Origin of the sequence: Sphingomonas sp., from assembly GCF_017744835.1 — a bacterium.
Lineage (GTDB): Bacteria > Pseudomonadota > Alphaproteobacteria > Sphingomonadales > Sphingomonadaceae > Sphingomonas.
Map to the genome: position 1 here is coordinate 1 of NZ_JAGIAM010000002.1, position 115,343 is coordinate 115,343.

At 68.4% G+C, this 115,343-nt stretch carries 94 protein-coding genes, 4 tRNA genes and 1 pseudogene (1 of these 99 running past the window's edge); 37 read left to right on the top strand and 62 right to left on the bottom strand.

The genetic code is table 11. The features are described 5' to 3' along the window. Window positions 1–373: 373 nt before the first annotated feature. Window positions 374–988 (bottom strand): alpha/beta hydrolase, encoded by a 615-nt coding sequence (locus tag J7500_RS06105; protein ID WP_294060710.1) that lies wholly within the window; start codon window positions 986–988, stop codon window positions 374–376. Between the two features lie 373 nt (window positions 989–1,361). Between J7500_RS06105 and J7500_RS06110 the strand changes: the two genes are divergently transcribed. Then, window positions 1,362–1,919: a glycine zipper domain-containing protein gene (locus J7500_RS06110; protein WP_294060711.1), complete on the top strand. Its 558-nt coding sequence runs from the start codon at window positions 1,362–1,364 to the stop codon at window positions 1,917–1,919. 146 nt (window positions 1,920–2,065) lie between these two features. Here J7500_RS06110 and J7500_RS06115 read toward each other — a convergent pair whose 3' ends face one another. Further along, a complete protein-coding gene (locus J7500_RS06115) occupies window positions 2,066–3,463 on the bottom strand; it encodes a L,D-transpeptidase family protein (RefSeq protein WP_294060713.1) in 1,398 nt (465 codons plus the stop codon). A 161-nt stretch (window positions 3,464–3,624) separates the two neighbouring features. Here J7500_RS06115 and J7500_RS06120 point away from each other — a divergent pair, with 161 nt between their 5' ends. Continuing rightward, the gene (locus J7500_RS06120) at window positions 3,625–4,323 is read left to right on the top strand and encodes a hypothetical protein (RefSeq protein ID WP_294060715.1); all 699 of its coding nucleotides are present in this window, start codon (window positions 3,625–3,627) and stop codon (window positions 4,321–4,323) included. A 138-nt stretch (window positions 4,324–4,461) separates the two neighbouring features. Next, entirely contained in the window at window positions 4,462–6,792 is a 2,331-nt protein-coding gene (locus tag J7500_RS06125; protein ID WP_367112971.1) for an MHYT domain-containing protein, read from the top strand. 3 nt (window positions 6,793–6,795) lie between these two features. On the opposite strand, the gene putA is transcribed toward J7500_RS06125, so the two are convergent. Next, a complete protein-coding gene (gene putA / locus J7500_RS06130; RefSeq protein ID WP_294060718.1) occupies window positions 6,796–10,422 on the bottom strand; it encodes a trifunctional transcriptional regulator/proline dehydrogenase/L-glutamate gamma-semialdehyde dehydrogenase in 3,627 nt (1,208 codons plus the stop codon). Window positions 10,423–10,516: 94 nt separating this feature from the next. Here putA and J7500_RS06135 point away from each other — a divergent pair, with 94 nt between their 5' ends. Together J7500_RS06135 and J7500_RS06140 are read left to right on the top strand one after the other, a co-directional pair. Beyond that, window positions 10,517–10,987, top strand: a complete 471-nt coding sequence (locus J7500_RS06135; RefSeq protein WP_294060720.1) for an Lrp/AsnC ligand binding domain-containing protein — start codon at window positions 10,517–10,519, stop codon at window positions 10,985–10,987. Between the two features lie 98 nt (window positions 10,988–11,085). Continuing rightward, the gene (locus J7500_RS06140) at window positions 11,086–11,877 is read left to right on the top strand and encodes a hypothetical protein (protein WP_294060721.1); all 792 of its coding nucleotides are present in this window, start codon (window positions 11,086–11,088) and stop codon (window positions 11,875–11,877) included. A 67-nt stretch (window positions 11,878–11,944) separates the two neighbouring features. Here the strand turns inward: J7500_RS06140 and J7500_RS06145 are convergent, their stop codons facing one another. The 7 genes from J7500_RS06145 to J7500_RS06175 form a co-directional block, all read right to left on the bottom strand. Beyond that, window positions 11,945–13,309: an HlyD family type I secretion periplasmic adaptor subunit gene (locus tag J7500_RS06145; RefSeq protein WP_294060722.1), complete on the bottom strand. Its 1,365-nt coding sequence runs from the start codon at window positions 13,307–13,309 to the stop codon at window positions 11,945–11,947. After that, the gene (locus J7500_RS06150) at window positions 13,306–15,042 is read right to left on the bottom strand and encodes a type I secretion system permease/ATPase (protein WP_294060723.1); all 1,737 of its coding nucleotides are present in this window, start codon (window positions 15,040–15,042) and stop codon (window positions 13,306–13,308) included. Before J7500_RS06150 ends, J7500_RS06145 begins: the two co-directional genes overlap by 4 nt. Window positions 15,043–15,123: 81 nt before the next feature. Then, window positions 15,124–19,752: a cadherin domain-containing protein gene (locus J7500_RS06155; protein ID WP_294060724.1), complete on the bottom strand. Its 4,629-nt coding sequence runs from the start codon at window positions 19,750–19,752 to the stop codon at window positions 15,124–15,126. A 227-nt stretch (window positions 19,753–19,979) separates the two neighbouring features. Further along, on the bottom strand, window positions 19,980–20,270 hold the full coding sequence (locus J7500_RS06160) for a hypothetical protein (protein ID WP_294060725.1): 291 nt from the start codon (window positions 20,268–20,270) through the stop codon (window positions 19,980–19,982). A gap of 31 nt (window positions 20,271–20,301) precedes the next feature. Continuing rightward, the gene (locus J7500_RS06165; RefSeq protein ID WP_294060726.1) at window positions 20,302–20,502 is read right to left on the bottom strand and encodes a hypothetical protein; all 201 of its coding nucleotides are present in this window, start codon (window positions 20,500–20,502) and stop codon (window positions 20,302–20,304) included. 184 nt (window positions 20,503–20,686) lie between these two features. Beyond that, a complete protein-coding gene (gene mscL / locus J7500_RS06170; RefSeq protein ID WP_294060727.1) occupies window positions 20,687–21,103 on the bottom strand; it encodes a large conductance mechanosensitive channel protein MscL in 417 nt (138 codons plus the stop codon). A gap of 94 nt (window positions 21,104–21,197) precedes the next feature. Continuing rightward, complete coding sequence (locus J7500_RS06175; protein WP_294060728.1) at window positions 21,198–21,368, bottom strand: DUF1508 domain-containing protein; 171 nt, start codon at window positions 21,366–21,368, stop codon at window positions 21,198–21,200. A 110-nt stretch (window positions 21,369–21,478) separates the two neighbouring features. On the opposite strand from J7500_RS06175, the gene J7500_RS06180 reads away from it, so the two are divergent. Beyond that, the gene (locus tag J7500_RS06180; RefSeq protein ID WP_294060729.1) at window positions 21,479–21,997 is read left to right on the top strand and encodes a DUF4136 domain-containing protein; all 519 of its coding nucleotides are present in this window, start codon (window positions 21,479–21,481) and stop codon (window positions 21,995–21,997) included. On the opposite strand, the gene J7500_RS06185 is transcribed toward J7500_RS06180, so the two are convergent. From J7500_RS06185 to pcaF, 4 genes are all read right to left on the bottom strand, one after another. Then, entirely contained in the window at window positions 21,930–24,230 is a 2,301-nt protein-coding gene (locus tag J7500_RS06185; protein ID WP_294060730.1) for a CHASE2 domain-containing protein, read from the bottom strand. The genes J7500_RS06180 and J7500_RS06185 overlap by 68 nt on opposite strands. A 10-nt stretch (window positions 24,231–24,240) precedes the next feature. After that, complete coding sequence (locus J7500_RS06190) at window positions 24,241–25,548, bottom strand: FecR domain-containing protein (RefSeq protein WP_294060731.1); 1,308 nt, start codon at window positions 25,546–25,548, stop codon at window positions 24,241–24,243. Then, entirely contained in the window at window positions 25,548–26,261 is a 714-nt protein-coding gene (locus J7500_RS06195; RefSeq protein WP_294060733.1) for a response regulator transcription factor, read from the bottom strand. The genes J7500_RS06190 and J7500_RS06195 overlap by 1 nt, the downstream gene beginning before the upstream one ends. A gap of 327 nt (window positions 26,262–26,588) precedes the next feature. Continuing rightward, window positions 26,589–27,791, bottom strand: coding sequence for a 3-oxoadipyl-CoA thiolase (gene pcaF, locus J7500_RS06200; protein ID WP_294060734.1), 1,203 nt, complete (start codon window positions 27,789–27,791; stop codon window positions 26,589–26,591). Between the two features lie 93 nt (window positions 27,792–27,884). Here pcaF and J7500_RS06205 point away from each other — a divergent pair, with 93 nt between their 5' ends. Continuing rightward, a complete protein-coding gene (locus J7500_RS06205; RefSeq protein ID WP_294060735.1) occupies window positions 27,885–32,954 on the top strand; it encodes an autotransporter domain-containing protein in 5,070 nt (1,689 codons plus the stop codon). A 56-nt stretch (window positions 32,955–33,010) separates the two neighbouring features. Here the strand turns inward: J7500_RS06205 and J7500_RS06210 are convergent. Then, window positions 33,011–33,100, bottom strand: a tRNA-Ser gene (locus J7500_RS06210). Between the two features lie 179 nt (window positions 33,101–33,279). On the opposite strand from J7500_RS06210, the gene hspQ reads away from it, so the two are divergent. Next, window positions 33,280–33,612, top strand: coding sequence for a heat shock protein HspQ (hspQ, locus tag J7500_RS06215; protein WP_294060737.1), 333 nt, complete (start codon window positions 33,280–33,282; stop codon window positions 33,610–33,612). Window positions 33,613–33,648: 36 nt separating this feature from the next. Here the strand turns inward: hspQ and J7500_RS06220 are convergent, their stop codons facing one another. Continuing rightward, a complete protein-coding gene (locus J7500_RS06220; RefSeq protein ID WP_294060739.1) occupies window positions 33,649–36,414 on the bottom strand; it encodes a TonB-dependent receptor in 2,766 nt (921 codons plus the stop codon). Between the two features lie 247 nt (window positions 36,415–36,661). On the opposite strand from J7500_RS06220, the gene rplU reads away from it, so the two are divergent. From rplU to J7500_RS06240, 4 genes are all read left to right on the top strand, one after another. Then, window positions 36,662–37,042, top strand: coding sequence for a 50S ribosomal protein L21 (gene rplU / locus J7500_RS06225; protein ID WP_294060741.1), 381 nt, complete (start codon window positions 36,662–36,664; stop codon window positions 37,040–37,042). Window positions 37,043–37,066: 24 nt separating this feature from the next. Continuing rightward, window positions 37,067–37,336 carry a 50S ribosomal protein L27 gene (gene rpmA, locus J7500_RS06230; RefSeq protein ID WP_294060742.1) on the top strand — a complete coding sequence of 90 codons (270 nt, stop codon included), beginning with the start codon at window positions 37,067–37,069 and terminating at the stop codon, window positions 37,334–37,336. A gap of 170 nt (window positions 37,337–37,506) precedes the next feature. Then, the gene (locus tag J7500_RS06235; protein ID WP_294060743.1) at window positions 37,507–38,067 is read left to right on the top strand and encodes a GNAT family N-acetyltransferase; all 561 of its coding nucleotides are present in this window, start codon (window positions 37,507–37,509) and stop codon (window positions 38,065–38,067) included. Between the two features lie 112 nt (window positions 38,068–38,179). Further along, window positions 38,180–38,767: a TetR family transcriptional regulator gene (locus J7500_RS06240; RefSeq protein WP_294060744.1), complete on the top strand. Its 588-nt coding sequence runs from the start codon at window positions 38,180–38,182 to the stop codon at window positions 38,765–38,767. A 1-nt stretch (window position 38,768) separates the two neighbouring features. Here J7500_RS06240 and J7500_RS06245 read toward each other — a convergent pair whose 3' ends face one another. The 6 genes from J7500_RS06245 to obgE all read right to left on the bottom strand — a co-directional run bounded on the left by J7500_RS06245 (window position 38,769) and on the right by obgE (window position 45,682). Next, window positions 38,769–40,733, bottom strand: coding sequence for an ATP-binding protein (locus J7500_RS06245; RefSeq protein ID WP_294060745.1), 1,965 nt, complete (start codon window positions 40,731–40,733; stop codon window positions 38,769–38,771). 52 nt (window positions 40,734–40,785) lie between these two features. Beyond that, a complete protein-coding gene (locus tag J7500_RS06250; RefSeq protein ID WP_294060746.1) occupies window positions 40,786–42,048 on the bottom strand; it encodes an aminotransferase class I/II-fold pyridoxal phosphate-dependent enzyme in 1,263 nt (420 codons plus the stop codon). Between the two features lie 6 nt (window positions 42,049–42,054). After that, complete coding sequence (locus tag J7500_RS06255) at window positions 42,055–42,297, bottom strand: acyl carrier protein (RefSeq protein ID WP_294060747.1); 243 nt, start codon at window positions 42,295–42,297, stop codon at window positions 42,055–42,057. A gap of 74 nt (window positions 42,298–42,371) precedes the next feature. Then, the gene (locus J7500_RS06260; protein WP_294060748.1) at window positions 42,372–43,277 is read right to left on the bottom strand and encodes an NAD(P)-dependent oxidoreductase; all 906 of its coding nucleotides are present in this window, start codon (window positions 43,275–43,277) and stop codon (window positions 42,372–42,374) included. A gap of 237 nt (window positions 43,278–43,514) precedes the next feature. Beyond that, complete coding sequence (gene proB / locus J7500_RS06265; RefSeq protein ID WP_294060749.1) at window positions 43,515–44,642, bottom strand: glutamate 5-kinase; 1,128 nt, start codon at window positions 44,640–44,642, stop codon at window positions 43,515–43,517. Then, on the bottom strand, window positions 44,627–45,682 hold the full coding sequence (gene obgE / locus J7500_RS06270; RefSeq protein WP_294060751.1) for a GTPase ObgE: 1,056 nt from the start codon (window positions 45,680–45,682) through the stop codon (window positions 44,627–44,629). The genes proB and obgE overlap by 16 nt, the downstream gene beginning before the upstream one ends. A gap of 162 nt (window positions 45,683–45,844) precedes the next feature. Here obgE and lptF point away from each other — a divergent pair, with 162 nt between their 5' ends. Next, the gene (gene lptF / locus J7500_RS06275; protein ID WP_294060752.1) at window positions 45,845–47,044 is read left to right on the top strand and encodes an LPS export ABC transporter permease LptF; all 1,200 of its coding nucleotides are present in this window, start codon (window positions 45,845–45,847) and stop codon (window positions 47,042–47,044) included. Between the two features lie 29 nt (window positions 47,045–47,073). After that, window positions 47,074–48,138 (top strand): LPS export ABC transporter permease LptG, encoded by a 1,065-nt coding sequence (gene lptG / locus J7500_RS06280; protein ID WP_367112972.1) that lies wholly within the window; start codon window positions 47,074–47,076, stop codon window positions 48,136–48,138. Window positions 48,139–48,159: 21 nt separating this feature from the next. Here the strand turns inward: lptG and J7500_RS06285 are convergent, their stop codons facing one another. The 3 genes from J7500_RS06285 to J7500_RS06295 all read right to left on the bottom strand — a co-directional run bounded on the left by J7500_RS06285 (window position 48,160) and on the right by J7500_RS06295 (window position 49,925). Next, window positions 48,160–48,450 carry a type II toxin-antitoxin system RelE/ParE family toxin gene (locus J7500_RS06285; protein WP_294060754.1) on the bottom strand — a complete coding sequence of 97 codons (291 nt, stop codon included), beginning with the start codon at window positions 48,448–48,450 and terminating at the stop codon, window positions 48,160–48,162. Then, window positions 48,447–48,704: a type II toxin-antitoxin system ParD family antitoxin gene (locus J7500_RS06290; protein ID WP_294060755.1), complete on the bottom strand. Its 258-nt coding sequence runs from the start codon at window positions 48,702–48,704 to the stop codon at window positions 48,447–48,449. The genes J7500_RS06285 and J7500_RS06290 overlap by 4 nt, the downstream gene beginning before the upstream one ends. 129 nt (window positions 48,705–48,833) lie before the next feature. After that, a complete protein-coding gene (locus tag J7500_RS06295; protein WP_294060756.1) occupies window positions 48,834–49,925 on the bottom strand; it encodes a fatty acid desaturase in 1,092 nt (363 codons plus the stop codon). A 179-nt stretch (window positions 49,926–50,104) separates the two neighbouring features. Here J7500_RS06295 and J7500_RS06300 point away from each other — a divergent pair, with 179 nt between their 5' ends. Continuing rightward, entirely contained in the window at window positions 50,105–51,256 is a 1,152-nt protein-coding gene (locus J7500_RS06300; protein ID WP_294060757.1) for an N-acetyltransferase, read from the top strand. Window positions 51,257–51,299: 43 nt separating this feature from the next. Here J7500_RS06300 and J7500_RS06305 read toward each other — a convergent pair whose 3' ends face one another. The 8 genes from J7500_RS06305 to J7500_RS06340 all read right to left on the bottom strand — a co-directional run bounded on the left by J7500_RS06305 (window position 51,300) and on the right by J7500_RS06340 (window position 58,715). Beyond that, on the bottom strand, window positions 51,300–51,581 hold the full coding sequence (locus J7500_RS06305; RefSeq protein WP_294060758.1) for a hypothetical protein: 282 nt from the start codon (window positions 51,579–51,581) through the stop codon (window positions 51,300–51,302). A gap of 243 nt (window positions 51,582–51,824) precedes the next feature. Next, window positions 51,825–52,595, bottom strand: coding sequence for an exodeoxyribonuclease III (xth, locus tag J7500_RS06310; protein ID WP_294060759.1), 771 nt, complete (start codon window positions 52,593–52,595; stop codon window positions 51,825–51,827). Window positions 52,596–52,635: 40 nt separating this feature from the next. Continuing rightward, window positions 52,636–52,977, bottom strand: coding sequence for an iron-sulfur cluster insertion protein ErpA (gene erpA, locus J7500_RS06315; RefSeq protein WP_294061117.1), 342 nt, complete (start codon window positions 52,975–52,977; stop codon window positions 52,636–52,638). 198 nt (window positions 52,978–53,175) lie between these two features. Beyond that, window positions 53,176–54,381, bottom strand: coding sequence for a M23 family metallopeptidase (locus J7500_RS06320; RefSeq protein ID WP_294060760.1), 1,206 nt, complete (start codon window positions 54,379–54,381; stop codon window positions 53,176–53,178). Between the two features lie 122 nt (window positions 54,382–54,503). Continuing rightward, window positions 54,504–55,301 carry a ferritin-like domain-containing protein gene (locus J7500_RS06325; protein WP_294060761.1) on the bottom strand — a complete coding sequence of 266 codons (798 nt, stop codon included), beginning with the start codon at window positions 55,299–55,301 and terminating at the stop codon, window positions 54,504–54,506. Continuing rightward, window positions 55,298–55,771 (bottom strand): peroxiredoxin, encoded by a 474-nt coding sequence (locus J7500_RS06330; RefSeq protein WP_294060763.1) that lies wholly within the window; start codon window positions 55,769–55,771, stop codon window positions 55,298–55,300. Before J7500_RS06330 ends, J7500_RS06325 begins: the two co-directional genes overlap by 4 nt. An 11-nt stretch (window positions 55,772–55,782) precedes the next feature. Next, window positions 55,783–58,470: a bifunctional [glutamine synthetase] adenylyltransferase/[glutamine synthetase]-adenylyl-L-tyrosine phosphorylase gene (locus tag J7500_RS06335; protein ID WP_294060765.1), complete on the bottom strand. Its 2,688-nt coding sequence runs from the start codon at window positions 58,468–58,470 to the stop codon at window positions 55,783–55,785. Window positions 58,471–58,556: 86 nt separating this feature from the next. After that, window positions 58,557–58,715 carry a hypothetical protein gene (locus J7500_RS06340; protein WP_294060766.1) on the bottom strand — a complete coding sequence of 53 codons (159 nt, stop codon included), beginning with the start codon at window positions 58,713–58,715 and terminating at the stop codon, window positions 58,557–58,559. A 99-nt stretch (window positions 58,716–58,814) separates the two neighbouring features. Between J7500_RS06340 and J7500_RS06345 the strand changes: the two genes are divergently transcribed. The 6 genes from J7500_RS06345 (at window position 58,815) to J7500_RS06370 (ending at window position 67,007) form a co-directional block, all read left to right on the top strand. Further along, a complete protein-coding gene (locus J7500_RS06345) occupies window positions 58,815–60,533 on the top strand; it encodes a DEAD/DEAH box helicase (RefSeq protein ID WP_294060767.1) in 1,719 nt (572 codons plus the stop codon). A gap of 296 nt (window positions 60,534–60,829) precedes the next feature. Further along, entirely contained in the window at window positions 60,830–61,288 is a 459-nt protein-coding gene (locus tag J7500_RS06350) for a YaiI/YqxD family protein (protein WP_294061118.1), read from the top strand. A gap of 102 nt (window positions 61,289–61,390) precedes the next feature. Continuing rightward, complete coding sequence (locus tag J7500_RS06355) at window positions 61,391–62,218, top strand: outer membrane beta-barrel protein (protein ID WP_294060768.1); 828 nt, start codon at window positions 61,391–61,393, stop codon at window positions 62,216–62,218. Between the two features lie 169 nt (window positions 62,219–62,387). Beyond that, window positions 62,388–64,079 carry an alpha/beta-hydrolase family protein gene (locus J7500_RS06360; protein ID WP_294060769.1) on the top strand — a complete coding sequence of 564 codons (1,692 nt, stop codon included), beginning with the start codon at window positions 62,388–62,390 and terminating at the stop codon, window positions 64,077–64,079. Window positions 64,080–64,228: 149 nt separating this feature from the next. Then, window positions 64,229–65,236, top strand: a complete 1,008-nt coding sequence (locus tag J7500_RS06365) for a L,D-transpeptidase (RefSeq protein WP_294060770.1) — start codon at window positions 64,229–64,231, stop codon at window positions 65,234–65,236. 418 nt (window positions 65,237–65,654) lie between these two features. Beyond that, complete coding sequence (locus J7500_RS06370) at window positions 65,655–67,007, top strand: M20/M25/M40 family metallo-hydrolase (RefSeq protein WP_294060771.1); 1,353 nt, start codon at window positions 65,655–65,657, stop codon at window positions 67,005–67,007. 9 nt (window positions 67,008–67,016) lie between these two features. Here J7500_RS06370 and paoC read toward each other — a convergent pair whose 3' ends face one another. The 5 genes from paoC to J7500_RS06395 form a co-directional block, all read right to left on the bottom strand. Further along, the gene (paoC, locus tag J7500_RS06375; protein WP_294060772.1) at window positions 67,017–69,203 is read right to left on the bottom strand and encodes an aldehyde oxidoreductase molybdenum-binding subunit PaoC; all 2,187 of its coding nucleotides are present in this window, start codon (window positions 69,201–69,203) and stop codon (window positions 67,017–67,019) included. A gap of 3 nt (window positions 69,204–69,206) precedes the next feature. Then, window positions 69,207–70,157 (bottom strand): xanthine dehydrogenase family protein subunit M, encoded by a 951-nt coding sequence (locus tag J7500_RS06380; protein ID WP_294060773.1) that lies wholly within the window; start codon window positions 70,155–70,157, stop codon window positions 69,207–69,209. Continuing rightward, window positions 70,154–70,795: an aldehyde dehydrogenase iron-sulfur subunit PaoA gene (gene paoA, locus J7500_RS06385; RefSeq protein ID WP_294060774.1), complete on the bottom strand. Its 642-nt coding sequence runs from the start codon at window positions 70,793–70,795 to the stop codon at window positions 70,154–70,156. Before paoA ends, J7500_RS06380 begins: the two co-directional genes overlap by 4 nt. A gap of 69 nt (window positions 70,796–70,864) precedes the next feature. Next, complete coding sequence (locus tag J7500_RS06390) at window positions 70,865–71,725, bottom strand: sigma-70 family RNA polymerase sigma factor (RefSeq protein WP_294060775.1); 861 nt, start codon at window positions 71,723–71,725, stop codon at window positions 70,865–70,867. Then, window positions 71,722–72,192: a carboxymuconolactone decarboxylase family protein gene (locus J7500_RS06395; protein ID WP_294060777.1), complete on the bottom strand. Its 471-nt coding sequence runs from the start codon at window positions 72,190–72,192 to the stop codon at window positions 71,722–71,724. The genes J7500_RS06390 and J7500_RS06395 overlap by 4 nt, the downstream gene beginning before the upstream one ends. A 163-nt stretch (window positions 72,193–72,355) precedes the next feature. Here J7500_RS06395 and J7500_RS06400 point away from each other — a divergent pair, with 163 nt between their 5' ends. Next, window positions 72,356–72,766, top strand: a complete 411-nt coding sequence (locus J7500_RS06400; RefSeq protein WP_294060778.1) for a DoxX family protein — start codon at window positions 72,356–72,358, stop codon at window positions 72,764–72,766. Window positions 72,767–72,769: 3 nt separating this feature from the next. On the opposite strand, the gene J7500_RS06405 is transcribed toward J7500_RS06400, so the two are convergent. The 3 genes from J7500_RS06405 to J7500_RS06415 all read right to left on the bottom strand — a co-directional run bounded on the left by J7500_RS06405 (window position 72,770) and on the right by J7500_RS06415 (window position 74,719). Then, window positions 72,770–73,822 carry a Glu/Leu/Phe/Val dehydrogenase dimerization domain-containing protein gene (locus J7500_RS06405; protein ID WP_294060779.1) on the bottom strand — a complete coding sequence of 351 codons (1,053 nt, stop codon included), beginning with the start codon at window positions 73,820–73,822 and terminating at the stop codon, window positions 72,770–72,772. A gap of 59 nt (window positions 73,823–73,881) precedes the next feature. Continuing rightward, window positions 73,882–73,958: transfer RNA gene (locus J7500_RS06410), tRNA-His, on the bottom strand. Window positions 73,959–74,014: 56 nt separating this feature from the next. Continuing rightward, window positions 74,015–74,719, bottom strand: coding sequence for a hypothetical protein (locus J7500_RS06415; protein WP_294060780.1), 705 nt, complete (start codon window positions 74,717–74,719; stop codon window positions 74,015–74,017). Window positions 74,720–74,837: 118 nt separating this feature from the next. On the opposite strand from J7500_RS06415, the gene J7500_RS06420 reads away from it, so the two are divergent. Then, window positions 74,838–75,518 (top strand): 2OG-Fe(II) oxygenase, encoded by a 681-nt coding sequence (locus J7500_RS06420; RefSeq protein ID WP_294060781.1) that lies wholly within the window; start codon window positions 74,838–74,840, stop codon window positions 75,516–75,518. A gap of 60 nt (window positions 75,519–75,578) precedes the next feature. Here the strand turns inward: J7500_RS06420 and J7500_RS06425 are convergent, their stop codons facing one another. The 7 genes from J7500_RS06425 to lon all read right to left on the bottom strand — a co-directional run bounded on the left by J7500_RS06425 (window position 75,579) and on the right by lon (window position 86,298). Further along, complete coding sequence (locus tag J7500_RS06425) at window positions 75,579–78,371, bottom strand: TonB-dependent receptor (RefSeq protein ID WP_294060782.1); 2,793 nt, start codon at window positions 78,369–78,371, stop codon at window positions 75,579–75,581. 89 nt (window positions 78,372–78,460) lie between these two features. Next, complete coding sequence (locus tag J7500_RS06430) at window positions 78,461–80,065, bottom strand: hypothetical protein (RefSeq protein WP_294060784.1); 1,605 nt, start codon at window positions 80,063–80,065, stop codon at window positions 78,461–78,463. Window positions 80,066–80,265: 200 nt separating this feature from the next. Further along, window positions 80,266–81,156, bottom strand: coding sequence for a DMT family transporter (locus J7500_RS06435; protein WP_294060785.1), 891 nt, complete (start codon window positions 81,154–81,156; stop codon window positions 80,266–80,268). Between the two features lie 251 nt (window positions 81,157–81,407). Beyond that, window positions 81,408–83,129 carry an AIPR family protein gene (locus J7500_RS06440; protein WP_294060786.1) on the bottom strand — a complete coding sequence of 574 codons (1,722 nt, stop codon included), beginning with the start codon at window positions 83,127–83,129 and terminating at the stop codon, window positions 81,408–81,410. A 203-nt stretch (window positions 83,130–83,332) separates the two neighbouring features. Next, window positions 83,333–83,407 (bottom strand) — tRNA-Val (locus J7500_RS06445). 86 nt (window positions 83,408–83,493) lie between these two features. Beyond that, on the bottom strand, window positions 83,494–83,766 hold the full coding sequence (locus J7500_RS06450) for an HU family DNA-binding protein (RefSeq protein WP_294060787.1): 273 nt from the start codon (window positions 83,764–83,766) through the stop codon (window positions 83,494–83,496). Window positions 83,767–83,901: 135 nt separating this feature from the next. Continuing rightward, window positions 83,902–86,298 carry an endopeptidase La gene (lon, locus tag J7500_RS06455; RefSeq protein WP_294060788.1) on the bottom strand — a complete coding sequence of 799 codons (2,397 nt, stop codon included), beginning with the start codon at window positions 86,296–86,298 and terminating at the stop codon, window positions 83,902–83,904. Between lon and J7500_RS06460 the strand changes: the two genes are divergently transcribed. After that, a complete protein-coding gene (locus tag J7500_RS06460; RefSeq protein WP_294060789.1) occupies window positions 86,297–88,117 on the top strand; it encodes a M1 family metallopeptidase in 1,821 nt (606 codons plus the stop codon). The genes lon and J7500_RS06460 overlap by 2 nt on opposite strands. Here the strand turns inward: J7500_RS06460 and J7500_RS06465 are convergent. Next, entirely contained in the window at window positions 88,114–89,535 is a 1,422-nt protein-coding gene (locus tag J7500_RS06465) for a glycoside hydrolase family 28 protein (protein WP_294060790.1), read from the bottom strand. The two genes, J7500_RS06460 and J7500_RS06465, sit on opposite strands and share 4 nt — an antisense overlap. Before the next feature lie 106 nt (window positions 89,536–89,641). Here J7500_RS06465 and J7500_RS06470 point away from each other — a divergent pair, with 106 nt between their 5' ends. Then, the gene (locus J7500_RS06470) at window positions 89,642–90,664 is read left to right on the top strand and encodes a LacI family DNA-binding transcriptional regulator (RefSeq protein ID WP_294060792.1); all 1,023 of its coding nucleotides are present in this window, start codon (window positions 89,642–89,644) and stop codon (window positions 90,662–90,664) included. A gap of 428 nt (window positions 90,665–91,092) precedes the next feature. Here the strand turns inward: J7500_RS06470 and J7500_RS06475 are convergent, their stop codons facing one another. The 7 genes from J7500_RS06475 to J7500_RS06505 all read right to left on the bottom strand — a co-directional run bounded on the left by J7500_RS06475 (window position 91,093) and on the right by J7500_RS06505 (window position 100,499). Then, window positions 91,093–92,457 carry an efflux transporter outer membrane subunit gene (locus tag J7500_RS06475; protein ID WP_294060793.1) on the bottom strand — a complete coding sequence of 455 codons (1,365 nt, stop codon included), beginning with the start codon at window positions 92,455–92,457 and terminating at the stop codon, window positions 91,093–91,095. Then, window positions 92,454–93,644, bottom strand: coding sequence for an HlyD family secretion protein (locus J7500_RS06480; RefSeq protein ID WP_294060795.1), 1,191 nt, complete (start codon window positions 93,642–93,644; stop codon window positions 92,454–92,456). Before J7500_RS06480 ends, J7500_RS06475 begins: the two co-directional genes overlap by 4 nt. After that, on the bottom strand, window positions 93,641–95,302 hold the full coding sequence (locus J7500_RS06485) for an MFS transporter (protein ID WP_294060797.1): 1,662 nt from the start codon (window positions 95,300–95,302) through the stop codon (window positions 93,641–93,643). The genes J7500_RS06480 and J7500_RS06485 overlap by 4 nt, the downstream gene beginning before the upstream one ends. Before the next feature lie 71 nt (window positions 95,303–95,373). Next, window positions 95,374–96,756 (bottom strand): RNB domain-containing ribonuclease, encoded by a 1,383-nt coding sequence (locus J7500_RS06490; RefSeq protein ID WP_294060798.1) that lies wholly within the window; start codon window positions 96,754–96,756, stop codon window positions 95,374–95,376. A 56-nt stretch (window positions 96,757–96,812) separates the two neighbouring features. Continuing rightward, window positions 96,813–98,453, bottom strand: a complete 1,641-nt coding sequence (locus J7500_RS06495; RefSeq protein ID WP_294060799.1) for a tetratricopeptide repeat protein — start codon at window positions 98,451–98,453, stop codon at window positions 96,813–96,815. 120 nt (window positions 98,454–98,573) lie between these two features. Continuing rightward, window positions 98,574–98,658 (bottom strand) — tRNA-Leu (locus J7500_RS06500). A 332-nt stretch (window positions 98,659–98,990) separates the two neighbouring features. After that, a complete protein-coding gene (locus J7500_RS06505) occupies window positions 98,991–100,499 on the bottom strand; it encodes a YifB family Mg chelatase-like AAA ATPase (protein ID WP_294060801.1) in 1,509 nt (502 codons plus the stop codon). A 184-nt stretch (window positions 100,500–100,683) separates the two neighbouring features. Between J7500_RS06505 and J7500_RS06510 the strand changes: the two genes are divergently transcribed. The 7 genes and pseudogenes from J7500_RS06510 (at window position 100,684) to J7500_RS06540 (ending at window position 104,515) form a co-directional block, all read left to right on the top strand. After that, window positions 100,684–100,932, top strand: coding sequence for a hypothetical protein (locus J7500_RS06510; RefSeq protein ID WP_294060802.1), 249 nt, complete (start codon window positions 100,684–100,686; stop codon window positions 100,930–100,932). A gap of 87 nt (window positions 100,933–101,019) precedes the next feature. Further along, entirely contained in the window at window positions 101,020–101,154 is a 135-nt protein-coding gene (rpmH, locus tag J7500_RS06515) for a 50S ribosomal protein L34 (protein ID WP_010545931.1), read from the top strand. A 26-nt stretch (window positions 101,155–101,180) separates the two neighbouring features. Next, window positions 101,181–101,492, top strand: a pseudogene (gene rnpA, locus J7500_RS06520) (ribonuclease P protein component); the annotation flags it as partial. After that, on the top strand, window positions 101,489–101,701 hold the full coding sequence (gene yidD, locus J7500_RS06525; protein ID WP_294060803.1) for a membrane protein insertion efficiency factor YidD: 213 nt from the start codon (window positions 101,489–101,491) through the stop codon (window positions 101,699–101,701). The pseudogene rnpA and the gene yidD, both read left to right, overlap by 4 nt. Before the next feature lie 23 nt (window positions 101,702–101,724). Beyond that, window positions 101,725–103,446 carry a membrane protein insertase YidC gene (gene yidC, locus J7500_RS06530; protein ID WP_294060805.1) on the top strand — a complete coding sequence of 574 codons (1,722 nt, stop codon included), beginning with the start codon at window positions 101,725–101,727 and terminating at the stop codon, window positions 103,444–103,446. Then, window positions 103,443–104,081, top strand: a complete 639-nt coding sequence (gene yihA, locus J7500_RS06535) for a ribosome biogenesis GTP-binding protein YihA/YsxC (RefSeq protein ID WP_294060806.1) — start codon at window positions 103,443–103,445, stop codon at window positions 104,079–104,081. The genes yidC and yihA overlap by 4 nt, the downstream gene beginning before the upstream one ends. An 89-nt stretch (window positions 104,082–104,170) precedes the next feature. Further along, window positions 104,171–104,515: a hypothetical protein gene (locus J7500_RS06540; RefSeq protein WP_294060808.1), complete on the top strand. Its 345-nt coding sequence runs from the start codon at window positions 104,171–104,173 to the stop codon at window positions 104,513–104,515. Between the two features lie 12 nt (window positions 104,516–104,527). Here the strand turns inward: J7500_RS06540 and J7500_RS06545 are convergent, their stop codons facing one another. After that, window positions 104,528–105,283 (bottom strand): S8 family serine peptidase, encoded by a 756-nt coding sequence (locus tag J7500_RS06545; RefSeq protein ID WP_294060809.1) that lies wholly within the window; start codon window positions 105,281–105,283, stop codon window positions 104,528–104,530. Between the two features lie 445 nt (window positions 105,284–105,728). Between J7500_RS06545 and J7500_RS06550 the strand changes: the two genes are divergently transcribed. Continuing rightward, a complete protein-coding gene (locus J7500_RS06550; protein ID WP_294060810.1) occupies window positions 105,729–106,394 on the top strand; it encodes a glutathione S-transferase family protein in 666 nt (221 codons plus the stop codon). Here J7500_RS06550 and J7500_RS06555 read toward each other — a convergent pair. Then, window positions 106,391–106,852, bottom strand: coding sequence for a cupin domain-containing protein (locus J7500_RS06555; RefSeq protein WP_294060811.1), 462 nt, complete (start codon window positions 106,850–106,852; stop codon window positions 106,391–106,393). The genes J7500_RS06550 and J7500_RS06555 overlap by 4 nt on opposite strands. On the opposite strand from J7500_RS06555, the gene dapE reads away from it, so the two are divergent. Next, window positions 106,852–108,003 (top strand): succinyl-diaminopimelate desuccinylase, encoded by a 1,152-nt coding sequence (gene dapE, locus J7500_RS06560; protein WP_294060813.1) that lies wholly within the window; start codon window positions 106,852–106,854, stop codon window positions 108,001–108,003. The genes J7500_RS06555 and dapE overlap by 1 nt on opposite strands. A 117-nt stretch (window positions 108,004–108,120) precedes the next feature. Here the strand turns inward: dapE and J7500_RS06565 are convergent, their stop codons facing one another. From J7500_RS06565 to J7500_RS06580, 4 genes are all read right to left on the bottom strand, one after another. Beyond that, window positions 108,121–109,791, bottom strand: a complete 1,671-nt coding sequence (locus J7500_RS06565) for an EAL domain-containing protein (protein WP_294060814.1) — start codon at window positions 109,789–109,791, stop codon at window positions 108,121–108,123. A gap of 71 nt (window positions 109,792–109,862) precedes the next feature. Further along, window positions 109,863–110,468: a Smr/MutS family protein gene (locus tag J7500_RS06570; protein ID WP_294060815.1), complete on the bottom strand. Its 606-nt coding sequence runs from the start codon at window positions 110,466–110,468 to the stop codon at window positions 109,863–109,865. Next, on the bottom strand, window positions 110,465–111,805 hold the full coding sequence (locus J7500_RS06575) for a murein transglycosylase A (RefSeq protein WP_294060816.1): 1,341 nt from the start codon (window positions 111,803–111,805) through the stop codon (window positions 110,465–110,467). The genes J7500_RS06570 and J7500_RS06575 overlap by 4 nt, the downstream gene beginning before the upstream one ends. 13 nt (window positions 111,806–111,818) lie before the next feature. Then, window positions 111,819–112,463: a Tim44/TimA family putative adaptor protein gene (locus J7500_RS06580; RefSeq protein WP_294060817.1), complete on the bottom strand. Its 645-nt coding sequence runs from the start codon at window positions 112,461–112,463 to the stop codon at window positions 111,819–111,821. Between the two features lie 160 nt (window positions 112,464–112,623). Here J7500_RS06580 and secB point away from each other — a divergent pair, with 160 nt between their 5' ends. The 3 genes from secB to trpS all read left to right on the top strand — a co-directional run. Further along, the gene (secB, locus tag J7500_RS06585; RefSeq protein WP_294060818.1) at window positions 112,624–113,133 is read left to right on the top strand and encodes a protein-export chaperone SecB; all 510 of its coding nucleotides are present in this window, start codon (window positions 112,624–112,626) and stop codon (window positions 113,131–113,133) included. Between the two features lie 70 nt (window positions 113,134–113,203). Then, window positions 113,204–114,775, top strand: a complete 1,572-nt coding sequence (gene murJ / locus J7500_RS06590; protein WP_294060819.1) for a murein biosynthesis integral membrane protein MurJ — start codon at window positions 113,204–113,206, stop codon at window positions 114,773–114,775. A gap of 105 nt (window positions 114,776–114,880) precedes the next feature. Further along, window positions 114,881–115,343, top strand: the 5' end (the start) of a protein-coding gene (gene trpS, locus J7500_RS06595) for a tryptophan--tRNA ligase (RefSeq protein ID WP_294060821.1). Its footprint extends 536 nt past the window's final position; 463 of the gene's 999 nt are visible here — the first part of the coding sequence; its start codon is at window positions 114,881–114,883; its stop codon lies beyond the right edge, outside the window.

Sequence of the window (115,343 nt, forward strand, 5' to 3'; positions counted from 1 at the left end):
GTGTAAAGGACAAGTAGTCGGCTTAAGCTTTAACGATGTACCAGGCGCCCAGAAGCCGCCCAGACACCGAGCCGCCGCCCACATGTCCCTTCATCTAAATCACTATGTCAAAGAGCGCAGTCTTTCGGACCCCGCCGGAGCGGCGTCTGGCGACTTTCGTCGCACAAACCGGCTAGAGCCCCGAAAGGCCTTTCGCCGTGATCGAAAGAGCTGGTGTCTTCAGTGCCGGCGTTCGCCGTTCCGAAGAAGCGACCGACGCTGCCGCGCCGGGAGGCCGCCATCTATGTGGGGCGATCTGAGTCGTCAATCGAAAAAAGCAGCCTTTTCGAAAAAAATGCGCGGCGCCTGCATTTTCCTGCCGCCGCCGCTTGGCCTAGCCGCCGAGCAGCCGAAGCCGCGCGGCGGTGCGCTGCTGGCCGAGCAGCCGGGCCGCCGCATCGACGTCGCGCTCGACCACGCCGGCGGTGAATCGCGCAATCACGCGGCGGGTACGCCTGAAGGCGGTCTGCGCCGGCGAATCGCGCTCGACCACGACTCGGCTACCCCAATTTTCGGCAAGCGCGCGGATCTGGGGGAGCAGCTCGCCCCTGCCCTGCCCGCCGCCCACCACTACCGACGGAAAGGGCAGACGGATCCGCGGCGAGGCGAAGGTCTCGCTGAGTTCGGCTTCGTCGGCCTCCGCGTCCATCGGCTGGAACAGGATCGCCCCGGCGACTCGCGAGACGTAGGAAGCCGGCGACAGCCGCGCCCACCAGGCAGCCGCATGGCAGCCTGCGCCCTGCGCCAGTAACAGCACCGCCCGATCGGCCTGGGTGACGGCGGCGTCGAGCTTGGCGCCGAGCAGGTTTCGCTCCGCACGTGTGCGCGCCAGCAGCGGCACATGCGCATCGCCGCGCTCGGGCCACTGGAGCAGCGAGGCCCAGGGCGCAGCGGCCCCTCCGGCGATCGTCACGAGCGAAAGGTCGTTAGGAAGAGCGAGCGCACCCACGGGCATCTCCTTCGGCAGCAGCGGCAATCTATACTGTGAAAATGGGATATTGAACCGAAAAGTCGCGTTGGGTCGATAGAACGAATTATTGTTGCGTCGGCGCCGATCAACTCCTGAGACGAGCACTGAAGAACGGCCGCTTAATGGATTCAGTGCCAAACAGGAGAAATGGGCCGCTGGTCCGCGCATTTCCCCCGACAACGCTCGAATCTCTGACGAAACGAGCCGCGGCAAAGCTGGGTCGTTGACCTGCCGAACCAATCGCCAACGCCGAATCGGAACGGACCGTGCATTTCCCACGTTTGTCCGACGCGGAAGCGCTTCGCCGCATCCCCGTTTGCGGCGCGCCCGTGGATTTAGAGGAGGAAGCCAGATGAAGAAAAGTTTCGCAGCCGTGCTCATGGCCGGCTCACTCACGCTCGGTGCCTGCGCGAGCACGACCGAAGACAGCACGCTCGCGGCGGCCGGCACCGGCGCGGCGGTGGGTGCCGCCGGCGGCGCTGCGCTCGGCGCAGTCACCGGCTTTTCGCCGATCACCGGCGCCGTGGTCGGTGCGGCAGTCGGCGGCATCGCCGGCGCCGTCTGGGCGGACCGGAACAACGACGGTCAGGCCGACGGCTATATCAGCAACGGCCAATATTATGAGGGAGCCCCCGCAGGCTATACCGCGACCCGCACCTGCCGCAGCGTCGCGGGCAGCGCGGCAGTCGGTGCCGGCATCGGCGCGGCGGCCGGCGCAGGCGTAGGCGCCCTGGCTGGCGGCGTGCTCGAAGGCGCGATCGCGGGTGCCCTGGTCGGCGGCGTCGCCGGCGCGGTGTGGGCCGATCGCAACAACGACGGCTGCGTCGACGGCTACACGCAGAACGGCCAATATTATGAAGGCGCGCCGCCCGCCTATAGCTCGGCGCCCCCGGCAGCCGAACGCGGCTGACCCAAATAGCGCCTGGCGCGATCGTCGCGCCTGGCGCTATTTTTATGCTGCTTGGGCTGGCAAAGAACCGTCCGCCCGATTCATCACGCGAAACGGCCCGAATCGCCCAGGCGATCGGGCCGTTTCGTCTTCCGCTGGAGAGCCGCCTAGCCGCCTGACAGCGCGGCCTGCTGCGTGCCGCCGCTCGCCAGCCCGTCACGGCCATAGCTGTCCTCGCGGATGGCAACGCTGTTCGCTTCCGGGAAGGCCGTGAGATAGGTGACATAGATGGGGACCGGATCGGGCAGGTCCACGCGCAGCTCGGGCTCCTTCGACGTCGCGCGCAGCGGCTTGCCGAAGAGCCAGCGGCCGAGCCGCGGAGCATCCTCCAGCCGGATGCAGCCTGCGCTGAAGTGCCGGACGCCGTTGCGGAACAGGCCCTTGTCGGGCGTGTCGTGCAGATAGATGTCGTGGCCGTTGGGGAACATGAACTTGACCTTCCCCATCCCGTTGGTGACGCCCGGCAGCTGGCGCACGCGCACCACGCGCTGGCCAGTGAGGACCGACTGCCAGTCGACGAGCGAGGGATCGGCGACGGTCGCGTCGGCTGACCAGTCCGACAGCAGTTGATAGCCGTGCTGGCGTAGATAGGCCGGGCCGGTGCCCACCACTTCGGGCGCGATCTTCTCGCGCGCCAGATCGGTGGGGACGTTCCAATAGGGATTGAGCGTCGCATAGCGGATGACGCTCGCCATCATCGGCGTGGGCGTGGACGGCTTGCCGGTGATCACCTTCATGCTGCCGACCAGGCGCCGCCCCTCGAACATGAAGAGGCGCGTGCCCGCGGTGTCGACCACGACATGGCGGCCCTCGTCATCTGCAGGCAGCACGCGCAGCCGCTGGAGATTGACGCGCATGACCTCCGCGCGGGGCGACTGCGGCCCCTCCAGCAGCAAGGCATTGCGGAGCTGGCCGTAGAAGGGATGCATCCATCCCTGCTCGGCCACATATTTGGATAGCGACGGCGCCGACGCCGCAGCCGCGAGCACATCTTCCTTCTCCGGCACGGTGATGCGGAGTTCGGGGTCGGTGAACTCGATCGAGGGATTCTTCACACGGCGCAGCGCGCGGACATAGTTGACGAAGCCGTTCGAGAGCACTGCCTCGACGCGCGCCAGGCGCTCGGGGTTAGGCTTTTCCTGCGCATCGTCGAGCGCGTCGCGGATCGCGCCGACGCGGAACTTGTCGGGATCGAGCCCGTCGAGTTCGGCGGATTCGAGGATCGCCAGCAGCTTCTGCGCCTCGGGCCGCGGGCCCGCGGCAGTGACCCAGATCGGGCGATAGTTGCGCGCGGCGTAGAAAGGCTTGAGCTTCTTATCGAGCCCGGCGCCGTCGCCGAGCTCGGCGCTGATTTCCTCGGCCGAGACCTGGACCGGCCCCTGCGCCGCGGCCACCGTCGGCAGCGCGGTGCCGAGGAGCAGCGCCAGCGACGCAGTGGAGATGCCCTTGGAAAGGCGGCGGGAGATTTCCGAGACGAATCCGCTGCTTGAATGACTGCTCTGCATGGCTCTCCGGGGACGCTCGACAGATTAGGACCGGTTGGAAAACCCCCAAGGAGCCCCCCGGTTCAACCGACGCGCCGAGTTGCAGCAATTTTACACCGGACACCGTGCTCGCCGCCGGCGTTCGGCTCCAGGACAAGATCGCGTACGGAGGGATGCCGGCAATGCGAAACATCGACTTTAGCTCCTGGCAGAACCTGCTCGCCACGCTCGCGGGACTCGCCTTGGTCACGCTGATCGGCATGGGCATCCGCCTGCTGATGATGTTCACCATCCAGCAGCGGCGCGAGCGGCTGAACCGCCAGATCAACGAGCGGCTTCGCACGCTGATTGCAGCCTACAAGACGCTCGGCGGCTCATTCACCGGCGACCTGGCGGTGGACCCGACGCACCTGCGCGACCTGCGCCGACGCAAGGCCGATGCGCCCGAAGAGCCCGTGGACGCACAGACGGGTGCCGATGAAGGATCAGATCGCACCCGGCGCATCCGCGACGCCGTGGAGGCGGCACTCTCCGACATCGTGCTGCTGGGCACCGAGGAGCAGGTGCGGCTGGCCGAGCAGGCGGCGCGCGAGCTGGTGGCGGGCCGGCCGGTGCACACCCACGCGCTGGTGGTTTCGCTGCGCGACTTCATCCGCGAGGCGCTCGACCTCGCCCCCATTCCGGCCGACCTGGCCATTCCGGTGCAGGGACCGGCACGACCCGGCGGGGGCGCCAGCGGGCGCGGCGGCAAGGGCGAAGCCCGCGGCGGCGGTGGTGGTGGTGGTGGTGGTGGAATGGGAATGGGCGGTGGCATGGGGCTCGGCGGTGGCGGCGACGGCACCGCCGCCGCGGATCACACGACCGCGTCGCATCATGGCTGATGCAGACCGGTAACGGTAACATGCCGCGCCTTGGCCGGGGCGGAGGCTGCACGACATTGCAGTTGATCGCACTGCAGTTGCTTAATACCCATACAAGATGGACAATAGTGAAACTACGCAATTTGCCGCTCTGATTGCCTGAACTATCTTCCGCTCCACTTTGGGGGGCTTTGTTCTATGGTAATGGCAGGTACGCACGATTGGACATTGGTGGTCGTTTCGATCGCCATCGCCATCGTCGCCTCCTACACCGCGCTTGACCTCGCCGGGCGGACGCGCGCGTCCGAAGGCTGGCTGCGCTCGATCTGGCTGGGGGCAGCCGCGGCCGCGATGGGCGGCGGCATCTGGTCGATGCATTTCGTCGCCATGCTCGCGTTCAGCGTGCCCGGCATGGAGTTCACCTACGATCCCGGGCTCACGCTGCTTTCGCTGATCGTCGCGATAGGAGCGACCGGAACCAGTTTCGTCGTGACGAACCGCCTGGGCCGCGCCCCCTTCCCGCTGCTCGCGTCCGGGCTGCTCATGGGGCTGGGCGTAGTCGCGATGCACTATATCGGCATGGCGGCGATGCACATGGGGGGCACGCTGAGCTACGACCGGTTGTGGCTCAGCATCTCGGTGCTGATCGCCATCGGCGCCGCGACCACGGCGCTATGGATCGGATCGCGCGACCGGCATCCAGTCACGGCGCTGACGGCCGCGGTGCTGATGGGGTTCGCCATCGCGGGGATGCACTATGCCGGGATGCGCGCGGCGGTCTTCACCATGGCGCCGGGGCTCGACATGGCAAAGGGCGTCGCCGGCCGCAGCCAGACCGATCTCGCCTTCGCCGTCTCTGCGACCACGTTCATCATCCTCTCGTTCGCGTTGATCGCGGCAACCTTCGACCGTCGCTTCGCGCTGCTCGCCGCCCGCGAGGCCGAGGCGCTGCGAGCGAGCGAGGAGCGGTTCCGCTCGCTCTACCGCGGCACGCCGCTGCCGCTCCATTCCCTAGACCATGAAGGGCGGATCGAGCAGGTGAGCAACATCTGGCTCGAGCTGATGGGCTATGCGCGCGAGGAGGTGACCGGCCGATCGCTGGCCAGCTTCCTTACCGAGGCGTCGGCGCGGCAGCTTCGCCAGAAGGACTGGCCCGAGCTCATCGAACGCGGGATCCTGGGTCCGCACGAATATCGTGCCGTGACCAAGGACGGCCGTTTTCTCGACGTGATGGCAGCCGCCAAGGTGGAGCGCGACGGCGAGGGGAATTTCCTCCGCGTGCTCGGCGGGCTCACCGACATCACGGAGCGCAAGCGCGCCGAGGACGCGCTGCGCCAGACGCAGAAGATCGAGGCGATCGGCCAGCTGACCGGCGGAGTCGCGCACGACTTCAACAATCTCCTCGCAGTGATCGTCGGCAACCTCGAGCTGCTGCGCAAGCGCGTGCCCGACGATCCCCAGATCAGCCGGTTGGTCGAGAGCGCCTTCGAAGGCGCGCAGCGTGGTGCCTCGCTCACCCAGCGCCTGCTCGCCTTTGCACGCCGGCAGGATTTGAAGCCGCGGCCGGTGGACGTCGCCGATCTCGTGCGCGGCATGGCCGACCTGCTGCGCCGGTCGCTGGGGCCCCAGATCCGCGTCGAGACGCGATTCCCGCTCGATCTGCCGCGTGCGCGGGTGGATGCGCATCAGCTGGAGATGGCCCTGCTGAACCTGGCCGTAAACGCGCGCGACGCGATGCCGGGGGGCGGAACGCTCGATATCTCGGCCGCCGACGTGAGCGTCGCGGATGGCGACATTCGCGACCTCAGGCCGGGCCATTATGTGCGGCTCGCGCTGGAAGACGGCGGCGAAGGCATGGACGAGGAAACGCTGCGGCGCGCGGTGGACCCCTTCTTCACGACCAAGGGCGTAGGCAAGGGCACCGGGCTGGGGCTGTCGATGATCCAGGGCCTCGCCGCCCAGTCGGGCGGCCATCTCGCGCTGCGCAGCGTCGTTGGCGTGGGTACCGTCGCCGAGCTCTACCTGCCCGTGGCCGACGGCGCCGAGGAGCCGGAGCGCCGCTCGCCCGAAGGGATCGGAGCGGAGATCATCGGCCCGCGGCGATCGATCCTGGTTGTGGACGACGACCCGCTGGTCCTCGCGAACACGATCGCGATGCTCGAGGAACTCGGCCACCGCACCTATGCCGCCGTCTCGGCCGAGGACGCGCTCTACCAGATCGAGCGCTCGTGCGGGTTCGACCTGGTGATGACCGACCAGCTCATGCCGGGAATGACCGGGCTCGAACTGATCAAGCGCGTGCGCCAGCTCCAGCCGGAGCTGCCGACCTTGCTGATGACCGGCTTCGCCGATCTGGAGGACGAGGAGCGCGAACGCGTGCCGACGCTGCGCAAGCCCTTCGACCTGAAGCAGCTCGCCAAGGGCATTCGCGACACCGCCGCGACTGGCTCTCCCTCGGTGATCCCGCTCCGCCGGCGCACAGGCAAATAGGCTTCAAGCGAGTGCCATCAGGCTCGCATTGCCGCCCGCGGCCGTGGTGTTGATCGAGGTCGAAACTTCCTCGACCAGCCACTCGAGCCGATAGTCCTCCCGGCCTGCCTGGACGAGCACGATCGGCCCGGGCAGCGCGGCGATCGACCCGAGCGCCGCCAGCACCTGCTCGCGATCGCCTTCGACCAACGCGGCGGCAAAAGGCCCCTGCCCCGCCCAGTCGTCGGCCCAGCGGATGCGCGCCGCGACGCTCGCCGGCAGCGCAGCGAAGGTTGCGCGCAACCCGGCGGGAGCATGGACTACCAGCGTGTTGCCCCCGGCCAGCCCCGCGGCGAGCTGCGCGATCAAGCCTTCGCGCGTCACCGGCAAGGCCAGCACCGTGCCTCGCGCGTGGAGCGCATAGAGGTTGCGTTCGCCAACCGGCCCGGGAAGCTCGACTTCGCCACCGAGCAGCGAGGCGCTCGCCGCGGCACGGACGCGGGCGGCAGCGGCCGCATCGCCCTGCCCTTCGAGCCACAACGCCAGGTCGCGCGCCGCCGGATCGGCGACGGTGGAGCTGAGCTGCGGCGGAACCGGCGTGCCGTGGACGAGCCGCCCGAGATAGAGGGGTCCGCCGGCCTTGGGACCGGTGCCCGAAAGCCCGCGACCGCCGAAGGGCTGCACGCCCACCACCGCGCCGATGACGTTGCGGTTGATGTAGAGATTGCCCGCCCTAACGCGCGCCGCGACGTGCGCGATCGTCTCGTCGAGCCGCGTGTGCAGGCCGAAGGTGAGGCCGTAGCCGGTGGCGTTGATCTGGTCGATCAGCCGATCGAGCCCCGAGCGGCGGAAGCGGACGACGTGGAGGACGGGGCCGAAGACCTCGCGCTCGAGATCGGCGACGCTCTTCAGCTCGATGATCGTCGGGGGCACGAAGGTGCCGTGCGCGGTCTCGCCGGCGAGCGCGATCTGCTCGACGGGGCGGCCGAGCGACCGCATCTTGTCGATATGCTTCTCGATATTGGCCTTGGCCTCGGCAGTGATGACCGGGCCGATGTCGGTGCTGAGTCGGTCGGTGCGGCCGATCGATAGCTCGTGGAGCGCGCCCTTGAGCATCGCCAGGATTCGATCGGCGACCTCCTCCTGCAGGCAGAGGATGCGGAGGGCCGAGCAGCGCTGGCCCGCGCTGTCGAACGCCGAGGCGATCACGTCGCCGACGACCTGCTCGGCGAGCGCCGAGCTGTCGACGATCATCGCGTTCTGGCCGCCGGTCTCGGCAATGAACGGGATCGGCCGCCCTTCGGGAGACAGGCGCTCGGCCAGCTCGGCCTGGATCAGGCGGGCAACTTCGGTCGAGCCAGTGAACATCACCGCGGCGGTCTCGGGCGCCGCGACCAGCGCCGCGCCGATCGCGCCGTCGCCGGGGACGAGGCGGAGCACGTCGGCGGGCACCCCCGCCTCATGCAGGATCGCGACGCCCTGGGCGGCGATCAGCGGCGTCTCCTCGGCGGGCTTGGCGAGCACGGCGTTGCCGGCGACCAGCGCGGCGGCCACCTGGCCGGTGAAGATCGCGAGCGGGAAGTTCCATGGGCTGATGCACACGACCGCCCCCAGCGGCGCATGGCCGGCACCGAGCGTGCGGCGTGCCTGCTCGGCATAATAGCGCAGGAAATCGATCGCCTCGCGCACCTCGGCGATGGCGTTGGGCAGCGATTTGCCGGCCTCGCGCATGATCAGCCCAAGCAGCGCGGGCATGCGCGCCTGCATCCGGTCGGCGGCGCGTTCGAGGCAGGTGGCGCGCTCGGCGGGCGCAGTCGCAGCCCATGCGGGTGCGGCAGCGGCCGCGGCGGAGACCAGTGCCCTCGCCTGCTCCGGCGATACTTCGAAGACAGTGCCGACGCGATCCCGATGATCGGCCGGGTTCAGGACCGCGCGTGGCGTGCCCTCAGCGCCCGAGGTCCAGCCGCCGTGCGCGCCCTTGCGCATTGCTTCGCCGAGCATCGCCAGCGTGGTTTCGCTCGCGAGGTCGAGCCCTTCGGAGTTGCGGCGGGTGCCGTAGAGGTCGCGCGGCAGCGCGATGCGCGGGTGCTTCTGCCCCACCACGGGCATCGCGCGCACCGTTTCGACGGGATCGGCGACCAGCTCGGCGACCGAGACTTCCTCGTCGCCGATGCGATTGACGAAGGAGGAATTGGCGCCGTTCTCGAGCAGGCGGCGGACGAGATAGGCGAGCAGCGTCTCGTGCGTGCCGACGGGGGCGTAGATGCGGCACGGGCGGTCGAGCTTGTCGGCGCCGACCACCTGCTCGTAGAGCGGCTCGCCCATGCCGTGGAGGCACTGGAACTCGTACTTGCCGATCGCGAAGTCCGGGCCGGCCATTTCGTAGACGGTGGCGAGCGTCTGGGCATTGTGCGTCGCGAACTGCGGGAAGACCGCGTCGGTGGCCGCGAGCAGCTTCCGCGCGCAGGCGATGTAGGCCACGTCTGTGTGGATCTTGCGCGTATAGACCGGGAAGTCCTCCAGCCCGTCGAGCTGGGCGCGCTTGATCTCGGCATCCCAATAGGCGCCCTTGACCAGCCGCGCCATGATCCGACGCCCGGCGCGACGGGCGAGGTCGATGATCCAGTCGATCACGAAGGGGCAGCGCTTGCCATAGGCCTGGACGACGAAGCCGAGGCCGTTCCAGCCGCCGAGGTCCGGGTCGAGCGCGAGGCTTTCGAGCAAGTCGAGCGACAGCTCGAGCCGGTCGGCTTCCTCGGCGTCGATGTTGAGGCCGATGTCATAGCCCTTTGCGAGCATCGCCAGCGCCTTCACGCGCGGCAGCAGCTCGCCCATCACTCGGGCGGCCTGGGCGCGCGAATAGCGGGGATGGAGCGCCGAGAGCTTGATCGAGATGCCCGGCCCGCCATAGACGCCGCGCCCGTTCGAGGCGGCGCCGATCGCGTGGATCGCAGCTTCGTAATCGCGGTAATAGCGGTCCGCGTCGGCGGCGGTGGTCGCGGCCTCGCCGAGCATGTCGTAGCTGTACTGGAAGCCCCGCGCCTCCAGCGCCTTGGAGCGCTTGAGCGCTTCCTCGATCGTCTCGCCGGTGACGAACTGCTCGCCCATCATCCGCATCGCCATGTCGACGCCGCGGCGGATCACCGGCTCGCCCGCGCGCGCGATCAGCCGGGTGAGCGCTGCAGCCAGGCCGGAATCGTTGACGCTGCTGGTGAGCTTGCCGGTGACCACCAGCCCCCAGGTCGCGGCGTTGACGAACAGCGAGCGGCTGTCGCCCAAGTGCGCCTTCCAGTCGCCGCCGGCGATCTTGTCTCGGATCAGCGCGTCGCGCGTGTCATGGTCGGGGATGCGGAGCAGCGCCTCGGCGAGGCACATCAGCGCGACGCCTTCCTGGCTGGACAGCGCATATTCCTGGACCAGCCCCTCGACTCCGCCGCCGCGGCGCGCGGCGCGCAGGCCGGTGACGAGCGCGGTGGCGGTGCGCCGGGCCGCGGCGCGTGTCTCCTCGGGGAGTGTCGCCCGCTCGAACAGGGCCGCGACGCATTCGGGCTCCGGGCGGCGATAGGCTGCGGTGATCGCCTGGCGCAGCGGCGACTGCTCGCGGATCGGAGGCGCGAATTCGGCGAAAAGCGGAGGGAATGCGTCGGTCATGCCGCTCCAATAGCATGACGGCCGATGGCGTTCCGCCTCAACACGCGCTAGAGGCAGGCGGATCGAACTGCATTTCTGTCACGGAGCAGTCCGGATGGACGCCAAACCCACACCACAAAGTGGAATCGACGCCTTCGATCGCAAGATCATCGATGCATTGCGCGAAGACGGGCGCATGTCTGTCACCGAGCTGGCGCGCCGCGTGGGACTGTCCAAGACGCCGTGCCAGGTGCGGCTCAGGCGGCTGATCGACGCAGGTTATATCCTGGGCTTCCGCGCGGTGATCGACCCGGTGAAGCTGGGGCTCGATCATATCGCCTTCACCGAAGTGAAGCTCTCCGACACGCGCGAGGCGGCGCTCGAGGAATTCCGCCGCGCGGTGCTGAAGATCCGCGAAGTCGAGGAATGCCACATGATCGCGAGCAGTTTCGACTATCTGCTCAAGGTGCGCACTTCGGACATCCGCAAATACCGCGAAGTGCTGGGCGAGCGAATCTCGAGCCTGCCGCACGTCGCCAGCACTTCGACCTTCGTGGCGATGGAGACGATTCGCGACGCGATGTGAGGGCCTGCATCTGGCGGGTTGGAGTTTGTGTAGCGGGTATTGGCGTATTGCAGTCATTCGTGATGTAAGGTGTGGCCTGATCCCAAGGGAGCCAGCCATTGATCAACGAAGTGCGCCGAGCGGTGGCGAAGGTCCCCGCGATCACGCTCGGATTCTGGGTCATCAAAATCCTCGCGACCACCCTCGGCGAGACCGGCGGCGACACCGTCTCGATGAGCTGGCTAGGCGAGACGACGCCCGAGGCAGGCGCATCCGGTCTCAACGGCTATTTGATCGGGACGGCGATCTTCGGCCTGATGCTGCTGGTCCTCGTATGGGCTCAAGTGCGCGCGAGCCGCTTCAATCGGTGGCTGTACTGGGCGACGATCGTCGCCTCGACCACTGCAGGCACGACGCTTGCGGACTTTGCGACGCGCTCGATCGGAATCGGCTATCCCGGCGGGTCGCTGATGCTCTTCGCCTGCGTCATCGTTTCACTGGCGCTCTGGCGTGGCGTTACCGGCAGCGTGGCCATCGACACCGTTACCGACAGCCGCAGCGAGATATTCTATTGGCTGACGATCACTTTTTCGCAGACGCTCGGCACGGCGCTGGGCGACTGGGTAGCGGACTCGGGCCTGGGTTATGGCGGCGCGGCGGTCGTGTTCGGAGCAGCGCTAGCGATTACGGCAGCGCTCTATTTCTGGACACGGATATCCCATGTGATGCTGTTCTGGGCGGCATTCATCCTGACCCGCCCCCTGGGGGCGACCGTCGGCGATTTCCTCGACAAGCCGGTGACGAAGGGCGGTCTCGAGCTCAGCCGGCCGCTCGCTACCGGCATATTGCTCGCCGCGATCCTGCTGTTGATCGCCGTCCTGCCGCAGCGACCGGCCGAGCGACCGCACTAGGCGAGGTCCGTCGCCCCGAGATTCGCGGCTGTCCCCTCTTCCAGCTTCGCAGGAGAGGAAGAAAGGTTCAATGCTCGCGGAAGGAGGACCAGAAGCTGCCGAGCAGCGGCTCGAGCGCATAGTCGAGCGCGGTGCGCTTCCGGAGCGGGATCAGCACCTGGACCGGCATGCCCGGGCGGAGCTGGAAGTCCTGCCCGCGCACCTGCTGGATCAGCGCGAGCTGGTCGTGCGGCACGGTGATCTCGCCGGTGAAATAGCTGATCCCGGTCTTCTCGTCGGTGAAGCTGTCGGCGGAGACGCGCGTGAGCTTGCCTTCGAGATTGGGGAGCGTGCGCTCGTGCAGGCCCGAGAATTTGATCAGCGTGCGCTGGCCGACCGACAGATCGTCGGCGTCATCGGGCGCGATCCGCGCCTCGATCCGCAGCCCGGCATGTTCGGGGACGATGTCCATCAGCTTCTGCCCCGGGCCGATCACGCCGCCCGGCGTGAAGACGGTGAGCCCCACCACCGCGCCGGTGACGGGCGCGCGGATCGCGGTGCGCTCCATCTGGTCGCGCGCGGCGATCCACTTGGGCAGGACGTCCCCGAGCCGGGTTTCGACGTCGCGGAGGTCGGCGGCGGTGCGCTCGCGGAAGCTGCGCTCGGCCTCCAGCGCCTGGAGCCGGCTCTCGCGCGCGGCGCCCTGGGTCTGGGCGACTCCGGCGCTGTACTGGCCGCGCTGACCCATCAGCTCGGCACGCGCGCGTTCGAGCTCGCGCATGCGCGTCTGCGAGACGAAACCCTTGTCGGCGACGGGCTTGAGCGCAGCGATCTGCTCCTCGATCAGACGGAGCTGCTCGGCGGCAGAGACCTCCTGCTCGCCATAGCCCCGCCCCTGCTGGCCCGACTGGGCGGCCCGCTCGCCGAGCGCCCCGCGCTGCGCCGCGAGCACGGCCGTGCGCGCGGCGAGTTCGGTCCGCTGGAGCCGCAGCGCCGTCTCGGCCTCGGTGCGGTCCTCGGGCGACAAGGACGCGAATTCGGGGGGCGCGGTCACTTCACTGCGGCCGAGCTGCTCGGCCTCGAGCCGTGCTCGCTGGGCGAGCAGCCGGATCGATTGCGAGGCGAGCGCACGTTCCTGCGCCTGCACTTCCGCGGCGGCGAGCTGCATCAGCAACTGACCGCGTTCGACGCGCTGGCCTTCCTTGACGTAGATCTTGCCGACGACGCCGCCGTCGCGGTGCTGGACCGACTGACGCTGGCCGGAGACGACCACCGTACCCTGCGCATAGGCGGCGGCGTCGAGCCGCGCGAACGCGGCCCAGCCGAGGAACACCAGGAAGAACAGCGCGGCGATGATCACGCCGGTGCGGATGTCGTGGCGCGGATCGGCGGCGGGCGGCGTTGCCGCGTCCACGCCTTCGCCGCGCGGCGGCAGGAGGAAGGGCGCGTTCATGCCGCGTCTCCGGCGCCGGCGCGGGGCACGCGCCGCAAGTTCGGCGGTGCGATCTTGGGCAGCACTTCGTCGCGCGTGCCGAACATCTCGATGCGGCCGTCGCGGAGCACGAGGATCTTGTCGACCACGGGCAGGATGCCGAGCTTGTGCGAGACGATCAGGATCGTCCGGCCCTCGGCCTTGAGCGCGGCGAGCGCAGTGACCAGCGCGGCGTCGCCTTCGGCGTCGAGATGCGCGTTGGGCTCGTCGAGGATCAGCAGCGGCGGATCGGCATAGACCGCGCGGGCGAGCGCGATGCGCTGCGCCTGCCCCGCCGACACCGAGCGCCCGCCGAGCTTGAGCTGGTGGTCATAGCCGTCGGGCAGGCGGCGGATCAGCGGATCGGCGCCGACCTTCTCGGCCGCCGTGACGATCGCCGCGTCCATCGATGCGCGATCGGCGCCGAGCTCGCCGGCGAAGCGCGCGATATTCTCCGCGACGGTGCCGGCGAACAGCACCGAATCCTGCGGGAGATAGCCGATGTGCCGTGCCAGCGCCTCGGGATCCCAGTCGCGCGCGTCGGCGCCGTCGATGCGCACCGTGCCGCGATCAGGGAGCAGCGCGCCGGCGATGCTGCGCGCGAGCGTCGACTTGCCGGCGCCGCTGGGGCCGACGATCGCGACGACCTCGCCCGGCGCGACGCGGAACGAGACCGCGTTCAGGATCGCGCCGTCGCGCGTGTCGTTGAGCACGGTCACGCCCTCGACCGCCAGCGCGCCGCGCGGCGCGGGGAGCTGCGTCGGCGCGGTGCGGCTCACGGCGCCGCCGAGGAGCTGGCCGAGATTGTCGTAGCTCTGCCGCGCCTGGATGATCGTCTTCCACGTGCCGACAAGCTGCTCGATCGGCGCGAGCGCGCGGGCGATCAGGAAGGACGAGGCGAAGATCGCGCCGCCCGAGATCAGATTGTCCACCGCCAGCATCGCGCCGAGCCCCAGCGCGAGCGACTGGAGCGCGAGCCGCGTGAACTTGGTCGCGGTGAGATAGCTGCCCGCGGCGAAGCTCGCCTCGGTCTGCGCGGCGAGCATCGCCTCGCGCTGACGGAGCTGGCGGGCGACCAGCGCACGGCGCATGCCGAGCGCGCGGATGCTGTCGCTCGAGCCGAGCAGCACGTCCTGGCTGGCGTAGGACATGCTGGCGATCGCCTGCGCGCGATCGAGCCGGCTGCGCGTCGCGCGCTCGTTGGCCCAGGCGATCAGCGGCAGGATCGTGCAGCCCAGGATCGCGACGACGCCGATCCACGGGTGCACGAGGAAGCAGACCAGGATGTAGATCGGGACCCAGGGCGCGTCGAACAGCGATAGCACGCCCGCGCCAGTGAGCGTGCCGCGCAGCAGGTCGAATTCGCGCAGCGCCTGGCGCGCGGCGGGAAGCTCGGGCCGGCCGAGCGTCGCGTCGAGGATCAGCGGCGCAAGCGTGGCGTCGAGCTGGACGCCGGCGCGCACCAGCAGCCGCGCGCGTATGCGGTCGAGCAGCGCGAGCGTCGCGAGCGCGAACAGCAGCACCATCGTGAGGAAGAGCAGCGTCTGCAGCCCGCGCGTCGGCACCACGCGGTCGTACACTTGCAGCATGTACAGCGTGGGCACGATGTAGAGCAGGTTGATGAGCGCGCTGAACACCGCCGCCGCGACGAAATGGCGGCGGCAGAGCGCGAGCGCGGCGCGGATCGTGTCCTCGGCCTGCCCCCGGCTCAGCATGCGAGACCCCTGAAACGCCGAACCGCGCGACCGGGGAGGTCGCGCGGCGCGGTTTCGATCATGCTTCGGCAATCGCGCAAATCAGAACCCGTGACCAAGATCCGCCAGCTTCACACCTATGCGATCGAGGAGCGCGTCGACTGCGTCGCCGACGCTGTCGAGCAGACCGCCGAGGCCGGGCTGGTGATCCGAGTAATAGTCGGGGGCCGCATACTTGACCAGCGCCGCGTTCTGCACGCCGAGCAGCGTCACCGAAGTGCCGGGGCTCATCGTCAGCGTGAGGTCGAGCACGCTGTCGTGGTTGACGTCCTGCACCTTGGTCCGCGTGACTGCGATGCCGTCGTCGAGGACGATGCGGTCGAGCGTCGTGTCGAAATCGGCGATGGTGTCGTTGTTGTCGACGCGGCCGAAGTGGAAGACGTCGGCGCCCGCGCCGCCCCACAGATCGTCGTTGCCCTGGCCGCCGAACAGCACATCGTTGCCGGCGCCGCCGCGCAGCGTGTCGTTGCCCAGATCGCCGAACAGCACGTCGTTGCCGTCGCCGCCGTCGAGCGCGTCGTTGCCGATGCCGCCGTCGAGCACGTCATGCCCGCCGAGCCCGCCCAGCGTATCGTTGCCGATCCCGCCCGAGAGGTGATCCTCGCCGCCGGTGCCGGTGAGCGTGTCGGCGCGCACGGTGCCGGTGCGGGTGACGCCATCGGCGACGCCGGTGACAGTCACGTCCACCGTCGCAGTGCTGGTGAGGCCGTTCTGATCGGTGACGCTGTAGGTGAAGTGATCCACCTGGGTCGCGCCGGTCGCCAGCGCATCGAAGGCGTCGGCATCGGCGACGTAGCGCAGCACATGGTTGGCGCTGTCGAAAACCAGGCTGCCGAGCGTGCCCGTGTTGTCCACGCCGCTGATCGAGAGCGTCGTGCCCGCGTCGGGATCGCTATCGTTGCCGAGCAGCACCGACCAGAGATTGTCGCTGGTCGCATCCTCGGCGACCGCGACGGCATCGTGCGCGGCGACCGGCGCCTCGTTGACGTCGCCGACCGTGACGGTGAAGCCCTGCTCGCTGCTGAGCCCGCCGCTGTCGGTGACCTTTGCGATGATAGCGTAGCTCGCCACCGCCTCGTGGTTGAGCACGGCGGTGGTGGTGACCACGCCGGTGGCGGCGTCGACCGCGAACAGGCCGCCGGCGTTGTCGACCAGCGCATAGCTGAGCGTGTCGTTGGCGGTGTCGCTGGCCGAGAGCGTGCCGACGACGGTGCCCGCGGGCAGGTTCTCGTCGACCGAGGCGTGGCTGAGCGCGAGGCCGGTCGGCGCGGCACCGAGCATCAGCAGCGCGACTTGCGGGTCGTGGTCGGTCGGCCGCGTGCCGCCGAACTCGGCGTTGAGGTGGACCGAGTCATATTGCGCGTTGGGGAGCAGACCGCCGGTGACCAGGATATGGTCGATCTCCTGCGCATTGCCTTCGAACATGTAGCTGTAGCGCTCTTCCTCGGGCAGCAGCGTGTTGAGGTTGGTCATCACCCCGCCCTGCGCCGGATCGGTGAGCTGGGTCTGGGCCTGCTCGAAATAGAAGCCGTTCCAGTCGCCGAGCACCGCGATGTTCATCGTCGGATCGTCGGCGAGGTGCGAATTGATATAAGCCTTCACGCCCGCCGCCTGGGCCGTGCGCGCGGCGTCGCCGGCATCGGTGGCGGGCTGGTTGTCGCCCCACATCGGATCGCTGCCGAGGCGCGACGTGAGGTGGACGTTGATCGTGGTGACCGTCTGCCCCGCGAAGGCGAACTGCGCCACCAGCGGGCGGCGGGTGCCGGCATAGGCCGCGCCGTCGATCAGTTCGGCGCTGCCCTCGACGTAATCGACGCGGTCGACGTTGTAGAGATAGCCGTTGCGGATGTTGCCGCCGCCTTCGCCGCCGGTCGAGCCGGCGACGGTGGGCGCGATCTCGACATAGGCATAGTGGAGGCCCGACTGGGCATAGATCGCATCGATCAGGCCCTGCGCCGTGACGGTGCCCGACAGGTCGGGGCCCGAGCCCGCGCCGTCCGCGTCCTGGATCTCCTGCACGGCGATGATGTCGGGCGCGCGCAGATTGTAGACGATGTCGCTCGCGAGCACTTCGAACTTGCCGTCCGAGGCGTCGAGATTCTCGACATTGTAGGTCGCGATCGAGAGATGGTTTGCGTCGCTGTGGAGCGCGGTCTGCTCGCGGGCGAGCGTGGTGTCCTGCGTGACGGTCACCGCCTCGGTGACCACGACTTCATATTGGTCGAAGGCATAGTTGACGATGCCGGTGACGCTGCTGAGCTGGTCGCCGATCGTGTAGCCCGGGGCGAAGCCGGCGAAGACGCCCGAATCGTCGTCGATCTGGATCTTCTCGGGATTGTAGTCGGGAACGCCCGCCTCACCCGGCGAGATGGTGATGCCGCCGCGGTCGTTGACGCCGGTGGCACCCTGCCCGTGCGATGCGACGACGTCGGTCTCGCCGAACTCGTTGGTGTTGGAGACCGCCTGGGGCGCGTCGATCGTGACGCGCATGCCTTCGAGCGATTCCCAGAAGTCGATGCCGTCGTGCGCGGGATCGTAGCTGGTGAGCCCGTCGTCATCGATCGCCTCGGCCGGGGGCAGCACGCCGTGCGCGCCGATCACGACGGCCTCGGGCAGCGCATTGCCGGTGCTGAGCAGAGTCACGACCGGAGCGGTGATCTCGGTCACCGACAGGCTCTGGTCATCTCCGGCGAATTCGGACACTTCGCCGCGCACCGAGAGCCCGTCGCCGACGTGCACCGTGGGCGCGGTGCTGGTGTAGACGAAGACGCCGTCCGACGTGGCGGCATTGCCGTCGCCCTGGGCCGACTGGAGATAGAAGCCGTTGCTATCGACCGCGGTGACGATGCCGGTGGTGATCACCACCTGGCCCGCATAGGTCGAGACATGGCCCTCGCCCTGGATCGCGCTGATCGACAGCTCGATCGGATCGTCGTTGACGATCGTGCCGACCGCGGCGGCGTCGTCGATCACGACATTGCCCGTAGCCGCGCCGAGCTGGACCGAGAAGGTCTCGTTACCCTCGCCCACCGTGTCGCCGGCAACCGGCACGACGATCTGCTTGCTGAACTCGCCCGCGGCGAAGCTGATCGTGCCGGCGAGCGCCGCGCCAGGCGCGAGATCGGCGCTGTCAGCGGAGCCGTTCAGCTGGACCGCATAGTCGACGCTCACGGCGCCGGCCTGGCCGCCCGCGCGGTGCACGGTGAAGACCAGGTTGCTCGTGCCGCTGTCGCCCTCCGCCACGCGCGCGTCGTCGATGCGCAAGTGGCTGGGGCCGTCGGCGGGGAGCACGCCCTGGCCGGCGTTGAGGCTGCCGAAGCTTGAGGCCGAGGAATCCGCCCAGGTGAAGTCGACTGCGCTTGAGCCCAGCCCCTTGAGCTGGAGCGACAGGCCGGCGGCAGGCGCGGGATCCTGCGACACGCCGATGTCGGTGCTCGTCAGCCCGCCCGCCGGCGTGCCGGCCGCGGCAGTGAAGGTCCCCTCGTAGGAGAGGAGCTGGACGACGGTGCCGTCGGACGCGATCAGCGCGACGCCGTCGGCCACGCCGTTCTGGATGCCCGCGCGCGTGAAGCCCAGCGCGCCGAAGCCGTTGGATTCGTCATCGATCACGCCCGAGAGCGCGAGCGTGTCATAGACCGGCGCGGCGTCCGGCGTGTTCGAGCCGTTGTAGAAGACCAGCTTGTAGCCGGTCAGATCGGTTCCCGCGGCGCCCGCGATTTCGATCGCCTCGCCTGCGTCGGTGCCGACATTGTCGTAGTGAATCTCGTTGATGAAGACGTTCGCAGGCGCCGCGGGCGGCGCGGCATCGTCGTTGGTGATGGTGCCCGTCGCCACTGCGTCGCCGAGCGCGGCGCCGCCCTGCGGATTGGACAGAGTCACGGTGAAGGCCTCGTCGGCCTCGAACGCGGTGTCGCCGTTCACTGCGATGCGGACCTCGGCGCTGGTCGCGCCGTCGGCGAAGCTCACGGTGCCGCTGGTGGGCACGCCGCCACCGAAGTCGTCGACGGTCGCGCTGCCATAGCCCAGCGTCCAGGTCGCGGAGACGGCGCCGGCGCTGCCCTCGGCGCGAGTCACGGTGAAGACGATCTCGTGCGTGCCGCTGTTGCCCTCGAGCGTCGCGGCATCGGCGACGTTGAGCGTGCCATGGCTCGGCGGAACCACGCCGCCGAAGCTCTGGCCGATGTTGACGCCGCCGGGGGTGTCGTCGGCGATCAGCGCCCAGTGGAAGTCGCTCGCTTCGTCCCCGCTGCCGACCAGACCGATCGAAGTGCCGTTCTGGGTGCCGGTTTCGGTCACGCCGACGTTGGTGCTGGCGATGCCGGCCGCGGGGCCGTCGATCGCGGTGAAGCTGCCGCCGTAGCTGACGAACTGGACGACGTTGCCCAGATTGTCGACCAGCGCGATCCCGTCCGGATTGCCGTTCTGGATTCCGTTCGACGGATAGGAAAGGCCGATCGTGCCGAAGCCATTCTGCTGATCGGCGACGACGCCGCTCAGCGTCGTGGTGTCATAGGCCTTGAGCCCGGTCGAGCCCGTCGATGCGCCATTGTAGAGTACGATCCTCCAGCCGGTGAGATCGGTGCCGGCAGCCGCCGCGATCTCGACGAACTCGCCGACGTCCGTGCCGGCGTTGTCATAGTGGAATTCGTTGATGAACACGTTCGCGGGCATGGGCGGTCCTCACCGTCGGAAGGGTCTGAAATTCTGGCCGAATCGCGGAGCGTTTCGGAAGGGATGGGTGTGGCTATGCCGGCAACATGACAGCAACGTTGCGGCCCGCGCAATCGGCATGCGCCGTGCCAATCCGGAGCAAGCAACACGACAAAACGCCCGCGTGGGCGGCACGCGGGCGTCGAATCGGGAAAAGCGATTTCAGAAGAGGCCGGTGTGGCCGCCGTTCAGAGCAGGCGGCCGGAGCGCAACGATTCGAGCGCGACAATGCCGCTGCGCGTGATCAGCGCATCACGGAACATCGGGACGCCGCCGCTGATCACCAGCGCCTCATACATCAGATAACCGCGATCGGAGAGCAGCTCGACGGCGCGGAGCAGGTCCAGATTGGGGTTCTCGCCGCCGAGCTCGAGTGAATCGGGAACCACGTCGCGTGCGATCGGCCACCAGCGGTCCAACTGCGTGAGCACGCGGAGCGCCACTTCGTCCTCGTGAAGATCGCCGAACTGTTCGGTCATCATCGCGGCCGCGGCTGCATTCCTGCGGCCATCAGCCGAGGGCGACCGCACCGGCCTGGTCGCCCACCACCCAGCGGACGCTGGCTTCGACGACGGCGTCGGGCAACAGGAGTAGGATCTTCTCACCATTTCGAATTCCCTCTGCGCCCTCGATCCGGAAGCCGCCGTCGGCAAGGCTGCAAACCGTCACGCGATGTGACGTGCCATTGCTGCTGACGACCTTCCCGGACACGTATGCGCTCCTCGCTTCCTCAGCGGCGGCGATCGAATTTTCGAACGACGGCGGAGTTCCTGGCTCTCGCCCCTGTCGACCGGGGCTGCGCTCGGCGCCCCCGATCAAAGCTGCCGGCTCTGCCGGCGAGATCTTTCGCGTCTTCAATCACGCACCGCCCTGGCATGCGACCCGAGGGCAGCTTTCACTTCCGATTGAGCGAATCGCGGATTTCGCGAAGCAGCACCACTTCCTCGGTCGGCTCGGCGGCGGCTTCCTTGAAGACCTTCGAGGCAGCCCGCACGAGCAGGAAGATGATGAAGGCCAGGATCAGGAAGTTGACTGCGACCGTGATGAACTGCCCATAGCCGAGCAGCGGAACGCCTGCCGCCTTGAGCGCGGCATAGTCGCTCAGCGAGCCCTTATACCCTTCCGGGATCGAGCCCAGGACCACGAAGTGGCTCGAGAAATCGAACCCGCCGAAGATGGCACCGATCACCGGCATCAGGAGATCGTCGGTCAGCGAGCTGACGATCTTGCCGAATGCCGCGCCGATGATCACCGCGACGGCCAGGCCGAGCACGTTGCCCTGCGCCAGAAAGGCGCGAAAATCCTTGAGCATCTATCGATATCCCATTGAAAACTTGGCGGGGCGCGCGAAGCGGGGGGGGAGAATGTTCGCGGCCCCGCCCACCATGCCTGAGCGCGTGCAGAGCTCAGGCGTGATGAACTTCAGCGTCTGCCGACTTCTGGACGTTCTCGATGCAGCGAAGCGCGCTGTCCTTGGCCTTGTAGCCCTCGGACGAGGTGGCCAGGATGTTCCCGTTGGAATGCTTCAGCCGCCAGCGAAATTCGCCGCGACGATCCTTGTAGACTTCGAATTTCATGTTCTTCCCCGCGAAACAATAATGATGCTATTTGCTTAGCACGCAGCCTTCCGGGGTGGGTGTAAACAACAGTAACGGCCGTCAGGCCGTAGTGAAAGCGGGATAGAGCCATGAAATCGCTTGCATTTGTTCTGGCTTCGGCGGGGCTGCTCGCCGGCTGCGCTGCGCGCCCCGTTGCTACCGCGGCCAGCTATGCTCCCGGTGTGCCGGCGAGCGCCCGCAGCTTCGCGGTGAACGCAGCGGCGGACGACGACTCCAAAGCTGCGGCTCGGCAGGTGGAAGCGCGGCTGCGACAGCTCGGCTATGCGCCGGCGGCGAGCAATCCCGACCTGCTGGTCGAAGTGAGCATGGCGGAGCGTGCCCGAGGCGTCGGCGCCTTCACGCCGGGCTGCACCGCACCCGACTGGACCGCCCGCTCCGGCAAGAAGTGGTTGATGGGCGGAGGCACCGTCCAGACGCTCAACGTGCGCGTGCTCGATGCCCACACGTCCGCGCCGGTCTATCAGGGCTCGGCGAGCCTGCGCGCGCGCAGCGGATCGGCGGAGGAACATATTGCAGTGCTCACTGCAGCGGCGCTTCCCGGCGACCCGCGCCAAGCGGCAACTGCGCCTGCCCCGTCGCGCTGCTAGGCGGAGCGTTCCCCGGGCAATAGGGAATGCGCAGCTCGAAGCGCGTCCCCTCGCCCGGCTTGCTCCGGCAGGAGACGGTTCCGCCGTGCCGCTCGGCTACCGAGCGCACGAAGGTGAGCCCCAGCCCGGCGCCCTCCGAGGCGGCGGGATTGAGCCGGCGAAACGGCTGGAAGAGCAAGGCGACCTGCGCCTCCGTCAATCCCGCGCCTTCGTCGTGCACCCAGATCGTGACTTCGCCACGATCCTTCTGGATGCCACAGCGCACGGTAGACGCCTCCGGCGCATATTTGATCGCATTGCCCACCAGGTTGATCACCGCGCGCGTGAGCAGGCCGCGGTCGCCGCGGACCAGCACTTCCTCGTCGCAGCCATGCGTCTCGACCGGCATCCGCCGCGCCGAGGACTGGGGCCAGAGATCGTCGACCGCGTCGAGCACCACGTCGTGCAGATCGACGTCGTCGAACGCGATCGGCTGCGCCTCCGCCCGCGCCAGCTGGACGAAGCCGTCGGCGAGCGCGAGCGTGCGGCGGGCATAGCCCTCGATCCGCTTCGCGACGCCCGGTTCGACCGCGTCCCTGGATTGACGGAGCACGGTGAGGATCGATGCCTGGGGCGAACGCATGTCGTGCGTCAGGAGCTGGAGCGCCTCTTCGCGCTGGCGCGTCGCGGTGCGGAATTCGGTCACGTCGGCGAGGCGCAGCACCCAGGAGGCGAGCGCGCCTTCGCGGTCGCGGATCGGCGACCAGCGCACGTCGAAGATGCGGCCGTGACGGTCGCGGATCTCGGCGGGCAGTGCGTCCTTGCCCGGCGCACGCTCCGCGGCGAGCGCGGAGTCGTTGGCGAGCTCGGCCACTATGGGCGAGAAGTGCCGCCCCTCGGCGGCGCCGAGCAGTTCATGCGCGCGGTCGTTGAGCATGCGGATATGCCCGTCGGCGCCGATCACGATCGATGCGTCGGGAAGCCCCTTGAGCGTGTCCGCGATGAAGTGCTGGAGGTCGCGCGCGCGGGCGATCGCACCGCGGAGCAAGTCGATTTCGGTCTGCACCGTCTCGCCGGTCCGGTGCTCCACCGGGAGCAACAGGTCGGGATCCCTGCGGAAGCGCTCGAGCTCCTCGTGCATGTAGCCGGTGGTCGCCTCCAGGCGGCGCCAGCCCCACAAGGGATAGACGGCGACCAGACCGGCCAGCGCCGCCACCGGCGAGGCCCATATGCCGTCAAGCAACAACATCCCGGCGCTGAGCACAAAGATGCCCGCGGCGAGCGCGAGGCCGAGGAGGAAATTGAACCGCGGTCGCGCCCGCAGGAAGCCGGCCAGCAGGATCCAGAGCGGGCCGAGCGCGACGGCGTAGCGCAGCCAGGACGCTGCAGGCGTTATCGCCCGGCCCGAGATCAGCGCCTGGACGATGTTGGCGTTGAGCTCGACCCCGGGCATCAGCGCATTGGGCTCGGCAAGCGGCGTCGCATAGGCGTCGCTCAGCCCTGTGCCAGTCGCGCCCACGAGGACGATCTTGTCCCTGAAGAAGGCCGCGGGAACCCCGCCTTCGAGCACGGCCGAGAAGGGAACGGTACGATAATGCTGCCGCGCGCCCGAAAAGGGAATGAGGTACGAGCGCGCGCGCACCAGCCCCTCGCCACTCGCCTGCTTCGGCAGCGCGCAGGCCACGCCGGCGGCGCGGCACGCGGCGAGCGCCGCGACGTGCGGCCAGAGCCGATCGCTGCGTCCCTCGGCGAGATGGACCCGACGCACGATCCCGTCCTCGTCGGGCGACAGATTGGCATGGCCGATCGACGCGCCCGCCGCTCGCAGCGGGGCGATCGGCTCGACGACCGTCACCGCTTCGCCGTTGCGCCCCGGCACTTCGACGTAGAGCGGCAGAATGGGTCTGGCCGCGGCCGCCGCGCGGGCGAGCTCAGCGTCGTGCGCGGTCGGATCGACGAACAGCACGTCATAGAGGATCACGCGCGGCCCGGCCGCCTGGAGCCGATCGAGCAGGCGCGCGTGGATGTCGCGTGGCCAGGGGAAATTGCCAAGCCGGCCGATGCTCTCGTCGTCGATCGCTACGATGATGATGTCCTCGCTCGCCGGCTGGCGGGCGAGCAAGGTGAGCCGATCGTAGACGAGATTGTCGCCGCGGCGGAACAGATCGGCCGAGACCGCCAGCGCCAGCGCGCCGGTCGCGAGTATGGCGACCGTCAGCCATTCCGCGAAGATGCGGCGGCTGCGGCTCACCATGCCGCGACGGTCAGCGGCGCATCGGTGCTACCCGCAGCTCCTGATAGTCCATCCATTTGGACTGGCGCTTTCCATCCTCGATCAGGCTGCTCTCGACGCGCCAATAGTAGGTCCCCCCCGGAAGATCGGTAATGACGATCTCGCTCCCCGTCATCTCGGCATTGTCGATGATCGGCTTCGCGCCCGGCGCCGGCGCGATCTGGAAGCGGAAACGGCGATCGCCCTCCCCGCCCGCGCGCCAGCGGAAGCGCAGGCAGCGCGTCGCCGGGCAATCGTCGACTTCCGCCGCTTCGGCCGTGATGTTGTTCTGCTTGCGCTCGAAGCTGTTCACTGCGGGGAAGCCCTCGATCCCCTCACGCGAGAGCAACGTCGCGCGGGCGAAGAAGCTGCCGTTCGGCACGTCCGCGAAGCTGAGCTCGGGAGTCGCCGATTCGGCTTCGGCGAAGGTGTCGATGAAGCCCGCATCGGTGGCGAGCTGGATGCGGTAGCGCGCCGCGCCCTCGACCGGGCTCAGGCGGAAGCGGACGAGCGCCTCGTCCTGCAGCTTGTCGGGATCGAGCAGCGCGGGCTTGGGGAGCAGCGCGACGGGCGCGCCGGGCCCCTGCGCGGAGGCGACGACGCCTTGCCCGGCCGGAACCTCGACGGTCTTTTCGCCCGCGGCGACGGCGACATGGCCTTCGAGCACGCCGGTTCCCGCCGCGTCCGCCGCGTCGGGCAGGCTGACGCGGAACTTGGTGCCGCGCACCGCCGCGACCGACACTGGCGTGCGGATCTGGAAGCTGTCGCCGCGCTTGATCGGCGTGACTTCGGTTTCGGTGCGCCCCTGGGTGAGAAGGAAGGTCTTCACCGCGGTGCCGGTCAGCACGACGCGGTGCAGACCGGTAACCCGGATCTGCGAGCGCGACGGCAGGGTCAGCAGCGAGCCGTCGGCAAGCTCGAGCGCAAGGAAGGCATTGGCGTCGGTGCGGATCTCGGCACCCTCGCCCACTTCCATGCCGACGCGCGCCGGGGCGCCAGCCACCGTCGCGGCGCCGCGGAAGGCAGCAACCTTGGCGCCGATCGGCTGCGTGCGCAGCAGGCGCAGCGGCAGGTGCAGCACCGAGCCGGGACGCAGCGCGCGCGGGTTGGCCACGCGGTTGATGCGCTGCGCGACGACATGGTCCGCCTCACGCTTGAAGCCGCGCTGGGCGAGGCCGATCAGCGTGTCGCCCTTGCGAACCGTGTAGAGCACCTCATCGGAATCGGCGGGCGCGGTCTGCGCGGCGGCAGCGCCCATGTTCGCCAACAGGGCGGCGCTTGCCAGCAATAGGAGACGCATCAGGCGACCTCCGCCACCGCGCGCGAGTCCACCGTCTCGAGGCGGTAACCGAAGCTGTGGACGGGGGCGAGGCGATAGCCCCGCTCCGGCCGGAGCCCCAGGCGCCCGCGGATGCGGGAAACGTGCACGTCGAGCGTGCGGGTCGGAAGGTCGGGATTGCGGCCCCAGACCGCCTCGAGCAAATGGGTGCGGCTCATCGCCCGGTGCATGTTGCGGAAGAGCGCCAGCGCGAGGCCGAATTCCTTGGCGGTCAGCGTCACTTCCTGATCGTCGATGGCGACGATCAGCGACATATGATCGAAGGTGGCGCCCCAGAGCTCTTCCTTGCCGCTCACCGGTGCCGACATCGGGTAGGTGCGGCGGAGCAGCGCCGCGACGCGCGCGATCAGCACCGCAGGCTCCACGGGCTTGGTGACATAGTCGTCCGCGCCGGCCTGGAGCGCCGCGACAAGGTCCGTGCTCTCCATCCGGCCAGTCACCATGATGATCGGCGGGCAAGGATCGATGTTCTCGCGCGCCCAGCTGAGCAACTGCAGGCCGCTGAAATCGGGAAGATTCCAGTCGAGCAGCAGAAGATCGTAGGATTCCTGGCGAAGCGAGGTGGTGAGCGCGCGGCTCGTCTTGAACGAATGGCAGATGTGCCCGACGCTGGCCATCATGGCCTCGATCTCGGCGCGAAACGCGGGATCGTCTTCAAGCACCGCCAATCGCACCGACAAACTCCCCCGAGCAAAATACGCCGATGAGGAATCTAGTCGGGCTTCGCGCTCGGTGCAAACCGAAGGATCGATATTGCGGCTTTTACGTAGGCGCCCGCCGATCCTCGCGAACGAACTGCCGCCCGGCAACCAGGGACTGCGTGTCATCGGATCCGAAACCCTCTCCGGCCGCTGCTTTGCTCTGCGGAAGGACCTCCACGGGCCGCCCGGCGGCGGGTGTGGAGCTCGCGCCGGCCGGTGAGGCGATCCGCGAAACACTCTTAAGGCAGGAGAGGATCGGGGAGTTGTAAATTAGGGTAACACGGGACTGCCGCGGCCGGATCAGACCCGTTCGAGGAGCAGCGCCACGCCCTGCCCCACGCCGACGCACATGAACGCCATGGCATAGCGCCCGCCGGTGCGGTGCAGCTCCTCGACTGCCGCGAGCGCGATTCGCGCGCCCGACATGCCGAGCGGATGGCCGAGCGCGATCGCCCCGCCGTTGCGATTGGCGCGCGGATCGTCGGGCGGGAGCCCCAGGTCGCGCAGCACCGCGACGGCCTGGCTGGCGAAGGCCTCGTTGAGCTCGATCACGTCGAGCTGCTCGAGCGTGAGCCCGCCGAGCGCGAGCAGCTTGTGCGCGGCGGGCACCGGCCCGATGCCCATCACGCGCGGCGCCACGCCCGCCGCCGCCATCGCCACCACGCGCGCGCGCGGCGCCAGCCCATGCGCGCGCGCCGCCGCCTCGGATGCGACGAGCATCGCCGCGGCGCCGTCGTTGACGCCCGAGGCATTGCCGGCGGTCACCGTGCCGTCGGCCCGCACGATCGGCCTGAGCCGCGCCAGCGCCTCCAGGCTCGTCGCGCGCGGATGCTCGTCGGTGTCGACCAGGACCGGATCACCCTTCTTCTGCGGGACCGCCACAGGGACGATCTCCGCGGCGAGGCGGCCGCTCGCCTGAGCGGCGGCGGCCTTTTCCTGGCTGCGCAGGGCGAAGAAGTCCTGCTCCTCGCGCGTCACCCCCCATTGCCGGGCGACATTCTCGCCGGTCTCGGGCATCGAATCGACGCCATAGGCAGCCTTCATCGCCGGATTGATGAAGCGCCAGCCGATCGTGGTGTCCTCGAGCTTCTGGTCGCGCGCGAAAGCAGCGTCGGCCTTGCCCAGCACATAGGGCGCGCGGCTCATGCTCTCGACTCCACCCGCGATCATCAGCTGCGCGTCGCCCGCGCGGATCGCCCGTGCGGCCGAACCGACCGCGTCGAGGCCCGATCCGCACAGCCGGTTGACGGTCGAACCCGGGACCTGCTCCGGAAGGCCGGCGAGCAGCACCGCCATGCGCGCGACGTTGCGATTGTCCTCGCCCGCCTGATTGGCGCAGCCGAGGATCGCGTCGTCGACGGCCTGCCAGTCCACGCCCGGATTGCGCTCGACCAGCGCGCGAATCGGCACCGCGGCAAGGTCGTCCGCGCGCACTGCCGCCAGCGCGCCGCCGAACCGGCCGATCGGCGTTCGCACCGCGTCGCAAATGAAGGCGTCAGTCATTCGGCAGCTCCCATATGCTTCACGGTTCGACGCAAAGCCATTGAAGATCACCCGGGCATTCGGGGCTGTAAAGGCACGAACAGGGAGGCGCTTGTGGGAAAGAGTCCGGCCCGGCCAGTCACGCGTAATGCAGTGTTCGACAACGGCAGCTTCACTCCTTTCCTCCTCGGCGTCGGACTGGCGCTCACGCCCCTCTCCGCCCACGCGCAGACCAGTACAGGCTCCGGCGATCCGCCACAGGCGCCGGAGACCAGCGCCCAACCGGAAACAGTCGCGCTCGCCGCAGCCGCGCCCACGTTGCGGTTCTGGGACGGGAGCGACCTCGCGCGGCACGAGAACGGCGTGGTCGACGGCGGATCGGGCATCTGGAGCCTGACCGAACCCAGCTGGACCGACACCAGCGGCACCACCAACGGCCCGATGCGCCCGGTGCCTGCCTTCGCCGTCTTCCAAGGCGCTCCGGGCACGGTGACGATCGACGATTCGCAGGGAATCCCCTCGGTCACCGGCATGCAGTTCCTGACCGACGGCTATCGCCTCACCGGCGGCAAGCTGCGGCTCGATGGCGGGGCCTATACCTCGATCCGTCCGGGCCAGGGCGTGACCACGCGGATCGACGCCGAGATCACCGGCAGCAGCGGGCTGTTGTTCAACGATTTCGGCACGCTGATCCTGACCGGCGCCAACAGCTACACCGGCGGCACGCGCGTCGACGCGGGCACGCTGATCGGCGACACCCGATCGATCCGCGGCGACCTGGAGAATGCCGGCACGGTGATCTTCGACCAGGCCGAGGACGACACCTTTACGGGCGGGATCAGCGGGCTGGCGAGCATCTGGGGCTTCATGGTCAAGCGTGGCCAAGGCACGCTTACGATCGGCGGCGGGGGGCTCGACTGGCGGATCGACGAAGGCCGGCTCGTCTCGCCCGGCGTGAGCCTGGGCGGCAATATCGAAATCGGCGCGGCGGGCAATCTGACGCTTACTTCCGGCGGCAGCCCGGGCGACGCGGTCTATCGCTACGCGCTGTCGGGGAGCGGCGGCTTCGACGTCGCCGGAGCGGGGACGCTGGTGCTCGCCGCGAGCTCGACCGGCTTCACCGGTCAGGCGCGCGTGACGGGAACGCGGCTGCGCGTCGACGGCGCGCTCGGCGGGAGCCTCGCGGTCGGCTCGCTCGGCGTGCTTTCGGGCACCGGCCAGGTCGGCGCGGTTACGGTCGGCACCGACGGGCACCTCGTGGGGAATGGCGGGAGCACGCTCACGCTCGCCAGCTTGACGCTCGGCTCGGCTGCGAACCTCGACGTGACCTTCGCCGGCACCACCGCCCCCGCGCTGTTCGCAGTGACCGGCGATCTCACGCTCGACGGCAAAATCAACATCGCCGGCAGCCTGCCGCTCGACCCGGGCATCTATCGCCTGCTCAGCTATGGCGGGCAGCTCACCGATCGGGGCCTCGTGCCGGGCACGCTGCCCGAATGGCAGTCGGCCGACGCACTGTCGGTGCAGACCGCGGTACCGGGCCAGGTCAACGTCGTCGCACAGGCGTCCGACAGCCCGCTGCGCTTCTGGGACGGGGGCGATGCCACGCGCTACGGCAATGGCGTGGTCGACGGCGGCGACGGCACCTGGCGCAACGGCGATCCGAGCTGGACCGGACAGGGCGGCACCAGCAACGGCCCGGCCGATCCGGGCGCCTTCCTCGTGTTCACGAGCCCGGGCGGGCAAGTGACGCTCGACGCGAGCAACGGCGCGCTCTCTGCCGGCGGCATCCAGTTCGCCTCGACCGGCTATCGCCTTTCGGGGGACACGCTGACGCTCGCCGGCGGCGGCGCCACCGTGATCCGCGTCGGCGACGGGAGCCAGCTCTCGTCCGGCATGACTGCCGAGATCGCGGCGCCGATCGCCGGCGACACCGCGCTGGTGAAGCGCGAGGCCGGCACGCTGATCCTGACCGGCGCCAACAGCTACAGCGGCGGCACTCGGGTGGAGGCCGGCACGCTGATCGGCAGCGCGGCCTCGATCCGCGGCGACATCTTGAACACCGGCACGATCGTGTTCGACCAGGCGGCCGACGGCAGCTTCGGCGGCTATATCGGCGGGTCGGGCGCGATGGCGAAGCGGGGCGCGGGCACGCTCACTCTCGCGGGCGGGACCTTCGCGCCCTGGACGATCGAGCAGGGCGGGCTCACCGGATTCGTGCGGAGCGACCTGCAGGTCGGGCTGGCCGCCGACATCGCGATCGGCAGCGCGGGCCGTCTCACCATCACCAGCGACGGCACCCAGTCCGCGGGAGATTACAACGGGCGCCTGACCGGGAGCGGCCGTTTCGACGTGAAGGACGTCGCGCTGCGCCTGGCGGGCAATTCCAACAACTTCTTCGGCGAGACGCAGCTCACCAACGCGTCGCTGCGCGTCGACAACGAGTTCGGCGGGACGGTCTCGGTGGGCGCCGGCAGCACGCTTTCCGGCAACGGCGACGTCGCGGGGGCCACGATCGGCGCCGGCGGCACGCTCGAAGGGCGCGGGGGTACCACGCTTGGTTTCACGCGTCTCACGCTGGATCCCGGCGCGATCGTCGCCGCGCGCTTCACGACATCCGATCAGCCGGCGCTGTTCCAGGTCAATGTGGGGCCATTGGTGCTCGACGGAACGCTCGACGTCGGCGGCTCGGCGCCGCTGGGGGAAGGCATCTACCGGCTGTTCAGCTACGACGGACAATTCACCGACAACGGGCTCGAGATCCGCGCCCTGCCGCCAGGGCAGCAGGCGGGCACGCTTTCGGTGCAGACCGCGACGCCGGGGCAAGTCAATGTCGTGTCCGCCAGTGGCGATCGCCCGCTGCGCTTCTGGGATGGCGGCGATGCGACCCGCTACGGCAATGGCTTGGTCGACGGGGGGCCGGGCACCTGGCGCAGCGGCGCCGCGAGCTGGACCGGCGTCGACGGCACCGCCAACGGCACTGCCGGAGCGGGCGACTTCGCCGTGTTCGCCGGACATGGCGGGCAGGTGCTGCTCGACGATGCCGACGGGGCGATCTCCACTGGCGGCATGCAGTTCGCGGTCTCGGGCTACACCCTCTCGGGCGACACGCTGACGCTCGGCGGCGGGAAGCGCACCGTCATCCGCGTCGGCGACGGCAGCGCGGCGTCCGCGGGCATGACCGCAGAGATCGCCTCGCGGATCACGGGCAACAGCTATCTGGTAAAGCGCGACGCGGGCACGCTGATCCTCTCGGGCGACAACGACTATATCTTCGGCATCCAGGTCGAAGGCGGCACGCTGATCGGCAATGCGCGATCGATCCGCGGCGACCTCTCGAACGCGGGCACTGTGGTGTTCGACCAGCGCGAGAACGGCACGTTCAAGAGCGGCATCACGGCGCTGGACGGCGTCGCGGGCACCGTCGTCAAGCGCGGCAGCGGCGACCTGACGCTGAACGGCCCGAGTTCGCTCGACTGGACGATCGAGGAAGGACGCGTGCTAACCAACGCAGGCCGCTTCACCGGCGATGCGACGCTGCGTTCGGGCGGGACGATCGAGTTCGCGAGCGCCGCGGACACGCGGTACCTCGGCACGCTCTCAGGCACCGGCCGGCTGGTCAAGGCGGGCGCGGGCAACCTTGCATGGGGCACTGATTCGCGCGGCTTCACCGGCGATACTCTGGTGCGCACCGGATCGCTGACCGTCGACGGCGCGCTGGGCGGCAGGCTGACCGTCGCCGGCGGCGCGGCACTCGCCGGGCGCGGCAATCTGGGGTCGGTGCGCATCGATGCGGGCGGCCGCATCGCGCCGGGCCCGTCGATCGGTACGCTCACGATCGCAGGCGACCTGGTGATCGCGCCGGGCGCGCGCTACGAAGTCGAAGTCGATCCCACGGGCACCGCCAGCGACCGGATCGACGTGCTGGGCAGCGCGACGCTGGCCGGCACCGTGGCGCATATCGGCGCCAACGGCACCTATCGCCCCAACGCGACCTACACGATCCTGACCGCGCAGCGCGGAATCCAGGGCCGGTTCGACGCGGTGACCTCCACCTATGCCTTCCTCAACCCCAGCCTCGGCTACACGTCGAGCGCCGTCACGTTGACGCTCCAGCGCAACGACGTGCGCTTCGACTCGGTCGCCGCCACGCCGAACCAGCGCGCGACCGCCACGGTGGCCGAAGCGCTGGCACCGGGGAACACCGCCTATGACGCAGTGGTCACCGCCGACGCCCCGGGCGCCCGCCAGGCATTCGACAGCCTGTCGGGCGAGTTCCACGCCTCGCTGCGCACGGCGCTGGTAGAGGCGAGCAGCCTGTCACGCGATGCGACGCTCGCCCGGCTGCGCAGCCCCGCCCCGGATACGCCGGGCATCACCATGTGGGGCCAGTCGCTCGATTCGTGGAGCCGCCGCGCTAGCGACGGCAATGCCGCGCGGCTCGACTATGCCTCGACCGGCGGGCTTGCCGGATTCGAGATGCAGGCGCCGGGCGGCGGCTTCCGCATCGGCATGCTCGCCGGCCACAACCACGACGAGCTGCGCGGCAAGGGCAATGCCGAGATCGACAGCTACCATGCGGGGCTCTACGCGGGCGGCACGACCGGGCCGCTGACGCTCGGCGGCGGATTGGTGTTCAGCTGGCAGGACGTGGCGGCGCGGCGCGCAGTGGCCTTCTCCGGCTTTGCCGAGGGGCTGCGCGCCACCTATCGTGCCCGCACCGCACAGGCGTTCGCCGAGGCGGCCTATCGCCTGGACATGGGGCCCGCCACAATCGAGCCCTTCGCCAATGTCGCGCATGTCCGGCTCGACATGGGCGGCGGGCACGAGGTGGGCGAATCCGCGGCACTGGCGTTCGACGGCGATTCGATGCGCACCACCTTCACGACGACCGGGCTGCGCGGCGAAACCGGCTTCGCGCTCGGCGGACGGAAGCTCACGCTCCGAATGTCGGCGGGCTGGCGGCACGCGTTCGGCGACCGGCTGCCGATCGTCGACGCGAGCCTGGCCGGCCAGCGGTTCAGCGTCGCCGGCCTCCCGATCGCGCGGGACAGCATGGTCGGCGAGCTGGGGCTGAACGGCGAGATCAGCAAGTCGCTGCGGCTGGACCTGACCTATGGCGGCGCGCTGTCGAGCAAGGCGCAGGATCACCGCGCGCGCATCGGGCTGAGCTGGTCGTTCTGAGGATTGGTGCCCTTGGGGCCGGAGCGTCGCTGGTCCGACGCTGTCTCAACGCCCCGTGGCGGAGAGGGTGGGATTCGAACCCACGTTACGGTTGCCCGTAAACCGCATTTCGAGTGCGGCGCATTCGACCTCTCTGCCACCTCTCCGCATGGGGATGACGCGTTTTGGTCCCTGCTCGGGACCGGCGCGCCGGTCGATGAGGGCGGGCCATTAGCGCACCGATTCACGGATCGCAAGCGGTCCTTGTGCGAGAGCGAACTGGCATTAGATTAGTTGCATGACTCATGTGCCAGGTTCCGCGCGTACCTTCGAACTCGGAGTGCCGATGCCGCCGGTGGCAACCGCCCGCTTCGCGATCGGAGACGTGGTGAAGCACCGGCTCTTCGATTTCCGCGGCGTGATCTTCGATATCGACCCCGTGTTCGCCAATTCGGACGAATGGTACGAGGCGATCCCCGAGGACGTGCGCCCGCGCAAGGACCAGCCCTTCTACCATCTCCTCGCCGAGAACGCCGATTCGACCTACATCGCCTATGTCAGCCAACAGAATCTGGAGGCCGACGAGAGCGACGAGCCGGTCGACCATCCCGCGATCGGCGGCCTTTTCGAGCGCTATGCCGGCGGCCGCTACGAGCTGAAGCGCGAGCATCGCCACTAAGCGAGAAGGGGGCCACACGAGCCCCCTTCCCTATCGTCAGAACTGCGCGGTGAAGCGCCCGTAGAGGAACCGTCCGTTGAAGCCGAACGGCGAGAAGCCGCTGTACGGCTGGTAATAGGCGTCAATCGGGTAGAAGCCGCCGACATTTGCGGGCCGCGCGCCGGTGGGGCGTGCGGTGGGATAGACGTCGAACAGGTTGTTCGCGCCGAACGCGAAGGTCGCATGTTCCTTCAGCGTCACGCGCAGCTCCAGGTCGGTGACCCATTTGGGATCGAGGAACACGTCGTCGGGCCCATAATCGGTGAGGCTGGTCGGCGCTGCGATCGGGGCCGCCGCGCCGGGTGCGATCACGCGCCCGTAGCGCGTCGTGCGCGCAGTGATGCCGAACGCGCCCAGCGTGCCGTCGGCGCTCAGCACGACCTTGTCCTTGGGCTGGCCGTTGGTGAAGCGGATGCCCTCGAGCCGGCCGAACAGCACCAGCCCCGGAATCTCCGCGAGCGGGCCCAGATCGGTGATGCGCCGGTCGATCCGGTTGGTGTTGCGGTTGTACGCCGCGGAGAGCGACCAGTTGCCCAGCCCTTCGAGGCCGAGGCGATAGGTGGCGACCACATCGACACCCTCGGTGGTCGTGTCGAGGCCGTTGATGAAGAAGCGCGCCGCGCCCACCGACTGGAAGCCGTTCGCGTCGAGGATCGCCTTCACCGCCGCGTTCACCGCCGCGGTGCCGCTGCCCGCCGCGCCGAGGTTCTCGGTGAGGACGATCCGGTCCTTGATCTTGATGTGGTAGTAATCGGCAGTGACGTTGAAGCCGCGGAACGGGTTCAGCGTCGCACCCGCGCTCCAGTTGACCGACTTCTCAGGCTCGAGCGGCTTTGAGCCCAGTGCCCGCGCGACGGGGCTGGAGACCGGCTGGGTGCTGATCTCCACCGGCACGCCCGAGATGAAGTTGGTCGAGGTGGTGGTGAAATATTGCTGGTGCAGCGACGGCGCGCGGAAGCCGTTCGACACCGAACCGCGCACGGCAATCCCCGGCGTCACTTCGAAGCGCGCGGCGAGCTTGCCGTTGAGCGTGCCCCCGAAGTCCGAGAAATGCTCGTAGCGCCCGGCCACCGTGACGGTGAAGCCTTCGAACGGGTCGGTATCGAGCTCGACATAGCCGGCATAGCTGTGGCGGCTGACGTCGGTCGCGGCCGAGGCCGGGAAGCCCGGGAAGCCCTGCGCCCCCACCAGCGCGCCGCGGCCGGGGAAGCTGCACACGCTGGTGCCAGCGTTGAACACGCCGCCGAGCGTCGCGCAATTGGCGGCAGTCGTCGTCTGCGAGGCGATGAAATAGGGCCCGATCGCATAGGATTGCGTCTCGCCGGGGCGGATGTTGAACGAATCGCTGCGATATTCGGCGCCGAAGGCCAGCGTCAGCGGCTTGGCAAAGCCGAGCTCGAACTCGTGGCTCAGGTCCAGGTTCGCGGTCAGCTGGCCGAACGCCAGCCCGCCCGAGTCGAAGTCGGTCTGCGAACCCGGCCCGTACGAGGTGTTGAGGCTGTTCTCGGTGCGATAATCGAACTGGTTGTGGCCGTAGACGACCGACAGATCGGTCGAGAGGCCGCCCAGGTCGCCGCGAAGGCCGATCGCCGCCGAATAATCCTCCAGGTTCGAATGGATGAACGGCAGGAAGCCGTCGGGGCGCAGCGGCACGAAATTGGCCGTGGTCGGCGTCGTCGCGGGGGTGATCACCGACCAGTCGCGGTTGTTCGCCGAGGCCGACTGGCGCCAGTTCGCCGCGCTCAGCCCGTCGCGCTTGGCATAGGAGCCGAAGGCATAGAGCTCGAACCCGCCGACCGGCACGCCCGCGTTGACGAAGACGTTATAGTCCTCGGTCTTGGGGTCGCCATATTGGAAGTTGAGCCGGTTGAAGCCGACTTCGCGCGGGTCGAACGCCGCGGTCGGCCGGTTGTAGTTGGGGCGCAGATCGTATCCGGCGCGGTTGGTGTTGTCACGATCACGATATTCGGCGGTCAGGTTGACATAGCCCTCGGCGCCGACCGGCAGGCCGATGTTGAAGCCGAGCGTCCACAGGTCGCCGTCATTCGCCTTGCGCTCGCCGTCGCGATTGGCCGCGAAGATGCGCGTGTCGGCAGGATCGAGCGTTGGTGCGCCGCCGGTCAGCGCCAGGCCCGTGACCCGGGGCACGCCCTCCAGCGTAGTGATATACTTGCCATAGCTCACTTGCGCGCGGCCGCCGTGGTTGGCGCGCTTGAGCTGGACGTTGATCACGCCCGCAATCGCGTCCGAGCCATATTGCGACGAGGCGCCGTCGCGCAGCACTTCGATTCGGTCGATCGCCAGTGCGGGAATCGTGTTGAGGTCGACTGCGGCCGATCCGCGGCCCACCGATCCGTTGACGTTGAGCAGCGCCGAGACGTGGCGGCGCTTGCCGTTGACCAGCACCAGCGTCTGGTCCGGCGCAAGCCCGCGCAGCGAGGCGGGGCGGATCACGTCGGTGCCGTCGGTGATCGAGGGCTGCGGGAAATTGAACGAAGGGACGAGCTGGTTGAGGATTTTGTTGGTCTCGCCCAGCCCCGAGCTCGCCATCGCATCGGACGAGATCACGTCGATCGGCACCGGGCTGTCCGCCACGGTGCGGTTGGCGGCGCGCGAGCCGGTGACGACAATGGTGCTGCCGGGGCCCTCGTCGGCAGCGGTTTGAGGAGCCTGGTCGGCGGGAGTCGCAGTCTGGGCGCGGGCCGAAGTGGCGAATGCCAGGATGGAAGCGGTTGCCGAAAGCACGAAGATGGAACGACGCATGTCTTGCCTCCCACTCGAAGCGGAAGCTTTTCCGCTTTCCGGGCAGCACTATGCGGCGTTATTTCAGCAACGAAACAGCAACACTGCTGCGCTGCAGTAGAATTGCGGACCTGTGTTGCGAGGGGGCAACAGGGTTTTTGCGCCCGATGGCGGTTGACAGAAGCCCCGCCATCCCTTAGCTGCGCCCTTCCTCCTGCCGGGGTTATCCTTGGCGGGCACATGCATTTTGTAGGTTGAGACAAGAGCCATGTTCGCAGTCGTGCGCACGGGCGGCAAGCAGTATCGCGTTGCCGCAGGAGACAAGATCGTCGTCGAGAAGCTCGAGGGCGAGGCCGGTTCGACGGTCACGCTGGGCGACATCCTGCTCGCCGGCGAAGGCAGCGAGCTGAAGGCTACCGACGGGCTGACCGTCTCGGCCGAGATCATCGCGCAGGCGAAGGGCGAGAAGGTCATCGTCTTCAAGAAGCGCCGCCGGCACAATTATCGCCGCAAGAACGGCCATCGCCAGCAGCACACGATCCTGAAGATCACCGCCATCGGTGCGCAGGAAGAGAAGAAGAAGGCCGCGCCCAAGGCGAAGAAGGCCGCCGCTCCCGCCGAGGCCGAAGCCCCGGCCGCGGAAGCGTAAGCAGAGATTCGAGGAGTATAGGCAATGGCACATAAGAAGGCAGGCGGCTCTTCGCGTAACGGTCGTGATTCGGCCGGCCGTCGTCTCGGCGTGAAGAAGTTCGGTGGTGAGCTCGCGGTCGCGGGCAACATCCTCGTGCGTCAGCGCGGCACCAAATTCTACCCGGGCGTGAACGTGGGCATGGGCAAGGACCACACCCTCTTCGCGCTCGTAGACGGCCGCGTGTCGTTCAAGGAAGGCAAGCTTGGCCGCAAGTTCTGCTCCGTCGACGCGATTATGGAAGCCGCCGAGTAACATCGGGCAGCCAGCCGGGTTGCCCACCAGGGTGACCCGGGTCCGCACGGACCAGCTGAAAAGGGAGACGGGTCGCCCCGGCTCCCTTTTTTCATGCTCCCTCCCCCTGCAGTGTCCCCGGCCTGTCATGCTGACGGGCCAAGGCGCTGGCCGTCACGAGGAGAGTGATCATGTTCGCGCGTACGCAGAGACTTACGCTGAGGCCCGGATGGCCCGAGGACGCACCCGAGCTGGTGCGCGCAATCGGCCACGAGGCGGTCGTGACCAAGCTGAGCAAGGCGCCCTGGCCCTATACGCTCGGCGATGCGCTCGACTTCCTGAAGCAGCCGCAGGCGATCGGCGAGAAGGCGATGCTGATCTATGCGCATCACCCGGACGCAGTGCGTCTGGTGGGCGGCATCGGCATCCACCTCGACGAGGAAGGCAACCACGAGCTCGGCTATTGGCTGACGCCCGGCGCCTGGGGCCGCGGCTATGCGACCGAGGCCGCGCGCGCGGTGATCGCCAATGCGCGCCACACGTTGCGGCTGCGCAAGCTGACGGCCGGGCATTTCACCGACAACCCCGCCTCGGGCCGCGTGCTGCGCAAGCTCGGTTTCCGCCCGACCGGCAAGATCGCGCCGACCTTCTGCCGCGCGCGCGGCGAACCGGTGGCGACGGCGCGGTTCGAACTCGACCTGACCGGCGAGGACAGCTGCGACGACCCGGCGCGCGGCAAGATGGCGGCCTGACGGCGCGCCGCAAAGCGCCTCCCGCCGAGACGGCCCGGCGGGAGGCTTTGCTTTCGCGCGCGCTTTCCGCCACAGCATGGCGAACACCGGGACAACCAAAATTTCCGATTTCATGCCCGCCGATCGACGCAAGCGCCTTTCCCCCGAGCAGTCGCGCGACGCCGCGCTCGAAGCCGCGCGGGCGCTGCTGATCGAATCGGGGCCGCAGGCGGTGACGCTGAAGGCAGTCGCGACGCGGATCGGGCGGACGCACGCCAATCTCCTCCACCATTTCGGATCGGCCGCAGGGCTGCAGAAGGCACTGGCCGCGAGCATCGCCGATTCGGTCGTCGCCAAGATCGCCGCCGCGGTGCTGCGCGCGCGCGAGGGCGACCATGACCCGCGCGAAGTCGTCGACCTGACCTTCGACGCCTTCGGCTGCGAAGGCGCCGGTGCGCTGGCGAGCTGGATGATCCTCACCGGCAACGAGGACGCGCTCGACCCGATCCTCGAGGCGATCCACCGGCTGGTCGACGAGATCGGCGAAGGCCACAGCGACCAGGCGATGCCGCTCCATGAAGAGACGCTGCAGCTCACGCTGATGGCGCTGGGCGATGCACTGCTCGGCGCCCCCATGGCCCGCGCGCTGGGGCTTTCGCGCGACAAGGCCCGCGAGCTCGCCGCGGCGCAGCTGCGCAACTCTGTGGTGAGCGAAGGCTAGGCTACTCCGCCGCGGCGCGCGTGCGCTTGGCTTCGTTCTCGATGGCCTCGGAGATCGCCCGGGCGAGGCCGGCGAGCGTATAGGGCTTGCGGAGCACCGAATGGCCCGAGAAGGCCTCGGGCTCGGCCTCGCCGGCGAATCCGGTGACGAACAGCACCGCCACGCCGTCGATCGAATCACCCAGCCCGGCGATCATCTCGGGCCCGGTCAGCCCCGGCATCAGCACGTCGGTGACGATCAGGTCGAGGGCGTCCATCCGCGCCACCACAGAGCGCGCGGCGAGCGGGTCGTCGCAGGACGTGACGCGATGGCCCAGTTCCTCGATCGCCGCAACCGTGGCGGTGAGCACGCGCGGGTCGTCCTCGACGACGAGCACGTTGAGGCTGAGCGCGGGCAAATCCGCGGACAGGGTCGGCAGCTCGGGCTCGGCCGCCGCCATCGCCTCGCCGACATAGCGCGGCAAATAGAGGGTGACGCTCGTGCCCTTCCCCGGCTGGGTCTCGATCCCGATCTCGCCGTCCGACTGGCGCACGAAACCGAAGATCTGGCTGAGCCCCAGCCCCGTCCCCTTGCCGACTGGCTTGGTCGTGAAGAATGGCTCGAACACGCGGTCGAGCACTTCGGGGGGCATGCCGCAGCCGGTGTCGCTGACCGTGATCGTGACATAGCTGCCCGGCGCGCATTCGCCGACTTCGCCCGCCGTCAGTTCGGCGCAGCCTGTCGAGATGGTGAGCGTGCCCCTGCCCTCCATCGCGTCGCGCGCGTTTACCGCGAGGTTGAGCAGCGCATTCTCGAGCTGGTGGCGGTCGACCCAGACGCGCCAGCCCTTGCCCTTGTCGCGGGTCTTGACGCGGATCGTGTCGCCGAGCGTGCGGTCGAGCAGGTCGGACATGCCGCCGATCAGCGTCCCCGCCTCGACCGCCTCGGGCAGCAGCGGCTCGGCGCGCGAGAAGGCGAGCAGGCGGCGGGTGAGCGCGGCAGCGCGGTTGGCGCCCTCCATTGCATTCTCGATGTGGCGCTGGGCATCGGGCCCGCCGCTGTGGAGATGGCGCTTGGCGAGCTCGAGCCCCCCGAGGACGACCGCCAGCATGTTGTTGAAGTCGTGCGCGATGCCGCCGGTGAGCTGGCCCACTGCCTCCATCTTCTGCACCTGGCGGAGCTGCGCCTCGGCCTGCTCGCGCTCGTGCGCCTCGGCGCGGAGCTGCGCGGTCGCGGCCTCGACCGCGCGCTGGAGCTCGGCGGCGCGCTCGCGCTGGGCATTGGCCTCGGCGTCGGCGACGGCGCGCTCGCCCTGTGCCTCGATGGCGAGCCAGCCGAGCACGACGGCGCCGAGCACGATCGAAATGCCGAATCCCATCAGAATCCGCGAGGCCATGTTCGAATTCTCGATCAGCTGCCCCGCGGCCTCGGTCCGCTCGCGCAGCACGCCGCGCTCGACGTCGACGACGCGGCCGAGCAGCGCCTCGACTCGCTGGCGCGCCGGACTCTGGCGGACACGGTAATAACTGCCCCAGGCGTCGCTGTTGCGGTTGAACGCCGAATAGGAGGCGGTCTCGTTGAGTTCCTGCCCGCGCTCCTGGAACGCCTTCTGGAGCCGCACAATCTGCGCCTGCTGGCCCGCATTGCCTGCGGTGGCCTGGCGCAGCCGGACGAGTTGCTCGCCCGCGCGCGTCCAGGAGGCGGCATATTGCTGGCCGAGTTGCTTGTCGGCGCTCACCACATAGCGGCCCAGCGCGGCCTCTGCCGAGGAGATGGCGCCCGAGAGCTGGTTGGCGCGCAGCATGATCTCGAAGCTGTGCTGCTGGAGCGCCAGCGCGCGGTCGCGCTCGCGGTCGGTGCGCTGCTGCAGGACTAGGATAGCCGCGAGCACGCCGACGCCGAGCAGCGTCAGCAGCCCCAGCATCCAGATCCGCCAATTCGTCGCACTGACGATGCGGTCGAGCACATTGGCAGGCGCTTCGCTCATCGTCCTGAATCTAGGCGACGAGTCCCGCTTCTGAAAAGCAAAAGCTTTCGCTTCAGCTGATTACGCCAACGGCCTGCCCCGCGGCATGGAACATTTTCAAGACTTGCTGAACCTGCTCGGCCGAATGTTCGGCGCAGAGCGAGCAGCGCAGCAGAAAAGTGCCGGCCGGCGTCGCGGGCGGGCGCGCCATGTTGACGTAGAGGCCGCCGTCGAGCAGCGCCTGCCACATCATCACGGCCTGCTCCTGGTCCTCGAGGATGACTGCGATGATTGCGCTGTCCGGAGTCTCGGTGCCGAGCTTGAAGCCCATCGCCTTGAGCCCGGCGTGAAGCGTGCGGGCATTCTCCCACAAGTGCGCGCGCTTGTTGTGCGCATGCATCAGCTTGCGGATCGAGGTGGCGGCGGTCGCGACCACCGAGGGAGGCAGCGACGCGGTGAAGATGTAGGGGCGACAGGCGAGCCGCACCGCTTCGAACTTGGGGTGGTTCGAGACGCAGAAGCCGCCGACGGTGCCCACCGACTTGGAGAAGGTGCCGACCACGAAGTCGACCTGGCCTTCGAGCCCCTGATCCTCATAGACGCCGCGGCCGTTGGGGCCGAAGAAGCCCATCGAATGCGCCTCGTCGACGAGCACCATCGCGCCGTGCTTCTTCGCGACCGCAACCATCTCGCGAAGCGGCGCGATGTCGCCGAGCATCGAATAGACGCCCTCGAGCACCACCAGCTTGCCTGCCTCGACAGGCAGGCGGCCGAGGCGCTTGTCGAGGTCGGTCACGTCGTTGTGGCGGAACCGGACGATCTCGGCATAGCCCTGCTTGCAGCCGTCGTAGATCGAGGCATGGCTGTCGGCGTCGAGGATGACGTACTCGCCCTTCCCCGCCAGCGTCGAGATGATGCCGAGATTGGCCATATAGCCCGTCGAGAAGACGATCGCGCCCGACACGCCGTAGAAGTCGCGCAGCGCCTGCTCGACTTCCATATGGTCCTGGAAGGTGCCGTTGAGCATGCGGCTGCCGTTGGTGCCCGAACCGAACTGGTCGAGCGCGTCCTTGCCGGCCTGGATCACGTCCGGGTCGAAGGTCATGCCCATGTAGTTGTAGGTACCGAGCAGGATCGTGTCCTTGCCCTTGATCACCGCCTCGGTGGGCGACTTGACCTTCTCCATCACGATCGCGAACGGATCGGTGACGCCGCTGTCGAGCAGCTTCTGCCGCTCGGCGATCAGGCCGTCGAACTTGGACATGAGGTCGCGTTCCGGCGCGACCGCGGCCGGATCGGCGGGAAGCGCGTCGGCGGTGTTCAGGCTGTCGGTCACTTGGTCTTAGCCCTTGAGCTTCTGCACCGCGTCGACCAGCTGGCCGACATTCTCGATCTCGGCCTGCATGTTCATCGTGATGATGATGTCGAACTCGTCCTCGATCGCCGCGACGAAGTCCATCACGGTGAGGCTGTCCCATTCGAGGTCGCCGGCGAAAGTGGTGCTCTCGGTGAGCGTCACGCCCTTCTTGTTGAAGGGCTCGATCTGGGCTTTGACGGTCTCGAAGACGGTAGCGCGGTCTGTCATGGGCGGTCCCTTAGTGCGATCCCCGCGCGGTGCCAAGAAAATGCGGCGGAAACGGGCCCGCGGCGGGGCGATGGCTAGAGCAGCCCCTGCTGGCGGTACCACACCGCGGTGGCAGCGAGGCCCGCGGGGGTTTCGACCTGGGGAGTCCAGAGATTGGCCGGCGGACGCTTCGCCGCGTCGATCACCCAGTCCTCGTGGCAGAAATAGGCGACGCGATCGGGGGTGAGCTTGGCGCCGGGGCCGCGTACCAGCCGATCGAGCTGCGCGCCCGCCATCAGCAGCATCCGCGGGAGCGCGATGGTGGCAACGCGCTTGCCGACCGCGGTGCCGATCGCGCGGGCGAATTCCTTATGGCTCCACCCGCCCTCGACCCCGTCGTCGGCATCGAGGATCTGGCGGCGCGCGCCGGTGAGCGCGAGCGCGAGCAGCAGCCGCGCGAGGTCGCCGACCTCGAGCACCGACAGCCGGCCGCCGGGCGGGAGCAGCGCGAGGCCGCGCTTCGCCAGCCGGAACAGCTCGAGCATCTCCATGTCGCCGGGACCGTAGATCGCCGGGGGGCGGACGATCGTCCAGTCGAGCCCCGAGGCCATGACGAGCGCGTCGCCCTCCGCCTTGGACCAGCCATAGGCCGACATGCCCGGCTCGCGCGCGGCGAGCGACGAGACATGGACGAAGCGCCGCACCCCGGCGCCCTCGGCCGCGGCGACGATGTTGCGCGCCCCCTCGATGTTGCCGCGGGCGAAGCCCTCGCGGTCGGGCGCGTTGACCACGCCGGCGACGTGGATCACGGCATCGGCGCCCCGGCACAGCTCGGCCAGCGCTTCGGGCGCATGAAGGTCGCCGCGCACCCAGGCGATGTTCGCCCGCCCGGCCTGCTCGCGGCGCGTGAGCGCGCGGACATGATGCCCCGCCTCGGTCGCGATCGCGATCAGCCGCGAACCGACGAAACCGGTGCCGCCGGTGATCGCCAGCGTGCTCATCGATTTTGCTCACCCGAAGGGAGGGCGCGAGGAAGAACGTCGTTCACCCAAAGGCGCAAAGGCGCAAAGAGAAGAGCCCTCCGCGAAGGCGGCAGAAAACGATCCAGAGCGGCAAGCGGAGGCGCTGCGGTTTTCCCCGCGCTTCGCGCAAGTCCGGGCGCCTTTGCGCCTTTGCGCCTTTGCGTGAACCAGTTTCCCTTCGCGCCTTCGCGCCTGTGCGTGAGCCTCATCACGCTGTCACAATAGCGCCATGTGGCTGCGGTGGACCAGCGCCGCGCGCGGTGCGTAGCCGAGCAGCTCGGGCAGCTCGTCGCTGCGGCGGCCGACGATGCGGGCGGCTTCCTCGCTGGCGTACTCGGCGAGGCCGCGGGCGAGCTGGCGGCCGTCGGGGCCGACCACCACGACCAGGTCACCGCGCGCGAAGCGGCCCTCGACGCGCGTCGCGCCCGCGGAGAGCAGGCTGCGCCCGCCGCGCAGCGCCTCGGCGGCGCCGGCATCGATGTGGATCTCGCCCTTGGCGGTGAGCCCGCCGCGCAGCCAGGCTTTCCGCGCCGGCGCACTCTTCTGGGCGAGGAACAGCGTCCCCCCGCCCTGCTCCAGCGCGCGCAGCGGATGCTCGACGCGGCCGGTGGCGATGCCGAGATGCGCGCCCGCGCTGGTCGCGATCCGCGCCGCCTCGACCTTGGAGACCATGCCCCCCGATCCCATGCCCGATGCCGAATTGGCGTCGGCCATCCCCGCGACATCGGCGATCCGCTTGACCAGCGGGATCAGCTTCGCGTCGGGATTGGTCGTCGGATTGGCGGTGTAGAGCCCATCGACGTCCGAGAGCAGGATCACCCCGTCTGCCCCCGCCGCACCGCCGACGCGCGCGGCGAGCCGGTCGTTGTCGCCGAAGCGGATCTCCTCGGTCGCGACGCTGTCGTTCTCGTTGATGACCGGCACGACGCCCAGCTTGAGCAGCCGATCGAGCGTCGCCGAGACGTTGAGATAGCGGCGCCGGTCCTCGAGATCGTCGAGCGTGACGAGCATCTGCGCGGCGGTGAGCCCCTGCGCGTGGAGCAGCTCGGCCCATGTGCCCGAAAGCGCGATCTGGCCGGTGGCGGCAGCCGCCTGCGCATCCTCGAGGCTGGCGCGGCCGCCCTTGGGGAGCCCCAGCCGTCGCGCGCCAAGCGCGATCGCGCCCGAGGAGACGATGACGAGCTGCTGCCCCGCGCGGGCGCGCTCGGCCAGGTCCTCGACCAGCCCCGCGAGCCATTCGCGCCGCACGCGCCCGTCCGGCGCGACGAGCAGCGCCGAGCCCACCTTCACGACGAGGCGGGGGCAAGACGAAGGGGCGAGGGCGCCGCTTAGATCGGCGACCATTCGACGGGATCCTCCCCCTGGTCGTCGGCAGGCACTTCGAGCGTGGCGGGCGCGGGGCCGATCGCTTCGAGAAGCTGGTCGAGCACCCAGTCGACGCCGACACCGCTGGCGCCCGACATCGGGATCACCTTCGCTCCGCTGGCTTCCTCGAGCTCGGCCGAGAGCGCCTCGATCAGCTCGTCGTCGAGCGTGTCGATCTTGTTGAGCGCGACCACCACCGGCTTGTCGACCAGCCCGCCGCCATAGGCTTCGAGCTCCTCGCGGACGATGCGATAGCTTTCGGCCACGTCCTCGTCATTGGCGTCGACCAGATGGAGCAGCACGCGGCAGCGCTCGATATGGCCGAGGAAGCGGTCGCCGATGCCCGCGCCGTCGGCGGCGCCTTCGATCAGGCCGGGTATGTCGGCGACGACGAACTCGCGCTGCTTGTGGCGCACCACGCCGAGCTGGGGCCGCGTCGTAGTGAAGGCATAGGCCCCGACCTTGGCCTGGGCGTTGGTCACCTGGTTGATGAAGGTCGACTTGCCGGCGTTGGGCAGCCCCACTAGCCCGGCATCGGCGAGCAGCTTGAGCCGCAGCCACACCCAGGCTTCCTCATAGGGCCAGCCGGTACCGTGCTGGCGCGGCGCGCGGTTGGTCGAGGTCTTGTAGCTGGCGTTGCCGCGCCCGCCGTCGCCCCCGCGCAGGAAGACGATGCGCTCGCCGACCTTGGTCAGGTCCGCGAGCAGCGTGCGCTCCTCGTCATCGGCGAGGATCTGGGTGCCCACGGGCACCTTGATCACCAGGTCGTCGCCGCCCGCGCCGGTGCGGTTCGAGCCCGAGCCGCCATGTCCGCGGGCCGCGCGGAAATGCTGGGTGTAGCGGAAGTCGATGAGCGTATTGAGGCCGGCCACCGCCTCGAAGATGATGTCGCCGCCCTTGCCGCCGTTACCGCCGTCGGGGCCGCCATATTCGATGAACTTCTCGCGCCGGAAGCTCACCGCGCCCGGGCCGCCGGCGCCCGAACGCACGAAAATTTTCGCCTGATCCAGAAAATGCATGCGTCCGCCATATAGAGAAAGACGCGCCCACGTCACCCCGCGGCGAGCCGAGGCGCCACTTTCGTGCTGGCAAGCGCCGGAACCGGGGCTATAGGCTTGGCTTTAGGACCAGACGGCGCCCAGGTGCCGGCGAGACCAGAGCAAGGCAACCGTAGCAGCCCCATGAATTCGCTCGATCGCTACATGGCGCGGCTGATCGCGGTTCCGCTGATCTCGACGCTGCTCATCTCCGCGATGCTGCTCGTGCTCGATCGCATGCTGCGTCTGTTCGACTTCGTCGCGACCGAGGGCGGACCGGTGAGCGTGGTGTGGCGGATGCTCGCCAACCTGCTTCCCGAATATCTGGGGCTGGGCATTCCGATTGGGCTGATGCTGGGCGTGCTGCTCGCCTTCCGCCGGCTGGCGACTTCGTCCGAGCTCGACGTGATGCGCGCCGTGGGGCTGAGCTACACGCGGCTGCTCAAAGTGCCATACATGTACGCGATCGCGCTCGCGATCCTGAACCTGTCGATCGTCGGCTTCGTCCAGCCCTGGGCGCGCTACAATTACGAGCAGTTGCGCTTCGAGCTGCGCTCCGGCGCGCTCGGCGCCTCGATCAAGGTCGGCGAGTTCACCAGCTTCGGGCCGCGGATGACGCTGCGGATCGAGGACAGCAAGGACGAAGGGCGCCAGCTCTCGGGCATCTTCGTGCAGATGATCACCGCTGACGGCAATCCGCTGGCGGTGACGGCGGAGACCGGCCAGTTCCTGCGATCGGACGATCCCGACACGATCATCTTCCGCCTGACCAACGGCACGCTGATCCATCGCGACAAATCGTCGAACGTGCCGCGCGTGCTGACCTTCACCACGCACAGCCTGCCGATCCCGCTGCCCAAGTACGAGCAGTTCCGCCGGCGCGGCGACAAGAACCTCGAGCTCACGCTTCCCGAGTTGGCGATCATCGGCAAGAGCGCCGCAGTGACAGACGAGCAGCGCCACACCAGCCGCGCGGCCTTCCACTTCCGGCTGGCGGAGGTCGTCTCGATGTTCCTGCTGCCGATGCTCGCCGCGGCGCTGGGCATCCCGCCCAAGCGATCGACTTCGGCGCTGGGCGTGTTCCTGTCGATCGTGATGATCGTCACCTATCACAAGGTGAACGAGTATGCGCAGGCGATCGGCAGCCTGGGGCGGATCGATCCGATCATCGCGCTGTGGGTGCCCTTCGCGATCTTCGCTGGGCTGGTGCTGTGGATGTACCACACCGTCGCCTATGTGCCCGGCGGGCAGCCGATCGGTGCGCTGGAGCGCGTCTTCGCCAAGGCGTGGAAGGCGATCGTGCGCCGCTTCCCCGGCCGCCGCCGGAAGGAGGCCCAGGCGTGAACCTGGCCGGCTTCTTCCCGTCGCGGACCATGTCGCTCTACATGGGCAAGATGTTCCTGGTGCGCACCTTCGCCATATTGGCGGCGCTGGTGCTGGTGCTCCAGGCACTCGACCTGCTGAGCGAATCCGGCCGCATCCTCGCGCACCCGGGCAATGGCGAGGCCGAGGTGTGGCGCTATGTCGGGCTGCGCGCGCCGGAGATCGTCGCGCGCTTCCTGCCCTTCTCGGTGCTGCTGGGGACAATCCTCGCGCTCTCTCAGTTGAATCAGAACAGCGAAGTGATCGCGATGAAGGCCTCGGGGCTTTCGGCGCACCAGGTGCTGGCGCCGCTGATCATCGCGGCGCTGGGCGTGGCGGCGATCTCCTTCGCGTTCAACGAGCGCGTCGTCACGCGCGCCACCTCCACGCTCGAGCAGTGGAAGAAGGTCGATTACGGCCCGCTGCCGATCGACCGGGGCGACCGGTCGAACGTTTGGGTGCGCGACGGCGACCATCTGATCCAGGTCCAGCAGGTGCGCGGACGCGGCGACGCGATCCAGCTCTTCGGCATCACTGTCTATGAGCGCTCGGGACGCACGCTGCGCTCGATGGTGACGGCGACCCGCGGCGTGCGCGACGGCGACGGCTGGCGCGTGGAGAATGCCGAGCGGTTCGACGTGGCCTCCGGCGCGATCACCAAGCTCGGCACGGTCCGCGTCGCCGGCGGCGTGCGGCCGGATCAGTTCACGCTGAGCTCGGTCAACGCCGACGGCCTCTCCTTCGGCGCGCTGCGCGAAGTGATCAGCGACCTGCGCCAGGCCGGCCGCCCGACCAAGGCGCTCGAAGGCTCGCTGTGGCACAAGCTGTCGGGACCGCTTTCGTCGGTGCTAATGCCGCTGCTCGGCGCAGTCGCGGCGTTCGGCGTCGCGCGATCGGGCAAGCTGTTCGTCCGCGCCGTGATCGGCATGGCGCTGGGCTTCCTCTATTTCGTCGCCGACAATTTCGCGATCGCGATGGGCAACCTCGGCGCCTACCCGCCCTTCCTCGCCGCCTGGGCGCCGTTCCTGCTGTTCTTCATGATCGGTGAGGCGGTGCTGCTGCGGACGGAAGAGTAGCAGGAGGCCAACGGCCGCACGCTAATCCAGGATCGCCGCATAGTCCTGGGCGCCGTGCACGACGTGCAGCACCGTCACTTCTTCGGCGGTCGCACGATAGAAGATCAGATAATTGCCGTGCAGACGTCGGCGGATTCCTTGCGCTTCATAGCGAGGGACAAGCGGGAATCTCTCGGGAAAATCTGCGAGCCCAAGACACAGGTCGCGCAATTCCGCCACGAAGCGGAGCGCCCGCTCAGGATTGTCCAGGGCGATGAAGTCGCCAATCGCCTCGACGTCGCGTTCGGCCTCCGCCGTGATGCGGACGATCATTCGGCGCCGTTCGCCATCGCCCGATATTTGGCCTCGAGCCCGTCAAAGACTTCAGACGCGGGCTTGATACGGCCCGCCTCCACATCGGCGATGCCGCGCGCAATCGAGGCGTCCAGCGCCGCGAGCCGCGTCTCCCGGTCCTGAATGAGCCGCACGCCTTCGCGCAGAACCTCGCTCTTGGAGTTGTAGCGTCCCGTCGCGACGAGCTGCGATACGAAAGCCTCCAGCTGATTTCCGAGATCGGCACTGATCATCGACGAACTCCTTCGTCCCATGATATAGGCTCTTATCAACTATTAATAAAGGCAGCAGCGCTCGCCGCAGATGCCCAGAAAAAAGGCCGCCCCGAGAGGCGGCCTTTTATGATTTCGGACTGACCCGCCTCAGCGGATCCCCATCGTGCTTCGTGCGAGCCGGCCGACGAGGCCCGGTAGCCCCTTGTAGCTCGCCTTGTGATAGGGCGAGTCCGGCTCCACCATCGCGGTCAGGCGGGCATGGGCCTTGCCGAGATTGTGATAGGGGACGCTCGGCAGCAGGTGGTGCAGCGCATGGTAGCGCAGGCCGACGGGCGCCCAGAGCGCGGGCAGCAGCGCCGGCGGCGGCACGTTGACGCTGTCGAGATACTGGGCGGTGACGGTCATCGCCTCGCCCTCATTCTCCCACAGGTGCGCGACGAGCGTGCGGATTTGGTTGATGACCGTGATCGCGCCGATCACGCCGAGGTAGACCAGGAACGCGCGCAGCGGCACCACGCGCGTGGCGACGAGCGTGAGCAGGCCGATCACCCAGACGCTGGTCGCGGCTTCCTGCGCGATCCACTGGCTGCGCGCCTCGCCCTCGGGCTGGCGGCGGCGGAACTGCGGATTGATGACGAGGCCCGAATAGCGCTCGACCACGATCTTGCGCAGGCCGGGCACGACCAGCGACAGCGGCGCAAGCACGCCGTAGCGGATCAGCAAGCCGATCGGCGCGAGCGCGGCGACCAGCACGAAGACCGGCAGCGACCAGGGCTTCATCAGCGCCAGCGGCAGATATTCGGGATCGTCGACCGTGCCGTAGCGCGTGCGCGCGTGGTGGAGGTTGTGGACGCCCTCGTACATGAACGACGGCACCATCAGCGGCACGCCGACCAGCGCGTTCCAGCCGAGCCGGAAGCCGGGCAGCGACGAATGCTTCATATGGCTGACTTCATGGATGAAGCTGCCGGCGCGGTAGAGCGCCAGCACCGCCACCGCCGCGGCGAGCAGCGCCTCGCCGGGCATGCTGAGCGTGATGGCGAGCGCCAGCGCGCCATAGCCGACCACCACCGAGGCGATCAGGTCCGCCCAGTAGATCGTCGGGTTGGGCTTGTGCAGGTCGCGCGCGATTTCGGACGCAGCGCGGAGCATCGCCTTGTCGTCGGCGATACGGGGACGCGAAGTGGCGCCCGTGGGCGTCGCCGCTTCACGAAGATCAAAGGCGATACTCGTGTTCATGCTCTGGGCCATTGCCCCGAGATAGTGGCTAGATGTTGGCACGAACAGGGGCACCCCCAAGGCACGCGCTCGGGTGTGGCTTTACGGCACTGGTCCGGCATGGCCACTCCAGCTTCCCGCTTGACAAGCAGCCCGGCTTGGCCGGACTGCACGCAACCTAATCGCAAGAGGCGCCCTCAATGCCCGCAATCACTGTGCGTCCCGTCACTACCAAGGCGGACACCAAGGCCTTCATCGAGCTCGCCTATCGTCTCAACGGCGACGATCCCAACTGGGTCGCCCCGCTGCGCGCCGAAGTCGCCGGGACGATCGACCCCAAGAAGAACGGCTGGTTCAGCCATGCCGAGGCGCAGCTCTTCCTCGCCGAGCGCGAGGGCAAGGTGGTCGGGCGCATCTCGGCGCATATCGACCGGCTCGCGCTCGAGCTGCCGCCCGAGCAGGGCTTCGGCCCGGGCACCGGCTTCTGGGGCCTGTTCGAGGCCGAGGACGAGGCCGTCGCCCAGGCAGTGATCGCGACCGCCGAGGGGTGGCTGCGCGACAAGGGGCTCTCCAGGGCCCTCGGCCCGGTCAGCCTCTCGATCTGGGAAGAGCCCGGCCTGCTGGTGAAGGGGCACGACCATCCGCCGACGGTGCTGATGGGGCATCACCCGGCGCGCTACCAGGGCTGGATCGAGGCGCTGGGCTACGCGCCCGCCAAGAAGCTGCTCACCTATGAGCTCGACATCACCCAGCAGTTCCCGCCGCTCATCCAGCGCATCGTCGCGGCGGGCGAGAAGAACCCGAAGATCCGCATCCGCAAGGTCAACAAGGCCAAGTTCGACGAGGAGGCCGCGATCATCCTCGCGATCCTCAACGACGCATGGTCGGACAATTGGGGCTTCGTCCCCCTCACCCAGCCCGAGATCGACGATGTCGGCAAGAAGCTCAAGCCGCTGGTCTTCGAGGACTTGATCATGATCGCCGAGCTCGAAGGCGAGCCGGTGGCGTTCATGGTGACGCTGCCCGACCTCAACGAGGCGCTCAAGCCGCTCAAGGGCTCGCTCCTCCCCTTCGGCTGGGCCAAGCTGCTGCTGTGGCTGCGCAAGCCCAAGGCCAAGACGATGCGCGTGCCGCTGATGGGCGTGGTCAAGCGGCTGCAGAGCTCGCGCATGGCAAGCCAGCTGGCCTTCATGATGATCGAATATATTCGCCGCGCGGCGGTGCCCAACTATGGCGCGAGCCGCGGCGAGATCGGCTGGATCCTGGAAGACAACCAGGGGATGATCGCGATCGCCGACGCAATCGAAAGCCGCGTCAACCGCGAATATCTGATCTACGCCAAGCCGCTCTAGGGTGGCAGGCCCGCGACGGCCGAGGCGGTCGCGGGCCCTCCCCTCACTTCTTCGGATCGAGCGGGTCGAAGCCCTGCGCGAGCCACTGATCGCGCGTCTTGCAGACCTTGTGCTCGAGGATCGAGCCGGTGATCCGGTCGACGACGCAGTAGCGGGTGTCCTTGTCGGTCGCCCGGGGCGTTTCCTGCGCCTTGGGGGCCTTGGCGCTCGTGTCGGGATCGGGCGCGGCGGCGGCAGGGCCGACGGCGGCGGCGACGAAGGTGGCGGTGGCGGCGAAAGCGATGGCTGCGCGCGAGATGCGGCCGATGTTGCGAGTGCTGATCATATCCCTGGCTCCTCTATTTGGACATCAGGCGCTCCCTCGTTCCGCCTGTGCCCAAGTCATTGCAGAGGCCGTGCCAATTGCCCCGTGGACGGAAAATCAATCACTTAGCCGAACAGCCCACCGCGAGGCACTGCTATAGGCCAGCAATACACGCCAAATATTGGCGTTTGCCGCGATCCCGTGTTCGAAAGGGAACAGTTGGCCTGTCCGGAAACGGACGGGGGACCTCCCCCGCCCCGCGGATCAGCGCAGGGCGACCCAGGTCGGCGCGTGGTCGCTGGCCTTTTCACGGCCGCGATAGTCCTTGTCGACGCCGGCGCCGAGGAAGCGGTCGGCAGCCTGGGGGCTGAGCAGCAGGTGATCGATGCGGAAGCCCGCATCGCGCTGCCAGCAGCCCGCCTGATAGTCCCAGAAGGTCCAGACGCCCCCCTGCGGGAAGCGCGTGCGCAACGAATCGGTCCAGCCCTGCGCGAGCAGCGAACGATAGCGCTGCCGCGATTCCGGCTGCATCAGCGCGTCGGTCGACATGGCTCGAACCGAGAAAGTGTCGTCGTCGTTGGGGATGACATTATAGTCGCCCGCCAGCACGACCAGCCGCTCCTCGGCAAGCAGCGCGCGGGCGCGATCGGCGAGCCGATCCATCCACTTGAGCTTGTAGTCGAACTTGGGGCCGGGTTGCGGATTGCCGTTGGGCAGATAGATCGAGGCGACGACCAGGTCGCCGATCTCGACTTCGATGTAGCGGCTGTGCGCATCCTCGGGATCGCCCGCGAGCCCGCGCTGGCGCTCAACCGGCTGCTGGCCGCGCGCGAGCACGGCGACGCCGTTGAAGCCCTTCTGCCCGTGCCACACCGCGCCATAGCCGGCGGCTTCGATGTCCTTGACCGGCAGCGTCTCGTCGGCGCCCTTCAGCTCCTGGAGGCAGATCACATCCGGCTTCTGCTCGTCGAGATATTCGAGCAGGCGCTCCATGCGCGCCTTGATGCCGTTGACGTTGTAGGTGACGATCTTCATCCCCGCTGGTTAGCCGCGCCCGCCGCGCAGCGCCAGCGCTTCAGACCGAGAAGCTGGTGCCGCAGCCGCAGCCCGAGGCGGCATTGGGATTGGTCACCGCGAAATGCGCGCCGCCGAGATTGTCGACGAAATCGACCTGGGCGCCGCGGACGAGATCGAGGCTGATCGAATCCACGACCAGCCGCACGCCGTCGGTCTCGACCACGCTGTCGTCCTCGGCGACGTCCTCGGCCATGCCGAACTTGTACTGGAAGCCCGAGCAGCCGCCGCCCTCGACCGAGAGGCGCAGGATCGCGGGCTTGCCCTGCTTCGCCGCTATCGCCGCGACGCGGGCCGCAGCGGCGGGAGTCAGTGCGACTTCAGGCTGGGTGATCGTTGCCATGCCGCCGAGATAGTGGCGCGTGCGGCACGAGGCAACGCCGGTCGTGAAAGACACGGACACCGATTCCCCCCCTCCGCCAAGGGGAGGGATCGCATTGCTCCGAAGCTTGCGAGCTTGCGGGCCGATACGATCGCGCAAAAAGAAAAGGGGGCCGCCCCGCAGGCGACCCCTCTCCTCTCCTATCCCTCGAAAAGAGGCTCAGCGCTTGCCGGCGGGGCCGCCGACGCCGCCCGTCACGCGATCCTGCACGGCGACGAGATATTCGCCCGACTGGAGGAACGGGATCGGATTGACGGCCTTGCCATCGACGCGGACTTCGTAGTGGAGATGGCTGCCGGTCGAACGGCCGGTCGAGCCCATCAGGCCGATCATCTGGCCGCGGCGGACGCGGGTGTTGTCGGCGACGAGGATCTTCGAAAGATGGCCGTAGCGCGTCTCGATGCCGCGGCCGTGGTTGATCTCGACCAGATTGCCATAGCCGCCCTGGCGGCCGGCGTGGCTGACGATTCCGTCGGCGGTCGCGTAGATCGGAGTGCCCATCGCGCCGGGGATGTCGACGCCGGCGTGCATCGCCGCGGTGCCGCGGAACGGATCCGAGCGGACGCCGAAGTTGGAGGTGAAGGTGAGCTTGTCGACCGGCTGCATCGACGGGATCGAGATCACCGTCTGCTCGAGCATGTCGAGCTTCTTCCACGTGTTGAACAGCGCGCGGAACTGCGCATCGGCGTTCTCGCTCGAAGCGGCGCCGGCACCGGTGGCGGCAGGAGCATCGCCTTCCTCGACCGGCTCATAGGGGCCGCCCATGCCGCCCTGCACCGTGACGAAGCGCTCGGGCGCGAGGCCGAGGCGGCGCACTTGGGCTGCGGTCTGCTGGAAACGGGCCTCGCCTGCGACGATCGCCTTGCCGGCGAGCGCGACCTGACGCGCTTCGACCTGGCGCAGCGGGGCGAGCATCTCATCGGCGATCGCGCTGGTCCGGGGGGCAGCGGCGGGGGCTTCGCCGGCGGCCGGGGAGGGAACGGCCTGGCCCGAAAGCACTGCGGAGATCATTGCCTGGCGCTGCTCGACACGCAGCGCGTGGAGCTTGGCCGCTTCCTTGGCGGCGGCGACTTCGGCCTGCATCTTGGCGACCTGCTCGCGCATCTTGGCGACCTGCGCCTCGGGCGAGCCCGGCGCAGCGGTCACGCCGCTGATCGCGATCGCGCCGACCATCGCCTGCGCAACGCCATAGCCCGAAAAGAGGACGGTGATTGCGGCCACGCCGGCGAAGAGCGCCTGGGTGCGCCCTGCGACGCTGAAGCGACGAAGGTCGCGGCCGTCGTGGAGAATAAAATCGCGAGTGGTGAAGAATCCGCGGAACCGCTCCCCCAGTCCCGCATTCTTTACGTTCGATGCCTTAGCCATGAATCCCCGGCAAGTCATGGAAGCATCCACCAAGCTGCGACCCGGTGTGCGCTTCTGCTAAACCCAACTGGTCCCAGCTGCAGCCCCTCCGCGCTTGGACGGGAAGCTTGTGCCCAGAGCTGTCAGGAAACGGCAAGAGGCGCGTAATAATCTCGCGTCAGACCGGCAGAGTTGCGCGCCGAGTCGTTGAACGGAGGCTTCAGCAAGCCCCGAAAATTCGTGCGCACAAGCGCTTGCCAGGTCGTTGCGGGATCGATTCGATCTTCCGAACAGGCGGATTCGAACCACACCGTCCCTGCCCGGACATGACGGACCTCATCCTTCAGAATCCGTTCGAAAATCCGCACCGTGGGCACGTCGTCGGCCGCGGCGAAACGCTCGATCGTGGCGGGTGTGACGTCGAGCCCGCGCGCTTCCAGCACCATCGGAACCACCGCCAATCGGGCCAGCCGGTCGTGTGCCGTGGCGGCTGCCGCGTCCCACAATCCGTCGTGCGCCGGCATCGCGCCGTAGAAGCTGCCGAGCTGGTGCAGCCGCCGGTCGAGCAGCGTGAAATGCATCGCCTCGTCGGCGCCGACCTGCATCCAGTCATCGGTGAAGCCGCGCGCGAACTGGCCGCCGAAACGCCCGACGGCGTCGAAGGCCAGGTCGATGGCGGCGAATTCGATGTGCGCCAGCGCGTGGATCAGCGCGATGCGCCCGCGCTCGGAGCCGCCCTTGCCGCGCTTGGGCATGCGGTTGGGCGGCAGCAGCTCGGGCGCGTCGGGGCGCGCCGGGCGATCGGGCATCGCCACGTCGAAGCGATGCTCGAGCCGGCCCAGCCGCCAGTCGCGAGCGGCGGCGCGCGCCGCCTTTACCTTGGCGCGCGGATCGGCGGCATCGAGCACCGCGCGCGCTGCCTCGGCGACGCTCCGGCTCACTTGCCCGAGAGCTCCCGGACCGCGGCCAGCACGGCCTCGGCATGGCCCGGCACGCGCACCTTGCGCCAGGCGCGGACCAGCGTGCCCTGGGCGTCGAACAGAAAGGTCGAGCGGTCGATCCCCATGTAGCGCCGGCCGTAGAGCTGCTTCTCGACCCAGGCGCCGAACGCCTCGAGCGCCACGCCCTCGGGATCGCTCGCGAGCGGCACGGTCAGGTCGTATTTGGCGGCGAACTTCTGGTGCTTGGCCGGCGTGTCCTTCGAGACGCCGAGCAGGCGCGCGCCGAGGGTCGTGAACTCGGGCATCAGCGCGGAGAAATCCTGCGCCTCGCGCGTGCAGCCGGCGGTGTCGTCCTTGGGATAGAAATAGAGGACGAAGGGCTGGCCCAGATAGTCGGTGAGCGCGATTCCGCCGCCCTCGGGCGCGTCGAGCGTGAGCGCGGGGAGCTTGTCGCCTTCCACGATAGCCATGTCGGTCTCCGTCAGCCGCCGGCGCGAACCGCCGCCCAGCAGGCGCTGACCTCCTGCCGGGTCCGCTCCAGCGTGGCAACCACCTCGTCCCAGTCGGAAAGCCCGACGGCGCGCGCGATCAGCGCCTGGGTCGCGGCGCCGGGCGGCTGGGCGTCGGGCGCGACGAGGCGCATCGTGACGAGCAGGCGCGAGAGGAAGTCGTGCGCCGGGCGCATCGTGGCGGGGAGCAGCCCCTCGCCCACCAGCGCGTCGATCGCGGCGCCGAGCTGCGGCACGAACGCGGTTCGGTGGCGCAGCTGGAGCGTGTGGATCGCGAACTCGAGGTCGACCAGCCCACCGCCCAGCAGCTTGGCGTCGAGCGGCCCGGCGGGCGGCTTGTGCGCCGCCATCTCGGCACGCATCTTCGCCGCATCCGCCGCGATGTCGCGCTCGGGCCGCGCGCCGCCCAGCACTTCGGAGACGATCGCGGCAACCGCGGTCTGCGCAGCTTCGGAGCCGTAGATCGGCCGGGCGCGGGTGAGCGCCATATGCTCCCAGGTCCAGGCGTCCTCGCGCTGGTAGCGCGCGAAAGCGTCGAGCGAGACAGTGAGCGGGCCCTGCGCGCCCGAGGGCCTGAGGCGCGTGTCGACTTCGTAGAGCGGTCCCGCGGCGGTCGGCACCGAGAGCGCGGCGGTGATGCGCTGCGCCAGCCGATTGTAATAGGTCACCGCGCCGAGCGGCTTGGGCCCGTCCGATTCCGCGGCATAGTCGCCGGTGAAGAGATAGACCAGGTCGAGATCCGAGGCGTGCGTGAGCGCCTGCCCGCCCATGCGGCCCAGCGCGAGGATCACCAGCTCGCTGTCCGGCACGCGGCCGTGGATGCGGGCGAACTCCTCCACCGTGGCAGCAGCGAGCACGTCGGCGGCCGCCTCGGCGACGCGGGCATAGCCGGCGGAGACGTCGAGCGGATCGCTGGCGCCCGCGACGATCTGCGCGCCGAGCGCGAAGCGCTTCTCGCCGACCAGCCGACGGACATGCTCGAGCTTCCACTGATAGTCGGTGCCGCGCTCGCACGCCGCCATCTCGTGCACCAGCGCGGGCACCTCGGCCACGGGATCGAAGGCGCTCGCGTCGATCAGCCCGTCGAGCAGCTCCGGCCGGCGGCCGAGCCGGTCGGCGAGCGTCGGCGCATGGCTCAGGATTGCGCCGAGCAGCTGCGTCAGCGCCGGCTTGGCCTCGAGCAGGCGGAAGAAGTTGATCGCGCTCGGCAGGCGCGAGAGCATCGCGTCGAAGCGCGTGATCGCGTGCACGCTGTCGGGCGCCTTGGCGAAGGCCTCGAGCAGCACCGGAAGCACCGATTCGAGCGCCTCGCGCGCTTGGGGCGTGCGTAGCGCCGGATAGGAACCGCCGCGCCAGCCCTCGACGATCCGCGCGGCGCCCGCGGGATTCTCGAACCCCGCATCGGTGAGCCGCGCCTGAAGCGCGTCGCTGTCCGACGGCAGCCCCGGCTCGGCCTCGCCGGCGAGCGAATCATAGATGCTCCCCACCCGCTCGACGTGCGGGCGGAGCAGCGCGGTCAGCGCCGCGCCGTCGGCCAGGCCGTGGAGCTGCGCGACATTGTCGAGCGCGGCGGCATCGCCGGGCAGCGCGTGGGTCTGGAGGTCGTTCACCATCTGCAGGCGGTGCTCGATCGTGCGATAGGTGACATAGGCGTCGGTCAGTGCCGCGGCCTCCTCTGCCCCGATCCGTCCCGCCTCGGCGAGCGCCGCCAGCGCGTCGCGGGTCGCCGGCACGCGCAGCGCCGGCTCGCGGCCGCCGTGGATCAGCTGGTGGATCTGCGCGAAGAACTCGACTTCGCGGATACCCCCGCGCCCGCGCTTCAGGTCGTATCCCGGCCCGAACGCCTGCGCCTGCGAATAATGGTCGCGGATGCGGCGACTGATGTCGCGGATCTCGCGGATCGTCCCATAGTCGAGCGCGCGCCGCCACACGAAGGGCCGGATCGCCTCGAGGAAACCCTCGCCCAGCACTCGATCGCCCGCGCAGGCGCGCGCGCGAATGAAGGCGGCGCGTTCCCAGGGCAGCGCCTGCGATTCATAATAGGAAATCGCCGCCTCGACCGGCAGCACGATCGGCGTCACTTCGGGCGAAGGCCGCAGCCGCAGGTCGACGCGCATCACATAGCCGTCGCCGTCGCGGGCCTGGAGCAGCTCGACCACGCGCCGCCCGATCCGCACCGCCGCTTCCTCCACGGCCTCGCGCGGGCGGTGCGGCAGCGTCTGCGGATCGAAGATCAGGATCGGGTCGATGTCCGACGAATAGTTGAGCTCGCGGCTCCCCTGCTTGCCCAGCGCGATCGCGGCGAAGCCCTGTGGCTCGGCATCGGGCGTGCGCTCGAGGATCGCGGCGCGGATCGCGCGGTCGAGCGCGTCGTCGGCGAAATCGGTGAGCAGCCCGGTCACGCGCGTGAGGTCGAACACCCCCGCCAGGTCCCCCAGCGCGACCAGCAGCGCCAGCCTCCGCCGCTCGATCCGCAGCCGTTGCCCCACCGGCATCTCGCCGCCCAAGTCGCGCGCATAGCCGATCGGATCGGCGAGCGCGGCGTCCAAATCCTCGATCAGTTGCGGCTCGCGGCCCGCCAGCATCGCGAGGAAAGGCGCGTGCATCTTCGCGCGTTCGAGAGCCTCGGAAACCAGTTGCGAAGAGGGTTGTGACATCATCGACTCGATTGCACCCGCAAAATGTAAGAAATTGTCAAGCAACAAATTCGGTCCCGCGCCGTTTTAGCCGCGTGGTACAAGCGTATTCAAATTCCGCCCCCGAGGCACAGGCCGGCGCTTATCGCGTCGAGCGCCCCCGCGCCAGCGATGCGGTCGCCGGTGCGCTGCGCGAGGCCTTTGATCACGACCTCGGCCTCCCCAGCGACATGGCCGTGCTGCTGCGCCAGCTCAACGGACAGCGCCACGCGGGCTCCTGAGCCGAACCTCCTTTCAGCGCGTTTACCGCGCGCTAGTGCAAGTTAATGCTTGCCCCGGACGGCTCCCGCCCCCATTTGCGAGGTCTCATGTCATTTTCAGACCTTCCCGCGCTTCTCGCCGAAGCGCTCGCCGCGCGTGGCTATGAAGCCCCCACCGCCGTCCAGGCCGCCGTCATCGAACCCGAGGCCGCCGGCCGCGACCTCGTCGTCTCCGCCCAGACCGGCTCGGGCAAGACCGTCGCCTTCGGCCTCGCCATGGCCGGCGAGCTGCTCGGCGAGGACGGCCGCGTCGTCCCCACCCGCGAGCCGCACGCGCTGATCATCGCGCCCACCCGCGAGCTCGCGCTCCAGGTCAGCCGCGAGCTGATCTGGCTCTACGGCCCCACCGGCGCGCGCATCGCCACCTGCGTCGGCGGCATGGACGCCTCGAAGGAGCGTCGCCAGCTCAACTATGGCGCGCACATCGTCGTCGGCACGCCCGGGCGCCTCCGCGACCATCTCGAGCGCGGCGCGCTCGACCTCTCGGCTCTGCGCGCCATCGTCCTCGACGAGGCCGACGAGATGCTCGACATGGGCTTCCGCGAGGACCTCGAGGAGATCCTCGACGCCACTCCGCCCGAGCGCCGTACCCTGCTCTTCTCGGCGACCATGCCCAAGCCGATCGTCCAGCTCGCCAAACGCTACCAGAAGGACGCGCTGCGCATCTCGACGGTGGGCGAGGACCGCGGCCACGGCGACATCGCCTATCAGGCCGTCGCGGTCAGCCCGTCGGACATCGAGCATGCCGTGATCAACCTGCTCCGCTTCCACGAGGCGGAGACCGCGATCCTGTTCTGCGCCACGCGCGACAATGTCCGCCACCTCCACGCCACGCTGGTCGAGCGCGGCTTCGCGGCGGTGGCGCTCTCGGGCGAGCACAGCCAGTCCGAGCGCAACCACGCGCTCCAGGCGCTTCGAGACCGCCGTGCCCGCGTCTGCGTCGCCACCGACGTCGCCGCGCGCGGCATCGACTTGCCCAGCCTCAGCCTCGTCATCCATGTCGAGCTGCCGCGCGACGCCGAGACGCTCCAGCACCGCTCGGGCCGCACCGGCCGTGCGGGCAAGAAGGGCACCGCAGTGCTCATCGTCCCCTATCCCCGCCGCCGCCGCGTCGAATCGATGCTGCGCGGCGCGCGCATCAACGCCGAGTGGATCGACGCCCCCACCCCCGAGGCGATCCGCGCGCAGGACCGCGAGCGCCTGCTCACCGCCCTGCTCGCGCCCGTCGAGATCGACGAGGAGGACAAGGCGATCGCCGAGCGCCTGCTCGCCGAGAAGAGCCCCGAGGAGATCGCCGCCGCGCTCGTCCGCGCGCACCGCGCCGCGATGCCCGAGCCCGAGGAGATGGCCGAGCGCAGCCACACGGACCGCCGCGACGACCGCCAGGCCTCGGCCCACCGCGAGGGCTTCGACGACATCGTCTGGTTCCGCATGGACGTCGGCCGCCGCCAGAACGCCGATCCGCGCTGGATCCTGCCGCTGATCTGCCGCCGCGGCCACATCACCAAGAACGAAGTCGGCGCGATCCGCATCGGCCCGAACGAGACCGCCTTCCAGGTTCCCCGCGCCCTCGCCGCCAAGTTCCAGGCGGCGGTCCAGCGCACCGCGACCGAGGACGACGACGTCCGCTTCGAAGTCTCCGAAGGCCCCGTCCAGCAGGGCGGCCGCGGCCCCCAGCGCAACGGCCCCAACCGCCCCTCCGGCCCGCCCCGCCACCAGGCCAAGCCCTACCATCGCAAGGGCCCGCCCCGCGGGCCGCGGGCGTAAACGCCACCCGCACTTCCCGCCACCCGGGCTCACAAACCCTCTCCCCTTGATAGGGGAGAGGGATACCGCAGCTTGGTACCCCGGCCTTCGCCGGGGTGCCTAGCGGAGGTTGGGTGAGGGGTAGAGCGGAGCGGAGCTCCGCGCGGCTGCTGCGCAGCCGCACACCCCTCACCCAGCTCCGACTAGGGCCCGGCTGCGCCGAACCCAAGTCTGCGCAACCCTCTCCCCTCGCGGGGAGAGGGATAGCAATGGCCTGAAGGTCGAACGCCCCCAGCCCTGCTCTACGGAGACTCCCCCTGGCCGCACCCCGCATCCTCGTCGACGCCGACGCCTGCCCGGTGAAGGACGAGATCTACAAGGTCGCCTGGCGCCACGAGGTGCCCGTGGTCGTGGTCAGCAACCAGTATCTGCGCATTCCCGCGCACCCGCTGATCACGCGCCAGGTGGTGAGCGACAGCTTCGACGCCGCCGACGACTGGATCGCGGAAGCGGCGGACAAGGCCGCGATCGTCATCACCGCCGACATCCTGCTGGCCGACCGCTGCCTCAAGGCCGGCGCCCGCGTCCTCGCGCCCACGGGCAAGCCCTTCACCACCAGCTCGATCGGCGGCGCCATCGCCACCCGCGCGATCATGGCCGACCTGCGCGCCGGCGGCGACCAGCTCGGCGGCCCCAGGCCCTTCGCGGCAGCCGACCGCTCGCGGTTCCTCCAGGCGCTGGATGCGGCCGTGGTGGCGGTCAGGCGGGGGCAGTAGCGGCCGGAGGGATCCGCGACCGAATGGGTAGTTACCCCGATGGCCATCCCCGCGGCGCAGCCTAGCCTTCGCCCCCTGCAGGTTCGACACAGGGGCGCCGCGATGCATCACTCATTCGCCTTGCTTCGATCCGCGGCGATCGTCGCATGCCTCGCCGCGGCGCCCGCGGCTGCGCAGGCGGTCGGCGACAAATATTGGCTCGAGGCGGGCGCCTATTGGCCCGACGTCGATTCGCACGTCCGCGTCCAGTCGAGGGTCGTACCCCTCCCCGCGGCGGAGATCGATCTCGAAGGCGATCTCGCGCTCGAGGATCGCCAGACGCTTGCGGCGGTCAGCGCTGGCGTCCGGATCGGGCCGCGGCTGATGATCGGCGCGGACTATTATGCGCTCGATCGCAGCGCCACGCGGTCGATCGAGCACGACATCGTGTTCGACGATGCCGTCTATCCGGTCGGCGCCAGCGTGACGAGCGGCTTCGATTCGGACATCTACCGGCTCACCATCGGCTATGATGTCGTCCGCTCCGACCGGGCGGAGATCGGCGCCGCGGTCGGGGTCCACGCCACCCGGTTCGACGTCTCGATCTCGGGCGCCGCCCGCATCGGCGGCATCGGCGCCGGAACGCAGGTCAAGCGCCGCCGCCTGTTCGCGCCGCTCCCGACGGTGGGCCTGTTCGCCCACGCGACCGTGCTGCCCCGCCTCACCGCCAATACGCGCCTCGACTATATGGCGCTCGGCATCGACGATTATCGGGGCCGCCTCGTCAACGCGCAGGCGTCCCTCTCCTATCGCTTCGTCGAGAATGTCGGCCTGGGCGTGATGTATCGCTATGTCGATTACCGCGTCGACGCCGACAAGGAGCGCTGGGAGGGCCGGCTGCGCTATCGCTTCCACGGCCCCGCGGCATTCCTCCAGATCGGCTTCCGCTGAGGCCGTGCAAAATAGCGGTGATTGCGCGGGTGGCCGTCGGCGTTGGGGTAGCGAACGCATCGATGTCGTGTGGTACTGGAAGGAAATGGCGCAACGGGTATCAGGCCGCGCGTTGGGGAGCGCGTTGCACCGCGTAGGGGGCAAGATATCGCGATGGCTTCCGGTCTCCGTGCCCGGCTTGCTCGTCGGGGGACTCCTTTTTGCCGCCTCCCTGACCCCCTCGCTGGTGCCGCGGATCTGGGCGACGCAAGGTATCGTCTCGGGATTCTCGATTGCCATCGGATATGCGATCGGCGCATTCGCGGCGTGGTTGTCCGCCCGGATCGCGATCCCCGGGCCAGGAGAAGCATTCGGGCGAGCGGCCCGCGTTGCTGCCGCGGTCGTCTGCGCCGCGGTCGTTGCCTACGCGCTCGCAAGGGCGGCGGGATGGCAGAATTCGATCCGCGTGCTGATGGAGCTCCCGCCGCTCGACAGCCTGTATACATTGAAGGCGGTGGTCGCCCTGGCGGTGTTCGCGGTCCTGTTGGTGGTGGCGCGTTCCTTTCGGTGCGCGGCCCGCTTTGCGGCTGCGGTGGCGCGGCGCTTTCTGCCGGGCTGGGTTGCCAGCATCGTTGGCCTTGTGGCTACCGCAGCTCTGTTCTGGTCGATCGTCAACGGCGTGTTGGTCGACACGGCGTTGCGCATCATGGATGCCGCTTATGAAGAGCGCGACAGCCGCATCGAACCCGAGTTCGCCCAGCCGACCGACCCCCTCAAAGCGGGAAGCCAGGCCTCCTTGCTGTCGTGGAAGGAACTCGGGCGACGGGGACGCCAGTTCATCGTCTCAGGCCCGACCCGAGCCGAAATCAGCGCATTCTCGGGCAAGGAAGCGATGGAGCCGGTTCGCGTATATGTGGGCCTGCGATCGGCTGACACCGTGCAATCCCGCGCCAGGCTCGCACTGGAGGAATTGAAGCGGGTCGGTGGGTTTGAGCGATCGGCGCTGATCGTGGTGACGCCCACCGGCACCGGCTGGATCGACGACCCTGCGCTGGACAGCGTCGAATATCTGCACGGCGGTGACGTCGCGAGCGTCGCGGTGCAATATTCCTATGTTGGAAGCTGGCTCAATCACCTTTCCGGCTCGCAATATGGTTTTGATACAGCGCGAGCCCTCTTCGAGGAGATTCACGCATATTGGGCTGGATTGCCCCCGGAGCATCGGCCCAGGCTCTACCTCTACGGCCTCAGCCTCGGTGCCCAGAGTTCTACCGAATCGACCGAGTTCGCGGCGATGCTTGGCGGTTCGATTAACGGGGCACTATGGGCGGGCCCTCCCTATTCGACGCAGCTGTGGCGCTTCTTCACGACACATCGCGATCCCGGATCTCCTGCATGGCTGCCTCGCTTCCGCGGGGGATCGTTCGTGCGCTTCATGAACCAGGATGGGGACGCTGCCAGCCAGTCCGGCCTTCGAAACGCAAACTGGGGCCCGGCGCGCCTCGTCTTCCTCCAATATGCCAGCGACGCGGCGACATTCTTCGAATACAGCGCGATTTATCGCCAGCCCGAATGGATGAACCTGCCGCGGGGGCCCGATGTCTCACCGGCGTTGCGCTGGTATCCGGTCGTCAGCTTTCTGCAGTTGCTGGTGGACGCGCCAATGGCGATGTTTGCGCCGGCCGGGCACGGGCATGTCTATGCTCCGTCGGACTACGTCAACGCGTGGATCCAGGTGACCGATGTGCGCGGCTGGTCCGCCGGCGAGATCGCACGGCTGAAGAACCACCTGTCTCATCGGCATGGCGTGGCCAGTCCGGCGACAGGTGCTGAGCCGCCGATTGCCAAACGGCTCGGGCCGCAGGCCCAACAAGGTTCGTAGCGCGACCTGACGCATCAGCGGTGCCCAGAGCGGTCGCTCCATGTCGGCAAGCGCATCCCGACCGCTCTCGTTCCCTCCAAACTTCCCCCACCCTCGCCCCCGCATTTTCACCGAGCCCGGCCGGGGCCGAACTCGCCTAGCCTCGGCCCATGAAGTATCGCCGCACCCTCCGCCCCGCCTGGCTGGCCCTTGCCGCACTCCTCGCGACCGCCGCCACCGCCCCCGCCCAGAACGCCAGGACCAGCACGGTCACCGATGCCGATATCGCGCAGCTCAAGCCCGGCCAGTATATCTGGGCGCCCGCGCTCGCGCCGCAGGGGCCGATGCTGATGGTGGTGAGCCTCCATGCCCAGCAGGCCTATGTCTATCGCAACGGCGTGCGGATCGGCGCGAGCACGGTCTCGACCGGCAAGACGGGCAAGGCCACGCCCACCGGCGTCTTCACCATCCTCCAGAAGCGCGCGAAGCACTTCTCCAATCTCTACAACAACGCGCCGATGCCGCACATGCAGCGCCTCACCTGGGACGGGATCGCGCTCCATGGCGGCAACCTGCCGGGCTATCCGGCCTCGGCGGGCTGCGTGCGGCTGCCGCACAGCTTCGCCGAGCAATTGTTCGCCGCGACCTCGCTCGGCATGACCGTGGTGATCACCGACGCGCCGTCGAGCCCGGGCCGGCTCGACGGCGGCGACCTGCTCGTGCCCGTCACTGCCAAGGGCGCTCCGGTGGGCCCCGGCACCGGCGGGCGGCTGCGCCCCGACGAGCCCTATCGCTGGACTCCCGCCGTGTCGCCCAGCGGACCGGTCACCCTGGTGCTGAGCAGCGCAGAGAACCGGCTCGTGGTGCTGCGCAACGGCAAGATGATCGGCCGCGCGCGCGTCCACATTCCCGCGGGGACGATCGTCGGCGACCATGTGCTCGAGCTGACCGGCTTCGACGCGAACCGCCGCACCCAGTGGAACTATGTCGCGGTGCCGGGCGCGGGCAAGCGCGCCGGCCAGACCTTCGACAAGTCCGTGATGCAGGGCGTCGAGGCGCCGCGCGGCTTCGTCGAGCAGGTCCGCACCGTGCTCCAGCCCGGCGCGACCCTGCTCGTCACCGACGCCGCGATCCTCTCCGGCGGCGCCGGCCGCTCGATGACGGTGGTCGACGGCTAGGGCAGATCGGCATTCGGAGCGGAAAACCTCGCTGAACGCGTTCCCCGGCGAAGGCCGGGGCCAAGTCGCCATGTCGTTCCAGAAGCTTCCATAGCCATCCCGGCAGCTCGATACCGGGCCCCGGCCTTCGCCGGGGAACCGCTCCGCCCCGCGCTTTGACCCGGCTTGCAAAGTAGGATTTCGTCTGCTTGCCTCGGCGTGCGGCTCACGGCCCTCCCCGACAGGCAGCAGCATGCACGAACGCCCCTTCTTCCCCTCCCGCCAGCAACCGACCTCCGGAATGCGCGCGCAGCGCCGCGACACAAAGTTGCTCGCGCCTGAAACGAAACATTACGATTCGCGGGAAAAGTGGGAAGTTAGCGGGATGGAATCCAACGCGCGGTCCGGTAAGGGCATGGCACCGATGGGGGAGACTATCATGCACGAGCTCAAGACGCTTTTCCTGGCCGGCACGCTGGCGACCGGAATCCTGGTTCCCGCCGCGCAGGCGCAGACCGTGCGCGAGGAATCGGTGCGCGGGCATGTCTCCTATCTCGCCGGCGAGACGCTCAAGGGCCGCGAGAGCGCGAGCCCGGACGAGGCGATGGCGGCGGCCTATGTCGGCGCGGCGTTCCGCGGCTATGGCCTCCAGCCCGCGCCGGGGATGCAGGGCTATACCCAGCCGATCGACATCGTCCGGCTGCGCCTCGACGGCGCGCCTGTGCTCACCGCCGGCGGCGCCGCGATCGACAAGCCCCTGCTCTTCGCCTCCGCGGGCCAGCCGGCGCAGGGCAAGCTGGTGCTCTATGCGGGCAACGACCCCAAGGCGCTCCCCGCCGCCGACGTGGTGATGCTGACCGGCAAGGAAGGCAGCCCGCTGCGCCTCGCCGGTGCGGTCGATCCGTCGCGCACGCGGCTGGTGATCATCCGCGCCACGCCCGAGGTGCGCGACTATTACCAGCGCATCGGCGGCGCCCCGCGCCTGCCGCGCTACTTCAAGGGCAGGCAGCCGACCCCGCGGCCCAACGTCGTCGCACTCGACGATGCTGCCTTCGACAAGCTCGCCGCGCAGGAGGGCACCGACGTGTCGCTGACGCTGCCCGGCCTGGTCGAGGAGACGCGCGTCACCACCAATGCGATCGGCTATCTGCCCGGTACCGATCCCAAGGCGGGCGTGATCCTGCTCAGCGCGCACCTCGACCATCTGGGCGTGCGGCCCGACGGCAAGGTGATGTACGGCGCCAACGACGACGCTTCGGGCACCACTGCAGTGCTCGAGCTGGCGCAGGCGCTCGCATCGGGCAAGCGCAACAAGCGCGGCATCCTCTTCGTCGCTTATGGCAGCGAGGAAGCCGGCGGCTTCGGCGCGCGCTGGTTCGCCGAGCATCCGCCGGTGCCGCTCTCGGACATCGTCGCCAACCTCGAGTTCGAGATGATCGGCGCGCAGGACCCCAAGCTCCCCGCGGGCACGATGATGATGACCGGTTTCGAGCGCTCGACCTTCGGCGAGACGCTCAAGGCGCATGGCGCGCTGGTGACCGCGGACCCCTACCCCGAGCAGGATTTCTTCCGCCGCTCGGACAACTACGCCCTCGCGCTGCAGGGCGTGGTCGCGCACACCGTCTCGGGCTGGGCGGTGATCCCCAGCTACCACACGCCCGAGGACACGGTCGCCAACCTCGACACCGCCTTCATGACCCGCGCGATCCAGTCGCTGGTCGCGCCGCTGCGCAGCCTCGCGAACAGCAATGCCAAGCCCGAGTGGAAGGAAGGCGGGCGGCCGAGCGAGTAAGCGGCCGCCTCAGGCGATCGCCGGCAGCCGGTCGAGGAACTTGTCGAGCGTGACCGGATAGTCGCGCACCCGCACGCCGGTGGCGTTGTACACCGCGTTGGCGATCGCCGCGCCGACGCCGCACAGGCCGAGCTCGCCGACCCCCTTGGCCTTCATCGGCGAGGTGGTGGGGTCGGTCTCGTCGAGGAAGACGACCTCCTGGTGCGGGATGTCGGCATGGACGGGCACCTCGTATCCGGCGAGGTCGTGGTTGACGAAGAAGCCGAAGCGCTTGTCGACCGCGAGTTCCTCCATCAGCGCCGCGCCGACGCCCATGGTCATCGCGCCGATCACCTGGCTGCGCGCGGCCTTGGGGTTGAGGATGCGCCCCGCCGCGCACACCGCCAGCATCCGCCGCACGCGGATCTCGCCGGTGTAGCCGTCGACCGCCGCCTCGACGAAATGCGCGCCGAAGGTCGATTGCTGGTAGCGCTTGGCAAGGTCGCCATATTCCATGACGTCCTCCGCCACGATCTCCCCGTCCCGCGCCGCCTGGGCGAGCGGCACCGGCCGGCCGCCGGCGATGACGTTGCCGTCGACGAAGGCGACGTCGGGCGAATTGAACCCCAGCTTCTGCGCCACTGCCTCGCGCAGCTTGACGCAGGCGGCATAGACCCCCGCCGAGGCGCTGTTGCCGCCCCATTGCCCGCCCGATCCCGCCGAGACCGGGAAGCTCGAATCGCCGAGCTTCACCACCACGCGGTCGAGCGGCACACCCATCATCTCCGCCGCGGTCTGGCCCAGGATCGTGTAGCTGCCGGTGCCGATGTCGGTCATGTCGGTCTCGACCGTCACCACGCCCCGGCCATCCAGCCGCACCCGCGCCGCCGACTTCATGTTGATGTTGTTGCGGAACGCCGCCGCCATGCCGAGCCCGACCAGCCAGCGCCCTTCGCGGACCTGGCCGGGCTTGGGGTTGCGCTTGTCCCAGCCGAACCTGGCAGCGCCGGTGCGCATGCACTCGATCAGCTGGCGCTGCGAGAAGCGGCGCTCGGGCTTCTCGGGATCGACCTGGGTGTCGTTGATCGCGCGGAACTCGATCGGATCGAGCCCGAGCTTCTCGGCCATCTCGTCCATCGCGATCTCGAGCGCCATCAGGCCCGGCGCCTCGCCCGGCGCGCGCATCGCATTGGCCTCGGGCAAGTCGAGCACCGCGAGCCGCTGGGCGATCAGCCGGTTGGGCCCTGCGTAGAGCAAGTGCGTCTGCGCCACCGAATTCTCCGGCCCCCCGCCGGGCAGGTCGCCGCACCATTCCTCATGCGCGATCGCGCTGATCTTGCCGTCGCGGCCACAGCCGAGCCGGATGTGCTGGATCGTCGCGGGTCGGTGAGTGGTGTTGTTCGCCATCAGCGGCCGCTGGAGCGCGACCTTCACCGGCCGACCCACGGCCTTGGCGCCCAGCGCGGCGAGCAGCGCGTCGGCGCGTACGAACAGCTTGCCGCCGAAGCCGCCGCCGACGAAGGGCGAGACCAGTCGGACATTCTCCTTGGGGATGCCCAGAGTCTTGGCGACGTCGCCCCTGCCCCAATTAACCATCTGGTTCGACGTCCAGACAGTGAGCTTGTCTCCCTCCCATGCCGCGATCGAGGCGTGCGGCTCCATCATTGCATGGCTCTGGTCGGGCGTGGTGTAGGTGGCGTCGAGCTGCACGGGCGCGGCGGCGAAGGCGGCGTCGAAATCGCCCACCTTGGTATCTCCCTTGGGCGGCTTGGCGCTGTCGCGCACCGCCACAAGGTCGAAATTGCCCTTCCCCCGCGCGTAGTCGACCCGCACCAGCTGCGCGGCGGCGCGCGCCTGCTCGAACGTCTCGGCGACCACCACTGCGACCGCCTGATGGTAGTGCTCGATCTCGGGCCCGCCGAGCAGCGTGGCGGTATTGAAATCGCCCTTGGTGAGCTTGCCCGCATTCTCGGCAGTGACGATTGCGAGCACGCCGGGCGCGGCCCTGGCCTCGCTCAGGTCGATGCCGGCGATCCGCCCCTTCCCGATCGCCGAGCCCACCACATAGCCATAGGCCGGATTGGCGACGACGCGCTGCTCATAGGCATAGGGCGCGGTGCCAGTCGTTTTGAGTGGCCCGTCGATGCGGTCGGTGGGGCGACCGACGACCTTGAGCTGATCGATCGGGTTGGTTCCGGCGGGAGCGTCGAACTTCATCGGTCAGGCCCTCGCTTCGGCGAGCACCGCGGCGAGCGTGCGCTCGGCCAGCGGCAGCTTGAATGCGTTGTCGTGCGTCGGCCGCGCGCCCGCGAGGAGCTGCGCGGCGACCGGCTTCGCGCCCTTGGGCAACGAGCCCTCGGCCGCCTCCACCCGCCACGGCTTGTGCGCAACGCCGCCCAGCGCGACGCGCCCGCTGCCGTCGCGCTGCACCACCGCCGCGACCGACACGAGCGCGAAGGCGTAGGAGGCGCGGTCGCGCACCTTGTGGTAGAAATGCTTGCCGCCGAGCGGCTTGGGCAAAGTCACCGCAGTGATCAGTTCGCCGGGCTCGAGCGCGGTCTCGATATGCGGCGTGTCGCCGGGCAGGCGGTGGAAGTCGGCGATCGGGATCGCGCGTGCGCTGCCGTCGGGCTTCACCGTCTCCACGCTCGCATCGAGCAGCCGCATCGCCACCGCCATGTCGCTCGGGTGTGTCGCGATGCAGGCGTCGCTGACGCCGATCACGCCCAATTGCCGGCTGTAGCCGCCGATCGCCGCGCAGCCGCTGCCGGGCTTGCGCTTGTTGCACGGCTGGTTGGTGTCGTAGAAATAGGGGCAGCGCGTCCGCTGGAGCAGATTGCCCGCGGTCGTCGCCTTGTTGCGCAGCTGGCCCGAGGCGCCCGCGAGCAGCGCACGGCTGAGTACGGCGTAATCCTTGCGGACGCGCTTGTCGGCGGCGAGATCGGTGTTGCGCACCAGCGCACCGATGCGCAGCCCGCCCTCCCTGGTCTTCTCGATCGTGTCGAGCCCGAGACCGTTGACGTCGATCAGGTGGGTCGGCGCCTCGATCTCGAGCTTCATCAGGTCGAGCAGATTGGTGCCGCCGGCGATGAACTTGGCGCCTTGGGTCCTCGCCGCCGCAGCCGCGGCTTCGACGGGCGAGGACACGCGCTCATAAGTGAACGGCTTCATGCCTTGCTCCCCGCGACTTCGGCGATCGCCTCGGCGATGTTCGAATAAGCGCCGCAGCGGCAGATGTTGCCGCTCATCCGCTCGCGCAGCTCGGCGTTGGTGAGCCTGGGCTTCGCATTGAGGTCCGCGCTGGCATGGCTGGGGATGCCGGCCTTGACCTCATCGAGCATCGCTACTGCCGAGCAGATCTGCCCCGGGGTGCAATAGCCGCACTGATAGCCGTCGTGCCGCACGAAGGCCGCCTGCATCGGGTGCAGCGCCTCGGGCGTGCCGAGCCCTTCGATCGTGGTGATCCGGTCGCCCTCGTGCATCACCGCCAGGCTCAGGCACGAATTGATCCGGCGGCCGTCGACGATCACGGTGCAGGCGCCGCACTGGCCGTGGTCGCAGCCCTTCTTGGTGCCGGTGAGGTGGAGATGCTCGCGCAGCGCGTCGAGCAGCGTGGTGCGCGTGTCGAGCTCGAGCTGCCGGGGCTCGCCGTTCACTTCGAACGAGACCTTTGAGCGTGCCGGCTGGGCCTGGGACTGGGGCTGCGCCGCCTGCGCTTCCGCCGCTGGCACCGCGGAGGCCGCGCCGAGCGCAGCGCTTCCCACGAGCAATTCGCGCCTCGACACTTCCAATTCTCCGGAGCTTTGCATCGCGTCCGATCCTCCCTGCCGTGAGGTCCGGTTTCTCCGGGAAATGTTTCCCGTGCAAGTCCGTTCCCGTCAGTGGACCGCGTTCAGGTGTCGCAGCTTGTCCGGGTTGCGCGTGACGTAGATGCCGGTGATCCGGTCGCCGTCGATCGCCAGCGCGGTGGTCTGCAGCACCCCGCCCGGCTCGATCGTGACGAAACCCGGCAGGCCGTTGACGAAACCATAGCGCACCACGCGCGACATCTCCTTGGCGAAGAAGCGCGAGAGAGAGGTGTGGAGCTTCATCACATCCTCGATGCCGATGATCGGGCGCAGCCCCGCAGGCACCTTGCCCCCGCCGTCCGAATGGACCGACACGTCGGCAGCGAGCAGCGAGCGCAGCCCGGCCATGTCCCCGCTACGCGAAGCCTGGAAGAAGGCCGCGGCAATCTCCAGCCCGCGCTCCTTGGGCACGTCGAACCGCGGCCGCGCGGCACGGACGTGCGTGCGCGCCCGGCTCGCGAGCTGCCTCGCCGCCGCGGGATCGCGGCCGATCGTCTCGCCGATCTCGTCGAAGCTTGCCCCGAACACATCGTGCAGCAGGAATGCCGCGCGTTCGAGCGGCGACAGGCGTTCCAGCGCGAGCATCAGCGGCAGAGTGACGTCGTCCACCTCGCCCTCCTCGGGCTCGACCACCGGCTCGGGGAGCCACGGGCCGACATAGGTCTCGCGTCGCGCCCGCGCCGACTTGAGCTGGTCGAGACACAGCCGCGTGACGATGCGGCGCAGGAACGCCTCGGGCTCGCGCACGCTGGCCCGGTCGGTGCCGAGCCAGCGCAGGAAAGCGTCCTGCACCACATCCTCGGCGTCCGCGACCGAGCCCAGCATGCGATAGGCGATGCGGGTCAGCCGCGGCCGCAGCGGATCGAACGATGCAGCCGCGTCGTCGCTCACGCTGCCGCAGCCTCGTGCGCGACCGCGGGCTTCGCGTCGTAGAACAGGTTGAACCCCACCGCGAGGCGGTTCCAGCCGTTGATCGCGTTGATCATCAGGGTCAGCTGCACCTGCTCCTCCGGCGTGAATTCGAACGCGAGCTCGGCATAGATTTCTTCCGGCGCCCGTTCGACGGATACCAGAGTCAGTGCTTCAGTCCATGCCAGCGCGGCGCGTTCGCGCGGCGTGTAGCACGGCGCCTCGCGCCAGGCGCTGAGCAGATAGATTCGCTCCTCGCTCTCGCCGGCCTTGCGCGCCTCGGCAGTGTGCATCTTGAGGCAATTGGCGCAGCCGTTGATCTGCGATGCGCGGATCTTCACCAGCTCGAGCAGGCTCTGCTCGACCGCCGGCGCGATCTTGAGCGACATGTCGAGCCACGCCTTCATCTGGACGGGCGCGGCGGCGAAGGGATCGAGGCGTGCAGTCATGGGTCGTCTCCAGCTTGGTTGACGACACCATGACGAGATGGGCGCGCCGGATGTGACATGCGCCACGAATTTTTTCGCTCGGAACGCCCCCGTAACGCCCATTGCGGAGCGCAAGGGCCAGTGTCAGACTGACTGTCTCGGTATCAACATGGGGGCGATTGGCGTGAACACGGATCGACTCACGGCCCTGGCGCCCGGCGCGCGCAGTGTGCTTCGGATCATGTCGGGGCTGCTCTTCCTCGAGCACGGCACCCAGAAATTCCTCTATTTCCCCGCCGGGCAATTTTCGGGCTTCGGCTGGACCTTCTCGCACCCCGCGGCATTCGCCGGCATCGTGGAGCTCGTCTGCGGCGCGCTGATCGCGCTTGGCCTCCTCACGCGCCCCGCCGCCTTCCTGGCCTCGGGCACCATGGCGGTGGCCTATTTCCTCGGTCACGCGCCGCAGGGGTTCTGGCCGGCCAACAACATGGGCGACGCAGCGATCCTCTACTGCTTCGTCTTCCTCTATTTCGTGTTCGCGGGTCCGGGACCGATCAGCCTCGACGCGGTGCTGCGACGTCCGAAGGCTGGCTAGAAGTCAGCCCCGCCCGATCAGCCGCTGGGCGATGCGATCGGCGACCTCGCTTTCGGGGTCGCCGGTCCGGTCGCTCTCGTCCCACACCTCGACCAGCCGCTCGGGAATCTTGTCCACGCGCGCCTGGACCTCGGCCATGTTGCCTTGGCCGAGATATTCGAGCCCGACGTTGATGATGCCGCCCGCGTTGATCACATAATCGGGCGCGTAGAGGATGCCGCGGTCGTGCAGCCGCTTGCCGTCCGCGCGCGTGGCGAGCTGGTTGTTGGCGCCGCCCGCCACGACCTTCGCCTTGAGCTGCGGGATCGACTGCTCGGTCAGGATCGCCCCCAGCGCGTTGGGGCTGAACAGGTCGGTGTCGAGCGTGAGGATCTCGGCGGCGTCGACCGCTTCCGCGCCCAGCTCTGCGGCGAGCGCCTTCGCGCGTTCGGCATTGACGTCGGCGAGGGTCAGCTTGGCGCCGTCGGCCGCGAGCAGCCGCGCGACGCCGCCGCCCACCGAGCCCACGCCCTGGATCGCGACGCGCACCCCGCGCATGTCCTCGGCGCCGAGCCCGCGCCTGGCGGCCGCCTTTACCCCCAGATAGACGCCGCGCGCCGTCACGGGGCCGGGATCGCCGCCCGCACCGCCCGCCGCCACCGGAAGCCCCGAGACATGGCGGGTCTGGGTCGCGACGACCTTCATCCGCGCCTCGGACATGCCGACGTCCTCGGCAGTGACATATTTGCCGTGGAGCGATTCGACCGCGCGTCCAAAGGCCTCGAGCTGCGCGGTGGAGACGGTGGCGCCCGGCTCGGATGCCAGGATCACGCCCTTGCCGCCGCCCAGCGGCAGGTTCGCCATGGCGTTCTTGTAGCTCATGCCGCGCGACAGCCGCAGCGCGTCGGTGATCGCGGCGCGATGGTCGGCATAGTGCCAGAAGCGCACCCCGCCTGCGGCCGCTCCGAGTGCAGTCGAATGCACCGCGATGATCGCGCTCAGTCCGCTCGCGCGGTCCGAGAACAAATGCACGCCTTCATGGTCGTCGAAGTCGGGAAAGCCCCAGTCGGTGATCACGCGGTACATCCTGCGGTCGCCGCGCAGCTGTTTTCCCGCGCGCTGGCGAAGGGGGAGAATGGGGCGGATGACGGGACTTGAACCCGCGACCCTCGGTACCACAAACCGATGCTCTAACCAACTGAGCTACAACCGCCGTGAAGGATTGGGCGCTTAGCCGCGCCGTCCGCCGAACGCAAGATGATTACAACCTCATCCGCGCGAGATTTTGACTGCCTCCTCGGCAGCGATCAATCCCTCTCGCGCCAGGCGCCGCGCCGCAGAGGCGAGATTGGGCGTGTTGAGGAACGCGTGGCGCGCGAGCAGCGGCGCATCGGCGCCGTCGTAGATCAGGCGGCGCATCGCCGAATCGATCTCCACGCCTTCGAAAACGCGGACGCGGCCCGACTTGCCGGTGCCGTCGCACGATTCGCAGCCCGGAGCCTCCCAGAGGATCGCGCCCGGATCGAGCCCGAGCAGCGCTGCCATCGAGCCATAGGCCTGCTCGGGCCTGCGGCACGCGCCGCACAGGCCGATCGCGCTGCGCTGGGCGATCAGCAGACGGAGCATCGCCGCCAGCGCGAACTTGTCCGATGCGAGCCGCCGCAGCGCCAGCAGCGTGTGGATCGCATCGCCGCCCGCCGCCGCCGCGAGCACGATGCCGCGTTCGGCCGCTTCCAGCGCGGCGTCGACGGTGGCGCGATCGTCGAGATCGGGCATGTGCGTGCCGCCGATCTCCTGCATCAGCAGCGAAATCGTCTCGCCGGTATCGCCGCCCGTGATCACCCACAGTCCCGTGAGCCGCGAGCGCGCGCGGGTCACTGCGCCGCGCAGCCGCGAGGGCATGCCGAGCTGCAGGAGACCGCTCCCCCCGCCTGCTGGCGCCGCGTCGGTCCCGAGCTCTGCCGTCGTTCCCATGCGTGCCGACTGCCGCGGCAATATGACACCACGCTTGCGTTTTCATGACGTTTTCACGTCGCGCGCCACGGAGATCATCCGCTGGCGCCGGGCGGCGCGATTTGGCAAAATCGCCGCCATGCACACTGCGACCCTCTCCTCGTCCCCGCTCCCCAACTTCGGCTCGGGCCATCCTTCGGAACCCGTGATCGAACATCTCCTCAGCTACCCGAGCATCCAGCGCGTGCCGAGCCCCAAGGTCGCGATGTTCATCATCAAGAACTTCATCACACCCCCCATATGCGAACAGCTCATGGCGCAGATCGACGCCAAGCGCCGGCCGTCGGACATCGCCGATTCGAACGGTGACTATGCCTTCCGCACGAGCGAGACCTGCGACCTCGATCCGCAGGACCCGATTGTCGCCGAGCTCCAGCGCCGCATTACCGCGCTCACGGGGATCGACCCCGCGCATGCCGAACCGATGCAGGGGCAGCGCTATGCCGTCGGCCAGGAGTTCAAGGCGCACACCGATTATTTCGATCCGACCGGGCGCGACTTCGAGAAATTCTGCAGCGTCGCCGGGCAGCGGACGTGGACGGTGATGCTCTATCTCAACGAGGTCGAGTCAGGAGGCGCCACGCGTTTCAAGGCAGTCGACAAGATCGTCCAGCCCGAGGTCGGCAAGCTGCTCGCCTGGAACAACCTTCGTCCCAACGGCACCGTCAACCCGTCGACGATCCACCATGCGATGAAGGTGCGCGCAGGCACCAAATACGTCATCACCCAGTGGTTCCGCGAGCGTCCCTGGGGCTGGTGACAAACGAAAGGGCCCCGGAGCAGTGCCCCGGAGCCCTTTGCCTTGCAGTCCCGTCGCGCGTCAGAAGGTCGCGCTGAGCCCCAGCGAGAAGACCCGGCCGACGTTGTAGCGGTTGATGTACACGACATTGCCGTTCGAGAAGGTCTGCTTCTCCTCGAAGCGCGTGCCGGTGAGGTTGCGACCCTCGAGCTTCAGCTCGAACTTGCCACCGGCGACTTCGAAACCCTGGCGCGCGACGATGTCGAAACGCACACCGGGGTGCTCGATGATGTCGGGCTGGAACTGGTTGCCACCACCCAGCAGCGACGGCCCGCGATTGGTCACGCGGTCGCTGGCATAGTTGAACAGGAAGGTGAGCTGCGACAGCCGCGCGGTATCCTCGATGCCGAGCTGCAGGTTCACCAGATGGTCCGACTGGCCGGTGAGCGGCGCGCCGTCGCTGAACAGGCCGCTGGCCGGGCCGAAGCCCTTCGAACACCCGCCGATACCCAGGTCCGGGTTCGCCACGTTGGGCACGCAGCTATCGTCCGCGGTGATCGCCGAATGGGTGTAGGTGTAGTTGGCGATCGCCACCAGGCGCCGCGTCGCGAAGAAGTCGCCGCCCAGGCCTTCGAGCGGGAAGTACTTCTGCACTTCGACTTCGGCGCCGTAGAGCTTGGCCTTGGGCAGATTGGTGAAGCCGGTCTGCAGGCGATCGTCGGCGCCGGTGTAGAAGCCGACCTGCTCGATCGGGTTCTCGATGCGCTTGTAGAAACCAGCCAGGGTGAAGCGCTGATCACGGTCGAAGAACCACTCGTAGCGCGCTTCGAAGTTGTACAGCTGCGAGTCCTGGAGCAACGGGTTACCGAAGAACAGGCGGTCCGAGTCCGGATCGCGGAACTGCTGCGGCGCCAGCTCGCGGAACTGCGGGCGCGAGATCGTCTTGGCGAAGCTGCCGCGCAGCTGCATGTCCTCAGCGAAGTTCCAGGTCAGCGTCGCAGCGGGCAGCCAATAGTCGTTGTCCAGCCGCGTGCCGGTGGTCACGCCCACCGGACGGACGAACTGCTCGCCCTTTTCGTAGCGGACGCCGGCCACCGCGCGCAGGCTGTCGACTTCGGCTTCGAGCTGGGCATAGCCGGCGTGGATACGCAGGCCCGCGTCATAGGCATAGGCGCCGAGCGGCGTGTTGAACTGCAGCTCGATCGTGCAGAGCCCGGTACCCTGCTGCGGGCAGGCATTGTTCACCACGTCCGGGCTCAGCAGAAAGTCCGGGCGCAGCAGGTTGTACGGATAGCCCGGCGCCGTGCCGCCACCCGAGCTCGTCTGGTAGTTGAACTGCAGGCGCTCCGAGAAGCGGTCGGTGTCCGAGAAATAATAGCCGGCCGAGATCGTTGCGATGTCGGGCAGCTTGTACGAAAGGTCCGCCTGCGCGGTCCACAGGTTCTCGTTCAGGTCCGAGAAGATGATCGAGGCGAAGGGCGAGAAGCGCTGGGTGACCTGATAGGCACCGTCGCACTTGAGACCCTCGGTGCCATTGCCGCCGTCATATTCGATCGGCAGGCCGGTGGTGGTCCGGTCCGAACAGAGATAGTCGAACTGGCGCTCATAGGGCGCCTCGCGCTTCGAGTTGGCATAGGCGCCGCGCACGTCGAGCCGAAGCGCGTCGGACATACGGAACTCGCCGACGATCTGACTCTCGAACAGCTGACGCTCGAACCAGTTGGTGTTCTGCTGGAAGCGCAGGCCGCTGGCGTTGTTGTAGACCTCGGCAGCGGCGCCGCGCGCCTGCTTGAGCACGTCGCGGATGTAGACGTTGGTCCAGCGGATCGTGCTCTCGTCGAACTGATAGCCGAGGCCGATCAGCGCGTTGCCGATCACGCGGTTGTCGGTGAGCAGCGTGCGGAAGTCGTTGCGGATCGTGCCGGTCTCGCTGACGCTGTCCTGCTCGATGATCGAACGCGTGCGGAAGGTGTTGCTGTAGCCCACCGAGGTGATCACGCCGAGGCGGTCGCCGCCGATGTCGAACGCCATCCCGGTGCTGAGCTCGCCCGACCAGTTGGCGGGAAGCTGATTGTTGGTCTGCATCAGCGTCGTCGAAGCGTTCGAGAGCTGGAGTACCTGGTTCGCAGGGATCTGGCCCGTGCCCTTCGGCGCGTTACGGATGAAATCGGGGACGCGGCGCGTGCCGTCGTCGAAGCCCAGCCAGTCGGTATCGCCGCCGTAATAGGTATAGCCGAGCTCGCTCGTCGTCGCGCTGTCGGCCGAGATAGAGCCGCCGACGGTGACGAAGTTCTTGTCGGGGATCGCCTTGGTGGTGAGGTTGATCACGCCGCCGCCGAACTCGCCCGGATAATTGACCGAATAGGTCTTCTGGACGAGCGCAGAGCCGACGATCGTGGTCGGGAAGATGTCGAGCGGCACCGAACGGCGCAGCGGCTCGGGGCTGGGCAGCGGCGAACCGTTGAGCAGCGACGAGGAATAGCGGTCGCCAAGGCCGCGGACGTAGACGAAGCCGCCGCCCACGACGCTGAGGCCGGTGACGCGAGTCAGCGCGCCCGCGATGTCACCTTCGCCGGTGCGGGCGATGTCCTCGGTCGAAAGCACCGAGATGATCTGCGGCGTCGCGCGCACGGTGTTGGGGATGTGGCGGCCGACAACGACGATGTCCTCGACATCGCTGGTGTCGACGCCGGGCGCCGAGACCTCGACGTCCTGCTGCGGCGCGCCGCTCTGGTCCTGGGCGGGACCCGTCGCCTGGGGCGCGGCAGCCGGTGCCGGCTCCGCCGTGCCGCCGGCGGTCTGCGCGAGCGCCGCCGGGGAGACGAGCTGGGAGGTCAGGAGAAGGAGCGTGGCATAGGCAAGGCGTCGCTGCATGGCCGTGTCATCCAGTCTGATATTACGAGCAATGCCGGGGCGGCGGATCCCCACCGCCCCGACATGGTTGCATTGATGACCTGCGAGCCTCAGCGGCCCTGGCAGGCGAAGTAGACCGAGTTGAACTTCGGCGGGCCCTGGTCCTGGAGCGCCGGGTTCGCATCGCGGATGGTCGACGGCTGGCCCGAGGCGGGCTCGCCGGCGATCAGGTTGATGCAGGCGACGCCGCTGGGGCTCTTCACGATGCCGTTGACGAAGTTGAAGTCGGCGCCGCCGCGCAGGCGGATGGCGGCCGGCGCATTCGCCGTCTGGATGAAGGTGAAGTTGGCGTAGCGACCCCAGGTGCGCGGGATCAGGTCTTCGGCGTTGTTCGAGTCAATCTCGGTCGAGAAGGAGTCGGCGGTGGCGCCGGAGACCTTCTGGGCCGCGATCATGAACTGGACGAAGCCGCGCCAGCCGTTGTCGACGTCGAAGCCGTCGTCGTCCGCACCGGTCACCGCGAAATACTTCATGTTGGTGGTGCCGCCGAAGATCTCGACACCGTCATCGGCCGAGTTGTGGCTCTGGATATGGTCGATCACGGTGCCCGAGCCGGTCGCGCCGAGGGTCAGGCCCTGCAGCTCGTTGCCGTCCGAGATGGCGATGCCGCTGTAGCGGATCTGGACGTAGGAGACCTGGCCGCTGCTGTCGGCCTCGTCGCTGCCGCCGTAGAAGCGGCCAGTGACGCCTTCGATCGCCTGCTGGCAGGGCGTGCCTGTGGTGCCGCCGGTACCCGCGGCGCAGACCGCGGTGGTCGAGCGACCGAGCAGGATGATGCCGCCCCACTGACCCTGGGTCGAATCGCTCACACCGTTGGCGGCGAGGTTCTGCTGCGAGGTGAAGATGATCGGCGCGGCGCGCGTGCCGACTGCCATCAGCTTCGAGCCGCGGTTGACGAGCAGCAAGTCGTTGGTGGCTTCGGTCGAGTCCGCGGCGATCACGACGCCGGGCTCGATCGTCAGCGTCACGCCGGCGCCGCCGCTCGGGCCCTGGTCGGTGCCGACTTCGGTCTGGCCGCGCAGGCGATAATAGACGCCGGAGATCTTCGGCAGCGTCAGGCTGGTGGTGATGTTGGCGGGCAGGCGGCAGGCGCGGAAGGTCTGGACCAGGCCGTCGTCGATCGTGCCGGTCGGGCAGGTCGCCGTGGCGCCGCCGGTGCCGACGGCCGGGACCGCGGTGCAGGCCACGCTGGCGCCGCCGAAGTTGGCCGTGCTCGAGTTGCAGGTCCAATCCTGGAACGAAGTGTCGGTCGGGCCATTGAGCGCGCCGGCATAGTTGGTGCTGGTGAAGAAGCTGCTGAGCGCCGAGGGGTCCGACGCCGTGGTCGCCGAGGTGGCGCTGGTCGGATAGATGCCGTTCACCACCGAGCCGGTGCCATTAATGTTGTTATTAGTTCCCGCATTCACCACCGCGAGCTGCTGGTCGGCGCTGATGCTGATGCCGTTCACTGCAGTCACCGCCGCGAACTGCGCCGCAGTGATCGGCGTCGGGGTCGGGGTGCCGGTGGGCGCCGGGGTCGGCGTCGGCGTCGGCTGGACGATCACAACGCTGCCCGCGCCGGGCGAGGCCACATTGTCCGCGCCATTGCACGCGGAAAGCGCCGCAGAGGCGGCCGTCGTCATCAGAATAAGGCTAAGGCGTTGGAAGCTGGCCATAAATTCTCCGTTCCGGCGGGCCGCCGGCGTTGCGCGGGTTCGAAACTTTGCGGGATCGACTCGGCGTAACCCCCTGTCGGCCGCAGCGCCGCGCTAGGCGGCGCGCGTGACGGGAGTGTTGGAGATTGGAGAATCTTTGGAGACTCTCCTGTTACGGATGTGTGACGATGCCCCGATCAGGGACGACGCGCGGCGAGCGGTTACAAACCGGCGGTCATCGCCACGCCGATGGTGACGATGGCGACGCCGAGGAGCTGGCGTAGCGTGAGGCCTTCGCGGAACAGCCGATGCCCTGCTGCGGCCGCCATTGGCATCTCGATTACGCCGAGCGCACGCACTGCGGCGGCCGGTGCGAGGTTGAGCGCGAGGAACCAGCCCGCCGAGGCGCAGGCGCCGCACAGTCCTGCGCCAAGCGATTCACGCCAGCCGCGCAGCACCGCGACGAGCGCAGGTCGGTCGCGTAACAGCAGGAAGAGCGTCAGCACGCCGGCCTGCATCGCCTGGACGATGGTGACACTGGCGGTGGCGGCGAAGAAGGGGTGATCGGGCTCCAGCCGCAGCCCTGCGTGGCGAAAGGCGTTGAGCGCGAAGCCGAAGCAGAGCCCGGATATGATGCCGAGCGCCACGCCCAGTGCGGGGTGTTTCGCGTCTGCGGCCTTGCGCGGCCAGACGAGGATGGCCAGCCCGAGCGTGGTCAGCGCGACGCCCGACCAGCCGATCCAGCTCAGATTGTCGCCGAACACCGCCAGCCCGACGATCGCCGCGAGGGGAACCGAGCTCTGCTGCAGCGCCGTGCCCACTGCGAAGCCAGCCTGGTGCATGGCAGTCAGCAATGCGGCGGTCGCCAGCACCTGCGCCAGCGCGCCGGCGAGCGCGGGCCACCAGAAGGGCCAGCCGAATTGCGGATGGAGATCGTGGCTCATCGCCAGCGCGACGAGCGTGAAGACGATCGAAAAAGGCAGGCCGAACAGGAAGCGCACCAAAGTGGCGCCCCATGGCCCGGTGCGCGACATCATGCTTCGCTGGAGCGCGTTGCGCCCGACCTGGAAGGCGGAAGCGGCAACGGTCGCCGCAGCCCAAAGCAATGCCATCCCCTGCCCCTCCGACGTGCCAGCAAAAAGCCCGCCGGTCAGGGTGACCGGCGGGCTTCGCTACATGGTGGGCGCGGCAAGGATTGAACTTGCGACCCCTGCGGTGTGAACAGGAACGTCGTCAGCAAATTCAACAGCTTATACCCCACCCTAGTTTGATCTGTTGTCGATTTGTGTTGTTTCGGTTCGATTTGCGTTCTCGGGCCATGTTCTAATTGAACATACCGCCCCCTGCGGGAACGATATCGTTTCTAGCCTCTGGCAACCGCTTGAATAGGCTGCCTTTTGAACTCGGTGAGGATGTTGTTCGTCACGCCAAGGGTACGAACGTGATCGCGCTCGAGATTGTTGCCGGTAGCTCGATCGATGACCGCAACGGCCTCGTGGAAGAGCTTATCGGCTCCCTTTACGTCCCGTAGGGCTTGCGACAGCTTGTCCGCTCGCCGCCCCATTTCGCGCGAGTTCATAAACGCAGGTCGGTCTGGATCTACGAGAAGCCGAAGCGCGAGCAGTATGTGATAGCGCGCCGGCTTGTACTGTACCGCTGTACTCTTTGCTCGAAACCGGGACTCGAGCAGATAAGATGCGTAGGACGAGGCGTAGTACGGTTCGAGGCGATGATCTTCGCCGAAAATGTCGGATCCAACTCTCGATCGCAGATTGGTGTACCCTCGAGTGGTGCGGTGTGGCTCCTCAAGGTACATCGCCGCGAAGGCTCGGACAGCATTCGTCGATGAAATAATTCGCGTCTTTTTCTCCGCTCCGCGATCATATTGGCCGTCACGCCGTTCGTAATGGATACGGTGATCTTCCTCGATCGCCGAAAAATACTGCTCAAGGCGTCTCGCAAACTTCATTCGAGCAAAATACTGCTCAGGCTTGACTTCGGTTTGGCTGTTCGTCGCTTGGATGATAGCATCCATCACGGCCTCGTCTCTCGTCTCGATGAGGCGCAGGGGCACGCAAACAGAATCATCAATGACCGCTCGTTGGTCGAAAAGCACGTTGCTGGTCTGACATCCATTCACGATCTGGAAATCGGAAATCGTGAACCTGGATCCGATGGGCGCAATCGAACGAGCGATGATGGTCACGCCATTGTTCATGAAGACGAAGCGGTTTCGGTCAGGCGAATTTAGCGTTTCTCTCATCCGCACATTGACAGTGTTATACTCCTGCCAATCGCGGACATTGTCGTAAAAAATGCTGCCGAGAATTTCCTCGCCGCTTTCGTCACTAATGATCGCTCGGAACTGCGAAAAGGGCACGTACCCGATAAACGCTTGGTTGATGCCCTCCGCCGCGGGTAGGTCGTTCCGGTTGCGAAACTCAAAGGTCCGCGTCACGGCATTTTTCGTCTGAAGGTAGGCCGCGTGCAGCTCTTCGGCGCCCACATAAGCAACGCGCACACCGCTAAAATTTCCTAGAGCTTCTAGGTCCGCCTGCGCGGCGTCTCGGCGAGCACGGAGATCGTTGTCGTCCTGCCACTTGCCCGTCGTGACATAGTATAGCTGGCAGGTGGGCCGTCCTTTTAGGATTGCCGCGTGTCTGAAGATTGTCTCAACCAGAGCAGCGGCTCTCTGAACGTCAGCGTTGCGCTTGATCTTCGGCTGAGCCTCAAAAAAATCCCGAACGCCGAAGGCGAAGTCGCCCATCTTCGAGCCGTCGAAGCTAGCCCCACGGTCCGCCTGCACAAAAATAAAAGAGACTTCGAGCTGCCCGTTCTGCTCCGCCAGCTCGTCGATCGAGTCGGAGTCTGTGACGAGCAGGTTGTTGACGATGATTGCGACTGCGTCGATGGCAGTGTCTCCGCCCCCTGCCACCATCACGTCTTCGATGTCGAAGCTTCGGCTATAGTGCCGGCGGATCATCGAAAATGCTGAAAAGCGCTCGAAACGCTCCTCTTCCGGCAGGGTGGCGATGTCGTACTCAGCCGAAAACGTGCCGAGCAGGCTTGTTGTAATCCTATCCAAGGCATCCCCCGCCGCGAAACTTGTTCGCCAGTCCTATAGCGATTTGCCTTTCCGTTCCAAACGGAAGTGCAATCGAACATCCGATCCCTGCGGAGACGCTGCGGTAGCACCGCAGGGATCGATTGTGTCACTTTGAACACAACGAACCCTGCGGAAAACGCAAAAAGGGGCTGAAAAACTCTAGGTTTTTCAGCCCCTTAAGATGGTGGGCGCGGCAAGGATTGAACTTGCGACCCCTGCGGTGTGAACACAGTGCTCTACCACTGAGCTACGCGCCCATTGCCCTTGCGGGCGAAACGGGAAGCGGGCCTTTAGGCGGCGCGCGGCGCGCTGTCCAGCCCCCTCGCCGCCCGTTCCGGGAAAATCAGTTCACCGAATCCTTCAGGCCCTTGCCGGCCTTGAACTTCGGCTGGTTCGACGCCTTGATCGTCATTTCCTCGCCGGTGCGGGGATTACGGCCGGTCGAAGCCTTGCGCTTGCTGACCGAGAAGGTGCCGAAGCCGACCAGGCGGACTTCGTCGCCCTTCTTGAGCGCGCCGGAGATCGCGTCGAAAACGGCTTCCACTGCCTTGCTGGCATCGCCCTTCCCTAGGCCCGAAGTATCGGCGACCTGCGCGATCAGCTCTTGCTTGTTCATATTGCTGGGAACCCCCTAAATTGCATCTGTTCGATTGGAAATCGAGTCGCGGCGGCAAGCCGGTGCGCCAGTCAGCACGCGACCGCCGCCGCTGTCAAAGCCTTTCCGGCGCGTCAAGCGCCGGATCGGGCCTGCTCAATGATGGACGGCGTCGCCGATTCCCGGCACCGGCGCAGGCGGCTGGGCCGCCAGCTCGTCGGCATCGGTCCAGTCGATCGCGCTGAGCGGCTCGGTGAGCGCGAGGCGCAGCACTTCATCGACATGGGCGACCGGAATGATCTCCAGCCCCTCGCGAATGTTCGCGGGTATTTCGGCCAGGTCCTTCTCATTCTCGGTCGGGATCAGCACCGTCTTGATACCGCCGCGCAGCGCCGCGAGCAGCTTTTCCTTCAGACCGCCGATCGGCAGCACGCGGCCACGCAGCGTCACTTCGCCGGTCATCGCCACGTCCTTGCGCACCGCGACGCCGGTGAGCGTCGAGACGAGCGAAGTCACGAGCCCGATGCCGGCCGAGGGACCGTCCTTGGGCACCGCGCCTTCGGGCAGATGGACGTGGATGTCCTTGCGCTGGAACAGGCTCGGCTTGATCCCGTAGCTGGGGCTACGCGCCTTGACGAAGCTGAACGCGGCCTCGACCGATTCCTTCATCACGTCGCCCAGCTTGCCGGTGGTCTTGATCGCGCCCTTGCCGGGAACGGTGACGCTCTCGATGGTGAGCAGCTCGCCGCCCACTTCGGTCCAGGCCAGGCCGGTGACCGCGCCGATCTGATGCTCCTCTTCGCCCACGCCGAAGCGATACTTACGCACGCCGGCATATTCGTGGAGGTTCTCGGGCGTGACGGTGACCGAGGTCTCCTTGCCCTCCAGGATCTTGCGCAGCGCCTTGCGCGCGAGCTTGGCGATCTCGCGCTCGAGCGTGCGGACGCCCGCCTCCCGCGTGTAATAGCGGATCAGGTCGCGCAGCCCCTCGTTGGTGAGCGTGAACTCGCCGTCCTTGAGGCCATGCGCGTCGATCTGCTTCTCGATCAGGTGGCGCTCGGCGATCTCGACCTTCTCATCCTCGGTATAGCCTTCGAGCCGGATGATCTCCATGCGATCGAGCAGCGGCTGCGGCAGGTTGAGCGAGTTCGCGGTGCACACGAACATCACATCCGAAAGATCGATGTCGATCTCGAGATAATGGTCGTTGAACTTGTTGTTCTGCTCGGGGTCGAGCACCTCGAGCAGCGCCGAGGCGGGATCGCCGCGGAAATCCTGACCGAGCTTGTCGATTTCGTCGAGCAGGAACAGCGGGTTGCTGGTGCCGGCCTTTTTGAGGTTCGACACGATCTTGCCCGGCAGCGAGCCGATGTAGGTGCGCCGGTGGCCGCGGATCTCCGCCTCGTCGCGCACGCCGCCCAGCGACTGGCGGATGAACTCGCGCCCCGTCGCCTTGGCGATGGACTTGCCGAGCGAGGTCTTGCCCACGCCGGGAGGGCCGACGAGGCACAGGATCGGCCCCTTCAGCTTGTTGGTACGGGCCTGGACCGCGAGATATTCGACGATCCGGTCCTTGACCTTCTCCAGCGCGTAATGATCCTCGTCGAGAACGCCCTGCGCCTCGGCGATGTCCTTCTTGAGCTTCGACTTCTTGCCCCAGGGCAGCCCCAGCAGCACGTCCAGATAGTTGCGCACCACGGTGGCCTCGGCGCTCATCGGCGCCATGGTCTTGAGCTTCTTGAGCTCGGACTGGGCCTTTGCGCGCGCTTCCTTCGAGAGCTTGAGCGTGGCAATCTTCTGAGTCAGCTCGGCGACTTCGTCGCCCTCGCCTTCCTCGCCCTCGTTGCCCAGCTCGCGCTGGATCGCCTTGAGCTGCTCGTTGAGGTAATATTCGCGCTGGGTCTTCTCCATCTGGCGCTTCACGCGACTGCGAATCTTCTTCTCGACCTGCAGCACGCCGAGCTCGCCCTCCATGAAGGCGAACACCATCTCGAGGCGCTTCTGGGGATCCTTCTCGACGAGCAGCGACTGCTTGTCGGCGACCTTGACCGCGATGTTGGCGGCAACCGCGTCCGCCAGGCGCGACGCTTCGTCGAGTTCGGCAAGCTGGACCGCGGTCTCGGCGGGCAGCTTGCGGTTGAGCTTGGCGTAGTTCTCGAACTGCTCGACCACCGAGCGCATCAGCGCCTGGACCTCGGCGCCGTCGGCAGGCGCTTCCTCGACGGGGCTCACCGTGGCGGTGAGATAGCTGCCGGTCTCCTCGACCGAATCGAGCGTCCCGCGTTCCTTGCCCGCGACCAGCACGCGCACCGTACCGTCGGGCAGCTTGAGCAGCTGGAGCACTTCGGCCGAGACGCCGGTGTCGTAAAGGTCCTCGCGGCCGGGATCGTCCTCGGCGGGATCGAGCTGTGCGACGAGGAAGATCTCCTTGTCGTCGGCCATCGCGGCTTCCAGCGCCGCCACCGACTTGTCGCGCCCGACGAAGAGCGGCACGATCATGTGCGGGAAGACGACGATGTCGCGAAGCGGCAGGACGGGATAAGACTGCTTCATGAAAACTCCGGGTCGGCCCTTCAGGGCCCTTGCTTCCACTATATATGGGCCCAATGCCGGCCGCATCAATCGGGGTGAAGGATTCACGCCCCGCACAGGTTCCAGGGAGGTCTTCATCCGCCATCTGCTTCTCGCCGCCTCGGCGCTCGCCGCCGCGCCGGCGCTCGGCCAGACCGTCAAGCCCGGCGAACCGCCGATCACTGCGACGACTCAGGCTTCAGGCGGGCCGATCGACGCCGAGCGCGCGGCGCTGCGGCTCGAGCATGTCGACCTCGCGATCGAAGTCTTCCCCGCGACTCAGCGCCTTCAGGGCACTGCGACGCTGACGCTCGCCACCAGCGCCCCGCAGACACGACTGCTGGTCGACCTCGACAAGAACCTGCCGGTGAGCGCGGTCAGCGTCGATGGCGTCGCGCTCCAGAGGGGTGCCTGGTCGAACCCGGAGGGACGGATCGCGATCGCCCTGCCCCGACCGCTGGGGGCCGGCAGCAAGGCCGTGGTGCGAATCGTCTATGGCGGCACGCCGCACGTCGCGGTCCGTGCGCCCTGGGATGATGGGATCGTCTGGAGCACGACGCCCGACGGCAAACCCTGGGTGGCGACCACCGCCGAGGGCTATGGCTGCGACCTGTTCTGGCCGTGCCTCGATTTTCCCGCGGGCGAGCCCGGCAGCGTCGATCTGCACATCACCGTGCCCAAGGGCCTGTCCGCTCCCTCGAACGGCCTGCTCCGCAAGGTCGACACGCTCGCCGACGGGCGGACGACCTGGCACTGGCAGGCGCGCAGCCCCAATCCCTATTCGGTCGCGCTCAACATCGCGCCGTACAAGGAGGTGACGGGCACCTATGCGAGCCGCTTCGGCCCGCGCATCCCGATGACCTATTGGTACCTGCCCGGACGCGAGGCGAAGGCGCAGGCGCTGTTCGCCGAGTTCGGGCCCGCGCTCGACTTCTTCGAGGCGATGATCGGCCCCTATCCCTGGCACGACGAGAAGCTGGGCGTGGTCGAGACGCCGCACCTGGGCATGGAGCACCAGACGATCAACGCCTATGGCAACAACTACAAGAAGACGGCGAGCGGCTTCGACGAGATCTTCCAACACGAGCTGGCGCACGAATGGTTCGGCAACCAGATGTCCGCTGCGAACTGGGACGATTACTGGCTCCACGAGGGCTATGCCCAGTATATGCAGCCGCTCTACGGCCGCTGGCGCGAAGGCGAGGCGCGCTACGCCTCGATGATGGACGATTTCCGCAACCAGATCCGCAACCAGGCGCCGATCGTCCGCGGGCAAATCATGACCGAGGAGCAGGTCTATCAGGAGGAGCTGGGCGGTCCTGCCGGCGACATCTACGTCAAGGGCGCCTGGGTGCTCCACACGCTACGCAACCTGATCGGCGACAAGGATTTCTGGGAAGTCACTCGGCGGCTGGTCTATGGCCGGCCCGATCCGAAGCCGGGTAACTTCCAGCCGCGCTTCAGCACGACCCCGGAATATATCGGCATCGTCAACGAGGTGACCGGCAAGGATCTCGGCTGGTTCTTCGACGTCTATCTGCGCGAGGCCGCGCTTCCCGAGCTGGTCGAGACGCGGACCGGCAATCGGCTCGAACTCAGCTGGAAGACGCCCGGCGACAAGCCCTTCCCGCTGCCGGTCGAAGTCGAAGTCGATGGCAAGCTGCAGACCGTGCCGATGACGGGCGGGCGCGGCAGCCTGGCCGTGCCCGAGGGTGCGCATGTAGTGGTCGATCCGGCCTCGCGCATCCTCAAGCGCTCGCTCGCGGTCGAAGCGCTGCAGAAGGCGCAGTTGGGCGACTAGGACAGCGACCGCACGACCGCACCGTTGACCCGCACATTGTCGAGCGCCAGCCGCTCGGTGTGGCGGATCACGCTGGGCTGGGTGACGCCGTCGAAGCTGCAGTCGCGGAGCGTGATGTCCGTCACCGGCGCGCCGGGAAGCCCTTGGCTGTCGAGCACGCGCACCGCGCCGGTGGCGCGCAGCCGCTCGATCCGGATGTCGCGAAGGATCGGCTTGAAGCGGCCGTTCGCCCCTTCCTCATAATTGAAGTCGCACGCGATCGCGGCCTGGCTGACCTGGCCCACGTCGAGGTCGCGGTAATAGAAATGCTCGAGCAGGCCGCCGCGCAGCGCATTGTTCTTGAAACGGATCGCATAGGAGAGCTCGGGGCTGTCCAGCCGGCACCTCTCGGCGAACACCCAGCGCGCGCCGCCCGAGATCTGCGAGCCGACCGTGATGCCGCCATGCCCCTCCTTCATCCGGCAGTTGCGGATCAGGATGTTCTGCGAGGGCACACCGATGCGGCGGCCGTCCTCGTTGCGGCCCGAATTGACTGCGATGCAATCGTCGCCGGTGTCGAAGGTGCAATCCTCGATCAGCATCATGTCGACCGACTCCGGATCGGTGCCGTCGTTGTTCGGACCGTGCCCGAAGATGTCGAGCCCGCGCAGCGTGACGTTGCGGCAGAGCACCGGATGGACGTTCCAGAAGGGCGAATTGCGGATGCGCACGCCCTCGATCAGCACATTCTCGCACAGATAGGGCTGGATGAACGGTGGGCGCAGATAGCTTCCGGGACCGAACACGCGCTTCTCCACGGGCACGCGGTCCTCGGCCATCTGGAAGAGCCGGGCGCGTGCCGGCCGCTGGTTCGGGAGCCCCTCACGCCAACCATGCTCGGTGGTGCCACCCCAGGGGCCCTTCCACGACCACCAATGCTGCGCGCTGCCCTGCCCGTCGAGCGTGCCCTTGCCCGTGACCGCGATGTTCCTGGCCTTATAGGCATAGATCAGGGGCGAATAGTTGATCAGTTCGATCCCCTCCCAGCGCGTGAAGACCATCGGATAATGCGCGGGATCGGTGCTGAAGCGCAGCGTCGCGCCTTCGACCAGGTGCAGCTCGACATTGGACTTGAGGTGCACCGCTCCGGTGACGAAATCGCCCGCGGGCACCAGCACCCTGCCCCCGCCGGCCGCGGCGCAGGCGGCGATCGCCCGCGCGATCGCGTCGGTGTTGAGTGTGGTTCCGTCGCCGCGCGCGCCGAAGTCGGTGATCCGGAAGCTGCGCGCCGGAAAGACCGGTGGTCGAACGGTCCGCGCGATCATCGTGGCGCGGTCCCAGGGGTCTCCTGCCGCCCGGGCCGCGCGAGGCAGCAGCAGCCCCGCACCTCCGATAGCAGCAGTCTGCAGCAACCCGCGGCGGCCCGTTCTGATCAGCATCCGACACCCTCTTTTTTGACACCGGTATCGCCCAAACGGGGCTCACCACAAGCCCGCATCGCCGCGCCAGTTGGCGGCGCGCTCCGGGCGGGTTATGTGTCGGATGATGAAGCGCTCTGCACAGCCCACCATAAACGACGTGGCGCGTATCGCCGGCGTTTCGAAGAAGACCGTCAGCCGGGTGATCAACCGGTCGCCGCTGCTCAACGGCGACACGCGGCGGCGCGTCGAGGAAGTCATCGCGAACCTGGGCTATGTCCCCAACCCGCAGGCTCGCGCGCTGGCGCTGCGGCGCAACTTCCTGATCGCGCTGATCCACGACAATCCCAATGCGCAGATGGTGCTCAACGTCCAGCAGGGCCTGCTGGAAGTGCTGCGCGACACCGAATTCGAGCTGATCGTCCACCCGGTCGACCGCGGCTCCCCGACGATGCTCGAGAAGCTGGGACAGTTCCTCGAGCGTCAGCGGCCCTATGGCGTGATGATCCTGCCGCCGATCTCCGAGAATGAGCATCTCGCCCAGCTCTGCGAGCAGATCGGGTGCCGCTATGTCCGCATGGGCTCGGCGCCTTTCGCCGAAGGGCCGCACATGGTCGCGTCCAACGACCGCGAGGCGGTGCGCGGCGCAGTCGGCCATCTGATCGCCGCGGGGCACCGCCGGATCGCGCTGGTGATGGGCCCGCACGGCTTCCGCTCGGCGTTCGAGCGGCAGAAGGGCTATGAGGAAGCGATCGAGGCCGCCGGGCTGCCACTCCAGCGCACGCTGATGGTGGCGGGCGACTATCGCTTCGAATCGGGGATGCGCGCCGCCGAGCAGCTGCTCGACCTTTCGCCGCCGCCCACCGCAGTCTTCTCGTCCAACGACGAAATGGCCGCCGGCGTGCTCCACGTCGCGCGCGAGCGCGGGCTGAACGTCCCGCAGGACCTGTCGATCATCGGCTTCGACGACACGCCGATTGCGGCGCACATCTGGCCGCCGCTGACCACGGTGCGCTGGCCGATCGCCACCATGGCGCGCGCCGCCGCACTCAAGCTGGTCGGCGAGCCGGGCGACGAAGAGGCGGAGGCATCGCTGTTCGTCTCCACGCTGGTCCGCCGCGCGTCGGTGGCGCCACCAGGGGAGGGCTAGGGCGATCGACATTCAGCCTACCGCTCCCCTCCCTTTTGGGGAGGGGAGACGAATGTCATACAACCCAGGCGCCCTGCGCACGATCTTGCCGCTTGCAAAATAGGATTTGGCCTGAAACAAAACGGGAACGCTCTTTCTCAATCTGAATATAATCGGCGTCTCGCGCGCACACGCGCGCGCGCACGCACATGCACGCGCGCAGGCACGTACGCACGCGCATGCGCCCGCGTTGGTGTGTCCACTTTGTCCACTTCCGCCGTGTCGACTTCCGGAATCGCCCCGCCGGATCGGCCGATGGCAGGCCCCGCTCGAACCGCCGCGATAGTGTGACCCTGGTGTGACCTTTGGCCGCGCAGGATGCGCGGGGCGGCGCGATAGCGTAACGCGCTCCCCTCCCTGAAAGGAAAGGGAGATGAATGTCGATACAACTAGGACAGACTCCAGCCGCCGCCCATCGCCTGGTAGAGAGCAACGAGCGCGTTGAGTTGGTCCGCCTGGACCTGGACCAGGCTCAGCTCGGCATTGAGCAAGGCGCGCTGCGCGTCGAGCTGTTCTAGATAGGAAGTATAGCCGGCGTCGTAGCGGTTGGTGGCATGGCGGAGCGCTTCGGCGAGCGCGATGCGCTGCGCCTCGAGCCGGGCGCGCTGCTCGGCCAGCCGCTGAACCGCGGCGAGATTGTCCTCCACTTCGCGGAAGGCGGTCAGCACGGTGCGGCGGTAACTGAATGCGGCCTGGTCGCGGCGCGCGGCCGCCGTGTCGACCTGCGCGGCGATCCGGCCGCCGTTGAACAGCGGCGCGAGGATGCTTCCGCCCAGCGACCAGATCGCGATCGGATCGCCGAGCGCGCTCGACACCACCGCTCCAGCCGTGCCGGTCAGCCGTACCTGCGGCAGAAACTGCGCGCGCGCCGCGGCGAGATTGGCGTCGGAAGCGGCGAGGGTGAACTCGGCCTGGGCGATGTCAGGCCGGCGGCGCAGCAGGTCCGAAGGCAGGCCGGCGGGGATCGGAGGACGTGCGAGCTGATCGAGCGCCAGGCCGCGCATGACGGCGCGTGGCGATTCGCCGAGCAACAGGCTCAGCGCATTCTCCTGGCGCGAAACGGCGAGCTCGGCCTGGGGCACGCCCTGGGCAGTGGCCTCATATTCGGCCTCGGCCTGGCGGAGCTCGAGCTGCGAGGTATAGCCGACCCGCGCGCGGTTGCGGGCGATGCGCAGCGCCTCGGTACGCGAGGCGAGCGTCACGCGGAGGATGCGCAACCGCTCGTCGAGCCCGCGCAGCGTGAGATAGCCGCTCGCGGTGGCCGCCGCGACGCCGAGCCGCGCCGCATCCGCCGCCGCGGCGCTCGCGCGGGTGCTCTGGCGCGCGGCTTCCACCTGCTCGCCGATCCGGCCGAACAAGTCGACTTCATAGGCCGCCTGGAACACCGGCTGTAGAGTGGTCGATTCGGACGGCGTTCCTAGCGCGCTGACGCTGCGCCCATGGGTGGCGCTCACGCCAAGGTCGAGCGAGGGGAAGAGCTGCGAGCGCGCCAGCCGCTCCTGCGCGCGCGCCTCCTGCACGCGCGCCACGGCGAGCGCGATGTCGGCGTTATTGGCCAGCGCGCGCTCGACCAGTCCCGAGAGCACCGAGTCGCCGAAGCCCTGCCACCAGCGCGCATCGATCGGCGCATTCGGGCCCAGGCTGGTGCGCCAACCGGCTGGCGGCGCGACCGCAGCCTGGGGCGGGACGGGCGGAGTCGGGCCCGCGCACGAGGCGAGCAGCGCGAGCAGGGCTCCGGCGCCGAGCCGCTTCATTGGCGCGTATCCACGCTCGCCTCGACCGACATGCCCGGCCGCAGCCGCTGGAGAAGCTCCTGTCCGGGATCGAGCGCGATCCGCACCGCGATCCTCTGCGGCACCTTGACGAAATTGCCCGTGCCGGTCTCGGGCCGGATCACGGCAAACTCGCTTCCCGCCGCCGGCGCGATCTGCTCGACGCGCCCGAACAATCCGGCGCCGCCGAGCGCATCGACATGCACGGCCGCCCGCTGCCCCGGCGCCATGCGCGCGGTTTGCGCTTCCTTGAAGTTGGCAACCACCCAGACCTTGTTGGGCACCAGGAAGAGCAGCTGGGTGCCGGCCGCGACATATTGGCCGAGCCGCACGCCGATCTCGCTCACCTGCCCGTCCTGCGGCGCGCGGATCACGGTGTTGGCCAAGTCGATCTGGGCGAGCTGGAGCGCAGCGCGCGCATTCTCGACTGCCGCCTGCAGCCCGCCGCGGCCCACGGTGACGGTGCGGACCTGCTCGCGGGCGATCGTGCGCTGCGCCTCGGCCTGCCGGACGCCGGCTTCGGCCTGGCGGAGCGCGGCGAGGGTCTGGTCGCGCTCGCGCAGCGACAGCGAGCCCTGCGCAGTGAGCTCGGCGGCACGGCGCATGTCGGCCTGGGCGCGGGCAAGCTGGGCACGCGCGTTGGCGACGGCGGCGTCCTGCGCCGCGACCTGCGCCTCGCTCGAATTCTGGCTCTGCTGCGAATTGTTGAGATTGGCGAGCTGGGCCGAGACATTCGCCTGCGCCTGCTGGACGCGCTGGCGATAGATACGGTCGTCGATCTGCGCGAGCGGCTGGCCCTGCTTCACTTGCTGGAAGTCCTGCACGAAGACCTGCGTGACATAGCCGTTCACCTGCGGCGCGATCACCGTGGTCTGGCCGCGGACATAGGCATTGTCGGTCACCTGCACGGTGCGCGTGAACGGCGGCAGGTTCCAGGCATAGAGCGCGAGCAGCGCGCCGAGGATCAGGAAGCCGATGAACAGCAACGTGCCGCGAAGGCCGCTGCGCGGCGGCGCCCAGCCCTTTGCCTTGCCGCTGTCCTCATTGGCCTCGATCGGGTCCTCGAGGCGAGTCCCCTCCTGCGGTTCGGCAGGCGGCGGCGGAGGCGGCGGGGCCTCCGGCGGCGGGGGCGCGGGAGGAGAAGGAGGAGCGGCTCGCGTGTCGGTCATTGCCTGTTCGCCCTCATTGCCTGGAGCGCAGCCAGCTCGCCCGCCAGCGGATTGATCCCGCGGATCCTGAGCGAGAGCCAAAAGCCACCGACCAGCACCAGCGCGATTGCAGCGAGCGTGCCGATCAGCATGAAAACGTCGTTGTACGCGAGGATGTTCGCTTCGCGGGTGAGTTGCTGGGTCAGCAGCACCGCGCCTTCGGCCTGGCGCAGCGCGGGATCGCCGAGCACGCGGCCATAGGCGCCGCCGAGCTGCTGGAGCCGCGCCGCGACCTGCGGGTCGGTGGCCACGATCCCCGAGGCGAGCTGCTGCAGATGGTATCGCGTTCGCAGATATTGGAAGGTGCCCAGTACCGCGCTCCCGGCGAGCCCGCCAATGGTCTGCGAGATGCCGAACACCGCCGAATAGCTGACCATGTGGCTCGGCCCCTTGGACATCGCGCGCAGCACGCCGACCATCATCGTCGACCCCAGGAAATAGATTGCCGCGAAGCCCATGATCGCCTGGCTGAGGTAGAGGTTCGCCGGGCGCGTGAGGTTGGTCGCATCGGCATCCATGAAGGCCGCGATCATGATCAGCGTGATCGAGACCACGACCGGCCGCAGCAGATCGTTGGTGTCGAGCCGCACCAGGCTGAGCAGCAGCCCGGCGAGCGTCGCCCCGGTCACCACGGCGAAGAGCCCCACGAGCTGCTCAGGCCCCATTCCCGTAACCTGGAGCAGCGCGATCGAACCGAAATTCTGCTCGGCGAGCAGGATGCGCATCGTCGCCGCCACGCCGGCGAAGCGCAGGATCGCCGCGCTGCGCATCCAGCGCGTGTTGAGCATCGGATTGGCGCGATTGTGCTCGACCAGCATCGCCGCGCCGATCAGCACAATCGCAGCGGCAGTGGCGTAGCCGATCCATGGCTGCGTCCACCAGACCGTGCGTCCCTGCACCAGCACGGCGGTGAGCAGCGCCATGCCGGGCGCGAACAGCGCGAGCGTGAGGAAGTCGAGGCGCTCGAAGACCTGGGCGCGCTCGCTCGGCGGCAGCCGCAGCAGCGCGATCGAGCCGAGGCAGAGCAGCGCCAGCCCGAACTCGAAGATGTAGAGGTTCTGGATGTCGCCGCTGGCGAGCAGGAGCGGCGAGAAGACGCGCGCGAGCGGCAGCGCCACCTGCGACAGGCCGATGCCGAGGATCATCCCCATCAGCCGCGCCTTCGCCGACAGCGACTGCATGATGTAGAAGAAGCCGAGCGGCGTGAAGCCGCTCGCGATGATGCCGGTCAGCGCGCGGACCATGATCTCGGTGGGGTAGCTCTGCACGAAGACCTGCACGCCGGCGAGCAGCACGAAGCCGAGCAGGAAAAAGCGGGTCACCCGCTGCAGCCCGAACTGCTGACGCACCTTGATGAGCATGAAGCTCGCGCAGACGTTGGTCATCGAATAGACGCCGGTGATCCAGTTCGCCTCGACGCTGGTGATCCCCAAAGCGCCCTGGATCTGCTGGAGATTGGCGACCAGCAGGCTGTTGGCGAAGCCGGCGGTGAGCGCGATCAGCACCCCGATCAGCGCATAGCCGATGCGGCGCGGCATCGGGTGATCGGGTGTGGCGGGCGACCCGGGCATGAAGGGGCGCTCGTGCGGCTTGAACTGATAGGCGTCCGCCTCTGCCAAGTCCTGCTGCTTCCCCGGTTACCAGATCCTTCGTATCGAATGCGGAACGGAATGAAAGGTTGCAGCCCGCCCTATTCGACTCGTTCGAATTGCACCGCGCCACGCACGGTGTCCGCCGACGCGAGCCGTACCTGAAGCTGGGCACCGGGCTCGACGCCGTTGGTCCCGAGCCGCGCCACCACCGGCAGGTCGCGAAGCTGGAGCCGCACGCCGCGCTCGTCGACGTCGGTGACTACCGCGGTGAAGACTTTGCCCACGCTCCCGCGCAGCATCACTGCCTCGGCGAGGTCGATCACTGCGCGCTCGATATTGCCGCCGATCGCGTCGGCGCGGTCCATCACCTTGGGCAGCTTCTCGAACGCCTCGTGCACCGCCGCGGGGACCGGCTGGCCGTTGGCGACCGCGAGCGCGGCGCGCACGACGTAGCGATCCGCCAGCCGGCGCAGCGGCGCGGTGGCGTGGGCATAGGTCGCCGCGACCGCCGCGTGCCAGGGGACCACGCCTTCGCGGTACGGCTCATAGCCCGCGCCGTTCCCGGCGCGCCGGATCGCGAGCATGAAGGCGGCCTGCTTCGGGTCCTTGGGATCGAGCATGCGCTCGAACTGGGCCAGCGTCGCCGTGGCGGGCCAGGCGAGGCCGAAGGCCTTGGCGGTCTCGCGCAGCCGGCGCACGCCGCGGGCATCGGGCTCCGCCATAGTGCGGAACAGCCCGGTGTGGTGCGCGCGCAGCGCCTCGGCGACGGCGATGTTGGTCGCGAGCGAGAGCGCGGCATTGCGCTCCTCCGACACCAGCCGCGGGCGGAAGACCAGCTCGTAGCGCCCCTCGCCGAGCGCCGCGACTTCCTGCTCGGGCGGGTCGACGCGGGCGGCGCCGCGGCGATTCTCGGCGGCCTGGACGCGCGCGGAAAGCTCGGCGAAGCCGGCGGGCAGGTCTTCGTCGCGCACGCCGTCATAGGCCAGCTTGGCGCGGCTGCGGACCAATGCGCGCTCGACGCCGTCGAGGCTTGCCGTGCCGTCGGGCGCGACGCGCACGGTGAAGACCACCGCGGGCCGGGGCCCGTCGGGCAGCAGGCTCGCCGCGCCTTCGCTCAGCACGCGCGGATAGAGGCCGGCCTTGCCGTCGGGCAGATAGAGCGTGCCGCCGCGCTTCCACGCCTCCTGGTCGATCGGATCGCCGTCGGACACGAACCAGGCGACGTCGGCGATCGCATATTGGAGCAGCAGATCGGCGCCGCTGGTCTCGATCGCAAAGGCCTGGTCGAGGTCGGTCGAGCTGGCCGGATCGAGCGTGACGAAGGGCATGGCGGTGCGGTCGACATGCTCGGCAGGCACGCGGAGGGCGGCCGCCTCGGCGGCTTCGAGGACCTGCGGCGGGAAGCTCTCGGGCACGTCGAACCGCTGGCGGATCGCGGCGAGCCCTTGGCCCAGCGCATCGGTCGGATCGGAAATACGCATCGGCTTAGGCGTACATCAGCGCGCCGCGGGGGGCAAAGCCCCTGCCCAGTGGCCCTTTATTTACGCGTCAGCAGCGCGGATGCCGCCTGCTTCTCGGCAGGGCTCATCCGCCGTTCGAGCGCGGCCAGCGCGCGCGGCGCATTCTCGTTCCCGAGCCCTGCCGCGCGGCGCAGCCAGGCCCAGGCTCCGGGCACGTCCCTGGCCCCGCCCTCGCCCCGCGCCATCATCGCGCCGAGGTTGAACATGCCCTCTGGATCGTCGCCCTTCGCCGCGGCTTCGAACCATTGGCGCGCGGCGGCATCGTCCTTGGGAACGAGCTTGCCTTCGTAGAAATAGGTGCCGAGCGCCATGCGCGCCGCGGCGCTGCCCCGAAGCGCCGCGGACTTGTAGAAGCCGAGCGCGCGCTGCGGATCGGCCTTCACGCCCTCACCGAACTCATAGGCCCGGCCCAGTGCGTAGAGTCCGCCGCCGTGATTGTTGCGCGCCGCGGCCTGGTACCAGCCAAGCGCTTCCTTGCGATCCTGCGCCACGCCGCTCCCGCCGATGTACAGGATCTCGGCGAGCGCGAACTGGGCGGCCGGATAGTTGAGCTTGGCAGCCTTGCGATACCAGGAAACCGCCTTCTTCACATCGCGCGGCGCGTCGATGCCGTGGTTGTAAAGATCGCCGAGAACCTTGGCGGCGGGGACATGGCCTACCTCGAAGGCGCGCGCATACCACTTGCGTGCCTGTTCCGGGTCCTTCTCCACGCCGCGGAAGCCGCTGCGGTAGAGATTCGCGAGGATCACGCTCGCCTCGCCCATCGCGGTATTGAGCTCGGGTCGTCTGGGATCGAACAAGGGCGTCTCGCGGGCTGGATTGAAGGGCGATTCCGCCGTCTTCTTCAGCCATTTCACTGCCTCGACCGGATCGGACTTGTCACCCAGCCCCTGGAGATAGAGCTTGCCGACGAACAAGGTCGCCTCGTCCCCGCCCTCCGCCGGGGTCAGCTTGCTGGCGGCCTTCTTGAACCAGACCAGCGATTCGGCGAAGCGACGCTGATCGAAGAGCGCGAACCCCATCGGCAGCGTCGTATCGCGGCCGGCGATTTCCGCGCGTGCCTGGATGTAACGGCCGTTCGCCGCAGCGGCTCGAGAGGCCGGATCGAACTGGGACGCGCCATTCTCGGACCAGCTGCTGCTCGCTGGAACGAAGCCCGATCCGGCGGAGCCGGCCGTGCTCGCGCCACCGCGGACGAACGCGGCGCGGCAGCCCTGGACTGCATTGCCGAAGCTGGCTTCGTCTATCGAGATCCCCGCCCCGCCCTCTTCGCTCAAGGGAGGCGGGGCGCTTTCGATGGCAATTTCCCGCAGATTCGCATCACGCACGCCGAATCGCGCCTTGGCGAGATCGGGAAGCGGCGACCCCGGCGGCACCAGGGGCGGCGCGCTGTAATCGGGATCGCGCGGCAGCCGGGTCGGCAGGAACGGGAAAGGGCCACCCGCCGCTGCGAACAACGCCTGATAAAAGGGATCGCGGGCCATCATTTCGCAGGTGGCGGAACGCGGTGCCTCGGCACCGGGCATCCGCTTGCCCTCGACCACGACCTGCTTCTGATCGCCGGATTCCGACGCGGTCTGCGCATGGGCAAGCCCGGGAATCAGTACTGCGGTGCCGAGAACGACCGCCCAGAACCGCCCATGTGCCCGACCCTGCATCCTGCTCTCCCCTATCGAGCATGACGGGCAGCCGCCCGCATTCCGCAGGAGGCTAACATCGATTCGTCGCATCGGGAACAGGGCCGCAACGGCAGCTTCATGCGGGCGAGCGCGTGAAGATGGTGCCCCCGGCCGGACTCGAACCAGCATGCCTTGCGGCGTTCGATTTTGAGTCGAATGCGTCTACCAATTTCGCCACGGGGGCAGCGAGCGCGTGTGGCTAGACGATGGGCGCGCGCGCTGCAAGCGGCGTGCGCGTGGAAGCGGAAATGCTGCCGATGCTGGCGATCGGGGCCTAGCTTCGCACTTTTCCCGCGTTTTCGGAAATAATGCTGCGCGCACGCGTAAGCAAATTACGCGACCACCCCGTGCCTGCGCGGAAGTTGACACCGGCGGAAGTGGACAAAGTTTGCACCCTCCGCAGGGTTTTTCTGTTTTCCCAATCCAAAGAGCGCCGCCGGCCCGTTCCCGCGGACAGCCAGCCAAGCAGGCGAAGTCCTACATTGCAAGCAGCCAGCGGCGCGCGCCCTTGAGCCTTCAACTCCGCGGTGCTTGCCGGCGGTAGCTCAGTGCCTCGGCGACATGGATGCGGCCCACGCCCTCCGCGCCCGCAAGGTCGGCAATGGTGCGGGCGACGCGGAGGACGCGGGTGTAGCCGCGGGCGGAGAGGCGCATGGCTTCGGCGGCCTGGGCCAGGAGCTTGCGGCCGGGTTCGTCGGGCTCGGCAGTGGCAGTGAGGATCTCGCCATCGGCCTCGGCATTGGTGCGGGCGGCGGCGTCGCGGTAGCGATCGGCCTGGATTGCGCGCGCTTGGGCGACGCGCGCGGCGACTTCGGCCGAGCCTTCGGCGGGCGGCGGGAGGACGAGGTCGGCGGCGGTGACCGGCTGGACCTCGACGTGCAGGTCGATGCGGTCGATCAAGGGCCCCGAGACCTTGGCCTGATAATCGGCGGCGCAGCGCGGGGCGCGGGCGCAGGCGAGCGCGGGGTCGCCGAGGTGGCCGCAGCGGCACGGGTTCATCGCCGCGACGAGCTGGACGCGCGCCGGGAAGGTCACATGCGCATTGGCGCGCGCGACGCTGACCACGCCGGCCTCGAGCGGCTGGCGGAGCGAATCGAGCACCGCGCGCTGGAATTCGGGAAGCTCGTCGAGGAACAGCACGCCCAGATGCGCCATGCTGACTTCGCCGGGCTTGACCTTGAGCCCGCCGCCGGTGAGCGCCGCCATCGAGGCGGAGTGATGCGGCGAGCGGAACGGGCGCGTGCGCGTCAGCCGCGCGCCGTTGAGCGTGCCCGCGACCGAGCCGACCATCGAGACTTCGAGCGCCTCGGCTGCGTCGAGCGACGGCAGGATGCCGGGCAGGCACGAGGCGAGCAGCGACTTGCCCGCGCCGGGCGGCCCGACCATCAGCATATTGTGCCCGCCCGCGGCGGCGATCTCGAGCGCGCGCTTGGCGGTCTCCTGCCCCTTGACCTGGGCGAGGTCGCGGCCGCGGGCGGGCTCTTCCGCTTCGCCGGCGGGCGCGGGCGGGAGCAGCTGGTTGCCCTTGAAATGGTTGAGCAGCCCGATGAGGTCGGGCGCGGCGATCACTTCGCCCTGCCCCGCCCAGCTTGCCTCCGGCCCCTGCGCCGCGGGGCAGACGAGGCCCTTGCCGATCTCGGCCGCGTGGAGCGCGGCGAGCAGCACGCCGGGCGAAGGCGCGATCCGGCCATCGAGCGCGAGCTCGCCGACCACGACATAGCCGGCCAGCGTCTCGGCATCGACGACGCCCATCGCGCCGAGCAGCGCGAGCGCCACCGCCAAATCGAAATGCGATCCCTCTTTCGGCAGGTCGGCGGGCGAAAGGTTGAGGACGATGTGCTTGGGCGGCAGCGACAGGCCGATCGCGGCCATGGCGGCGCGCACGCGCTCGCGGCTCTCGGCCACTGCCTTGTCGGGCAGGCCGACGACGACGATCTTGGGGACGCCGGGGAGCAGCCTGCACTGCACCTCGACCGCGCGGGCCTCCAGCCCCAAATAGGCCACCGTCGAAACGCTCGAGACCATGCGCCATCCCCCCGGAGCACGAGCATAGCGCGATTCGGCCGTTGTGGAACGGATCGCCTCCGGAACGGACCAGCGTGCTGTCCCTGTCTTGCACAGGCAACACACGCTCCCCACATCCGCCGCCATGCTTCGTTCGAGCCACAAGCTGCTCCGCCCTATGCTGCTGGGCCTAGGAATCGTCCTGATGCTGGCGGCGCCACTGCTCGGCGTGCTGCCCGGGCCCGGCGGAATCTTCGTCTTCGCGGGCGGGCTCGTGCTGGCGCTGCGCAACTCGCCCTGGGCGCGCAAGCGCTTCGCCCGGCTGTGCAAGCGCTACCCGAAACTGGGCCACTACAGCGACATGGCGCTGCGCCGGCCGAGCTCGCGCCGTCGCCGCGCGCGGGCGCAGGAAGCGGCGGTGGCGGCGTCGGGCAATGCGGATCGGATGCGTTGACTTGCGCCGAACATGCCCCTATGGGCACCCGACACGCGGCCGTCCCTGTGGCGGCCCTTTTAGTTTCTAGATTCTCGAGGATGAGCGATGAAGCGGACCTTTCAGCCGAGCAACCTGGTGCGTGCGCGCCGGCACGGCTTCCGCGCGCGGATGGCGACCCCCGGTGGCCGCAACGTGATCCGCGCCCGCCGCGCCCGCGGCCGCAAGAAGCTGTCGGCGTAACTGCCGTACAGCTCGCGCGGCTCACGCAGCGCAAGGAATATCTCGCGGCGAATGCGGGGAAGCGGGCTCCCATGCCCGGCTTCGTCCTGATTGTGCGCGACCGTGGCGATGCCGATCCGGCGATTCGGGTCGGCATTACCGTATCCAAGAAGGTCGGCAACGCGGTGATCCGCAACCGGATGAAACGCCGGTTCCGCGCGCTCGCCCGCGAAGTGCTGCCCGTCGCAGGGATTCCCGGCGCCGATCATGTGCTGATCGGGCGCAATTCGGGAATCGAGCGCCCTTATGCGGACCTGAAGGCCGAGCTGGCGAAGGCGCTGGCGCGGGTGCGCAAGTGATCGCGCGCCTGCTGATCCTGCTCGCGCGCGCCTGGCAGCTCGGGCCGTCGCTGATCCTGCCATCCAGCTGCCGCTACAGCCCGAGCTGTTCGGCCTATGCAATCGAGGCGCTTCGCCGCTATGGGGCTGCGAAGGGCGCGTGGCTCGCCACCAAGCGGATCCTCCGCTGCCATCCATGGGGCGGGCACGGCTACGATCCCGTGCCTTGAACGGGACTTTCCGGGGAACATCGGTGAAAGACGACCAGAAGAACTTCCTGATCTTTGCGTTGCTCGCGGCGCTCATCCTGTTCGGGTGGCCGCAGATCATGCACTGGGTGTTCCCGCAGCAGCCCCCCGCGCCGACCAAGATCGAAGGCGGCAAGACCCAGGTGGTGCCCAACCCCGCCGCCGATCCCGCGGCCGATTCGGCCAAGGCATTGCGCGACCGCCAGGTCGTGCTGGCCGAGACGCCGCGCGTCACGATCGACACGCCCGCGCTCAAGGGCTCGATCAACCTCAAGGGCGCGCGCCTCGATGACCTGGTGCTCACGCGCTACGCCGAGACGATCGCCAAGAATTCGCCGCCGATCCGCCTGCTCTCGCCGGGCGGCGCGCCGGGCGCCTATTTCGCGCAGTTCGGCTGGCAGGGCGCCGGCGTCCAGGCGCCGGGGCCGGACACGATCTGGCAGACGAGCGGCCCCAGGCTGACTCCGACCACGCCGGTGACGCTGACCGCGCAGAGCCCGACGGGCCAGGTCTTCCGCATCGAGATCGCGATCGACGAGAACTATATGTTCACGGTCAGCCGCAGCGTCGCCAACCTGGGCGCCGCGCCGATCGCCGTCACGCCCTATGCGCTGGTCACGCGCGCCGAGAAGTCGACCGACGTCGACCAATGGGCCGCGCACGTCGGCCCGATCGCCGTCGCCAACGGTTCCGCCAACTACATCAACTACAAGGACGTGGCCGGGGGTCAGCCCTTCGACACCGTCGGCGGCTGGGCGGGCTTCACCGACCATTACTGGCTGACCGCAGTGATCCCGGATCAGCGTCTGGCCGTGCGCATCCAGCATCGCACCACCCCGACGGGCGGCTTCCAGGCGGACTATCAGCTTGCCGAGCCGATCACCGTGCCGGCGGGCAAGAAGATCACCTACACCAGCCACTTCTTCGCCGGCGCCAAGCAGGTGAACCTGCTCGAGACCTATCAGCGCGAGCTGGGGATCGTGCAGTTCGACCGCGCGATCGACTGGGGCTGGTACGGCATCATCGAGCAGCCGATCTTCTTCTACCTCAACTGGCTGTTCCACCTCGTCGGCAATTTCGGCGTGGCGATCATCCTGCTGACGATCACCATCCGCCTGCTGCTCTTTCCGATCGCCCAGCGCCAGTTCGCCTCGATGGCGAAAATGCGCGCGGTGCAGCCCAAGATGAAGGCGATCCAGGAGCGCTGGAAGGAGGACAAGCAGCGCCAGCAGCAGGAGATCATGAAGCTCTACAAGGACGAGAAGGTGAACCCGCTCGCGGGCTGCCTGCCGATGCTCCTTCAGGTGCCGATCATGTTCGCGCTCTACAAGGTGCTGCTGCTGACGATCGAAATGCGCCACCAGCCCTTCTTCGGCTGGATCCGCGACCTTTCGGCGCCCGACCCGCTCACGCCGCTCAACCTGTTCGGGCTGCTCGACTTCACGCCGCCGCACTTCCTGGCGATCGGCGTGGTGCCGATCCTGCTCGGCGTGTCGATGTTCTTCCAGATGCGGCTCAACCCCGCGCCGATGGACGACGTGCAGAAGCAGGTCTTCGCGTTCATGCCGTGGATGCTGATGTTCCTGATGGCGCCGTTCGCCGTCGGCCTGCAGCTCTACTGGATCACTTCGAACCTGCTCACGATCGGCCAGCAGTGGCTGCTCTATCGCCAGCATCCGGTGCTGCGCGAGCCGGTGAAGAAGGAACCCGCGGCGGCGAAGAAGTGAGCGGCTTCGACGAGGATCGGATCGAGGCGGCGCGCAAGGTCTTCGCCGGGCCCGTCGCCTTCCTGAAGTCCGCGCCCGAGCTCCGGCACCTGCCCAATCCGGTGGTGCCGGAGGTCGCGTTCGCGGGCCGGTCGAACGTCGGCAAATCGTCGCTTCTCAACGCGCTCACCAACCGCAACAGCCTGGCGCGCACCTCGGTGACGCCGGGGCGGACGCAGGAGCTCAACTTCTTCGACGTGGGCGATCCCCTGCTCTTCCGGCTGGTCGACATGCCCGGCTATGGCTTCGCCAAGGCGCCCAAGGACGTGGTCCGCAAGTGGCGGTACCTGGTCAACGACTTCCTGCGCGGGCGCCACGTGCTCAAGCGCGCGCTGGTGCTGATCGATTCGCGCCACGGCATCAAGGACGTCGACCGCGAGATCCTCGACATGCTCGACGATGCCGCAGTGAGCTATCGCGTCGTGCTGACCAAGGCCGACAAGGTGAAGGCCACCGAGCTGGCCGAAGTCCGCGAACGCACCGAGACCGAGGCACGCAAGCGCCCCGCCGCCCACCCCGACATCCTCGCCACGTCGAGCGAAAAGGGCATGGGGATTCCGGAGCTGCGCGCGGCGGTGCTCGAAGCGGTCAGCTGAGCGCCCGCGCCGCTGCGGCGGCACGATGTCTACACGCGTTGACGACTCGGGCGGCTTCCCCCTAGCCTCGGCGGCGAGGGAGAGGTCGAATGGATCGTAACGGCGAAACCGATCAGGCGCGCGAGCTCCACAACACGCTCGAATTCATCGGCATCCGCGCCCATGCCACGATGGTGGGGCTGCTCCAGCTCTCCACCGAGCTGGTGCGCGCGGGCGTGCTCGACGACGCGGCGATCCAGCGGATCAAGGACGCGATCTACAGCGAGGTCTCGCTCGCGCACACGCGCGGCCATTATCGCGCCGAGTTCGAGGAGACGCTGCGCAGGCGGCTGGACGCGATTTTCCCGCAGCCCGGGGGCGAGCGCGCGGCGCGGGTCGGCGACGTAGGCGATCTGCGCGCGGCGCTCGACGACCCCGAGGCGCCTCGCGAATAGCCGCGGGGGCGCTCAGCGCCCGCGGACGATGGCGATCTTCGAGGCGATCTCGGCCGTGACGAAGGGCGTCGAGAACGACGTGCCGGTGGCCTTGACCGGCTTGCCTTCCATATCCTGCGTCTCGACCTTGGCGCCGCGCCGCCAGACGAACTGGTAGCCGACGCGATCGGGATTGCGCGGCGCCGCGCTGAACGCGCAGGGATCGGCCTTCTCGTCGACCGCGCCGACCAGCCAGACGTTGCGGCCGCCGGCGCGCGCCAGATCCTTGAGCCGGGGCTCGCCGGGGCGGTTGCCGGCGGCGATCGCGACCTTGATGCCCTTGGCCGAGGCGGCGACGATCGCTTCCTTCATCGCCGGAGTCGGCTCGCCGCCGATCGAGAGGTTGATCACGTCGACGCCGAGCTCGACGGCCTTGTCGATCGCCGCGACCATGTTGGTGTCGAGGAAGCTGCACACGGGGTCGCTCTTGACGCACTTGCCCGGCGTATCGATGCGCAGCGAATAGATCTGGATCGGCGCCCTGGCCTCGCGCGCGATCACCGTCGCGACTTCGGTGCCATGGTCATGGACCGGCTTGAAGGCGGGGCGTTCGCGGAACACCGCGGCCATGTCGTACTCGGCCACCACCAGCGGGGCGAGCAGCGGCGTGCGGGCGATCCCCGAATCCACGACGGCGATCTTCACGGGACGGACGGCCTCGCCTTCGCGCGCGAGCGCCGGCGAGGCGCTCAGCAGGGCAGTGGCGAGGAGAACGGGCAAGCGGATCACGGGGGCGACTCTCTTCTTCTCTTCCGCCGCAAGCGACGTGTGTTCCAAAATCCCAGGCAGCAGCCGGCACCCGGCGAAGGACACCGGTTACCGTCGCTACCTGACAGCCATTTCCGCACCGGCTGAAACCGGCACGAACGCGTCAGCTCTCTCCTGCATGGGAGGTGCGACCACGGCTCTAACGGCCGTTCATCTGCACGTTGCTGCAGCCAGTTATTTTAAATTTTGGTTGAGACAAGTGGCTGAATCGTAACGAATACGTTCTTAACTCCAGTTTACACAGGGTAACATTGTTAGCGCTATCATCATCGCTTGGGGGCAGAGTCCTGTTAGCGCTACCGGATATGGGGCGCGGGCCGCCGAGGTGAGGCAAACCACCCTCCTCTTTCCGCCCAGGGATTTGGAGAACGTTGCCCCGCCGCGCGGCGCCCGTTATCCCGGCGGCATGAAGCTGATCATCGGCAACAAGGCCTATTCATCCTGGTCGCTGCGCGGCTGGCTCGCCTGCAAGCTCTCGGGGCTGCCCTTCGAGGAAGTGGTGGTGCCGCTGTACGACCAGGACTGGGAGAAGCGCCGCGAAGGCGACGAGTTCGCCCCCTCCTCGGGCAAGGTGCCGATCCTGTGGGACGGCGACGTGGTGGTGTGGGACAGCCTCGCCATCGTCGAATATCTCAACGACAAGACCGGCGGCACGCACTTCTGGCCGAAGGACATGGCCGCGCGGGCGATGGCGCGCTCGATGGCCGCCGAGATGCACTCGAGCTTCTCGGCGCTGCGGCGCAAGCACAGCATGAACGTGCGCCAGATCTACGCCCCCAAGGCGCCCGACGCCGACGTGGCGCAGGACCTGGCGCGACTGGTCGAGCTGTGGGCCGAGGCGCGCTCGCGCTACGGCAGCGGCGGCGACTTCCTGTTCGGCGAATTCGGCGCGGCGGACATCATGTTCGCGCCGGTCGCGACGCGCATCGTCACCTATTCGCTGCCCGTCCCGCGCTTCGCCCAGGCCTATGTCATGGCGCTGATCGCGCACCCCTTCATGCAGGACTGGATCGCCAGCGCGCAGGAAGAGGACTGGGTGATCGAGCAGTTCGAGACGCCCACGGCGGGCTAAGGCGTCTGCTTCTCCGGATAGGGCGTTCCGTCCTTGTGCGTGTACCCATCGGGGGTGAAGCGCATGTCGATGTCGGGATAGTCGCCGCCGGTATCGGGCCCGGCGCCGATCGCGAGGAACACGCAGTCGGCGTCGCTGCGGTTCTGGAGATGGTGGCCGTTTCCGTCGCCCTTCGGAAAGGCGGCGCAGTCTCCGGCGCGCAGCACCGTCTCGCCCGAATCGTCGACCAGCACCGCCTCGCCGGCGAGCATCACGACGAACTCGTCCTCGGTGTCGTGCCAGTGCCGTTGCGAGGACCAGGCGCCGGGCTTGAGCGTCACATGGCTCGCGCCCATTTCGGTGAGACCGGCGGCGGGCGCCAGCCGGCGCTGCCAGCGGCCCCGCACCGCCTGGTCGAACGGCGACGGATAGCCCGTCGTATTCGTCTGCGGGATTGTATCGAGATCGAGCTTGGGCAATGCCGCCTCCATCACTTCCGGGAGGCATTGTGGCCGACGTCGTCGAACTAACCAAGGCGCTGATTGCCGCCGAGAGCGTGACTCCGGCCCGGGGGAGCGTGTTCGACGTGCTCGAGGCCGCGCTCGTGCCGCTGGGCTTCGCGGTCGAGCGCTTCGTCGCCGGCGAGGCACCCGACGGGCCAGTCGAGAACCTGCTCGCGGTGCGCGGGAGCGGCGGCACGCATTTCGCCTTTGCCGGCCATCTCGACGTGGTGCCCCCCGGCGCGGGCTGGACGAGCGGCGCGTTCGAGCCCGAGGTTCGCGGCGACCTGCTCTACGGGCGCGGCGCAGTCGACATGAAGGGCGCGATCGCGGCGTTCGTCGCCGCGGCGGCGCGGCTGCCTGCGGATGCGGGGACGCTCAGCCTGATCATCACCGGCGACGAGGAAGGCCCGGCCACCTATGGCACGCAGAGCCTGATCGCGCGCATGGCCGAGCTCGGGCTGCAGCCCGAGCTGTGCCTGGTCGGCGAGCCGACTTCGGTCAACCGGCTGGGAGACATGATCAAGATCGGCCGGCGCGGATCGACCGTGATCGACATCGAGGTCCGCGGCCGCCAGGGCCATGTCGCCTACCCGCACCTCGCCGACAATCCGATCCCCCGCCTCGTCCGCGCGCTGACCGAGATCGATGCGATCGTGCTCGACGAGGGCAGCGACTGGTTCCAGCCCTCGAACATCGAGCCGCTCACGATCGACGTCGGCAATCCGGCGACCAACGTCATCCCCGGCGCGGCGCGCGCGCGGCTGTCGATCCGGTTCAACGATGCGCACCGGGGCGCCGACCTCATCGCCCGGATCGAGGAAGTCGTGCGCCGCCACGCGCCCGACAGCGACGTGCGCGGGCGCGTCTATGGCGAGGCGTTCCTCACCGAGCCGGGGCGGCTCTCGTCGCTGGTCTCGGGCGCGATCGAGGCCAAGCTGGGCGTGACTCCCGAGCTTTCGACCACGGGCGGTACGTCGGACGCGCGCTATCTGGTGAAGGTCTGCCCGGTGGTGGAGTTCGGGCTGCTCAATGCGACGATGCACAAGCTCGACGAGGCGGTGGCGCTGGCCGATTTGGCGGCGCTCGCGGACGTGTATGAGGAAGTGCTGCGGCGGGTGTTTGCCTGATCGTCACCCCCGCGAAAGCGGGGGTCCAGCTCCGGACGCCTCAGCTAAATTCACCGGCGCATTCGCGGATGCCGCGGGAGATGGGTCCCCGCTTTCGCGGGGATGACGAAGTTGGGCTCAGGAAGCTGCCCGGCGCGGCTCGAACTTGCGGGTCCAGTCGAGGAACTCGGCCTCGGCCATCGGGGCGGCGATGCAATAGCCTTGGAGGACGTCGCAGCCGATCACGCGGAGCACCGCGGCCTGGTCCTCGCTCTCGACGCCCTCGGCGACGGCCTGGCAGCCGAGGCCGTGGATCAGCCCGACGATCGCCTGGGCGATGGTGCGCGCCTCGGGCTGGGCTACGACATGCTCGACCAGGCAGCGGTCGAGCTTGACGCGGTCCACCGGCAGCTCGCGCAGCCGGGCGACGTTGGAGTAGCCGGTGCCGAAATCGTCGATCGCGATGCTGGCGCCGTCGGCGCGCAGCGCGGCGATGGCCTCGAGCACTTCGCCCGAGCAATTCATCGCCAGCGTCTCGCTGATCTCGAGCTCGAGCAGCGAGGCCGGCGCGCGGGCCGCGTGCATCGCGGCGCGGAGCTGGCGGAAGAAGCCGGCATGGTCGATCTGGCGCGGGCTGATGTTGACCGCGAGCCGCTGTTCGATGCCGAGGCGCCCCCAGCGCGAGATGGTCTCGGCGACGCTCGTCACCACCCAAGCGCCGATCTCGACGATCAGCCCGGTCTCCTCGGCACGCTCGATGAAGCTGCCCGGCAGCTTGATCCCGTCGCGATGCCGCCAGCGCAGCAGCGCCTCGGCGCCGGTGATGCTGCCGTCGCGAGCGCTCACCTGCGGCTGGAAGACGAGTGAGAATTCCTCCTTCTCGACCGCCTCGCGCAGTTCGCCCTCGAGCAGCACGCGTTCCTCGATCCGCGCGGCGAGCGTGTCGGTGAAATGCTCGAAACGACCGCGGCCGAGCGACTTGGCGTGGTACATGGCGGCGTCTGCGGCGCGCATCAGGTCGTGGAGCGTCGCGCCGTGATGCGGCCGCGTCGCCACGCCGATCGAGGCGCCGATCGTCACTTGCTGCTCGGCGAGCTCAAAGGGCTTGGAGAGCTCGACCAGGATCGCGTGGCCGATGCGATCGGTCGCGGCGCGCGCCGCGACGCCCGGCGCGAACAGCGTGAACTCGTCGCCTGCCAATCGACCGACCAACGGGGCCTCGCTCCCCTCTTCCGCCATCTTGTCGACAAGCCCCCGCAGCCGCGATGCGACCATGCCGAGCAGCACGTCGCCCTGTGCATGGCCGAGCGTGTCGTTGACCGATTTGAACCGGTCGAGATCGATGAAATAGAGGACCGCGCCCGCATCCGAAGGCAGTTCGGCGAGCGCGCCTTCGACGGTCTGGCGGAAATGGGTGCGATTGGGCAGGCCCGTCACCGGATCGAACATCGCGAGCCGGCGGACATGGTCGAAATGGGTGTGGAGCTGGCTGAACAGCGCGTCCATCGCATCGGCGAGCTGGGGTACGCATTCGCGCACCTCCTCCGGAGTGCCGCCCTCGAGATCGCCCTTGGCAGCGGTCGCCATCCGATCGATCGCGGCGTCGATCGCGCCGGCGGTCGAGGCGATGCTACGCTCGGCCGAGGCCCAGCTCAGGACGCCGCAGACGATCGCCGCGGTCAACGCCAGCCCGGCGCTGCCAACCGTCACGCGCCCCGGTGAAACCGCGGCGAGCGCAAGGATGAACACCACCGCTCCGGCGCACACCGCGAAGGCGATCGCGCGACTCTTGAGCGAAAAACCGTCCACTTAGACTGCCGATCCCCACCAGCCCGGCGCGAGCGCGCCCCTCTTCAACAGGCAGGTCTGGCAGACAGAAGTTAAGAATTTCGTGAGGGGTGCCCGCGCTCGCGCCGCAGCACGATGTAGAGCGCGCCGGTGCCGCCGTGGCGCGGATGCGCGCCGCGCACAGCGGCGATGCGATCGGCGTGGCGCGAGGCGGCGAGCCAGTCCCCCACCGCCGCACGGATCGCCCCGCGCGCATGCGGCCGCTCCGATTCGGGCCGCGGGGGTTTGCCGGTGATCAGCAGCAGCACGCGGTCGCCGCGGCGGATCGCGGCATCGAGCCCGCGGTCGAGCAGGTCATAGGCCGAGGCGAGGCTGTGGCCGTGCAGGTCGATGCTCGACTCGGGTGCCACCATCCCGCGGCCGAGCTTGCGGTCCCAGGAGGCGTCGAGTGTCTGCGGCGGCTCCTTGCGCGGCGGTACGATCGGCGCAGGCGCGGCGGCGCGGCGCGGCTTGGGCGCCGGGCGGACCGGTTCGGGACGCGCAGCTGGCGTTGGTGCGGCAGGCTCTTCGGGCGCGGGAGGACGCGCCGGGGCGCGGGCCGAGGCGAGCGGCTTCACCGTGGCGATCACGCGCTTCCAGAGCGCGGCTTCCTCGGGCGCGAGCGCGCGGACTCGGGAGCCGGTTCCCCGGCCGCTCACGGTGCCGGCGCGGCAGCCGCGAGGCGCGCCGCGGCGGCTTGGGGCAGCAGCAGCCAGGCGGTGCCGCGTGCCGACATGCCGCCGGCGATCGCGCGCGCGTCGTCGCCCGCGCCCCAGAAGGTGTCGAAGCGGTTGGAGCCCTTGATCGCGCCGCCGGTATCCTGCGCCACCCAGAGGCCGGTGGCATCGGTGCGGTCCATCGACAGGAACACCGGTGCGCCGAGCGGCACGAACTTTGGATCGGCCGCCACGGTCGTCCAGCCGGTCACGGCATAGCCCATCGCGCCGAGCGGGCCAGCGCCGGTGAGCTCCTGGAAGAAGACGAAGCTCTTGTTCTCGCGCATGATCGCGCGGCCTTCCTCGGGGTGCTCGCGCAGCCAGGCGACGATTCCCTGCATCGAGGCCTGGCCCGGGCCGAGCAGCCCGCGGTCGCGCATCAGCTTGCCGATTCCGGTATAGTCGCGGCCGTTCTGGCCGGCATAGCCGATCCGCATCACCCCACCGTCGGGGAGCCGCAGCCGGCCCGAGCCCTGGACCTGGAGGAAGAAGATCTCGACCGGATCGGCCGCCCAGGCGATCACCGGGGCGCGGCCCTGAAGCGCGCCTTCCTCGATCGCGGTGCGGTCGAAATAAGGAACGAAGCTCTTGCCGTCGACGCGGCCGCGGATGCGCTTGCCCTTGAGGTCGTCGGAGAAGAGGCCGAGGTCGGCCTCGATCAGGTCGCTGGGGACGCCGTAGATCGGCACGTCATAGCCGGGGCGCCGCTCGCGCGAGCCGTGGATCTCGGGCTCGTAATAGCCGGTGGCGAAGGCGCGGCCGTCGCCGACCTGCACTGCAGTGAACTGCTCGGCGAAGAAGCGGCGGGCGTCGCGCGCGGGCCAGTCGGCCGCGGCCTGGCAGGCCGGCGTCCAGTCTGCGCCGCGGGTGAGGCCGCTGGCGTCGGTGCGGCGCTGGAGGCCGGGGCAGCTCAGCCGGAAGGCGGCGAGCGCGCGCTCGGCCGATTCCTGCGTGATCGGGAGCTGGTCGATCGCGGGACCGGGGACGGTGCCGGCGGCGACGGCGGTGGTCGCCCCCGCGGCAGTCACCGGAGCCGGCGCCGGCGGCAGCGGCGTGGCCGGCGTGGGCTGGCGCGCGGGCAGGTTGGCCGGGGTCTCGGGAATTGCCGACGGGCGCGGCGTGGAGCGCGGCGTGGGCCTGGGAGCCGGCGACGGCGCGGGACGCGTCGCGGGCGCATTGGGCTGGGCGGGCGGGACGATCCCCGACGAACAGGCCCCGAGCAATGCGAGCGCGGCAACGCTGCCAAGACGCGCGGGCGCGCCTCCCCCCAAAACGCGCATCAAGCCGCTCTCCTTATGCTTCGTCGGTCTCGACCAGCTTCCAATTGGGGTCGTCGCTGCGCAGGTTGCGCGCGAAGGTCCAGATGTCGTGCGTCGCGACCGCGTCGCTGAGCGAGCCGGCGACGACATTGCCCTCGCCGTCGCGCGTCACCGCCGCGATGTCAGCGTCGAAGCGCACCGCGATGCGGGCGGTGCGGCCCTCGACCGAAGCCTCAGCGATCGACGCGCGGTCGATCGTGATCAGGCGGTTGTCGAGCACATGGCCCGCTTCCTTTCGCGCCTGGATCGCCTCGGCGAAGGCATTGCGCACATCGTCCTCGACAAGCCAGGCCAAAGTTTCCTCGTCGCCCTTCCAGAAGGCCTCGAGGATCATGCGATAGGCGGCCTTGGCGCCATCGACGAACTGGGCGACGTCGAAGCTCGAATCGGCGGCGATCACGGCGCGCAGGCCGTTCTCGGCACCCGCCTCGATCACGCGGCTGCCGGTCTCGCGGACTTCGGGCTTGAGGTCGATCGTGCGCGGCAGCGGGGCCGCGGCGACGCGCTCCTCGGCCGGCTTGGGAAGCGGCTGCTCATGGCCCGTGCGCTTGCCCAGCACCGAATAGAGTCGGAACGCCAGGAAACCGGCCACCATCGCGAACAGGATAACGTAGAACACTGAGCCTCCGAAGCTTTGCATCCGTACATAGGCCTTCGCGCCGCTGGATTCAAATCGTGGTCCCTGCCGCCGATTGAACTGCCGCGACGCCCCTGCTAGGCGCGCATTCGAACCAAACGCGTCACATGCGCGAAACTTTCCGACCAACAAGGAATCTTCGATGGCTGAGAACGAGACCCCCGCCGAATTCGGCGAACCCGCAGGCAACGGCGCGGACACCACGCCCGCCGCGGGGGTCATCTCGCAATATGTGAAGGACCTGTCCTTCGAGAACCCGAACGCCCCGGCGATCTACCAGTCGCAGGTCGCGCCGGCGATCGACGTGCAGTTCAATATCGGCTCGGGCCAGGTGGGCGACGACGTCTATGAAGTCGTCCTGAAGATCGAAGTCCGCGCGACCGCCGACAACCAGACCGCCTTCCTGGTCGACCTGAGCTTCGCCGGCCTGTTCGCGCTCCGCAACATCCCGCAGGAGCAGCTCGATCCGTTCCTGCTCGGCGAAGCGCCGCGCATCCTCTTCCCCTTCGCGCGCCGCGTGCTGGCCGACGCCGTCCGCGACGGCGGCTTCCCGCCGCTGTTGCTCGAGCCGATCGACTTCGGCGGCATCTACATGCAGCAACGCGCCCAGGCCGAGCTCGGCCAGTCGGGCGAGCCGGCCGGCAACGCCTGAGGCAATGCGGGGAGCAGGCACGCGACCGTGACTGCTCCCCTCTCCTTTCCAGTGAGACGCTAGCGCCGCGATGAAGCTCGTCCGCAGCCTCGGTTCGGTCGGCGGGCTCACGCTCGCGAGCCGCATCCTCGCGCTGGTGCGCGATTCGCTCCAGGCGCGCTACGTCGGCGCCAATTTCGCGTCGGATGCGTTCCTCGTCGCCTTCCGCCTGCCCAACATGTTCCGCGCCTTCTTCGCGGAAGGGGCCTTCTCGTCGGCGTTCATCCCGATGTTCAACCGCAAGCTCGCCGAGAGCGGCGGCGAGCGCGGGCCGGCCTTCGACTTCGCCGAGCGCACGCTGGCGGTGCTGTTCGCCTTCCTCGTGGTGATGACGGTGGCGATGCTCGCCGCGGCATGGCCGCTGACCGCGATCCTCTCGGGCGGCTTTCACAAGCAGAGCCCGACTCACGAGCAATTCGCCTTCGCAGTCGAATTGAGCCGGATCACCATCCCCTATCTGATGCTGATCTGCCTCGCCTCGCTGCTCGGTGGCATCCTCAACTCGCTCGACAAATTCTGGGTCAACGCGGCGGCGCCGATCCTGCTCAACATCGCGATGGTGACCGCGCTGTTCGTCTTCCACGGCACGCCCGAGGAGACGGCGCGCGCCCAGGCGATCTCGGTGCCGGTGGGCGGCCTTGCCCAGCTCGCGTGGCTGTGGATCGCGTGTCGGGCGAGCGGCGTGTCACTGCGGCCCCGCCTGCCGCGGCTCGATCCCGAAGTGCGGCGGCTGATGAAGCTGATCCTGCCGGCGGCGCTGGGCGCGGGCGCCGTGCAGCTCAACCTCGTCATCTCGACGGCGCTTTCGGGTTATCTGCTGGGCGAAGGCTCGATCTCGTACATCTATTATGCCGACCGGCTGAACCAGCTGCCGCTGGGGATGATCGGCATCGGGCTCGGCACGATCCTGCTCCCCACCATCTCGCGGCTGCTGGGCGCGGGCGAGGAAGCGCAGGCGATGGAGACGCAGAACCGCGGCACCGAGCTGGCGATGTTCCTGACGCTGCCGGCGATGGTGGCGCTGATCGTCGCCGCCGAGCCGATCGTGCGCGGGCTCTTCCAATACGGCCACTTCACTGCCGACGACACGATCAAGAGCGCCTGGGCACTCGCCGGGTTCTCGATCGGCCTGCCCTCCTATGTGCTCGTGAAGGTGCTGACCCCCGGCTATTACGCCCGGCAGGACATGCGCACGCCAGTGCGTTTCGCAACCATTTCGGTCGGCGTGAACATCGCCGCCAACCTGGCGCTGATCCCGCTGATCGGCCATGTCGGCCCGCCACTCGCGACTGCGCTGTCGTCGACGGTCAATGTGTGGATGCTCTATCGCACGCTGGTGCGCCGCGGCCATTTCGTCGCCGACGCGCAGCTGAGGCGCCGGCTCCCCCGCCTCGCACTCGCCGCGGTGCTGATGGGCGTGGCGGTCTATGCGTTCGAGGGGCTGCTCGATCCGTGGCTCAACGGCTTCCTGTGGCAGCGCTACACCGCGCTGGTCGTGCTGGTCGGTGCCGGCGTCGCGATCTATGGCGCCGCCTGCTTCGTCACGCGCGCATTCCTGCTTTCGGACATCAAGGCGCTGGTGCGCCGCCGCGCCGCGCGCTAGGGCGCGCTTCGTCCTCGACATCCCCGTGCGGCCGCGCCCCCGCCGTCCAGGACCCGCGGCCCGTCCAAAGGCCGAACGGTCAACCCGGGCGCATGGAGTAAGACGATGCGTGTCCTTTCGGGCATCCAGACCACCGGCAACCTGCACCTCGGCAACTATCTCGGCGCGATCAAGCAGTGGGTGGCGATGCAGGGGACGCAGAAGCCCGGCGAATGCCTGTTCTTCCTCGCCGATCTCCATGCGCTGACCGGCAACATCACGCCCGCCGAGCTCGCCAATTCGACGATCGAGATGGCCGCCACGCTGATGGCCGCGGGGATCGACGACCGATCGGTGCTGTTCAACCAGGCGCGCGTCCCCGCGCATGCCGAGCTGTGCTGGATCCTCCAGGGCACCGCGCGCATGGGGTGGCTCAACCGCATGACCCAGTGGAAGGACAAGGCCGGCAAGAATCGCGAAGGCGCGGCAGTGGGCCTGTTCACCTACCCCGTGCTCCAGGCCGCCGACATCCTGCTCTACCAGACCACGCACGTGCCGGTGGGCGAGGACCAGAAGCAGCATCTCGAGC

What these genes read in the sequence shown, in the direction of transcription:
- J7500_RS06110 (WP_294060711.1), top strand. Translation starts at nt 1,362, where the DNA reads ATGAAGAAAAGTTTCGCAGCCGTGCTCATGGCCGGCTCACTCACGCTC.
- J7500_RS06115 (WP_294060713.1), bottom strand. Translation starts at nt 3,463, where the DNA reads ATGCAGAGCAGTCATTCAAGCAGCGGATTCGTCTCGGAAATCTCCCGC.
- J7500_RS06120 (WP_294060715.1), top strand. Translation starts at nt 3,625, where the DNA reads ATGCGAAACATCGACTTTAGCTCCTGGCAGAACCTGCTCGCCACGCTC.
- putA (WP_294060718.1), bottom strand. Translation starts at nt 10,422, where the DNA reads ATGACCGACGCATTCCCTCCGCTTTTCGCCGAATTCGCGCCTCCGATC.
- J7500_RS06135 (WP_294060720.1), top strand. Translation starts at nt 10,517, where the DNA reads ATGGACGCCAAACCCACACCACAAAGTGGAATCGACGCCTTCGATCGC.
- J7500_RS06145 (WP_294060722.1), bottom strand. Translation starts at nt 13,309, where the DNA reads ATGAACGCGCCCTTCCTCCTGCCGCCGCGCGGCGAAGGCGTGGACGCG.
- J7500_RS06150 (WP_294060723.1), bottom strand. Translation starts at nt 15,042, where the DNA reads ATGCTGAGCCGGGGGCAGGCCGAGGACACGATCCGCGCCGCGCTCGCG.
- J7500_RS06155 (WP_294060724.1), bottom strand. Translation starts at nt 19,752, where the DNA reads ATGCCCGCGAACGTGTTCATCAACGAATTCCACTATGACAACGCCGGC.
- J7500_RS06160 (WP_294060725.1), bottom strand. Translation starts at nt 20,270, where the DNA reads ATGACCGAACAGTTCGGCGATCTTCACGAGGACGAAGTGGCGCTCCGC.
- mscL (WP_294060727.1), bottom strand. Translation starts at nt 21,103, where the DNA reads ATGCTCAAGGATTTTCGCGCCTTTCTGGCGCAGGGCAACGTGCTCGGC.
- J7500_RS06175 (WP_294060728.1), bottom strand. Translation starts at nt 21,368, where the DNA reads ATGAAATTCGAAGTCTACAAGGATCGTCGCGGCGAATTTCGCTGGCGG.
- J7500_RS06180 (WP_294060729.1), top strand. Translation starts at nt 21,479, where the DNA reads ATGAAATCGCTTGCATTTGTTCTGGCTTCGGCGGGGCTGCTCGCCGGC.
- J7500_RS06185 (WP_294060730.1), bottom strand. Translation starts at nt 24,230, where the DNA reads ATGGTGAGCCGCAGCCGCCGCATCTTCGCGGAATGGCTGACGGTCGCC.
- J7500_RS06190 (WP_294060731.1), bottom strand. Translation starts at nt 25,548, where the DNA reads ATGCGTCTCCTATTGCTGGCAAGCGCCGCCCTGTTGGCGAACATGGGC.
- pcaF (WP_294060734.1), bottom strand. Translation starts at nt 27,791, where the DNA reads ATGACTGACGCCTTCATTTGCGACGCGGTGCGAACGCCGATCGGCCGG.
- hspQ (WP_294060737.1), top strand. Translation starts at nt 33,280, where the DNA reads ATGCCGCCGGTGGCAACCGCCCGCTTCGCGATCGGAGACGTGGTGAAG.
- J7500_RS06220 (WP_294060739.1), bottom strand. Translation starts at nt 36,414, where the DNA reads ATGCGTCGTTCCATCTTCGTGCTTTCGGCAACCGCTTCCATCCTGGCA.
- rplU (WP_294060741.1), top strand. Translation starts at nt 36,662, where the DNA reads ATGTTCGCAGTCGTGCGCACGGGCGGCAAGCAGTATCGCGTTGCCGCA.
- rpmA (WP_294060742.1), top strand. Translation starts at nt 37,067, where the DNA reads ATGGCACATAAGAAGGCAGGCGGCTCTTCGCGTAACGGTCGTGATTCG.
- J7500_RS06235 (WP_294060743.1), top strand. Translation starts at nt 37,507, where the DNA reads ATGTTCGCGCGTACGCAGAGACTTACGCTGAGGCCCGGATGGCCCGAG.
- J7500_RS06240 (WP_294060744.1), top strand. Translation starts at nt 38,180, where the DNA reads ATGCCCGCCGATCGACGCAAGCGCCTTTCCCCCGAGCAGTCGCGCGAC.
- J7500_RS06245 (WP_294060745.1), bottom strand. Translation starts at nt 40,733, where the DNA reads ATGAGCGAAGCGCCTGCCAATGTGCTCGACCGCATCGTCAGTGCGACG.
- J7500_RS06255 (WP_294060747.1), bottom strand. Translation starts at nt 42,297, where the DNA reads ATGACAGACCGCGCTACCGTCTTCGAGACCGTCAAAGCCCAGATCGAG.
- J7500_RS06260 (WP_294060748.1), bottom strand. Translation starts at nt 43,277, where the DNA reads ATGAGCACGCTGGCGATCACCGGCGGCACCGGTTTCGTCGGTTCGCGG.
- proB (WP_294060749.1), bottom strand. Translation starts at nt 44,642, where the DNA reads ATGGTCGCCGATCTAAGCGGCGCCCTCGCCCCTTCGTCTTGCCCCCGC.
- obgE (WP_294060751.1), bottom strand. Translation starts at nt 45,682, where the DNA reads ATGCATTTTCTGGATCAGGCGAAAATTTTCGTGCGTTCGGGCGCCGGC.
- lptF (WP_294060752.1), top strand. Translation starts at nt 45,845, where the DNA reads ATGAATTCGCTCGATCGCTACATGGCGCGGCTGATCGCGGTTCCGCTG.
- lptG (WP_367112972.1), top strand. Translation starts at nt 47,074, where the DNA reads ATGTCGCTCTACATGGGCAAGATGTTCCTGGTGCGCACCTTCGCCATA.
- J7500_RS06285 (WP_294060754.1), bottom strand. Translation starts at nt 48,450, where the DNA reads ATGATCGTCCGCATCACGGCGGAGGCCGAACGCGACGTCGAGGCGATT.
- J7500_RS06290 (WP_294060755.1), bottom strand. Translation starts at nt 48,704, where the DNA reads ATGATCAGTGCCGATCTCGGAAATCAGCTGGAGGCTTTCGTATCGCAG.
- J7500_RS06295 (WP_294060756.1), bottom strand. Translation starts at nt 49,925, where the DNA reads ATGAACACGAGTATCGCCTTTGATCTTCGTGAAGCGGCGACGCCCACG.
- J7500_RS06300 (WP_294060757.1), top strand. Translation starts at nt 50,105, where the DNA reads ATGCCCGCAATCACTGTGCGTCCCGTCACTACCAAGGCGGACACCAAG.
- J7500_RS06305 (WP_294060758.1), bottom strand. Translation starts at nt 51,581, where the DNA reads ATGATCAGCACTCGCAACATCGGCCGCATCTCGCGCGCAGCCATCGCT.
- xth (WP_294060759.1), bottom strand. Translation starts at nt 52,595, where the DNA reads ATGAAGATCGTCACCTACAACGTCAACGGCATCAAGGCGCGCATGGAG.
- erpA (WP_294061117.1), bottom strand. Translation starts at nt 52,977, where the DNA reads ATGGCAACGATCACCCAGCCTGAAGTCGCACTGACTCCCGCCGCTGCG.
- J7500_RS06320 (WP_294060760.1), bottom strand. Translation starts at nt 54,381, where the DNA reads ATGGCTAAGGCATCGAACGTAAAGAATGCGGGACTGGGGGAGCGGTTC.
- J7500_RS06330 (WP_294060763.1), bottom strand. Translation starts at nt 55,771, where the DNA reads ATGGCTATCGTGGAAGGCGACAAGCTCCCCGCGCTCACGCTCGACGCG.
- J7500_RS06335 (WP_294060765.1), bottom strand. Translation starts at nt 58,470, where the DNA reads ATGATGTCACAACCCTCTTCGCAACTGGTTTCCGAGGCTCTCGAACGC.
- J7500_RS06345 (WP_294060767.1), top strand. Translation starts at nt 58,815, where the DNA reads ATGTCATTTTCAGACCTTCCCGCGCTTCTCGCCGAAGCGCTCGCCGCG.
- J7500_RS06355 (WP_294060768.1), top strand. Translation starts at nt 61,391, where the DNA reads ATGCATCACTCATTCGCCTTGCTTCGATCCGCGGCGATCGTCGCATGC.
- J7500_RS06365 (WP_294060770.1), top strand. Translation starts at nt 64,229, where the DNA reads ATGAAGTATCGCCGCACCCTCCGCCCCGCCTGGCTGGCCCTTGCCGCA.
- J7500_RS06370 (WP_294060771.1), top strand. Translation starts at nt 65,655, where the DNA reads ATGCACGAGCTCAAGACGCTTTTCCTGGCCGGCACGCTGGCGACCGGA.
- paoC (WP_294060772.1), bottom strand. Translation starts at nt 69,203, where the DNA reads ATGAAGTTCGACGCTCCCGCCGGAACCAACCCGATCGATCAGCTCAAG.
- J7500_RS06380 (WP_294060773.1), bottom strand. Translation starts at nt 70,157, where the DNA reads ATGAAGCCGTTCACTTATGAGCGCGTGTCCTCGCCCGTCGAAGCCGCG.
- paoA (WP_294060774.1), bottom strand. Translation starts at nt 70,795, where the DNA reads ATGCAAAGCTCCGGAGAATTGGAAGTGTCGAGGCGCGAATTGCTCGTG.
- J7500_RS06395 (WP_294060777.1), bottom strand. Translation starts at nt 72,192, where the DNA reads ATGACTGCACGCCTCGATCCCTTCGCCGCCGCGCCCGTCCAGATGAAG.
- J7500_RS06415 (WP_294060780.1), bottom strand. Translation starts at nt 74,719, where the DNA reads ATGGGAACGACGGCAGAGCTCGGGACCGACGCGGCGCCAGCAGGCGGG.
- J7500_RS06420 (WP_294060781.1), top strand. Translation starts at nt 74,838, where the DNA reads ATGCACACTGCGACCCTCTCCTCGTCCCCGCTCCCCAACTTCGGCTCG.
- J7500_RS06425 (WP_294060782.1), bottom strand. Translation starts at nt 78,371, where the DNA reads ATGCAGCGACGCCTTGCCTATGCCACGCTCCTTCTCCTGACCTCCCAG.
- J7500_RS06430 (WP_294060784.1), bottom strand. Translation starts at nt 80,065, where the DNA reads ATGGCCAGCTTCCAACGCCTTAGCCTTATTCTGATGACGACGGCCGCC.
- J7500_RS06435 (WP_294060785.1), bottom strand. Translation starts at nt 81,156, where the DNA reads ATGGCATTGCTTTGGGCTGCGGCGACCGTTGCCGCTTCCGCCTTCCAG.
- J7500_RS06450 (WP_294060787.1), bottom strand. Translation starts at nt 83,766, where the DNA reads ATGAACAAGCAAGAGCTGATCGCGCAGGTCGCCGATACTTCGGGCCTA.
- J7500_RS06460 (WP_294060789.1), top strand. Translation starts at nt 86,297, where the DNA reads ATGAAAACTCCGGGTCGGCCCTTCAGGGCCCTTGCTTCCACTATATAT.
- lon (WP_294060788.1), bottom strand. Translation starts at nt 86,298, where the DNA reads ATGAAGCAGTCTTATCCCGTCCTGCCGCTTCGCGACATCGTCGTCTTC.
- J7500_RS06465 (WP_294060790.1), bottom strand. Translation starts at nt 89,535, where the DNA reads ATGCTGATCAGAACGGGCCGCCGCGGGTTGCTGCAGACTGCTGCTATC.
- J7500_RS06470 (WP_294060792.1), top strand. Translation starts at nt 89,642, where the DNA reads ATGAAGCGCTCTGCACAGCCCACCATAAACGACGTGGCGCGTATCGCC.
- J7500_RS06475 (WP_294060793.1), bottom strand. Translation starts at nt 92,457, where the DNA reads ATGAAGCGGCTCGGCGCCGGAGCCCTGCTCGCGCTGCTCGCCTCGTGC.
- J7500_RS06480 (WP_294060795.1), bottom strand. Translation starts at nt 93,644, where the DNA reads ATGACCGACACGCGAGCCGCTCCTCCTTCTCCTCCCGCGCCCCCGCCG.
- J7500_RS06490 (WP_294060798.1), bottom strand. Translation starts at nt 96,756, where the DNA reads ATGCGTATTTCCGATCCGACCGATGCGCTGGGCCAAGGGCTCGCCGCG.
- J7500_RS06495 (WP_294060799.1), bottom strand. Translation starts at nt 98,453, where the DNA reads ATGCAGGGTCGGGCACATGGGCGGTTCTGGGCGGTCGTTCTCGGCACC.
- J7500_RS06505 (WP_294060801.1), bottom strand. Translation starts at nt 100,499, where the DNA reads ATGGTCTCGAGCGTTTCGACGGTGGCCTATTTGGGGCTGGAGGCCCGC.
- J7500_RS06510 (WP_294060802.1), top strand. Translation starts at nt 100,684, where the DNA reads ATGCTGGCGGCGCCACTGCTCGGCGTGCTGCCCGGGCCCGGCGGAATC.
- rpmH (WP_010545931.1), top strand. Translation starts at nt 101,020, where the DNA reads ATGAAGCGGACCTTTCAGCCGAGCAACCTGGTGCGTGCGCGCCGGCAC.
- J7500_RS06540 (WP_294060808.1), top strand. Translation starts at nt 104,171, where the DNA reads ATGGATCGTAACGGCGAAACCGATCAGGCGCGCGAGCTCCACAACACG.
- J7500_RS06550 (WP_294060810.1), top strand. Translation starts at nt 105,729, where the DNA reads ATGAAGCTGATCATCGGCAACAAGGCCTATTCATCCTGGTCGCTGCGC.
- dapE (WP_294060813.1), top strand. Translation starts at nt 106,852, where the DNA reads ATGCCGCCTCCATCACTTCCGGGAGGCATTGTGGCCGACGTCGTCGAA.
- J7500_RS06575 (WP_294060816.1), bottom strand. Translation starts at nt 111,805, where the DNA reads ATGCGCGTTTTGGGGGGAGGCGCGCCCGCGCGTCTTGGCAGCGTTGCC.
- secB (WP_294060818.1), top strand. Translation starts at nt 112,624, where the DNA reads ATGGCTGAGAACGAGACCCCCGCCGAATTCGGCGAACCCGCAGGCAAC.
- murJ (WP_294060819.1), top strand. Translation starts at nt 113,204, where the DNA reads ATGAAGCTCGTCCGCAGCCTCGGTTCGGTCGGCGGGCTCACGCTCGCG.